Raw genomic sequence first — 115343 nt, forward strand, 5'->3', positions numbered from 1 at the left:
CTCCCCCGCTGGCTGGAGCGCGGCGAGGGCCGCTTCCTGTCCACCGTCTCCGCCGCCGGGCTGCTCACCATGCTGGGCTCCGCACCGTACGCGGTGAGCAAGCACGGGGCGCTCGCCTTCGCCGAGTGGCTCTCCGCGACCTACCGCCACCGGGGCGTACGGGTGCACGCGCTCTGCCCGCAGGGCGTGCGCACCGACATGCTCGCCTCCACCGGTGCCGTCGGCGAGGCCCTGCTCGCGCCGACCGCGTTGGACCCGGAGGACGTCGCCGAGGCGACGCTGACCGCGCTGCGCGAGGACCGTTTCCTGATCCTGCCGCACCCCGAGGTCGCCGAGTACTACCGCGTCCGGGCCACCGAGCCGGACCGCTGGATCGCCGGGATGAACCGGCTCCAGCAGGGGCTGGAGAGGAGCGAGGCGCTGTGAGGGCCTGGCAGGTCGCGGAGCTCGGCGAGCCGGAAGCGGTGATGCGGCTCGCCGAGGCGGTGCCGCGGCCGGTGCCCGGCCCCGGTCAGCTGCTGGTCCGGGTGCGGGCCGCCGCCGTCAACTTCCCCGACGCGCTGATGGTGCGCGGGCAGTACCAGGTCCGACCGCCGCTGCCGTTCACGCCCGGCGTGGAACTGTGCGGCGAGGTCGCGGACGGGCCGCGGCGCGGCGAGCGGCTGATCGGGAACCCGGTGCTGCCGCACGGCGCCTTCGCCGAGTACGCGCTGCTGGACGCTGCGGCCGCGTTCCCGGCACCCGGGGCGCTGGACGACGCCGAGGCCGCGGCGCTGCACATCGGCCACCAGACCGCGTGGTTCGCGCTGCACCGCCGCGCCCGGCTGCGGGCCGGCGAGACCCTGCTGGTGCACGCGGCGGCCGGCGGGGTCGGCAGCGCCGCCGTCCAGCTCGGCCGCGCCGCCGGGGCCCGGGTGATCGCCGTGGTCGGCGGCCCGGCCAAGGCGGAGGCGGCCCGTGCACTCGGCGCCGACCTCGTGGTGGACCGGACGGCCGGGGACTTCGTCACCGCGGTCAAGGAGGCCACCGGTGGGCGCGGCGCGGACGTGGTCTTCGACCCGGTCGGCGGAGACGCCTACACCGGCTCCGCGCGGTGCGTCGCCTTCGAGGGCCGGATCGTCGTGGTCGGCTTCGCCGCCGGGCAGATCCCCGCGCCCGCGCTCAACCACGCTCTGGTGAAGAACTACGCGATCCTCGGCCTGCACTGGGGCCTGTACAACACCCACGACCCGGGCGCCGTCCGCGCCGCGCACGACGAGCTGACGAAGCTCGCCGAGCAGGGCACGGTCCGGCCCCTGGTGAGCGACCGGGTGCCGTTGGCGGGGGCCGCGGACGCGGTCCGGCGGGTCGCCGGCGGGCTGAGCACCGGCCGGATCGCCGTCCTCGGCGACTGACCGTCACCGGGTCCGCCACCGGCCTGCCGCAGCCGGGTCCGCCTTCCCCCGGAAACCTGACTGCGGCAGGCCCGGAGTCCTGCCAGGATGCCCGGATGACATCCTTTTCCGCCGCTCGCGACTCGTTGGAGGGCTTGGCCCTCGGGGACGGATTCGGGGAGCGCTGGTTCCCCCTCTTCCGCTCGCCCCGGGAGGCGTTCGAGCAGATCCGGGCCCGGCGCACACCGGAGGAGGGGCCCTGGCACTGGACCGACGACACCGCGATGGCACTGTCGGTCTTCGGGGTCCTGACCGCCTTCGACGCGGTGCACCAGGAGCGACTGGCCCAGGCCTTCGGGGCGACCTACCGGGCGGACAACGGCCGCGGCTACGGGTACGGCATGCACGTGCTGCTGCCCGAACTGGCCGCGCAGCCCGCGAGTTGGCGCACCCGGGCGCACGAGCTGTTCGACGGCCAGGGCAGCCTCGGCAACGGCGCGGCGATGCGGGTGGCCCCGCTGGGCGCCTGGTTCCACACCGACCTGGACGAGGCGGCGGAGCAGGCGGCGCTGTCCGCCGAGGTCACCCACGCGCACCCCGAGGGCGTGGCCGGGGCGGTGGCCGTCGCCCTGGCGGCGGCCCTCGCCGCGCGCGGCCGCACCGGCCCCGCGCCCGTCGGCGCCGAGCTGCTGGCCGAGGTCGCCGACCGCACCCCGGCCGGCGCCGTCCGCGACGGGCTGCGACGGGCCGGCGAGCTGTCCCCGGCGACCGAGCCGTGGCGGGCGGCCGACCTACTCGGCAACGGGCAGCGGATCCGGGCGAGCGACACCGTCCCGTTCGCCCTGTGGTCCGCCGCGCACCACCTGGACAGCATGGCCGACGCCCTGTGGACCACCGCCGAGGGCCTGGGCGACGTGGACACCACCTGCGCCATCACCGGCGGCGTGGTCGCCGCCCGCACCGGCCTCACCGACGTACCGCAGGAGTGGCTGGCCTGCCGCGAACCGCTCCCCGACTGGGTCGCCGAGGCAGAGGCGGAGGCAGAGGCGGCTGACTGACGGAACGTCAGGACGTGGTCAGGTCCTGCCGCGACCGGGACGGGTTCCGCGCGGGGAGCCGCCGGGCGGGCGGACGCTGAGCGCCGGGCGCGGCCCGGCGGTAGCGGGCGCGCAGCTCACCAGGAGCAGCGCCAGCCCTGCGAGGGCGCGACGGGGTAGGGACATGGCGGTTCGGCCTTCGGGAAAGGGGTTTCAGGAGGAGGACGTCGAGTGGAAGGGGGCGGGCCGGATCAGCCGCGCGGGGCCTTCGCGGGCGGCCGGTCGTTCCCGGTCGTCCGGATCGAGTCGAGCACCTGCCGCACCTGCAGCAGCGTCGATTCGGACGGCCGGCGCAGGCACGCCTCCAGCTCGATCAGTGCGGGTGCACCGTCGCGGACGATGCTGCGGCGCCCGACGAGCGCCCGGGTGCCGCCGTCCATCGCGCAGAACGCGGGGGGCTGCTCGTCGGTGAGGGTGACCGGGCTGCCGGGGACCTGCTCGATCCGGCTCGGGTCGTCGACCAGTTGGAGGACGAGGAAGACGCCGTCAGCCGCGAGCGGTCCGAGGGGGGCGCAGACACCCTTCGACTGGCAGGGCGTCGCCCCGAGCGGCTCGGTGGCGATGAAGCCGATGCCGTCACGGGGGTTGCCGGTGATGCCGTCGCGGGAGTGCCAGCCGTACGGCACCTCGACGACCAGGTCCGGGAGGGACGCGAAGCGGGTGGCCGACCCCGGGGGCACGACCATGCCGGACGGCTCCCCCGCCGGTGCGGGCGAGGCCACGGCGGACGGCGCCCCCGCCGGCCCCGCGGCCACCCCGTGGTCCGGTGCCGGTGCGATGGCGGGCGCGGCCGCCAGGGCCGCGGCGAGCAGCCCGCCGGTCAGCCCGGCGCCGAGCCCGGCGGCCCGCCGCCGGCGGCTGGTCCGGGCGACACGGGCGCGGACCCGGTCCATCCGGTCCTCGGGAGCCGCCAGGTGCGGTGCGGCCTCGTGGAGCAGGAACCGCAGCTCCTGCTCCACCTCGGTGTCGGCGGGCCCGTGACCGTCCGGGTCCAGCAGGTCAGATCCGTTCACGGTGTCCTCCGTCCAGCAGCTGCTCCCGGGCCGGCAGCCGGCCGCGCAGTGCGGCCAGCGCGTGGTGCGTCTGGCTCTTGACCGTTCCGGTGCTGCAGCGCAGTGCCTCGGCGGTCTCCTCCACGCTGAGGTCCTCGAAGAAGCGCAGCACGACCACGGCCCGCTGGCGCGGCGGCAGTGCCCGGACGGCCTGGGCGACGACCTGCCCGAGCACCACGTCCTCGTACGGGTCCGCGCCCGGCGTCGGCCGGTCCGGGAGTTCGTCGTGCGGCAGTTCCCCGGTCCAGCGGCGGCGCCACCAGGAGACGTGGCAGTTGACCAGGACCTTCCGCAGGTACGCCTCGGGCCGGTCGATGGAGATCCGGTCCCACTTGGGCCAGACCTTGGCGAGCGCGGTCTGCAGCAGGTCCTCGGCCTGGTGCCGGTCGCCGGTCAGCAGCCAGGCCACGCGCAGCAGTTTCGGGCCGCAGGCGGCGACGAACTCCTCGAAGCCCGGTGTCGCGTCCCTCATCGTGCTGTCCCCGCCATGGTGTCCGTGCCGTTCCCGTCAACTGCGGCGGCCTGGTGGGCCGCGCCCGTCGTGTCATTCTCACGGCTGCTGAACGCGATGGGTGACGCACCTGGTTGTACGCCTGGCGGAAGAATTTTTCGGCGGGTCGGTGCGGAGCGCCCGACGGCCGGGAACCGGCCGGGACTTGGCCGGGCGGCGGGCGGGCGACCGGCCGGCGGCACCAGGACGGCCCCGCTCCCCGGGTGACCGAGGGCGGCCCGTCCGGTGCCCGCCCCGGCGGCCTCCCCGGGCCTCAGCCGGTGACCTCCACGGTGACCTCGTAGGTGCGCTGGTCGGGCGGGCACTCGCGGGCCTCGCCGCAAATGGTGCGGGTGGCGGTGAGGCTGGCGGTGCCGGGGGCGTGGGCGGCGAAGGTGGTGGTGACGGTGCCGCAGCCGCCGCCGGGGCGGCAGGAGGGGGACGGGACGGTGACGGGGGTGCCGCTCGGGGCGGCGACGTCGGGGGCGGAGCTGGTGGCGGCGGACCAGTAGGTGGTGTGGAGCGCGAGCGTGACGATCGTGCCGACGGCCACCTTCAGGGTGGTGTGGTCGGCGTGCTCGTCCACCGTGACGGCCGCCGGGCTCGGGGTGCCCTGGGCGGGGGCGGTCGCCGAGGGGCCCGTCCCGGTGGAGGCGCAGCCGGTGAGAGCGAGCAGGGCGGAGGTCAGTGCCAGGGCGGCGGCGGGTCTTCTCGGGTTCACGGGGGGTTCCTTCTGACGGTGTGCGAGCGGTACCGGTTCGACGTACCGACGGCCTGATCGGATCCCCCCCGGGACCGGATACTTCCCCGGGGTCGGATCCCCCCCCCGGGGTCGGAAACGGCACCGGGGCGGGCGCTGGGCCCACCCCGGTGCGTTCGGCGCGGTCGTCGTCAGGAGACGGTCACGTCGTCGTAGTAGGTGTAGGTCGGGTCACCCGGGTAGTTGTCGTCGTGGTTGCTCAGGGTGAGGGTGTAGGAGTGGCCCGGGGTGACGGTGGCGGTCTTGTTGGTCCAGGTCCCGGTGGTGGTGCAGGTCTTGGCGAGCACCGTGGTGGTGGTGCCGGTGGTGTTGTCCTTCAGGGTGGCGGTGGCCCAGTCGTAGGTGACGGTGTCGTCGCAGGTGTTGCTGTACCAGAAGGACACCTTGCTGGAGCCGGTCGGCGCGGTGAAGGTCTGGGCGATCGAGGAGTCTCCGGTCGGGTTGGTGGAGCCGACCATGGCGCCGTAGCTGCCGCTGTGGGCGGCGGAGGCGGGGGCGGAGGTGGAGCCGGCGGCGGTCCAGCCGGTCAGGTTGCCGGTCTCGAAGGTGCCGTTGGTGACGGCGGTGCCGCCGCCTCCGGTGGTGGACTCGGTCCAGCTGAAGCCGGTGCTGCCGACGGCGCCGGTGGTGTCGGTCGCGGTGACCGTGACGCTGGAGGTGCCGGCGGCGGTCGGGGTGCCGGAGATCAAACCGGTCGAGGAGTTGATCGACAGGCCGGCGGGCAGGCCGGTGGCCGAGTAGGTCAGGGTCTGGCCGGTGGCCGAGTCGGTGGCGTTGATCTGCAGGCTCGCCGCGGTGCCGACGGTGCCGCTCTGGTTGCCCGGGTTGGTGACGGTGACCGCGTTGCCGTGGGTCAGGATGGCGTGCGAGATCGCGCAGGAGTTGGTGTCGTTGGACCAGCTGGCCTGCTCGGCGTAGCTGCCGAAGGTGCCGAAGGAGACGTTGGCGGCGCCGCCGGTGCTGCCGGGCCGGATCCAGGCGCACTCGTCGGAGTTCTCCTGGCCGTTGTAGCTGCTGCCGGAGACGTGGTTGGTCCAGCCGCCGGCCGGGTTCTGGTCGGACATCATCTCGTGCCACTCGTGGCCGAGGGTCATCGTCCAGCCGTCCAGCGTGCCGGGCGAGTTGACGAAGCCGACGCCGCAGTTGGAGCCCGCGTCGATGTTGTACGGCTGGTTGGAGAAGGCGATGTCGCCGTAGGGCGAGCTCGCCGCACCGCCGGTGAGGGTGGTGTCGCCGTTCCAGTCGTGCCAGGCGCAGTACCCGGTGCTGGGGTTCTGGTAGTCGTCCGGGTTGGTGCCGTGCGGCGACAGGACGATGTAGTACGCGTCCCGGTTGGCGGCGGCGGTGGTGTTGCCGAAGTGGCCGGCGGCCTTGACCGCCTCCTGGGCGAGCTGGTTGCCGGTGGACTGGCTCGGCGAGGCGCCCGCGTTGTCGTACCAGACGCCGGACAGGACGCCGCCGCTCTGGTACGGGATGAAGTTGGCGTTGGACGGGCAGCTCACGGCTCCGGTGGCGACGTTGGGGCCGTCGCACCACTGGGTGAGGTCGGCGGACCAGGTCTCGCCGTTGGTGCCGATGCCCTTGAACATCTGCTGGGTGGCTCCGGCCGCTCCGGCCGAGTCGCCCGAGAACTTGGCGTTGCCGTTGGCGTCGGTGCTCTGGGTGCCCCACTGGTTGCCGTAGAACACCAGGTAGACCTTGGAGTGCCCGCTCTGCACGCCGATGCCGTCGACGCCGCCGCCGTAGGACAGCGTCTGCTGGCCGGTCGCGGCGGCCTGGTTGCGGGCGGAGAGCCACTTCTTGTAGTTCTCGTGCTGGGACATGCCGGGAACCGCGCCGTGCCGGTAGGGGTGGCCGTTCTGCGGGCTCCAGGGGTTGAACTCGTTCGCGGTGCTGCTCTGCGAACCGGAGATGTCCTGCGCGGAGGCCGGACCGGCGGCGCCGGCCAGGCCTGCGGCGGCGAGCGCGAGCGACGCCAGTCCGGTGATCGCCGCGTACTTCGCGCGACCGGTTCTGGGGGAGTGACCCATGGGTGAGGGTGCCTCTCTCTTCTGCCGACCGTCCCGCGGCCTTGAGGGGGCCGGGGACGATCCCTTTGTGGGGGTGGGCGGACGACGGATTTCCGCGGGAGTCAGGTCCGATCGACATTCCTTCGCACACCCGGAATTGACTGGCCGTCGGTTCTCCACCGCCTGCTGGGCTAGAAGGAAAGCAGAGCTGATGAACACCGGTCAACGGCAAAGGGTAAGGGGCGATTAAGAAACGCGTCGAAGCAGGTCAAGCGTTATTGATGACATGGATTCAACGCGTGTAGCCATTCACTGAATACGGCCCGGAATGCCAGTCGGCATTCAGTGAACCGCGTTTCGGGGCAGCTCTCCTGACGGGAATTCCCCGCCCTGCGGCCGCCCGGATTCATCATCACCCGCCGGCGATGACCTCCAGGGCCGGGCGCGGCGGGCGTCCGAGCAGTGCCGCGAGGTCGCCCGGCCCGCCCGGCCCGGCCAGGAAGCCGTGGGCGATCGCCGAGCAGGTGCCCACCAGCATCGGCACCTGGAAGTCCTGCGCGTCCGAGGCCGCCAGCGCCGTCCGGGCCTCGGCCAGCCGCCCGGGCCGGTACTCGGCGCCGAGCGCCCCGGCCACCTCCGCGCCGCCCAACGCCCGCTCCCCCACCAGCTCGTACGTCCGGCCCGCGTGGGCGCCCGGGTCGAGCGCGACCGCGGCCGCCACCTCGGCCAGGTCGGCCCGGGCCACCGCGGCCACCCGCCCGTCCCCGAGCGGAGCGCCGATCACCCCGTCCGGCCCGGGGGCGGCGATCACGCCCAGGAGTTCCGCGTACAGGCCGTTGCGCAGCACGGTCCAGCGCAGGGAGGCCGACGCGCGCAGCCGGCGTTCGGTCCAGCGGTGGGCGAGGGCGTAGGGCAGGTGGTCGCCGTCGCCGGAGAGGCTGGTGTAGACGACGTGCCCGACGCCCGCCCGCTCCGCCGCCCCGATCGCGGCGCCGTGCCGGGCGATCACCACGTCGTCCTCGGCGGCGCCTGCCGAGATCAGCAGCAGGGTCCGCACCCCGGCGAAGGACGCGGCCAGCGTCTCCGGCCGGTCGAAGTCCACCAGCCGGGCGGCACCTCCGGCCGGCACCCGCTCGGGAGTGCGGCTCCCCGCCAGCACGCCCTCGCGGCCGCCCAGCCTCTCCCACACGAGCGTGCCCAGGCCTCCGTTGACACCGGTGACGAGCAGCATGACGTTCCTCCAGGAATGATCGTTCGTCGGCAACGGGACCATCCTCGATAGCCTGGGCGTCCGGCGTAAGGAGGCACATTCATGTCAGCAGGGCACACCGCGGTAACCACCCCCCGCGCAGCGGTCTGGTGCGAGGACGGCGTGGACTGCGGGATCCGCGACCTGCTGGACCGTCTCGGCGACAAGTGGTCCGTCCTTACCGTCACCGAACTCGCCCAGGGCGTACGGCGGTTCCGGGAGCTGCAGCGCGCCCTGCCGGGGATCTCCCAGCGGATGCTGACCCTGACGGTGCGCCGGCTGGAACGCGACGGCCTGGTGTCCCGGACCGTCCACCCGACCGTCCCGCCGCAGGTCGAGTACGAGCTGACCCCGCTCGGCCGCAGCCTCACCCACCTGGTCCGGGCGATGGCCGACTGGTCCTACGACCACCACGACGCCATCGTCACGTCCCGGCAGCGCTGGGACGCCGCGAACCCCGGCTCGGAGATCCGCTAGGTCAGGGCCTGGACCGGATCCGGGGTGGCCTCGGCACTCCCCCACCCCCAGGTGGGCGCCGCGGGGGCGGTTCTGAGGCCCTGTCAGGGTTCGCGGACATGACGGACAAGGCGACGAAGCAGTACGAGGCGATGCTGGCGCACTTCGGACGGGTCGCCGAACAGCGGGGCTTCGCCGTGGATCCCGCGCAGCGGCCGGCCGCGGAACGGCTGTCCCGGCTGGCCGGAGAGCTGGCCCGCACCGGGCTGCTGGTCCGCCGCCCGCCGCGCCACGTCTACCTGTGGGGCCCGGTGGGCCGGGGCAAGAGCTGGCTGGTGGACACCTTCCTGGACGGCCTGGCCACGCCCCGCAAGCGGCGGCTGCACTTCCACGACTTCTTCCGCCGCCTGCACGAGGGCGTCGCCCTGCACGCCGCCGACCCGCACCGGGACCGGACCGGCGAGCGGGTGGCGGCGGTCGACCGGGCCGTGGACGAGCTGCTCGGCGACTGCCGGGTCCTGATCTTCGACGAGTTCCACGCCCACGACGCCGGGGACGCGATGCTGGTGGCCCGGCTCTTCCGGACCCTGCTGGAACGCCGGATCACCCTGGTCACGACCTCCAACTACCCGCCCGCCGGGCTGATGCCGAACCCGCTGTACCACCACCTGTTCGAGCCGACGATCCGGCTGATCGAGGAGCGGATGGACGTGGTCGAGGTCGCCGGCCCGGTGGACTTCCGCCGGGAGCGCCCAGCGGCGAACGCCCGGTCGGGGGGGGCGGGCCGGCGACGAGGGCCTGCTGCGCGACCTGGACCGGACCGCCAGCCGGCTCGCACTGCTCGGATCCGGCTGACCGGCCGGGCCTTCGGCTCCGCCGGCCCCTACCGCTCGTACGCCATCTCCGGGAAGCGCGGCGAGGGCCCGTCCAGCAGGTGGTCGTCGTGGCCGCGCAGCCAGCGGTCGAAGAAGGAGGCCACGTACGAGCGGGTGGCCTGTTCGGCGCGGCCGGGGCGGATGTCGCCGACGTCGTTGCGCAGCTGCTCGGCGTCGAGCGCGCCCTGACGGGCGAGCTGGGGCAGCAGGGGCTGCCCGTCGGTGTACGAGCCGTGGCGGGAGCCGGTCAGGGTGAAGTCGGCGTGCCAGCCGGTGCTGTGCTGCCACAGCGCGTTCCAGCCGGGCTGCTCGCGGTAGGCCCCGGAGTCGTCGCTCCCGGTGCCCATCAGCAGGAACGGCCGGTCCAGGCCGTCCTCGGCGACGCTGGGCAGGAACACGCCGGTGTGACCGTCGGGGCCGGGGAAGTGCAGTTGGCCGTCGAGGTTGACCCCGGCGGCGATCCGCGGGTCGTCGTGCATGGTCTGGAGCGCGGTGAAGCCGCCCGCCGAGTGGCCGACCATGCCGACCCGGTCGAGGTCGAGGGCCCCGGCCAGGCCCGCCGGCAGGCCCTTGCGGCCGCCCAGCCCGGTGAGTTCGTCCAGCACGAACCGGGTGTCGGCGACCCGGGTGGCCATGGCCTTGCGCAGCACGGCGCCGATGTCCAGATCCGGCCGGCCGAGCATGCCGGGGAGCACCGAGGGGGCCAGGTCCCCGCCGGGGAAGGCGACTTCGGAGGCCTCGTAGGTGTGGTCGACGGTGACCACGACGTAGCCGCGCGAGGCGAGGTCCTCGACGAGCGCCGTCCCCCAGGTCCGCGGGTCGCCGAGGCCCGGCGAGTACAGCACGACCGGACGGCGGCCGCCGGGCAGCGCCGGGGCGTCCTGCCGGGCGTGGGTGCGGATGCCGGACCAGTCGGTGCGTCCGGGCTCCGTCCCGTAGTTGACCCGGGCGAGGCCCTCGGCTCCGCCGAAGTGCGCCCCGGCGGCGGGCTCCATGTACGGCGCGCGGTCGCCGGGGTCGGCCGGGCGGGAGGTCGGGTACCAGAGGCTGATCATCAGCTCGCGCCGGTGCCCGGGCTGCCAGGGGTCGTCGCGGTCGGCGTCGGTCAGGTGCAGGGCGGTGGTCCCGATCGGGTACGGCCCGGTCGGCTCCGGCAGCCACGCCCGCGCCTGCCGCCCGGCGCCGCCGTCCTGTGCCACCGCCACCGCCCCGGGCGCGCCGACCGTGCCCAGCACCGCCGTCGCCGCCAGCAGGACCGCCGCCAAGGCCCGTCCCCCACTGCCCATGGTGTTCCTCCACGTTCCGTTTGATCGAACACGCAGGACACTACGGGCGCAACGGCCGCCGGCCGTCATACCAGGGAGCCAACCGTCCCCTGAATACCCGGGTATGACACCCCTACGGGTCGGCGCACGTCACCGGACGCCGGGATCGGGGCTCGGCCAGTCGAGGACGGTGCGCACCGTCCGGCCGAGGAGCCACTCCTTGTCCTCGGCGCCGAGCCGGCCGCTCTCCCGGAGGGCGAAGAGCTCGTCGGCCCAGCTGTGGTCACCGGTGATCGTGGTGTGGTCGCTCGCCCACATGACGCGCTCGCGGCCGAAGGCGGCCAGGACGTCCAGCAGCCGGTCGAGGGCGGGCGTGAAGGGGTACTCGTCGGTGCCGAACACCTCGGGCCCGTGGGCCCACTTGACCAGGATGTTGGGCTGGTCCGACAGCCGGAGCACGTCCTGGAACTCCCCGTCGTCCGCCGGCATGCCGATGTGGTCGAGGACGACGGCGGTGTCCGGGTGGGCCTTCGCGTAGGGGCGCAGCAGGTGGCCGTTGCGCGCCGTCATCGCGAAGACGGGCAGACCGTGGTCGGCGGCGGCGTCGAACACCGGCCCGTAGTCGCCCCGGGCGAGTTGCCCGAGGTCCCCGTCCCCGGCGGCGACGATCCGCACCGCGCGGGCGTGCGGCGCCTCGGCCACCGCCCGAATGCCGGCGGCGAGTTCGGGGTCGCGATGGTGGACGCGCAGCAGGTAGGCGAAGCGTTCCGGATACCGGGCCGCCGCCGCTTCGGCAGCGGGCGCGGTCGGCCGGAACGCGCGGGCCTCGGGGAGGGCGACGGCCGGTTCGGGGTGGCCGGTGTCCGCGTCGAAGCCCGCGAACTCGTCGATCACCGCCGCCCGGATGCCCAGCGCGTTCATGGCGGCGAGGGTCTGCTCGGCGTCCGGTGTGCGGTGCAGGTGGATCTGCGCGTCGACGACGTCCAGGGCCATGGGCGGGTGCCTTTCGCGAGAGTCGGGGAAAGGGCCGGGCGGGGAGCCCCCCGACGGGGACTACCCCGGCACCGGCCCCGCCCACACCCGCCGCCGGGCCCCGACGTCCGGCGGCCTACCGGCGGTACGGCTTCAGCTCCCGGCGGGCCAGGGAGCGCTTGTGGACCTCGTCCGGGCCGTCCGCGAGGCGCAGGGTGCGGTTGCCGGCCCAGAGTTGGGCGAGCGGGGTGTCCTGGCTGACGCCGGCGGCGCCGTGGGCCTGGACGGCCTTGTCGAGGATCCACTCGACGGTGCGCGGGGTGGCGATCTTGATCGCCTGGATCTCGGTGTGCGCGCCCCGGTTGCCGACGGTGTCCATCAGCCAGGCGGTCTTCAGCACCAGCAGGCGCAACTGCTCGATGCGGACCCGCGATTCGGCGATCCAGTCCTGGACCACGCCCTGCTCCGCCAGCGGCTTGCCGAAGGCGACCCGCTCGGCGGCGCGGCGGCACATCAGTTCCAGCGCCCGCTCGGCGATGCCGATCGCGCGCATGCAGTGGTGGATCCGGCCCGGACCGAGCCGGGCCTGGGCGATGGCGAAGCCCGAGCCCTCCTCGCCGATCAGGTTGACGGCCGGGACCCGCACGTCCTCGAACAGCACCTCGGCGTGGCCGCCGTGGTCGGCGTCGTCGTAGCCGAAGACCGTCATGCCGCGCGTCACGGTCACGCCGGGGGTGTCGCGCGGGACGAGCACCATGCTCTGCCGGCGGTGCGGCTCGGCGGCGGGGTCGGTCTTGCCCATCACGATGAGGATCCGGCAGTCCGGGTTCATCGCGCCGGTGATGTACCACTTGCGGCCGTTGACCACGTACTCGTCGCCGTCCCGCTCGATCCGGGTGGCGATGTTGGTGGCGTCCGAGGAGGCCACCTCCGGTTCGGTCATCGCGAAGGCGGAGCGGATCTCGGCGTCGAGGAGGGGCCGGAGCCACCGTTCGCGCTGCTCGGCGCTGCCGAACTGGGCGAGCAGTTCCATGTTGCCGGTGTCGGGGGCCGCGCAGTTCAGCGCGGGCGGGGCGAGCTGGGGGCTGCGGCCGGTGATCTCGGCGAGCGGGGCGTACTGCAGGTTGGTGAGGCCGGCGCCGTGTTCGCCGGGGATGAAGAGGTTCCACAGGCCCTGCTTGCGGGCCTCGGCCTGCAGGTCGGCGACGACCGGCGGGACGGCCCAGGGCGCGCGGGCCGGGTCGGCCAGCTGGGCGGCGAGGACAGCCTCGGCGGGGTGGACGTGCTCGTCCATGAAGGCGAGGAGCTGTGCGCGGAGCTCGTTCGTCCGGGCGTCGTACGCGAAGTCCATCGGTCAGTTCTCCTTGAGGGTGCTCAGGCCGTGGCGGGCGAGGACCGGGGCCATCTCGCCGGCGCGCTCGAAGCCCGCGCCGAGGGTGCGGCCCTGCTGGAAGCGGAAGAAGATGCCCTCGGCGACGGCGGCGAGCTTGAACGACGCGAAGGCGACGTACCAGTCCAGGTCGGCGGCCTCGCGGCCGGTCGCCTCGGCGTACCGGGCGACGATCTCGTCGGGCTTCGGGAAGCCGGGGGCGGTCATCGCGGAGGGGATGATGCCGCCGCCGACGCCGGCCAGTTCGGTGTACATCACCAGGAGGCCGATGTCGGTGAGCGGGTCGCCGAGGGTGGACATCTCCCAGTCGAGGACGGCGGTGATCGTGTCGCCGTCGTCGACGAGGACGTTGTCGAGGCGGTAGTCGCCGTGCACGAGGGCGGGCGCCGGGGAGACGGGCAGCCGTTCGGCGAGCAGGGCGTGCAGCCGGTCCGTCTCGGGCAGCTCGCGGCTGCGGGACGCGGCGAGCTGCTGGGACCAGCGGCGCAACTGGCGCTCCAGGTAGCCGTCGGGGCGGCCGAAGTCCTCCAGTCCCACCTGGGCCGGGTCGATCCGGTGCAGGGTGGCCAGGGTGTCGACCAGGCGGCGGCCGAGGGCGGCCACCCGCTCCGCACCGAGGGCGGCCAGCGGGGCAGCGTCGCGGTGCGCGGTGCCGGCGACGTGCTCCATGAGGTACCAGGGCGCGCCGAGGACGTCGGTGCCGTGGTCGATCAGCAGCATTCGCGGGACGGGCACTCCGGTGCCGCGCAGGGCCGACATCACCCGGTGCTCCCGGCCCATGTCGTGCGCGGTGGCGAGGACGTGCCCGAGCGGCGGGCGGCGCAGGACCCAGCGGGACGTGCCGTCGGAGAGGAGGTAGGTGAGGTTGGAGCGGCCCCCCTCGATCAGCTCGGCCCGCAGCGGGCCCCGGACGGCCCCGGGCAGCCCCCGGTCCAGGTGGATCCGGAGCCGGCCCAGGTCCAGGCCGGGCGGGTCGACGGGCGTCTCGGGCATCGGACGGCTCCTCGGGGACGGCAGATCGTTGACTAAGCGCTTGCTTAGCATTCAGCCGGGGGATCCCTCCTGTCAATGGCACGACCCCCCGGGCCGCACCGGCTCGGGGGGCGCTCACGGCGCGGCCTCGCGGCCCGGACCGGCGGGCCTTCGGCCTCCGTCCGGGCTCAGACGGGCGGCATCAGGTCGCTCCCACTGACGGTGTACGTCAGCGGGGGGTAGACGAAGTCGGTCTCGCGGTTCTCGCGGCGCCGCAGCCGGTAGAACTCGTGGCTCTGCTCGTCGTCGGCCGGCGTGAGGCGCGCGCCCTGCGGCAGGTACGCGTGTCCGTCGCGAAACCGCACCAGGGTCTTCGACGTCCGGAACGTCACGCCCAGCCACTCGTTGTCCGCCGCCCCGCCGGGCGCCCCCAGCACGATCCTGTGCCTGAGTCGCCGATTCGTGTCGACGGAGAACGCCACGACACCGTGGTGGGCCAGGGGGATCTCGAACTTCTCGCCGCCGGCCCCCGACTCCTTCGATTCGAAGATCAGCTTCCGTGGCGGGCCCGCTTCGGGATGCCGGTAGCAGGAGAAGACGGCGATGAACGACCCGTCGGCCAGATCGAGGGCCTGGTCGGAATGGCCGCCCATGGTCGTGTAGGCGTTCGTGTACCTCTCGATGAGGGCGTTGTTGCACCCGACCGGCAGCGCCCCACACTCCTGGACCTGCCGCGCCAGCCGTTCGTGCACCGCCCGGAAACGCTGCGCCGGGCTGCCGTACCGGGTGGTGGTGCGCACCAGCGGCACACCGCCCGCCTCGTCGACCCCGACGAGGACGGCGCCCCGCCGGCCCTTTCCCACGTCCTCCCAGCGGGTCGACGCGGACAGCGCCGCGAAGAGGTCCTCCTCGGTCGGCACGGCGTACGAGCGGATCTCGTCGCGGATCCTAGATTCGGGGGGCACCGTAGTCTCCCGTGTTCATGCTGAAGAGGAATTCGTCGCCGTAGTCGATGAAGGACGAGGTCCGGTTCTCCTCGGCGTACAGCCTGCGCAGCTCGTCCATGCCGTCCGGCGTGGGCGGCCCCAGCTTCACCAGGCCTCCGGCCGCCTTGAGGAAGGTGTCGCCGTCCTTGTGCACGGCCTCGGCGCTCGAACAGCGCACCACGTACCCCAGGCGGGTGGGCAGCAGCTCGGCGTCCAGCACCGAGGGCCGGATCTCGTGCGTGTAGAGGCGGTTGGTGGACAGCGGCATGAAGAACACGGAGCCGGGATGGAGGGTCAGGGTGAACTGCGCGGGCAGCGCGGCCTCGTCGCGCTGCACCGATGGGTCCTTGAGGCGGAACCGGATCCTGGTCAGCCCGCTGACGCCCTTCACCCCGCGGTCGAAGGCGTCCTCGGCCAGGGGCTGCAGGCCGTCGAGCCGGTCGTAGAACGTGCAGAAGGCCATGATGCCGTTGACGGGCATGTCCTTGGTCTTGTCGGCGTGCGCGGAGATCCTGGCCTTGGACTGCTTGCGCCCTTCCGTGGCCCGGGTGTTGTGGTAGATCTGGGCGAGGACGTGGTTCAGCGGCGCCTGGTTCCGGAAGACGGTGGCGGCCTCGCCGTTCAGGGCCTCGACGATGCGCGTGTCCGTCGGGCCGAAGCCCTCGGTCGGCCCGGAGAGGTTCGTGGAGCACCGGAGCAGGCGGAAATGCAGGTCGTCGCCGTCGCGCGTGACGGGCGTCAGGTAGATTCCGCTGCGGTGGGCCGATCCGGGCTTGGTGGACTCCGTCAGGGACTGGAACACGTGCTCGGCGCGGATCCGTCCGAAGTGGTCGGTGTCCGGTCCGAAGAAGCGGGGGTAGTACACGCCGACGCCGTGCACCCGGACGGGCACCCGGCCGAGGTCGACGAGGGTCCAGGCGTCGTCGACGTCCTCGCGGTGACCGTGCGACAGCTCCCGGATCACGAACACCCGGGCGGCCGACCGCAGGTGGCGACCGCTGATCCCGGACAGGTCGCCGCACAGGTAGACGGTCTTGTGCGCGAGGTCGGGCGCACCGGAGGCGAGCTCCTCCGGCGTGATCGTGGACCCGAAGAAGTCCCTGATCGGGTCATCGCCGTGCAAGGCCGAAGGCGCGACCAGGACGTTGCCCGCGTCGTCGATGCGGGCTTCTGCCGGCTCTGCTGTGGACATCAGGCGGTACCTGCCATTCGCGGATCGTCGTGGACGTCAGGGGGCACCCTGCCGTGCGGCGGCTGTCAGACGTCGCCGAACTCACCGGCGGCGGCCGCGGCGACGAAGGACCGCCAGGCGGCGATCGGGAGCACCAGGGCAGGCCCTTCCGGATCCTTCGAGTCGCGGACGGGAACGACGCCGGGGAAGTCCGGCGAGACCGCTACGCAGGAACCGCCGCTACCTGAGTGCGACGACTTGAACCAGGAGGCGCGGGACAGGTCTTGGCGGCTCATGGGTCGGAGTTCCTCTCGGGCCTTGCGAATCAGGTCAAGGGAAGCCGCTCTGGTCAGCGCGTCCACCTGCCACCGATCGTAGGCCCTTTCCCATGCCTGACAGTCCTGTCTTCCCGCACCACGGTCCGGGTGGCGACCCGGCGATGAGTGACCTCCCCGCCGACCCCACCGGCCGCACCGATCCCACCGGCCGCACCGACCCCACCGGCGCCCACCCCTCCGGGTTCGAGATCCGCGTGATCGACTCCAGAAGCCCGCACTTCGTGGCGCTGGAGTGCTGGGGGCTCTGGGATCGCGAGCGCCATGGGTTCCTCCGCGTTCCGGGCTCCTCCGACCGGATCAGCCGCTTCTGCACCGTCGCTGCCGCTTCGGCCTTCCGGCACGCAACCTTCGGTCCGTCATGAATCGTGACACGTAGGGCGGTTCAATTCTGAACGGGCCTTTATACCGGACCGGCTCCCGCCTCGACAGACATCGGTCGAAAGTGTTCTGATGCTCACACAGTAAGGATCATTAACGAACACCACCTGACCGATTGTCAGAGAAATGGGGGCACGGTGCGGACTGCTCGGGGTACGGCCGTCCTGGCGGCGGTGGGGGTCCTCTCGACCCTCGTCCTGGCCACGGGAGGGCCCGACGCCGGGGACAGACCGAGCGCCGCCGGCACCACACCCTCCAGCCCCACCCCCGATGCCCCGACCGACGACCCCGCCGAGGCACCCGCCCCGGCCCCGGCCCCCACCCCGACCTGGGACGGCCAGGTCAAGGTGCTCGGCGACGGCTCCACCTCGGACACCGGCCCCCAGCCCAAGCAGCCGAAGCCGGAGAAGCTGAAACCCGGCGAGAAGCCGCCGCAGTTCGTCGTCTTCTCCTGGGACGGCGCACTGGAGGGCGACGACCGCCTGTTCTCCCGCTTCCGCACGCTGGGCGCGCAGAACAACGCCCAGATGACGTTCTTCCTGAGCGGCATCTACACCCTGCCCAAGTCGAAGCGGACGCTCTACCACCCCCCGCAGCACGACGTCGGCGCCGCGTCCATCGACTTCGCGACCAACGCCCACATCAAGGACACCCTGGAGCAGCTGCGCCTGGCCTGGCAGGACGGCAACGAGATCGGCACCCACTTCAACGGGCACTTCTGCGGCCCCCAGAGCGGCGGCGGTGGCGACTGGTCCACCGACGAGTGGAAGAGCGAACTCGACCAGGCGGTCTCCTTCGTCACCAACTGGAAGACCAACACCGGTTTCAAGGACCTCCCGCCCCTCCCCTTCGACTACACCAAGGAACTGGTCGGCGGCCGCGCCCCCTGCCTGGAGGGCCAGAAGAACCTCCTCGCGGCCGAGAAGGCCACCGGCTTCCGCTACGACGCCAGCTCCCCGGGCGAGTTCCAGGTCTGGCCGGTCAGGAAGGAGGGCATCTGGAACTTCCCGCTGCAGATGCTGCCCTACCCCGGCAGGACCGCCCAGAGCCTCTCCATGGACTTCAACTTCCTCGCCGGCCAGTCCGGGAACACCACCAAGGGCGACTCGAAGAAGTTCGACACCTGGGAGAAGGAGACCAGGGACAGCTACCTCGCCGGCTTCGAGCGGGTCTACAACGGCAGCCGGGCCCCGCTCTTCATCGGGAACCACTTCGAGGACTGGAACGGCGGCATCTACATGCAGGCCGTCGAGGACGTGATGAAGGACGTCTGCAAGCGGGACGGCGTCCGCTGCGTCTCCTTCCGCCAGGTCGCCGACTGGCTGGACGCCCAGGACCCCAAGGTGCTCGACAGGCTGCGCCAGCTGGACCCCGGCCAGCCTGCCGACTGGTCCCGCCTGGTCAAGTGAACGACCGGCCCGGGCGGCCGCGGGTTCCGCGGCCGCCCGGGCCGGCGTCTACCGCCCTCCCGCCGCCTTCATGTAGGACGTCCAGATCCGCGTCGGCAGCGCGGAGTCCGGGGTGTCCGGTGCGGCGCCGCCCACGCCTTCCAGCGGGAGCAGCTTCATGTCCCGCAGATCCGCCCGGAACACGGTGACCGCCGTCGACAGCTGCCCGTTGTAACCGACGGTCCACCCCGCGGTGCGGTCCGCGGTCGTGCCCGGCTTCGCGGCCAGGTCCGGGCCTGCTTCCGCCACCGCCGCGGCGCTCCCGTTGCGGACCGCGCCCTTGAGCGCCGAGTCCACCTCGCCCGCCACGGGCGCGGGCAACGCCTGTGCGGCGGTCGGCAGTTGCAGGGCGAGCGGGGCGCCGTTGCGGGTGATCCTGAGCACCGAGTAGGGGTCGGTGCGGCTGCCACCGGTAGCGAAGGCGGTGTACGCGTCGGCGGTCCTGATCGCGCTGGGCGTGGAGTTGCCGACCCCGAAGGCGGGTACCAGTTCGCCCATGCTGCCGGGGAGGAGGCCGAGGTCGGTGGCGGTCTTCTGCACCCGGTCGAGGCCGATGTCCATGCCGAGCTGCATCATGGGCCCGTTGACGGACTGTTCGACCGCACCGCGCAGGGTGACCGGCCCCCAGTTGCGCTTGCCGTCGTTGGCGGTCCTGGCGATCTTGCCGTCCCTCCCCCAGTACGGCCCCTCCGGGGTCATCACGTTCACGCCGTTGTCGCCGTTGTAGGGGGTGGCGGGTGTCACCGGGGTCCGGTTGCCGCCGCGTTCGCGTTGCACGCCCTGGCTGAGCCCGGCGGCGTACACCAGCGGGGTGAAGGCCGAACCGACGGGTACGGTCGAGGTGTTGGCGTTGTTGTAGCCCTGTTTCAGGTAGTTCGGGCCGCCGTAGAGCGCGACGATCCTCCCGTCGAGGGCCACCGACGCGGCGCCGACCTTCACGAGCTTGTCGACCTCGCGGTTGTCGGGGTCGAGGCCCCTGGTCGCCTCCTGGACGGCGACGGCGAGCGCCTCGACCTTCGGCTTCTCGAAGGTGGTGACGATCTGGTGGCCGCCGAGGTCCAGCTGGGCCTGGGTGATGTCGCTGTGGGTCTCCACGTAGGACCTGGCCATGTCCACCAGGTACCCGACCTGGCCGCCCAGGCCGGCCGACTTCGGCTGCGGCTTCGGTTCGGGGAACACCGTGTAGCGGGCGCGTTCGGCCGCGGACAGCTGTCCGACCTCGACCATCCGGTCCAGGATCCAGGACCACCGCTCCTCGGCCCGCTCCCGGTTCTCCGGGCTCAGCGCCGGATCGTACTGCCCGGCCCCCTTCAGCAGCGCCGCCAGGAACGCGCCCTCGCTCGGGTCGAGCTGCGAGACGTCCTTGCCGTAGTACGCGGCCGCGGCCCGTTCGATGCCGTAGCTGCCGCGGCCGAACCAGCTGGTGTTCAGGTAGCCGGCCAGGATGTCGCCCTTGGTCATCCGGTCGTCCAGTTTGATCGCGATGACGGCTTCCCGGAGCTTGCGCGAGTAGTCCTGGTGCTGGTTCAGGTAGATGTTCTTGACGTACTGCTGGGTGATGGTCGAGCCGCCCTGGGTGTCGCCGCCCGAGACCATCTGCCAGACCGCGCGGCCGATGCCCTTGAGCGAGACGCCCGGATCGGAGTAGAAGGTCGCGTTCTCGGCCGCCAGGACGGCGCCCCGCACCGGCTTCGGCACCTGGTCCAGTGGCACCTCCTGCCGGTTGGTCTCGCCGACCCGGGCCATCTCGGTGCCGTCCGCCCAGAAGTAGACGTTGTTCTGCTGGGTGGCGAACGCGTTCAGGTCGTCCGGGACCTCGGTCGTCGCGAAGAACCAGGCCAGCCAGCCGGTCAGCGGCACGATCACCAGCACCGCGGCGGAGAGCAGCTGCCGCCAGGACGGGAGCCAGCGGCGGATCCGGCCCCGGCCCCGGCGCGGGTAGTCGATCCGCCGCAGCGGTCGCCGTCGTCGGCGTCCGGACTTCTCCTGCTCGGCCCCGCCAGCTCGCTGTGCACGCACGGTCCGCTCTCCGATTCGCTCGTGGACAAACCCCCCGTAGGGATACGTCACGGGAGGCGTGCCGGGGCCGCAGAAAATCGGTGTGATCATGGTCATATCGCGTGTGACGTCAGGTCAGCCGCCACCGGTCGACGGCCCGGCGGGAGCGCACCTCCGGCGCAGCCGGCCCCGCGGACCGCCAGAATGGCGCCATGAGGTTGATCCACACCGTGATCGGTGCGCTGCTGCTCCTGCTGGTCGTCGGCAGCATCCTGCGCACCCTGGTCGTCCCGCGCGGGCTGTACTCGTCCCTGGTGAACCGGCTCTGGACGGTCCTTCGCGCCGTCCTCCGGCTCTCCGCCGCGCCGATCGGCGGCTACCGCGCGCAGGACCGGGCGCTCACCTGGCTGGCGCCGCTGGTCCTGCTGGGCATGCTCACGGTGTGGCTCAGCGGGATGCTGACCGCTTACACGCTGCTGCTGCACGGCACGTCCCAGCTCGACTGGACGGTGGCCATCCGCGAGGCCGGGTCCAGTCTCTTCACCCTGGGCTTCGCGAGCGGGGACCGCCTGCACCTGTCCGCGATCGACTTCATGGCCGCCGCCAGCGGCCCGCTGGTGATCGCCCTGCAGATCTCCTACCTGCCGACCCTCTACGCCGCCTACCAGCGCCGCGAGACCGAGGTGACGCTGCTGCAGTCCCGGGCCGGCGAGCCCGCCTGGGGCCCCGAACTGCTGGCCCGCCAGTCCCTGGTGGACACCGAGACCGCGCTGCCCCAGCTGTACCGGGACTGGGAGCGCCTGGCCGCCGACATCGGCGAGAGCCACTCCAACTACCCGGTGCTGCTGTCCTTCCGCTCCCCCCAGCCGAACCGGAGCTGGGTGGTCGGCCTGATCTCGGTGATGGACGCCGCCGCGCTGCACCTCGCCCTGTGCCCGCGCACCTCCCCGCCCGAGGCCCGGCTGGTCCTGCGCGCCGGGTTCACCGCGATGCGCGACATCGCCCGCTCGCTGCGCATCGACTTCGACCCCGACCCGGACCCGGACGTCCCGATCCGGCTGAGCTACGCCGAGTTCCTGGGCGCGGTCGCGATGATCACCGCGGCCGGCTTCCCGCGCGAACGCCCGGTCGAGGACGCCTGGGCGCACTTCCACGGCTGGCGCGTCAACTACGAGGCGGTGGCGTACGAACTGGCCCGCCGCAGCGATGCCGTCCCGGCGCTCTGGACCGGCCCGCGCGACTTCCGCGCGCCCGTCATCCCGCCGACCCGCCCCACCGACCGCCGCCCGACGGCCTCCGGGCCGCCGCTGCCGCCGGTGTGAGCGGCCTGAGCGGCTCTCACCGGCCGTCCGGCCCGTCGGCCCCGACCGGCCGGTCTCAGACCTCCACCGGCCCGCCCCCCGCCAGCGAGCGCTCCGCCGCGGCGAGGATCTCCACCACCCGCAGCCCGAAGTCGGCCCCGCACGGGTGCGGCTCACCGGTGGCCGCTGCGGACCGGAGGGCGCCCAGCGCCCGGTGCAGGGCGGCGAGCGGGCCCTCGCCGCGCTCCGGCAGGTGCACCACACCGTGCTCGCCGCGCAGTTCCATGCCCGTCCCGCCCGCCGCGACCGGCGCGGTCAGGCTGAGCGCGAGCGTGCTGGACGCGCCGCCGGCGTGCCGCAGCACCAGGTGCACGGCGTCCAGCGGACCGGCCACCGCCGTCACCTGCGTGACGTCACCGAGCACCGGCAGCAGCACCGAGACCGCGTGCGGGCCGACGTCCCACAGCGAGCCCTTCTCCAGGCGCCACGGCGAGGCCGCGTACGGGCTGGAGCTGCCGGGCGCGAACACCGAGCCGAGCCAGTCCGAGCGGCCGGTGTACCAGCCGCCCCGGGCCGCCTGCTCGTCGAGCCACGGGATCTGCGGGCCGCCGAAGCGCACCGTGAAGAACACCACCGAGGCGACCGCGTGCTCGCGCACCGCTTCGGCGACGGCCCGGGCGTCCGGCACCGTCAGCGCGACCGGCTTGTCCAGCAGCAGGTGGCAGCCGGCCTCGGCGGCGCGCACCGCCAGGCCCGGCTGCACTGACGGGGGCAGGGCGACCGAGACCGCGTCGACGTCGGCGAGCAGCCGGTCCAGATCGGCGTACCCGGGCACGCCGTGGGCCGCACCCAGGGCCTCGGCCGCCTCCGGGCGGCGGCCCCAGACGCCGGCGAACTCCACTCCGGGGTGGTCCGCCAGCACGGGCGCGTGCACCCGCTCCGCCCAGGGTCCGGTGCCCAGCAGTCCGATCCGCACGATGTCTCCGTTCGTTGTGTTGCCCGGTGGTGCGTGGCGCCCGGCCCCGCACGTGCCCACGGCCCTGGTCTCAGCCCCGCACGCGGGCGAGGGTGAACCCGTCGTAGCCCTTGCTGCCGACCGTCTGCACCGAGGTCGCGGTGACCCGGGGCTCCGCCGCGATCAGCTCGTGCAGGGCGCGGGTGGCGACCACCGCCGGGTCGGTGCTGTCCGCGTCGGCGACCGCGCCGCCGCGCACCACGTTGTCGACGATGATCAGCGAGCCCGGCCGGGTCAGCTGGAGCGCCCGGCGGAAGTACTCGGGGTTGCTCGGCTTGTCCGCGTCGATGAAGACCAGGTCGAAGGGCTCCCCGCCCTGCTCGACCAGCGCGGCCAGCGAGTCGGCGGCCCGGCCCAGCCGGACCTCGGCGACCTCCGCCAGCCCGGCGGCGGCCAGATTGCCCCGGGCGACCTCGGCGTGCCGGGGGTCGATCTCCAGGGTGATCAGGGTGCCGTCCGCGGGCAGCGCCCTGGCCAGCCAGATCGCGCTGTAGCCGCCGAGCGTGCCGACCTCCAGGATCCGCTGCGCGCCCTGGGTCAGTGCCAGCAGGTGCAGCAGCTTGCCCTGGTTGGGGGCCACCGCGATCCTCGGCAGCCCGGCCGCGTCGGCGGCGGCCGCCGCGCCCTCCAGCACCGGGTCGTGCCCGACCAGCTGCTCGGAGAAGTACGCGTCCACGGCGTCCCAGGTCGGCTGCAATGTCATCGGGCCCTCCGGAGTGCAAGATCGGCAGGTACTCGGCCGATGCTACTCCGGGGGCCCGATGGCTCCGGGGGCGGTCGCTGGTCGTTCTCCGTCGCCCGGTGCGGGGTTCGCGGTCGGTCCGCGGTCGGTCCGCGGTCAGTCGGACATCACTCCGCGACCGTGGTCTTCGCGACCGTGGCGGCGGCCGCGGCGGCCTCCTCGGCCTCGATCCTGGCGTGCGTCCTCGCGGCCCGGCGCTTCATGATCCAGGCCGACAGGCCGCCGATCACGATCGCCGCCGCCAGACCGGCCCAGGAGAAGCGGGCCAGCCACGGCTCGATGCTCTTGCCCACCTTGTAGACCAGCAGCGTCGTGCCGCCGGCCCAGACCACGCCGCCGAGCACGTTGGCGATCAGGAACTTCCAGTACGGCATCTTCAGCGCACCCGCCAGCGGACCGGCGAAGATCCGCAGCAGGGCGATGAACCGGCCGAAGAAGACCGCCCACATGCCCCACTTCTGGAACGACCGCTCGGCGGTGGCCAGGTGCGAGGGCCCGAAGTGCTTGGGGAACTTGCGTCCCAGCTTCTCGAAGAGCGGCTTGCCGCCCTTGCGCCCGATCGAGTAGCCGATCGAGTCGCCGATGATCGCACCGGCGATCGCGACGCCCGCGACGCCCCACGGGCTCACCACGCCCTTGACCGCCATCAGCGACGCCGTGACCAGGGCGATCTCGCCGGGCAAGGGGATGCCCAGCGACTCGATGAGGATGATCAGACCGACCACGGCGTACACCGCGGTCGGTGGAATGCCCTCGATCCAGGCGTCGATGTGCAAGGCCAGCACCTCCGTGGCAGGTCGGGACCGGCCGCGCTCCCCGTGGAGCAGCGCGCCGGTCCCGGCAGTTGTCCGATGGCGGCACGACGCCGCTCCCCCTCAGGGCAGGGTAACGTGCCGGGCGGCCTGTCCCCCCGGCCGATCACCCGTGGATTTCGACGTGCGGCCGCACTCCATGGTTCCAGGCCCGCCGCCATTTCTTCAAGATTCGGCAAAGTGCCCCTGACCTCGGACGGAGCCTCCTCACGCGCCGTGTCCCGGGCCTCACGGGGTGGCGGGCCGCCGCACCCGGCGCACGAACGGCAGCAGGGCGCGCACCGGCCCGCGCCCGCCCGCCGTGGCCGGGGCCGGCCCGCCGTCCAGGGCTCCGGGTGTCCTGGACGGCGGGCCGGCAGCCGGCCGACGGTTCAGCGCTCCGCGTTCAACGTGTCGACGTACCCGGCCTGGTCGAGCTCCGTCAGCAGGTCGCGGTGCCGGCTCACGTCGTCGGCCGCGTCCTCGACCGGCTCGGTGACGAACCGCACCCGGGCGGCCAGCGAGCGGGCGAGCGCGCTCGCCGCCTCGCCGGTCTCGGCGGTCACCACCAGGAAGCCGGCCCGGTCCGGCGACCAGCGCACCGGCGGGAGCACCGTGCCCACCTGGAACTGCACGTGGAACTCGACGACGGCGGGGTGGTTGCGGACCTCCTCGACGCCCTCGACGGCCAGCAGCCGGCCCGGCTCGGCCTCGAAGAAGGCGACCGCCGCCCCGAGCTTGGCGGCCGGGCGCTCGGTGACCGGCTCGCGCTCGCCGACCGCCACGGCCAGGCCGACGCCCTCCAGGTCGATCCCGTAGACCAGCTCGGTCATGGTGTTGATGCGGTCGCCGCCGCGCCGGTTGTGGCCCTCGACCACCTTCGGCCCGGCCGGGGTGAGCTTCATCTCGGTGTGCGACAGGCCGTCCCGCAGGCCGACGGAGTCCAGGAACTCGCCGACGGTCCGGGCGATCTCGGCTTCCAGTCCGGCGTCCAGCGCGGCCGGGATGGAGTGGCCGTACTCCATGAACCCGGCCCCGGTGATCTTGTCCGCGACGGCGATCACCACGTGCCGGCCCCCGGTGGAGAGGGCGTCGACGCTGATCTCCGGGCCCTCCAGGTACTCCTCCAACAGGAAGCGGTCCAGGCCGAGTTCGACGAGCGCGGCGTGCACCCGCCCGGCCTCGGACGGGTCCTCGATCTTGTGGATGCCGAGGCTCGCCGAGCCGCCCACCGGCTTGGCGATCAGCGGGTAGCCCACGGCCGCACCGAACTCGGCGATGTCGGCGAGGGTGGTGCCGATGGCGGCCCGCACCGCGCTGACGCCCTGCTCGGCGGTGCGCTGCCGCATCCGCCACTTGTCGGTCAGCAGCGCCACGGTCTCCGGGTGCGCGCCGGCCAGCCCGAGTGCGTCGTTGAGCAGGGCGGCCGCGATGACGCCCTCCTCCTGAACGGTGAAGACGGCGCTGAACGGGGCCTGCGCGTGCAGGGCCCGCACCGCCTCCACCATCGCCCGCGGGTCCTCCCGGTGCCGCAGCACCAGGCAGGTCTCGCCCTCGACGGCGTCCACCGGCACCGTGCGGAACTCCTCCGGGGTGTAGACGCAGACCACGTCGAGCTTCAGCTGCCTGGCCCGCTGGATGATCGGCGGCTTGGGAGAGACCAGGCAGACGCGCTTTGTCATAGTTCTTCCTTCGTGTGATCGTTCTGCGGACGGCGCCGTACGAGGGCGACGACGTCCTGGGCCAACGCCGTGGTGGGATCGAACACCGGGAGGTCCCCGGCCCGGTGGCCGAGGACCAGCGGCAGTTCGGTGCACGCCGCGACGATGATCTGGGCGCCGGCTTCGGCGACGTTGCGCACGGCCGGTTCGAGGCTCTGCCCGGCGGCCTCCAGCCGGCCCGCCTTGACCAGCCCGACGGCCCGGGTGACGCACCGCTGCTGGAGCAGCGGCGCCGGGACGACCGCCGTCATGCCGCACGCGCGCAGGGCCTCCTGGTACAGCCCGGCGACGAGCGTCCCGGTGGTGGCCAGCAGTCCGACCCGGGTGACGTCCGGTTCCGCCTGGCGCAGCCGCCCCACGGTGGCGTCGATCATGCTGAGGACGGGCACCCCGGACTCGCGCCGCAGCTCCGGCAGGTAGGCGTGGGCGGTGTTGCAGGGCATGGCGATCAGGGTGACCCCGGCCGACTCCAGCAGCCGCACCCCCTCGCGCAGGCGGGGCAGCGGGCTGGGTCCGTCGTCGAGGATCGCCGCGGTGCGGTCGGGGACGGTGGAGTCCGACCACACCAGGGTGCGCAGGTGCTCCTGGTCCCTGGCGGCGGGCGTCTCCTGCACCAGCTTGGCGAAGAAGTCCGCGGTGGCGGCCGGCCCCATTCCGCCGAGCACGCCCACGATGTCGCCCACGACGTCGGACCCCGCGGAACCCCCGGCCCCCGCACGGCCCACGCCGTCCGCGGGCCCCGCGGACGGCCGGGCCCGGACGGTGTCCGGCTGCCCGAGGGCGACGGCGCTCACGGCGGTCATCCGGCCGTCTCCTCGGCCGTGGCGAGGTGGTGCCGGCCGAGCACCGCCCGCGGCACCAGGCCGGCCGCCAGCACGAGCACGCCGATCAGCAGCCAGAGCGGGGTGCCGTGCTTGACCAGCGGCGCCACGATCAGTGCCGGTCCCACGAGGTCCTGCCCGACCCGGCCCAGGTTGTAGAACGACAGGTACTGGGCCAGCGACTCCTTCGGCGCCAGCTCGTACGACAGCGGCGTACTGGCGATGAACAGGCACTCCCCCGCCGTGTGCGCGACCATCGCGACCACCAGGACCGCCAACGCCGCCCAGCCCTGGGACACCTCCCCGGAGAGGGCGTAGGCCGCGCAGGCCACGAAGACGGCCACCCCGCCGAACACGGGGGCGCGCAGGGCCGCGGCGAAGTCGGCGAACCTGCGGTTCACCGGCACCTGGGCGGCCATCGCCAGCGCGCCGTTCAGCGCGAGCAGCGTGGTCAGGCCCCAACTGGGCGCGTCGGTGGCCTGGGTGACCCACAGCGGCAGCACCAGCGACAGGATCGTGTTGTGCGTCATGGAGACGCCGTTGACGACGGTGATCGCCAGGTAGCGCGGGTCGCGCAGCGGGGACGGACCGGCGGCGCGCTCCCGCTTCCCGCCGTTGTCGGCGGTGGCGGGCTCGGGCACCCGGAGCCTGGACATCACCACCGCCGCGGCGATGAAGGAGGCCGCGTTGATCGCGACGCCCACCATGTACAGCCAGGTGGAGCCGGTGACCACGGGGAGCGTGGCGGCCAGCGAGCCGAGCACGACCGCGCCGTTGCGCGCGGTGTACATCGTGCCCAGGATGGTCGCCCGCTCCTTGGCCTCGAACAGCCGGCCCATCACGGTCATGTTGATCGCCGGGCTCGACCGGTCGGCCGTGGTGACCACGCAGGCGAGCACCGCGAACAGCCAGTACCGGTCGGCCAGCAGGTACAGCGCGTAGCCGACGGCCCGGATCAGGAAGAGCGTGATGAGGCTCTTCTTGGCCCCGACCCGGTCCGCCAGCTTGCCGATCCGGGGGCTGAACACGAAGGCGCACAGGCTGCCGAGCGAGATGGCGAGGCCGACCGAGGTGACGTCGAAGCCGCGCACCTGGGTGAAGAACAGCACGGACGTGGCCGTGAAGATGCCGGTGCCGAACGAGTCGGCGGTGGCGCTGGCCAGCAGCAGCCTGGTCTCGCGCCGCTCCAGCATCAGTGTGGAGCTCAGCCGTGCCCACAGGCCCGGGCCGGCGCTCACCGGGCGCCGACAGTCCCGACCGGGCGGACCGACCAGTCGTGGACGTGGCCGTGCACCGGGTGGCACGGGACGGTCTCGCCGGACTCCAGCCGGGCCGCGGCGTCGAGCAGCACGGCGTCGTGGCCGTCGCCGGAGACCGGCCAGTGGATCTCGACGGTGTTGCGCCCGCGCCGCAGCAGGTCCGCCCGGACGGTGAAGGCGTCCGAGCTCCAGTCGGTGCCGAGTTCGGCCGCGCCCACCTCCTCGCCGTTGACGCGGAGCCGGACGCCGGTGGAGGCGGTCCCGCCGGGCAGCCGCCAGGTGACCTCGACGGTCAGCTCGGCCGGCTCGGCCAGCACCAGCGTCGAGCTGGTCAGCGGGGCGTGCGCGCGCAGGTAGGCGACCCGCCGGGCGAAGGCGGTCTCGCACCGCTCGTTGAACGTGGCGGCCAGCGCGTGATCGGCCAACAGGTCGGTGCCGGAGGCGTGTTCGGCCACCAGCAGCTCCAGGTGGCGCTCGCGCACCGGACGGCCGTGCCGCTCCAGCTCGTCCAGCATGACGTCGCGCAGCACGTGGTCGGCCAGCTTGCCGTTCAGCCGGCCGTCGCCGACCACCAGGTAGCGGGCCACCGACGGGTCCTGGGCGGAGCGCTCGTAGGAGGAGCACATCCAGTTCGGGGCGCGCCGGGTCTGGTAGTCGAGGTAGTCCTCGATCCGCTCGGCGACGGCGACGTCGGTGTCCAGGGCCCGTGCCACGTGGTACCGGAGGATCTCCTCGCCCTGCCCGTAGTGGGCGTTGTGCACCGCGGCGAGGAAGTGCGCCAGGGCGAGCCGGTCGGCAGCGGGCTCGACGGGTACGGCGCGCTCGACGGTCAGGCCCAGGACCTCGGCGAGGGTGTCCGCGACGGCGACGGCGGTGCGCTGCAGGCCCTCGAAGCTGAGGTGGCAGTAGTCGAGGAAGAACCGGCGCCCGGGCGGGCTCTGCTGCGCCTCCCGGAAGAGGTCCCGCTGGTCGACCACGCGGAAGCCGGACTTCTCGCCGCGCTCGCGCAGCAGGTTCTGGACGGAGGCCAGGGTGCGCGGGGAGTGCACCGCGAACGGGCTGACCACGGAGTCCCGGGCCGCCGCCAGCGCGTCGAGCACCGCGTCGGGGGTCCCGGCGCAGCGGGCGGCCAGCCGGTGGGTGACCGGCGAGCTGCCACCGTCCAGCTGCAGCAGTTCCGCGACCAGCGTCCGGGCGTGCTCCGACCGGCCCTCCTCGACGGCCTGTTCGGCCTCCTGGCGGAGTTCCAGCCAGCGCGCCTGACGGCCGTCGGGGAGCGCCGGGCAGTCGAGCATCGGCTCGTCCACCCAGTCGGCCAGGTTGAACTCGGGGACCACCAGCACGACGGGGGTCTGCCCGGCGATCTCCCGCAGCAGGTCGAGCGCGTTCGCGGCGACGTCGGCGACCAGCTCGCGGAAGGCCCCGGTGGCGGCCGGGAAGCCGCCCCGGGCGATCAGGGCCGCCAGCTCGTGGCGCTCGGTGGGCGTCGGGTCGACGTTGTTCCAGTTGTTCCCGGCGTGCACCACCAGGGCGTCCACGCCCAGCGCGCAGGCCTCGGCGGCGGTGCGCAGCAGCTGCGGGAGCGAGCAGTTGGTGCGGGCGAGGTCGAGGACGTCGGCCTGGCCGGCGGTGAGCCGGGCGTCGACCAGGCTCGCCAGGGAGTACGCCGGGTCGAAGAAGTAGCCGCGGGTGGCGGACTCGCCGAGGACGGCCACCCTGCGCCCGGCGGCGAGCGGGATCTCGGTCAGGTCCGACCAGTAGCGCCACTCCTCGCTCCGCTCGGCGTCGCGCCGGAGCAGTCCGTCCTCGTGGCGCCAGACCCCGACGACGTCGGCGGCGGGCACGGGGGCGGTCAACTCGGTGGATCGGGTGGTCGGTTGGCCCAGGGTCTGGATCCGGGCGAGGGCGAGCGTGCCGTCCGCGCCGGACAGGAAGTCGCTGAGGCCTTCGGTGAGGCTCTTGGTCGGGTCGCTGTACTGCATCGGGGTTCCCTCGGCGTTGTGGTCCGGGTGGGGTGCTGGTCGGCGCCGGGTGGGCGCGGTCGTCAGGCGGTGTGCGCCGGAAGGTCGTACAGGTCGAGGAGCATGTTGAAGGTGATGACCGTCATCAGCAGGTCCGTCTCGAACGGGACGTTGATCCGGAACCCGGGGGTCGAGTACTGCCGGACGAGCTGCTCCACCCGGTCCGGGTCGAAGTAGCCGTCGGCCTCGATGCGTTCGCGGGAGAGCAGCGCCTCGATGGCGGGGTCGTCCTGGCGGAGCAGGTGCGGGCTGCCCGGGGCGGTGAAGCCGAACTTCTCGCGGTCCACGATCCGGCCCGGGATCCAGTTCCTCGCGACCTGCTTGAGCAGGTACTTCTCCTCCAGGCCCTTCAGCTTCAGCTCCGGTGGCACGGTGGCCAGGAACTCGACGAGTTCGCGGTCGAGGAAGGGGTGGCGGCCTTCGACCGAGTGGGCGAAGGTCATCCGGTCGCCGTGGTCGGCGAGCAGGTGGTCCCCGAGCCGGAGCTTGAGGTCCAGGTAGGAGCGGCGGTGCAGGTCGTGCAGGCCGGCCAGGCGCTCCGGGTCGACCAGCGGGTGCTCCAGGCAGTCGATGGCGAGCTGGTGTTCACGGATCGCGGCCGAGTAGAGGCCGGCCTTGACGGACCGGAACTCGACGTCGTTGCGCTCGTAGAAGAAGCTCTCGTCGCCCCACAGCCGGGCCCGCAGCCTGGCCTCGGCGAGGTCGGTGGAGACCACCGCGCCCGGCTGGGCCCGGCGGAGGTGGTCGAAGCGGTAGCCGATGTAGCCGCCGAAGAACTCGTCGGCGCCCTGGCCGGTGAGCACCACCTTGACGCCGGACTCCTGCACGGCCTCGGAGAGCGCGTTCGCGGCGGAGTCGTAGGACTCCTTGAGCGGGCACTCGGCGTGCCACACCACGTTGCGCAGCCGAGCGCCGATCTCCTCGTCGTGGACGAGGCGTTCACGGTGGGTGGTGTCGAGCACGTCGCTCATCAGCCGCTGGTAGTCGCTCTCGGAGAGCTCGCGCTCGGGGAACGCGGCCGCGAAGGAACGGAGTTCGGCGTCCGGCAGCAGGTGCCGCATGATGCCGCCGATCAGCGAGGAGTCCAGTCCGCCGCTGAGGTAGAAGCCCACCTCCACGTCGGACTGCAGCCGCTTCTCGACCGACCGGATCAGCAACTCCTCGACCCGGTCGACGTAGTAGGACTCGTCGTGGCGTTCGAGCTCGACGTCGGCACGCGGGTAGGCCAGGTCCCAGTAGGTCCAGGTCTTGGGCCGGTCGCCCGGGCGGAACTCCACGGCGGTGCCGGGCGGAACGCTGTGAACGCCCTCGAACATGGTCCGTGGGCTAACCAGACCGGGCAGGGTGAGGACCTGGTCGAGCCCGATCAGATCGACCCGGCGTTCGACGGCCGGGTGTTCCAGCATGGCCTTGATTTCGGACCCGAAGACGAGTCCGCCGTCCCTGTGGGCGTAGAAGAGCGGCGTCACACCGAAATGGTCACGAGCTGCCAAAAAGAGGTTCTCGCGGTAGTCAAAGAGGACGATCGCGAATTGCCCGTCGAGCTTGCCGAGAAAGTCCCGGCCGAACTCCTCGTAGAGGTGCGGAATCACCTCGGCATCGCACCTCGTGTGCAAAGTGTGACCGCGGGCCACCAGGAGTTCACGCAGCTGTCGGTAGTTGTAGATCTCGCCCGTCGTCATGGCGACGATCTCACGGGTCTCGTTGTACATCGGCTGGTCGCCGGAGGCCAAGTCCCTGATGGCGAGCCGGGTGAACGCGAAGGCGACGGTCTCGTCGACGTGGAAGCCCTGTGAGTCGGGACCGCGGTGTCCGATCACCGCGGCCATGGCCTCAAGCCTCTCGCGCGCCCACCGCGGATCATGCCGTGGGCCCACAAAGCCCGCAAGTCCACACACGCCAACTCCCCCTATTCCGTGGCGTTTGGATGAACCGATCCTATCGTCTGCGACCGGCGAGCTTAGCAGCGAACATGACATCCAGGTGTGACGCAGCTCACGTCGGGATCGATCTTCCTAACGGCCTTTCAGCATGCAAGTGTTCAGGGAGCATTGGAAGCGTTCCGAGCCGATTCAGCGACAACTGTTCGCTCCGCTCGATGAGCTGATGCACAATCAATCAACGGGGGAGAGGGATTCACCGTGCCTGGTTCCAGGTCGGGGCCGATTCAGCACTCGCACTCATCCACCACCACCCTGGTCACCCTGCTGGTCGAGCAGTTCCGGAGGACGCCCCACCGCGCCGCGGTGTCGGACCGCCACGAGGTGATCGACTATCGCGAACTGGACCGCCGTTCGGCCGCGTTGGCCGTCCGACTGGTCCGGGCCGGCGCCGCCGCGGGCCACATCGTCGCACTCCACCTGGAGCGCTCGGTGGACCTCGCCGTGGCGATCGTGGCGGTGCTCCGGGCCGGCGCCGCCTGGCTGCCGCTCGCCACCGCCGACCCGGACAGCCGGATCCGGGACCTGCTCCGGGACGCCGCTCCCGTCGCGGTCCTGACCGGCGACCCGGCCCGGCTCGGCGCGCTCTCGGACGGCACTCCCTGCCTGGCCCCGGGGGACGCGTGGGACACCGACGCCGGGACGGCCCCGATCGACGCGGCCGGGCCCACCGACCTGGCGTACGTCATCTACACCTCCGGCTCCACCGGCCGCCCCAAGGGCGTGCTGACCGAGCACGCGGCGATCGTCAACCGGCTGCGCTGGATGCAGGACCGCTTCGGCCTCGGCCCCGCCGACGTCGTCGCCCAGAAGACCCCGTACACCTTCGACGTCTCGGTGTGGGAGTTCCTCTGGCCCCTGCTGACCGGGGCGCAGCTCACCTTCGCCGAACCGGACGGCCACCGCGACCCGGACTACCTGCGGCGTTTCCTGACGGACCGTCGGGTGACCGTCACCCACTTCGTCCCGAGCATGCTCCGCGAGTTCCTGCGCCGGCTGCCGGCCGGCGCCTGCCCCGAGCTCCGCGCCGTGACGGTCAGCGGCGAGGCACTCGGCCAGGACCTCGCCCAGCGCTTCTTCGAGCGTCTCCCGCACGTCGAGCTGCACAACCTCTACGGCCCCACCGAGGCCGCCGTGGACGTCACCCACTGGCAGTGCGAGCCCGGCCGCCCGCTGGACGAGCCGGTGCCGATCGGCCGCCCCATCAGCGGCGTCGAGCTGCTGGTCATGGACGAGCACGGCGCGGAGCTGCCCGTCGGTGCGACCGGCGAGCTGTGCATCGCCGGGGTCGGGGTCGCCCGCGGCTACCTCAACCGGCCGGAGCTCACCGCCGAGCGCTTCGTCCCGCACCCGGCGGACCCGCAGCGGCGGATGTACCGCACCGGCGACCTGGCCTCCTGCCGGCCGGACGGCGCCTACCTCTACCACGGCCGCAACGACCGCCAGGTGAAGATCGGCGGCGTCCGGATCGAACTCGGCGAGGTGGAGGCCGCCCTGCTGGCCCTGCCCTACCTCGACGAGTGCGTCGTCCTGACGCAGACCGACACCGCCGGCACCGCCCGGCTCGCCGCCGTCGCGGTCCCGGCCGCGGGCGCCGACCACGAGGACTGGCGCGCCGACCTGGCCCGGGTGCTGCCCGCCGCCTCGATCCCGGCCACCCTCACCGCCGTCGACGCGATCCCGAGGACCGCACACGGAAAGGCCGACGTCGCGGCGCTGCGCCCGCTGGTGGAGCCGGCGCCCGCCGGCGCCCCGGCCGTCGAGGGACTGGAGCCGGTGGAGCGGGCCTGGGTCACCGTGCTCGGCAGCCGCCTGCCGCACTTCTTCGAGGCCGGCGGCACCTCGCTGCACGCGGTCCGACTGCTCGGTGACCTCGCCGAGCAGCTCGGCGCACGGGTACCGGTCGCCGACTTCCTCGCCCGCCCCACCCTGGACGGGCTGCGGGCGCTGGTCGCGGACGCCGGCCACCGCCCGCAGGAGCTGCCGGATCCGGTCCCGCGCGACGGCGTGCTGCGACCCAACCACGCCCAGGAACGCCTGTGGTTCCTCCAGGAGTTGGAGCCGGACAGCACCGCGATGAGCGCCCCGAGCGCGTTCCGGATCACCGGTGCGACCAGGGAGCAGGTCACCGAGGCCTTCGCCCGACTCCTGGAGCGGCACGAGGTGCTGCGCACCCGGTACACCGCCGTGGACGGCGAGCCGCACGCCGTCATCGCCCCGGCAGGCCCCCGGCTCGAATGGACGGACGCCCCGGCCGGCGCCGACCCCGGCGGGCTGACCCGCACACAGGTCGCCGAACTGGCCGACCGTCCCTTCGACTTGAGCGCCGGAGCACCACTGCGCGTCCGCGGCGTCAGCTTCGGCGCCGACGACCAGCTGCTGGTGGTGGCCACCCACCAGATCATCACCGACGGCTGGACCTGGTCGCTGCTCACCGAGGACCTGCTCGCCCTGCTGACCGGGGGCGAGCCGGCCGCGCCCGAGCGCCGGCAGATCGTCGACCACGCGGCCTGGCAGCGCGGCCACGAGGCCGGGCCCGAGCATCGCGCCGCCGTCGACGAGTCGCTGCGGCACTGGCACACCACCCTGGCCGGCGCGCCGGACGGCCTGGACCTGCCCACCGACGCGCGGCGCCCGGCCGCGCTCAGCGTGCCGGCCGACAGCGTCGACCTCACCTGGTCGCCCGGCTTCGACGACCGGCTGCGCGCCCTGTGCCGGGAGCGCAAGGTCACCGAGTTCATGGCGCTGCTCGCCGGGTACACCGCCTGGCTGGCCCGGATCAGCGGCCAGGAGACCGTGGTCGTCGGCACCCCGATGGCCAACCGGACGCCCGAGTGGACCGACCGGATGGCCGGCAACTTCATCACCACCGTCCCGCAGCGCCTGGAGGTCGACGAGGACGCCACCTTCCTCGACCTGCTGGACCGTGCCCGGACCGCCGTGGTGGACGGGGCCCGGCACTCGGTCGTGCCGATGGAGCGGATCGTCGCGGAGCTCGGCGGCGCCCGCGGCGCCGACCGGCTGCCGGTCTTCCAGAACCTCTTCGTGTTCCAGAACATGCCGGCCTGGCGGCGGGAGGCCGACGGCCGCACCGTCCAGGTCCTCCAGTTCCCCCCACGCCACACGCACTACGACCTCAAGTTCGAGGTCTTCCCGTTCACCACCGGGTACGAGGCGCGCCTGGTCCACGCCCGGGGACGGATCTCGGCCGAACGCGCCGCCGTGATGGTCCGTCAACTCGCCGCATTCATCGAGGCGGCCGTCGACGAGCCGGACGCGTACGTCGACGAGATCCCGCTCTGACCGGCCCCAGGTCGTCCCCGACCGGAAGATTGGACTGACACTGAGATGACCCACGCCAGCGATCACCGCGGCCCCACCCCCACAGCCGCACGGCAATCGCCCGAACACACCGTCCCCGCGCTGATCGAGACCACCGCCTCCCGCTGCCCGGACGCCGTCGCCGTGGTGCGCGGCGACCAGGCGTGCAGCTACCGGGAGCTGGTCGAGCGCTACCACGCCACCGCCCGTGGCCTCCTCGCGGCCGGAGTCGGCGCCGGCGACGTGGTGGCGGTGCGCGGCGGCCGGTCGGTGGAGACGGTCGTGTCCCTGCTGGGTGTCCTGCGGGCGGGCGCGATCCTCACCATGATCGACGTCACCCAGCCGCCCGGCCGGGTCCGGGACGTGCTGGCGGCCGCCCGGCCCCGGCTGGTCCTGGACACCACCGGCGAGGCGCCGCCCGCCGAGCTCGCGGAGCACACCGTGCTCCGAGCCGCCGAACTGACGGACGGCCGGATCGAGCTGCCCGAGCCGGACGTCGAGGCGCCCGCCTACCTCTGCTTCACCTCCGGCACCACCGGCACCCCGCGCGGCGTGCTCGGCTGGCACGGCGCCCTCACCCAGTTCTGCGCCTGGGAGCAGCAGGCGCTGGCCGTCACCGCCGGCGACCGGGTCGCCCAGATGGCCGCGCTGACCTTCGACGCGCTCTTCAAGGACCTCTTCCCGACGCTGATCGGCGGCGCCACCGTCTGCCTGCCGCCCACCGACCGCCCGTTCGTGGACGTGGCCCGGGTGCTCGACTGGCTGCGCGCGGAGGCCGTGACCGTCCTGCAGACCGTCCCCAGCGTGCTCGCCGCGCTGCTCTCCGAGCTGCCCGCCGGCAGCGGCTTCCCGTCGCTGCGGCTCGTCTGCCTCTCCGGCGAGCCGCTGCCGGGCAGCCTGGTCAACCGCTGGCGCGCCTCCACCGAGGCCCCCGGGCTGCGCTTCGTCAACCTGTACGGCACCACCGAGGCCACCATCCTCAAGGCCTGGTACCCCGTCCCGCAGGGCGAGGTGCCGGCCGGCATCCTCCCGGTCGGCACCGCCACCGACGGCGCCGAGCTGCTGGTGGTCAACCGGCGCGGGCGCCGCTGCGGCATCGGCGAGCCCGGCCAGGTGCTGATCCGCAGCCGCTTCCTCACCCGCGGTCTGTGGCGGCCCGGGCCCGACGCGAGGCCGCTGTTCGAGGTGAACCCGCTCAACCCGGGGGACCCGACCGACCTGGTGCAGCGCACCGGTGACCTGGGCCGGATCGACCCGCACGGCAACGTGGAGATCCAGGGCCGGGCGGACGACCAGGTGAAGATCCTCGGCGTCCGGGTCCAGCCGGCCGAGGTCGCGGCGGTGATCCGGCGGCTGCCCGAGGTCAAGGACGCCGCCGTGGTGGTCCGCCCGGGTGCGGACGGCCCCGCTCTGGCCGCCTACCTGGTGCCCGCGCTCGGCGCCCGCCCGGACGCCGAGCTGGTGCGCGTCCACGTGGCCGCGCACGGCTCCAACGCGATGGTCCCCGCCCACGTGGTGCTGCTGGAGCGGCTGCCGCTGACCGGCCACGGCAAGCTCGACCGGGCCGCGCTGCCCGAGCCCGGGGAGCCGGCGCCGTCCGCCGAGGCGGAACCGGACGAGGGTGAGTGGACCGGCACCGAGCGGAAGGTCGCCGCGATCTGGTCCGAGGTGCTGGGGCGGCCGGTCGCCGCCCGGCACGCGAACTTCTTCCACCTGGGCGGCCACTCGCTGCTGATGGCCCGGGTGGTGGCCCGGATCCGGCGTGCCTTCGCGGTCGAGCTGAGCCTGACCACGCTGTTCCGCGCCGCCACCGTCGCCGCCCTCGCGGCCGCGGTCGACGAGGCGCTGCGGGCCGGGGGCGCCGTCGCCGAGCAGCCCCTGCCGCTGCCCGCCGCGGCCGACGCCCAGCAGCCGCTCTCCCCCGAGCAGGAGGGCCTGTGGTACCTCCAGCAGCTCGACCCGAGCAGCTCCGCGTACAACATGGCGGGGGTCTTCACCCTGCCGGCCGGAGTGGACGAGGAGGCGGTCCGGGCGGCCGTGCTCACCGTCTGCCGCCGCCACCAGGCGCTGCGGCTGCGCTTCCGCGAGGTCGACGGGCGTCCGGTGCAGCTGGCCGGGCCGGCCGGGGTGGACTTCGCCCCGCTGCCCGCGGGGGCCGACCGCGCGGCGGGCCTGGCCGCGCTGACGGCGGCCGCCGCCGTCCCGTTCGACCTGGTCGCCGGTCCCCCGGTGCGGGTGCGCACCGTGCGGGTGGCCGAGCGGGAGCTGCTGGTCGGCCTGACCGTCCACCACCTGTGCTGCGACGCGGTCTCCTGGCGGATCGTCTGCGAGCAGATCGACGGGCTGCTGGCCGGCACCGACCGGCACGCCGGGCCGGACTCCGCCGAGCCCCGGCTGCAGTTCGGCGACTGGGCGGCCTGGCGGGCCGGCCGGACCGCCGGGCCGCAGGCCGAGGCCGACCTCGCCCACTGGCGCGACCTGCTCGCCGACGTCCGCCGCCCCGAGCTGCCGCTCGGCCGGCCCGTCCCCGGTGAGCGGCCCCACCAGGCCCGGGTGACCCGGCTGTCACTGGCCCCTGAAGTGGCCGCCCCGCTCGCCGAGTTCTGCGCGAAGTCCGACGCCACCGAGTACATGGCGATGATGACCGTGCTGGCCTACGCGCTGTCCCGCGCGGCGGCCCAGGACCGGGTCGTCATCGGCAGCGACAGCGCGGGCCGCGACCGCGAGGAGTTCGACGAGGTCGTCGGCTTCTTCGTCCGCACCCACGCCTACGCCTTCGACCTGTCCGGCGACCCCGGCTTCGGAGAGGCGCTGAGCCGGGTGCGTGCCGTCCTGGTCGAGGCCGCCGGGCACCGGGACGTCTCCTACGCCCAGGTGGTCGACGCCGTCACCGCCGCCCGCGGCGGGGACCGCGACCCGCTCTTCTCGGTGCTGCTGCGGATGCCGCCGCGCGAGGAACTCCCGCGCGAGGCAGCCGTGTTGCGCCCGGTGGACGCGGTCGCCGAGACGGCGGACGGCACCGGCGCCGCGCCCACCGCCAAGTTCGACCTCACCGTGGTGGTACGCCCGGAGCCGACCGGGACGGTGCTCGACCTGGAGTACGACGCCGACACCGTCCAGCCCGAGTACGTGTCGGCGCTCGCCGACCGGCTCACCCGGCTGCTGGCCTTCGCCGCCGAGCAGCCGGACCGGCCGCTCAGCCTCGCCCACGGCGACGCCCACCCGTTCGACACCGAGCTCCCTCCGGCGGAGCTGACGCCGGTCGCCGAACTGGTCCAGCGGCAGGCCGCCGCCACCCCGGAGGCGGTCGCCGTGCGCTGGCCGGAAGGTGAGGTGACGTACCGTCAACTTGCCGGTGCGGCAAGGAGAGCGGCCCGGCACCTGGAGCCCGGGGAGCGGGTCGGCCTGCTCGGCGGGAAGTCCCCCGCCACCGTGGCCGCCCTGGTGGGCGCGCTCGGCGCCGGCGCCGTCCCGGTGCCGATGGACGAGGGGCTGCCCGGCCCCCGGCTGGAGACCATGGCCGCCCGGGCCGAGGTCCGCCGCGTGCTGCTCACCGAGCCCAGCACCGCCACCGGCGCCCTGACCGGCGTCGAGGTGCGCCGGCTCGCCTTCGACGACCTGCTCGCGGGCCCCGACGTCGCTGCCGCGCCCGCCCCGGTGCGGCCCGACGACCCGGCGTACGTCTTCTTCACCTCCGGCACCACCGGCGAGGCCAAGGCCGTACTCGGCCGGCGACGCGGACTGGACCACTTCATCGACTGGGAGACCACCGAGTTCGGCGTCCACCCCGGCGACCGGGTGGCCCAGCTGACCACGCTCTCCTTCGACGCCGTGCTGCGCGACGTCTTCGTCCCGCTCACCCGCGGCGCGACGCTCTGCCTGCCGTCCGCCGCCGACCTGGACGACACCGCGCGCACCGTGGAGTGGCTGGCCCGGGAGCGGGTCACCATCGTGCACACCACGCCCAGCGTGGTGGCCGCCTGGCTGCGCGAGGCCGACCCGGCCACCGCGCGGCTGCCGCACCTGCGGCTGCTCTGCCTGTCCGGCGAGCCGCTGGGCGGCCGACTGGTCGCCCGGCTGCGCGAGCGGCTGCTCGGCCCGGGCACCGAGATCGTCAACTTCTACGGTCCCACCGAGACCACGATGATCAAGACCTTCCACCGGGTGGCCGCCGACCAGGACCTCGGCCCGGTGCCGGTCGGCCGGGCGCTTCCGGGCGGCCAGGCCGTCGTGCTCGGCAGCGCCGACCGCCCGTGCGGCCCCGGCGAGCGCGGGGAGATCGTCCTGCGCACGCCCTACCGCACCCTCGGCTACCTGGGCGGCACCGGCCCGGACCCGGCGTTCCGCGCCAACCCGCGCTCCACCGACCCGGACGACCTCCTCTACCGCACCGGTGACCTCGCCGTGGTCGGCGCCGACGGCGAGATCCACATCGAGGGCCGCCGCGACGACCTGCTCAAGGTCCGCGGCATCCGGGTGCACCCCGGCGAGGTGGCGGCCGAACTGGCCGGCCACCCCGAGGTGCGGCAGGTGCACGTGGACGCCGACAAGGAGGGCGACGGCACGCTCGTCGCCTACGTGGTCAAGGAACCCGGCGCCACCCTGACCGCCGAGACGCTGCGCGGCTACGCCCGCGAGCGGCTGCCGCTGGCCCTGGTGCCCGGCCTCTTCCTGTTCGTCGACCGGTTCGCCCTGCTGCCGAACGGCAAGCTCGACCGCTCCTCGCTGCACGGCGCGGCTCCCCGGCGCACCGTGGAGCGCGTCGAGCCGCGCAACGAGACCGAGCAGACGCTCCGGCAGATCTGGGCCGACCTGCTCGGACACCAGGACTTCGGGGTCACCGACGACTTCTTCGCGGTCGGCGGCCACTCGCTGCTCGCCACCATCCTGCTCACCCGGCTGCGCAAGCGCACCGGCGTCTCGCTCTCGCTGCGCCGCCTGCTGGAGGGGCCGCGGATCGAGCACCTCGCCGAGGCGGTGCGCGAACTGGCCGGGGACGGCGCCGAACAGGGCAGCGAACTGCTGCTCCCGCTGCGCCCGGGCACGGCCGGCGGGCCGGTGCTGTTCCTGGTGCACCCGATCGGCGGCGACGTGCTCTGCTACCGCGAGCTCGCCGAGGCGCTGCCGGCCGATGTCACCGTGATCGGCGTGCGCTCGCCCGGCCTGGAGTCCGGCACCCCCCTGCGCACCGTCCAGGAACTGGCCGCCGCCTACCTCCCCGAGGTCCGCAAGGTGCAGCCGGAGGGCCCGTACCACCTCGCGGCCTGGTCGATGGGCGGAGTGGTCGCCTACGAGATGGCCCGGCAGCTCTCCTTCGAGGGCGTCCGGACCGCCTCGGTGACCCTGCTGGACAGCTACGCGCCCGGCTCCGGAGCCTTCGCCCGCTTCGCCGACCCGGGCACCGACCGGGCCGAGTCCTTCGCCCATGACCTGGAGCGGATGACCGGCGAGCGGCCCGACACCGGGCTGCTGCGCGGCGCCCCGGCGGAGGACGAGGAGACCCGCTCGCTGCAGCGCCGCTACCAGGTGTTCGACGCCAACGCCACCGCCCTGGTGGCCTACAGGCTGCGCCGCGCCCGGCTGCGCGACGCCCGGTTCACCCTGGTGCTGGCCGGGGCCCAGGAGCGCCCCGAGGACGGCACCCCGACCCTCGGCTGGGCCGAGGCACTCGGCACCGACGTCGACACCGCCACGGTGCCGGACGTCGACCACTTCACCCTGCTGCGCGGCCCCGCGGCCCGCACCGCCGCCGAGCGGATCGCCCGCGTGATCGCGGCGAGCAGCGGCCGCCCGGACGAGGAGCGATCGTGACCGACACCAGCGCAACGCGGTTCCGCGCCTACACGGCGCGCGACCTGGACACCCTGCTCGACCGCTGCGGGGCGGACGCCGAGACCCGGCTGCAGACCCGGGCGGTGGCGGCGATCCTGCCGTTCAAGACCAACCGGTTCGTGATCGACGAGCTGATCGACTGGGACGCCGCCGAGGACGACCCGATCTTCCGGCTGGTCTTCCCCCAGCCGGACATGCTGGCCGCCGACGAGCTCAAGACCGTCACCGACCTGCTGCGCCGGGGCGCCGGCCCGGCCGAACTCAACCGCACCGCGCGGCAGATCCGGGCGGGCATGAACGCCCACCCGGCCGGGCAGACGGACCTCAACGTCGCCCACTGGCAGGGCACGCCGCTGTCCGGTGTCCAGCACAAGTACCGGGAGACGCTGCTCTACTTCCCGCGTCAGGGCCAGACCTGCCACGCCTACTGCACCTACTGCTTCCGCTGGGCCCAGTTCGTCGGCGACCCGGAGCTGAAGATCGCGGCGGCCTCCGACGAGACGTCGGCGCTGCGCGGCTACCTGCGCGAGCACACCGAGATCTCCGACATCCTGGTGACCGGCGGCGATCCGATGATCATGGGTACCGGGCCGCTACGCCGGGCGCTGGAGCTCTTCCTGGAGCCGGAGTTGGCGCACATCACCACCATCCGGATCGGCACCAAGGCGCTCACCTACTGGCCGTACCGCTTCACCACGGACCAGGACGCCGACGACCTGATGCGGCTGTTCGAGGAGATCCGCGCCGCCGGCAAGCACCTCGCCCTGATGGCCCACGTCACCCACCCCCGCGAGCTGTACCCCGAGGCGGTCCGCCAGGCCGTCCAGCGGGTGCGCGCCGCCGGGGCGGTGGTCCGCACCCAGGCGCCGCTGATCCGCACCATCAACGACGACGCCGCGCTCTGGCGGGAGATGTGGACGCGTCAGCTCGCGCTCGACGCCGTCCCGTACTACCTGTTCGTGGAGCGCGACACCGGCCCGCGGAACTACTTCGAGGTGCCGCTGGTGCGGGCCTGGGAAATCTACCGGGACGCGGTGTCCGGCGTGTCCGGGCTGGCCCGGACGGTCCGCGGGCCGTCGATGTCCGCCACCCGGGGCAAGGTGGTGGTCGACGGCGTCACCGAGGTCGCCGGGCAGCGCGCGCTCGCGCTGCGCTACCTGCAGGCCCGCGACCCGCGGATCGTCGGCCGGCCGTTCTTCGCCGAGTACGACCCGCAGGCGACCTGGCTCACCGACCTGAAGCCGCTCTTCCCGTCCGACGCGCCGTTCCTGGAGGTCCGATGACCTCCTGCTCCCGGACGACGCACGACACCATGCCGAACCCCTCCCGAGGTCAAGGAGACCAGCGATGACCGGCCAGACCACCCACACCGCCGCCGCCGACGGGCCGGTGATCCTGGGCATCTCGGCGCACTTCCACGACTCGGCCGCCGCCCTGCTGGTCGGCGGCGAGCTGGTGGCCGCCTCCCACGAGGAGCGCTACACCAGGCGCAAGCAGGACCCGGAGCTGCCCCGCAAGGCCGTCCACGACTGCCTGCGTCAGGCCGGCCTCAAGATCACCGACGTCGACTGCGTCGCCTACTACGAGGACCCCGCCAAGAAGCTGCACCGCCAGCTCTGGGCCGGCCTGCCGGCCTTCCCGGACAACGGTCCGATGGCCCGCTACCGGCTGGACGCCGACCGCCCCCGCCGGGAGATCCGCGACCTGCTGGGCTGGAACGGCCCGATCGAGATCGTCGACCACCACCTCTCGCACGCGGCCAGCGCCTACTACTTCTCCGGCTTCGAGGACAGCGCCGTCCTCACCGTGGACGCGGTCGGCGAGTGGGCCACCACCACCTGGGGCGTCGGCCGCGGCGCCGAGCTGGAGCTGCGCGAGCAGGTCGGCTTCCCGCACTCGCTGGGCCTGCTCTACAGCGCCGTCACCGGCTACCTCGGCTTCGAGGTGAACGAGGGCGAGTACAAGGTGATGGGCCTCGCCCCCTACGGCGAGCCGAGGTTCAAGGAGCAGATCGAGCACCTGATCCACCTCGACGAGGACGGCACCTTCCGACTCGCCCTGGAGTACTTCGACTTCGCCGACCCCGAGGGCATGCTGGGCGAGCGCTTCAAGGAACTGCTCGGGGTGCCGCCGCGGGTCCCGGAGTCGGAGATCGAGGCCGTCCACTACGACCTGGCCCGCTCCATCCAGCTGGTCACCGAGGAGACCCTGCTGCGGATGGCCGACAAGGCGCACCGCATGTCCGGCAGCCGGAACCTGTGCATGGCCGGCGGCGTGGCGCTCAACGTCGTCGCGGTGCGCCGCATCGTCGAGGAGGGACCGTTCGAACACGTCTTCGTGCAGCCCGCCGCCGGCGACGCGGGCGGCAGCCTCGGCTGCGCGGCCGTGGCCCACCAGCGGCTGACCGGCGAGCGCCCCTCGCACGGTCGGCAGCGCTCGGCACTGCTCGGCTCCGGCACCGGTTCGGACGAGATCGCCGGGCTGCTCGGCGCTTACGCCGGCCACTCCTTCCTCGACTTCCGGGGCGACGAGACCGGCCTGCTGGACGCGGTCTCGTCCCGGCTGGCCGACGGCAAGGTGATCGGCTGGTACCACGGCCGGGAGGAGTTCGGTCCGCGCGCCCTCGGCGGCCGCTCCATCCTCGCCGACCCGCGCGGCGACGACACCCGGGACCGGATCAACGCCTCGGTCAAGATGCGTGAGGCCTTCCGCCCGTTCGCCCCCGCCGTGCTGGCCGAGCACGCCCAGGAGCACTTCAAGCTCGACCACGAGTCGCCGTTCATGCTGGAGACCTGCGAGGTGGCCTCCCCGCTGCACCTGCCGGCCATCACCCACGTCGACAACTCGGCCCGGGTGCAGACCGTCACCGAGGAGCAGAACGGCCGCTTCTACCGGCTGATCAAGGCGTTCGCCGACCGGACCGACTGCCCGCTGCTGCTGAACACCTCGTTCAACCTGCGCGGCGAGCCGATCGTGCACACCCCGGTCGACGCGCTGCTGTGCTTCCTGCGCTCGGACATCGACTGCCTGGTGCTGGACGACTTCGTCCTGGACCGCTCGGCCCTGCCGCAGTCCTGGGTCACCTGGTTCAAGGGCACCCGCCCGCCCCGCCACAACCAGGTGAGCGACAACGTCTACACCCTGCTCTGACCGGCGCGCTGCGGGCCGCCGTCGCCTGGACCGGCGCGGCGGCCCGCCGTCCGGCTACGGCCGCGCGGGCCGCTCCGCGAAGTCCAGGACGGTGACGGAGGGACGGCGGGTGGCCAGTGGCGGGACGGTCAGCGCGATCGGCAGCAGGGCACCGACGAGCCCGCGTCCGCCGGTCGGCCGGACATCCCGCACCGCCGCCACCGCCGGACCGGCGCTGCGGAGCTTATCCCGCTCACCCGCGTCCATCGCCCACGGCATCGGCGGCGCCTGGTAACCGTGGGCACCCATCCTCCCGTTCCGGGTCAGTCGGCCGAACCAGCGCGGCACGGCGTCCAGCACCAGCGAGCCACCCGGGAACCGCTCCGCGCAGCCTGCGATCAGGGCTCTCGCCCGGGCCGGCGGAAGGTACATCAACAAGCCCTGTGCGCTGACCAGTACCGCACGGTCGCGGTCCACCTCCTCGGCCCACCCCAGTTCGGTGGCGTCCGCGGCCAGGTAGCGCTGGCGCGGGCCGGGCGGCAACAGCTCCCCGCGCAACGCCACCACCTCGGGCAGGTCCACGCTCAGCCAGCGGGCCCGCCCGTTGTCGACCCGCCAGTACTGGGTCTCCAGGCCCTCCCCCAGGCAGACCACGGTGCCGCGCGGCTCCCGGACGAGGAAGTCCGCCACCTCACGGTCGAAGCAGGCCGCGCGCAGCGCCTGGAGCTGGCCGAGCAGCGCGTTCTCGCCGAACCGCTGCGCGAACGGGTAGTCGATCCGGTCCACCAGCTCGACCGCCTTCGGGTCCGCCAGCACGGTGTCCGGCCGCCGCGCCTCCACCGCCCGGTGCCACAGCGTCCACAGCGCCGTCTCCGGCACCGCCGCCAGCTCGGGCCGCTTCGCCGCCCCGGGTCGCTCCGCGCCGCCAGTCATCACTCGCTCCTTCGACGTGCCCGCGCGCGCAGCGCGCTCGGTCGTGAACCCGCCGATTCTGACACCCGCCGGACGGACGTGCCCGGCCCGACGCGCGGGCCCGCGGGCCCGGTCAGCCGACGCTGAACGCGCCGTCCGGCGGGGGCGGGGAGTCGGTGGCGTCCGCGTCCGTGACCGGCGCGGTGCGGCCGGCCAGGGCCGCCAGGTCGTCGCCCGCCACCAGCCGGGCCGGGAAGACGTCGCCCGCGAACAGCCGGGCCAGCTCCGCCTCCGGCAGCGGCGCCGACGAACCGGCCAGCAGCACGTTGCCGTATCGCCGTCCGCGCAGCACCGACGCCTCCGCCACCAGGCAGACATACGGGAACACCGCCCGCACCGTCGCCGCCTGCGCCCGGGCGAACGCCAGCGGCGGGCCGTCCGCCAGGTTGGCCGCGTAGCAGCCGCCCTCGCGCAGCGCGGCCGCGGCGAGGCGGACGAACTCCACCGAGGTCAGGTGCGCCGGGGTGCGCGAGCCGTGGAAGACGTCGGCGACCACCAGGTCCTGCGAGCCCGCCGGGACGTCGGCGAGGGCGGCCCGGGCGTCGCCGACGGTCGCCGAGACGTCCGCGCCGGGCGTGCCACGCCAGGGCAGGTGCTCCTCCACCAGTTCCAGCAGCGGCCCGTCCACCTCCACCACCCGCTGCCGCGAGCCGGGCCGGGTCGCGGCCAGGTAGCGGGGCAGGGTGAGCGCGCCGCCGCCCAGGTGCAGCACGTCCAGCGGGCGGCCGGCCGGGGCGAGCGCGTCGGCGAGGTGGCCGAGGCGCCGGGTGTACTCGAACTCCAGGTGCGTCGGGTCGGCCAGGTCGACGTACGACTGCGGGGTCCCGTCCAGGGTGAGCAGCCAGGCGCCGTCCCGGTCGATGTCCGGCATGAGTTTGGCGAAGCCGAGGTCGGTCCGCCGACCGACCGGCACCGGCTCGTCGTGCTCGGAGGTCACGCGCGGTCCCCGACCGGCCGCACGTCCAGGTAGGCCTCCAACCAGTGGTCCAACTCGGCGAAGACCTGGGTGCGGGCCTTCTCCCCGGACAGCACCAGGTCGTGCATGCCGCCCTCGATCCGCACGATCGTGACGTGCCGGCCGAGCCTCGGCCCCTGCGCGGCGATGTCGTCGGCGCGCAGCACCGCGTCCGCGTGGTGCAGGGCGTTGTGCCACGTGGTGGTGGCGATGGACCTGGTGGACGCCATCAGCAGCACCGGCACGTCGATCCCGAGCCCGTGCCGAAGCCGCCGGTGCCCCTGGTGGATCGCCGACAGCCAGCCCGCGAACAGCGGGAAGCCCTCGGCGGGCTTCAGGGTCAGGTCGAAGTCCCACTCGCCCCGGTGGTCCTTGTGCAGGCTGTGCGTGTAGTGCGGGTTCAGCGTCGACGGCAGCACCCGGGTCGGTGCCAGCCGCCCGATCGCCGTCACGGCCGGCCCACCCAGGGTCCGGACGGCCTGCGAGGTCGGCATCGACAGGAACGGCGAGTTGAGGAACAGCCCGTCCACCAGGCCGCGCCCGGCGCGCCGCCCCGCCCACAGCGCGGCCACCAGCCCGCCGGTGGAGTGCCCGTTCAGCAGCAGCTGCCGGTGCCCGTCCGCCTCGCGGATGATCCGCACCGCCTCGTCGATCTCCTCGTCGTACTCGGCGAGGCTCTGCACGAAGTTCGGCGACTGGTGCGGGCGCAGCGAGCGGCCGTACTTGCGCAGGTCGAGCGCGTAGAACGAGAAGCCGAGCGCGGCGTAGTGCTCGGCCAGGTTGGTCTGGAAGAAGTAGTCGTTGTACCCGTGGATGTAGAGGACGGCCCGCTCCGCCCCGGGGACCATCCGCCGCACGAGGGTCGCGCACACCTCGCCCTCGGCGTCGGGGCGGAGGTCCAGCTCCGCCGCCTCGTAGGGGGCACCCAGGATGTCTTCCCGAAACTCCATCGCCGCCGCACCGATCCTCTGCTCCGCCTGCCGGTCCGGCAGGTGACCACCTGTTCCGGCCATGACGATACCGGCCGGTAGGTGCGCGGCGCTCGGCGGTGGCCGGGTCGCGCCCGGGTCGCGTCGACCGGCCCGTCGGCCGGTCGGGCCCGGCCGCTCGACCGGAGCGGGCCGTGGAGGGCCCTGCCGCGCACGCCGTCGTGCACCGGCGCGGGGTACGCTCCGCGCCTCCCCGCCCCTCCTCGTACGCCTGCTGTGCGCCGGTGGCGATGTGGAACGCTTCCCGCACGGACAAGGCGAGTTGGGGAGTTTGCATGCAGCAGGAGCACCGTGATCCGTCGCTCTACCGGTCGGCGTCCGAGGCGATGGCCGCGCCGCCGGAGAAGCTCGCGTACGTGGCCGGGTTCGACCGGTCAGGCCGGCAGCCGGACGCGCTGCTCACCGTCGACACCGACCCGGCCTCGGCGAGCTACGGGACGGTCCTGAACTTCGCCGAACTCCCGACCCTCGGCGACGAGTTGCACCACTTCGGCTGGAACGCCTGCTCCAGCGCCCTGGCACACGCCTGCCACGAGAACCCGGAACGGCGCTTCCTGCTGCTCCCGGGCCTGCGCTCCTCCCGGTTGCACGTGATGGACACCCGACCGGACCCGGTGCGCCCGCGCCTGGTGAAGACCGTCGAGGCCGCCGAGCTCGCCGCCAAGGCCGGCTACTCGCGCCCGCACACCCTGCACTGCGGCCCGGACGGCGTCTTCCTCTCCTGCCTGGGGGCCGGTGCGGGGGCCGACGGGCCGGGCGGGGTGGCGATCCTCGACCACACCACCTTCGACGTGCTGCGCGCCTGGGAGACCGAGCGCGGACCGCAGAACTTCGCGTACGACGTCTGGTGGCACCTCGGCACCAACGTGGGCGTCACCAGCGAGTGGGGCACCCCGTGGATGGTCGAGGACGGGGTGGTACCGGAGCTGCTGCTGGGCCGCAAGTACGGGCACGCGCTGCACTTCTGGGAGCTGGACTCCGGGCGGCACGTGCAGCGGATCGACCTCGGCGACCAGTACCAGATGGTGCTGGAGCTGCGCCCGGCGCACGACCCGCAGGCGGAGTGGGGGTTCGCCGGGGTGGTGGCGAACGTCGAGGACCTGTCCTCCTCGGTCTGGCTCTGGTACCGGGACGGTCCCGCGTTCACCGCGCGCAAGGTGATCGAGATCCCCGCCGAGCCGGCCAAGGCCGAGGACCTGCCGCCGGCGCTGCAGCCGTTCGGTGCGGTGCCGCCGCTGGTCACCGACATCAACCTGTCGGTGGACGACCGCTGGCTGTACGTGTCGGCGTGGGGGACGGGCGAGTTGTTCCAGTACGACGTCTCGGACCCGTTCCACCCCCGCCTGGCCTCGTCGGTGCGCCTCGGCGGGGTCGTCGCCCGCACCCCGCACCCGGCCGAGCCGGGCCGGCCGCTGAGCGGGGCGCCACAGATGGTGGAGATCAGCCGGGACGGCCGGCGGCTGTACCTGACCAACTCCCTCTACGGCTCCTGGGACGACCAGGTCTACCCGGACGGCATCGAGCCCTGGATCGTCAAGCTGGACGCCGACCCGGAGGCGGGCGGGCTGAGCATCGACGAGCGCTTCTTCCCGCACGGCGCGGACTTCCGGGGACTGCGCGTGCACCAGACCCACCTCGCGGGCGGTGACGCCTCCTCGGACTCCTACTGCTTCCGCTGAATCCCTCCCCGCAGGCCGATTCGGGCTACCGCTGCAGCCCCTGGTCGTACCGGACCTGCCCGAGCGGGAGTCCGGCGGAGACGAGCCGGCCGCGGACGGAGGCGACCATGCCGACCGGGCCGCTGACGCAGGCCAGGTGGCCGCGCCAGTCCCCGGCCGCCGCAACGGCGTCGGCGAGGCGGCCGGCGGTGACCGGCGTGAGGGTCAACCACGGCTTGTGCAGGTCGAGTTCGGCAAGTGCCCGCCAGTCGTAGAGGTCGCCGCGGTCCCGGGCACCGACGAAGAGGTGGACCCGGCGGCCGGGCGGGCGGTGGGCGGCCTGCTGTTCGACGATCGCCTTCATCGGGGCGAGCCCGGTGCCGCCCGCGACCAGCAGCAGGTCGCGGGCGTCGCCGTCGGGCAGCAGGCCGCCGCGCGGCGGGCCGAGGCGCAGCCGGTCGCCGACCGCGGTGTGTTCGACCAGGGCGGCGCTGACCCCGTCGGGGCCGGTGCGGCGGACGTGGAACTCCAGCTCGTTGTCGGCGCGCGGGGCGCAGCCCATCGAGTACTGCCGCCAGGTGTGCGGCAGCGCCGGGTGCTCGACGGTGCCGTACTGTCCGGCCCGGTACGGGTACGGTTCGCCGGTGCGCACCCGCAGCACCGCGAGGTCGGGGCGACGGCGCTCGTGGCCGGTCACCACCGCGTGCCAGTACGGGGGTTCGGTGAGCGCGGAGTCGGCGCCGGCGACCATCGCGCCGACGGCGAAGCGGATCATCCGCACCCAGGCGGCTTCCAGTTCCTCGGTCCAGTGCTCGCCGGCCCGGTACCGGATGGCCTCGCACAGGGCCTCCTCGAAGGCCTCGTAGTGGACCGGTCGGACGCCCAGCTTCCGGTGGTCACGGCCGAGTTGGCGGAGCATCCGGCCCAGTTCGGCGGGGTGGTGGAGGTGGTCGACGAGGTGGCGGAAGATCCGTTCCAGATGGGCCTGCTGGAACTCCATCGAGGCGGGGAAGAGCGGGCGCAGGTACGGGCGGTGGCGGAACATGACCGCGTAGAGGTGGTCGATCAGCTCGGAGAGCGGGGCGATCCGGTCGAGGTCGCGCCGGATCAGGTGCTGGTCGACTGCGCCGTCGTAGCCGCCGTACCCGTGGTCGTCGCCGTCGGCGCCGTACCCGGGGTCGCCGCCCGAGGAGGAGGACGGGGCGAGGAGTCGGCGTCGTAGGCGCATCGCGTGGTGGCGGGCGATCAGCCGGTCGTACTCGGCGGTGGCGGTGCCGGTGGCGAGGTGCGTGCTGCTGCTGTTGTCCATGTCATGCCCAGTCAACTGCGCGGCCGCCGAACGCGAGAAGGGTCGATCGCCCCGAACGGACCCGGGACCATCGACCCCTTGCCAAGCGGGACCGCTACCGGGACTGTTCGGCGGACGGACCGGCAGGCGCACCGGCGGACGAACCGGCACTCGGTCCGGCCGTCCGCTCGGACGGGCCCGCCTGGAACTCGGTTGCCGCCCAACTCGCCAGCAGCCGCAGCGATTCGGCCGAGCCGGAGCCCGGTTCGGCGTGGTAGGCGACGAGCACCTGGTCGGGTTCCCCGGCCGGGCGCAGGGTCTCGTACTGCAGGCTCAGCCCGCCGACCACGGCGTGGTGCAGCCGCTTGGTGCCGTGGCCCTTGTCCTGGATGTTGTGGGTGGCCCACAGACGCCTGAAGTCCTCGCTCTTGACGGAGAGTTCACCGATCAGCGAGGCGAGGTGGGGGTCGTCCGGGTCGCGTCCGGCGTCCAGCCGCAGGATGCCGACGACGTCGCTGGCCTTGCCCTCCCAGTCCTGGTAGAGCTCGCGCGCGGCCGGGTCGAGGAAGACGTGCCAGGCCATGTTGCGCTGCTCGGGCGGCATCGTGGCGAAGTCGCCCAGCAGGGCGGTGCCGAGCCGGTTCCAGGCGATGATGTCCAGGCGCCGGCCGAGCACGTACGCGGGCACGCCCTCCATGGCGTCCAGCAGCTGCTGCAGCGCGGGCCGGACCCGCTGGACCCGGGCGGCGGCCCGGCCGGAGCGGCGGCGGGGCGGCTTGGTGAGCCGGCCGAGGTGCTCGCGCTCGGCGGAGCTGAGCCGCAGGACGCGGGCGATGGCGTCCAGCACGGCGGCGGAGACGTTCTCGCCGTGGCCCTGTTCCAGCCGGGTGTAGTAGGCGGTGCTGACTCCGGCGAGCTGGGCCAGCTCCTCGCGGCGCAGCCCGGGCACCCGGCGCCGGGTCGTGGTGTCCCGCAGGCCCACGTCCTCGGGCCGCAGGCGGGCGCGGCGGGATCGGAGGAACTCGCTGAGTTCGGTGCGCTGGTCCATGCCTGCAGTATGCGGGCGCCGCGGCGCCGCGGGGCGGGCGAGGGTGATACTGCCGTGCGTACGTTCCGTGGTCGTACGTCCGGCCCGCCTACGTCCCGCTCCCCTACGTCCCGGCTTCGTACGTTGATCTCTGGTCTGGTTGGGCCGACCGGCCCGCCGCAGGCTTGGGGGCATGACGAACGAGACGACGAACAGCACGGCCGCCACCACGACGAGCACCACGAGCACCACCGCCGGTACCACCCGCACCGTCGCCGCCTACGCGGCGCAGCAGCCGGACGCCCCGCTGGCGAAGACCACCGTCACCCGCCGGGCCGTGGGCGAGCACGACATCGTGATCGACATCAAGTTCTCCGGCATCTGCCACTCCGACATCCACCAGGTCGGCGAGGACTGGGGCACCGGCATCTTCCCGATGGTCCCGGGCCACGAGATCGCCGGCGTGGTCAGCGAGACCGGCCCCGGCGTGACCCGCTGGAAGGTCGGCGACCGGGTCGGCGTCGGCTGCTTCGTCGACTCCTGCCGCGAGTGCGACAACTGCCGCGCCGGTCTGCAGCAGTACTGCACCGGCAAGGGCGGCGCCGTCTTCACCTACAACGGCACGGGCCGCGACGGCCTGCCGACCTACGGTGGCTACTCCGCGGAGCTGGTCGTGGACGAGGCGTACGCGCTGGGCATCCCCGACAGCCTGCCACTGGACGCCGCCGCCCCGCTGCTGTGCGCGGGCATCACGCTGTACTCGCCGCTCGCGCACTGGGGCGCCGGCCCGGGCAAGAAGGTCGCGATCGTGGGCCTCGGCGGCCTCGGCCACATGGGCGTCAAGCTCGCCCACGCGATGGGCGCGGAGGTCACCGTGCTCAGCCAGTCGCTGCGCAAGCGCGAGGACGGGCTGAAGCTCGGCGCCGACCACTACCGGGCCACCTCCGACCCGGCGACGTTCAGCGAGCTGGCGGGCAGCTTCGACCTGATCGTCAACACCGTCTCCGCCGACCTCGACCTCAGCGCCTACCTGGGCCTGCTGCGGGTCGACGGCACCATGGTGCAGGTCGGCGCGCCGGAGAAGCCGGTGTCGGTGAACGCCCACGCGTTGCTCAGCGGCCGCCGCTCGCTGGCCGGGTCGATGATCGGCGGGCTGCCGCAGACCCAGGAGATGCTGGACTTCTGCGGTGAGCACGGCATCACGGCCGAGATCGAGCTGATCCGGGCCGAGCAGATCAACGAGGCCTACCAGCGGGTGCTGGACGGCGACGTCCGGTTCCGCTTCGTGATCGACGCCTCGACCATCTGACGGGCCGCCCCACGACCGCGAGGTGCCCCCGCACGACCGCGAAGTGCCCCGCGCCCCCGGTGCTCTCCCGTCACCAGGGCGCGGGGCACCCGCGTCACACCGAGGCCGTCTTCGCCGTCCGCCGCTCCTCGCGGCGGTCCAGCCGCCGCTGCCGGCCCCGGCGCAGCGGCTGGTCGGGCAGCCAGCCGAAGGTGAGGCAGGCGCCCACCACCCCGAGCAGCATCCCGATCAGGAAGCCGCCCAGGTTGGAGGTGACCCAGCTGGCCAGTGCGGCCAGCACGGCGAGGATGGAGTAGAACAGCCGCTGCGCCGGGTTGAACAGGATCAGCAGGCCGCACAGCACCATCACCGCCGGCACCAGGTAGCCGGCCAGCCCCTGCATCCCGATGTGCAGGACGACGGGCAGCGGGGCCCGCAGGGTGAACAGGATCTCGGCGCCGCCGAGCAGCACCAGCAGCCCGCCCCAGAACGGTCGCCGGCCCCGCCAGTCGCGCGTGACCGGGCGGGCGGCGGGCGCGGCACCGTCGGCGGTCGCGGCGGCGGTGCCGGGCGCGGTGGCCGTCCCCTCGGCCGCCACCCCCTCGGCCCGCGCCCCGACGCCCCCATCGGTCCCGGCCGGCTCCGGTACGGACTCCGTCATGCTCAGCAGCCCTGGGAGCCGAAGCTCAGCCGCAGGTTGGGCAGTTTGAACCCGACGGCGGTGCTCGCGTAGTTGTGCTGCTTGAGGTGGGTCAGCACGACGGTGTCGGCCTGCTGGCCGAAGACCCCCGGGTTGCCCTTGCCGACCGGGCCGGCCTTGTCGAAGGTGCTGGCGTCGCCGCCGATCTCGATGTTGGTGAACTCCGCGTCGCCGGACAGGAGATCGGAGTCGGTGGTGAGGTTGGAGGCGCTGACGGGGGTGCCGCCGTCGCCCGCGTGGATCACCAGGTTGATGCCGCCGAGGTCGACGCTCTGGCACAGGTTGGTGATCTCGGCACTCTTGATCGCCGACACCGCGACCAGCACCTGGCCGCCGGTGGAGCCCGCGTTGGGGCTGTCGGGGATCATCGAGTCCAGCGAACCGAACTGGGCGAAGCCCTTGCCGTCGAGCTTGTCGGCGGTGATGGTGAACGGCATGCCGGAGATGGAGAACTGCGCGGCGAGCACGCCCTGGGCGGTGAGCGCCATCAGGACGCCCCCGGCGGCGATCGCCGGCACGGCCATCAGGGCGGTGCGCTTGAGCCGTACCCGGCCTCTTCTGGGCCCGACCGGCTGTGGGGTCTCGGCCGCCGCGGCGGCGTCCTCGGACATGGCCATGTGTGCTCCCTGTGGGTGGATTGGGTGGGCAGGCACTGGCACGTTGTCCTGGCGCGGACAGCGTTCCGCGGCCCGAACGGGCCGCCCGCCCCTCGGCAGCGGGGCGGGTCCGGTCGGAGCGCGGTAAGTAACTGGGAAGCTACTGCCCGGTATTGGCCGGGTCAATACGGGTGCACGAAGGATCTTCACCGATCCCGGCCTCGACCCGTTCCGGCGCCTCGGCCAGGCCCAGCCGCTCGGCCGTTCCCGCCACCCCGAGCCGCTCGGCGGCCTCTGCCGGGCCGAGGAACGGCGCCAGGCAGAACATGCTCAACACGGGCAACAGCTCCGGCAGTTGATCGGTGCGGCCGGAGTCGATCCGGCGGTGGATCGCGCTGTACACGCCGCCGACCACGGCGTCCACCAGCTCGTCCACCGTGATGCCGCAAGGGAGTTGGGGTGCCTCGGCGAAGAACGCCCGGAATCTGGTGAGGAGTTGATCGCGCTCACGGCGCCCCTCCGGGCCGACCGCCTCGATCTCGATCACCGCCATGGTCGCGAACGCCGGTGTCCCGGCGAGCAGTTGGAGCATCGCACCGAGCGCCTGCCGGATCCCGTGGCACCAGTCGGATTCGGCCGCGAAAGCCGCCGCCATCCGCCGGAGCACCACCCCGGTGCCGTAGCGGTGCGCGGCCAGGAAGGCGTCCTCCTTGCCGCTGAACAGCTCGTAGAAGACCGGCCTGGTCACGCCCGCCGCCCGGCAGATGTCGCTCACCGTCGCGTGCTGGTAGCCGCGTTCGGCAACGGTCCGGACCAGCCCGTCCAGCAGCCGTTCGCGCTGGGTCGCGGCGACCACGCCCGCGGGCTGCCGGCGCGGGCCCGGCTTGATCGACCGGGCGGGATCGCGGCCGGTCCGCGCGCCCGGCAGCAGGACCACGTCGGCACTCCGGAGGTAGTTCCGTTCCATCACCAACTCCTGTGTCCTGTATTGACATTGACGCAACACCGGGTTTACAACACTGACAGGTTTCCAACCGGTGGACGAGCAGGCCCCCACCGGTCGACCTCCAGGGGCTCCCCCGGTCCGGACGCACCACCCGGTCCACGGGAGCACGGCGGGCGCAGGCCCGCGGCGGTGGCAGCCGCCGACGTGCACCCCCACAGCACCGCACGTCCGCACCGGCCCGGCGCAGCGCCGCCGGGCAGTGCCACTGTGTTCCGCACCGCCGAACCGCCGCACGGCCCGACGGCCCTGCAGCCGAACCGCCTCACGGCCGTACAGCCGAGCCGCACGAGCGGGCCCGTGGCGCCGGGCCCGCCCGCACCGCGGCCCCGCCGGAGCCTCCGGTACGCCATGCACTTCCCCCGCCGTGCACACCACCACACCCGCACGCCGGGATTCCCCCACCCGTCCCCCGGACGGAGAGAGGTACCCTCATGCGCATCCGTCGCACCCTCGCCACCGCCGCCCTCACCGCACTCGCCCTCACCGGTGCGGCCGTGGCACCCGCCGAGGCCGCCACCGCCGTACTGACCACGGGCAGCCCGACCGGCCCGGCCGTCTCCGTCGGCGACGTCCTGACCGCCAACCTGGTCTCCGGCAGCTACGCGACCTTCTACAACAGCGCCACCGGGACGAGCGGCATCAAGTGCGCCGCCTCCTCCTTCTCGGCGACCGTCACCTCCAACCCGGCCGCGCCGGGCAGCGCCGTCGAGCAGCTCAACACCCAGACCTTCGGCTCCTGCACCTCCAACGTCCTCGGCGTCACGAGCGTCAAGAGCATCACCGTCACCAACCTGCCGTTCACCAACACGGTCAGCGACGCCCCCGGCAACCCGGTCAAGCTCACCCCCGGCGCGGCCGGCGCGATGGGCACCACCGTCGTCCTCGGCACCATCCTGGGCAGCATCACCTGCAACTACCAGAACAGCACCGGGATCAACGGCACCACCTCGAACACCGGCAACACGATCGGCTTCTCCGCGCAGCCCTTCACGCTGGTCTCCGGTCCCGGCCTGTGCTTCTCGACGGGCTGGTTCAGCGCCACCTACGGCCCGGTCACCGACACCTCCGTCGCCGGCAGCCCCGCCCTCTACGTCAACTGACGGTCCCCACCGCCCGCTGACGGACAGCCCCACCCCGACCACGGCGGCGTACGGCACCGGCACCACTCCGTACGCCGCCCGGCCGTGCCCGGCCGCACCCTCGCCGGGAACGGGCCGGGAACGGGCCGAACCCGCGACACCGATGTGACCGGCCGGTAGGGTGGCGCCGCACGAAGACGGCGAACCGGAACGGGGCGGCACATGGGCAGCGACGGCACCAGCAACGGGACGAACGGCACGGGTTTCTTCACCTCGGTCACGGACACCGCCGAACAGCTCGCCACCACCGGCTACCTCGCCTCCACCGCCGTCGCCACCACCGTGTTCCTCGCCGACCAGCTCGGCAAGCCGCTGCTGGTCGAGGGCCCGGCCGGGGTCGGCAAGACCGAACTCGCCAAGGCCGTGGCCGCGATCGGACGGGCCCGGCTGGTCCGGCTCCAGTGCTACGAGGGCATCGACGAGGCCCACGCGCTCTACGAGTGGAACCACGCCAAGCAGCTGCTGCGGATCACCGCCGGCCGCGAGGAGGGCTGGGAGGAGGCCCGCGGCGACATCTTCGGCGAGGAGTTCCTGCTCACCCGCCCGCTGCTCACCGCCATCCGCGGCGAGGAACCGACGGTGCTGCTGATCGACGAGATGGACAAGGCCGACGTCGAGGTCGAGGCGCTGCTGCTGGAGGTGCTCAGCGACTTCCAGGTCACCGTCCCCGAACTCGGCACCATCACCGCGAGCCGCCGCCCCTTCGTGCTGCTCACCTCCAACGCCACCCGCGACCTCTCCGAGGCACTGCGCCGCCGCTGCCTCTTCCTCCACCTCGACTACCCGGAAGCCGAGTTGGAGCGCCGCATCGTCCGGCTCAAGGTGCCCGGGCTGGACGAGACCCTGGCCGAATCGCTGGTGCGGGTCGTCGGCGCGCTGCGCGCGATGGACCTGCGCAAGGCCCCGTCCGTCGCCGAGACCATCGACTGGGCCCGCACCCTGCTCGCCCTCGGCGCGGACACCCTGGACGAGGCCGCCGTCCGGGGCACCCTCGGGGTGATCCTCAAGCACCAGGACGACATCCGGAAGGCCTCCCGGAAGCTCACCCTCGCATGACCGCCGAGCCCCGGCCGACCGGAGCCGGGCCGGCCGCGCTCCAGCCGACCGCACCCGGGCCCTCCGCACCCGCACCCGCGCCGGCCCAAGCCCCTCTGGCCGACACCGCCGCCCGCCTCACCGGCCTGGTCCGCGCCCTGCGCGGCCACGGCCTGCGGATCGGCCCCGCCGAAACCGTGGACGCCGCCGCCGTCCTCGACGTCCTCGGCTTCGCCGACCGCGAGCGGATGCGGGCCGGACTGGCCGCCGCCCTGCTGCGCTCCGAGACCCAGCGGACGGTCTTCGACGCGACCTTCGACCTGTTCTTCCCCCTCGGCGTCGGCACCCCCGAAGCCGTCCGTGCCGACCCGCTGCCCGTCCCCGACGACCCCGAGCCGCCGCGCTTCGGCCGCCCCGACCCGCTCCGCGACGACCTGCGCGACCGCCTCGCCGCCGCCCTCGCCGCCGACGACCGCGCCGCCCAGGCCCGGCTCGCCGGCGAGGTCGTGGAGGCCTTCGGCCGCTACGGCGCCGGCAGCACGCCCGGCTCCGACGGCTGGTCCGCCCACCAGGCACTCGGCAGGCTCGCCCCCGAGACGCTGCTCGCACGGATCCTCGCCGCCCTGCGCACGGCCGGTTCCGCGACCGACCTGTCCGACCTCGTCCTCGCCGACGAGGTCCGGCGCCGCATCCGGGACTTCCGCGCCCTGGTCACCGGCGAGGCCCGCCGCCGGGTCGCCGAACTGCGCGGCGCCGAGCGGATCGCCGAACGCGCCGTCGCCCCGACCGTCGACCGGATCGACTTCCTCTACGCCGGCCGCGACCAGCTCACCGAACTGCGCCGCACCGTCCACCCCCTGGCCCGCAAGCTCGCCACCCGGCTCGCCGCCCGCCGCCGCCGCGCCGCCCGCGGCCACATCGACCTGCGCCGCACCCTGCGCCGCTCCCTGGGCACCGGCGGCGTACCGCTGCGCCCGGTCCACCGCCTGCGCCGGCCGGCCCGCCCGGAGCTGGTGCTGCTCTGCGACGTCTCCGGCTCGGTGGCGGGCTTCGCCGACTTCACCATGCTGCTGGTGCAGGCGATGAGCGAACAGTTCAGCAAGGTCCGGGTGTTCGCCTTCGTCAACCGCACCGCCGAGGTCACCGACCTGCTCGGGACCGGTGACGATCCGGCCCGCCTCGCCGCCCGGATCCTCACCGAGGCCAAGGTGACGGGCCACCACGGCAACAGCGACTACGGCTCCGCCCTCGGTGACTTCGCCGGGCACCACCTCGACGCGGTCGGACCGCGCACCTGCGTCCTGGTTCTCGGCGACGCCCGCACCAACCACCGCGACCCGAACCTCGACGCCCTGCGCCGGATCGCCGCCCGGGCCCGCCGGGTCTTCTGGCTCAACCCGGAGGAGCCCTCCCGCTGGCCCACCGGCGACTCCGCCGCCCACGCCTACGCCGACGTCGTGGAGATGCACTCCTGTCGCAACGCCCGCCGCCTCGGCGAACTCATCGGCCGCCTGCTGCCGGTCTGAGCCGCGCCACCGGTGCGCCGGACACCGCGTACCCGCCCCGGACGCGGGCCCGGGCGGCCGCCTCGGCCGCCCGGGACACCGGGGACGCCCGGGACGCCCGGCCCTCAGTCCAGCGACCCCAGGAAGTCCAGCAGCGCCGCGTTGACCTCCGCCGGCCGCTCCTGCTGCGTCCAGTGCCCCGTCCCCGGGAGCCGGACGTGCCGGTGCAGCCGGGGCGTCACCTGCTGCAGCAGGTACGCCACCACCTCGCGGGTGACCATCGCGTTCACCAGGTCCTGCTCACCGGTGACGTACAGCGCGGGCGCCTCGATCCGCCGGCCGGCGAACGCCGCCATCAGCTCGTTGTTCCGGTCGATGTTGCGGTACCAGTTGAGCCCGCCGGTGAAGGCGCGGGCGCCGTGCCGGGCGTAGTCGGCGGCGAACGCCTCGATGTCCTCCTCGGTGAGCCAGGCCGGCAGCCGCTCCGGCTCCGGGACGGTGTCCAGCAGCTTCATGCCTTCCGGGACGACCCACGGCTTCGGCTCCCCGTCCGGGTAGGTGCCGCCGAGGACGCGGCGGAACGCGGACTTCGGGTCGGCCGCCAGCTCGGCGTCGGCCCGGCCCGGCTCCTGGAAGTAGATCTGGTAGAAGCCCTCGCCGAACCTCTCCCGGGACTGCGCCAGCGGCGTCGGCCCGGACGGCAGCGGCGGCACGCTCAGCCCGGCGACGCCGCGCACCAGGTCCGGGCGCAGCGCCGCGGTGGCCCAGGCCACCGGGGCGCCCCAGTCGTGTCCGACCACGACCGCGCGTTCCGCGCCGAGCGCCCCGATCAGCGCCGTGACGTCGCCGACCAGGTGCAGCAGGCTGTACGCGTCCACGCTCTCCGGCTGCTCGCTGCGGGCGTAGCCGCGCTGGTCGGGCGCGACCACCCGGTAGCCGGCCTCGGCGAGCGGCCCGAACTGGTGCCGCCAGGAGTACCAGCTCTCCGGAAAGCCGTGCAGCAGGAGGACCAGCGGCCCCTCCCCCTGCTCGGCCAGGTGCAGCCGCACCCCGTTCACCTCGATGTCGCTGTGCTTGACGGCCTCGATCAACTCCGGCTCCCTGGTCGTTTCGCGGGTCTCCGTCCGACCCCTGCCCAGCCCGGCGGCCGGGGAACCCCGGAGGTTTCCGGATCCGTCCGTCGCACAGCAGCCGAGGCCGCCCCGGAAATCCGGGACGGCCTCGGCGTCGGAGCGGACCGACTGGGTGTCAGTTCACCGTGTAGCTGTACGGGATCGCCGCGAGCACCGCACCGGTGGTGTTCAGGGCGTTGTTGGCGGTGGCCACCCCGGTCGGGCCGGACACCAGGTACAGCACGCCCTTGACCGTGCTGCCCTTCGGGCCGGTCGGGTTCAGGGTCACCTGCAGCGAGCCGGTGGCGCCGGGAGCGACGGTCACCGGGCTGGCGGCCTGGGCCGAGGCGTTCACCGAGGCGGCGTACGGGTCACCGGTGCTGGAGGACAGCGCCGGGTCGAAGGCCTGGGTGTGCGCGGTGGCCGTGATGGTGGAGGTGCCGGTCGGCGCGCCGCCGGTGCCGAACGGGCCGATCTGCTGCACGAAGGTGCCCCAGTTGCCCGGGACGACCGGCTGCTCGGCGGTGCCGTTGTCGGTCACGACCGAGATGGTCGAGCCGTTCTGGGCCTTCTTCAGGTCGCCGAACAGGTCCGGCGAGCCGGTGGTGGCACTCAGCTCGATCTGCGCCGGCGTCGAGGACGCCGCCACGGCCTTGAGCTGGTCGGTGCCCGGCGGCACCAGGAAGGACGGCACCGTGGAGCTGAGGCTCAGCGGCAGGTTGACGGTCGCCGAGGCGCCCTGCGGCACCAGCGGCACGTCCACCCGGCGGTCCAGACGGCCGTCGGCCGCGATCTTCTGGGTCGCCACGGTGTTGTTGGTGTAGTTCACCTGGACGGTGACCGGCTTGCCGGCCGCCAGCTTGGTGTGGGCGTCGTTCGGCAGACCGGCCGCGGTGGCCTGGTTCTGGTTGAACGCGACGGTGCCGGCGAAGTCCTGGGCGAGCTCCTGGCCGCTGACCGGGCCGAGCACGTTCAGGACGAACCGCCAGCGGCCGGCGGCCGGGTTGACGGTGGTGGCCGAGACGCCGGCCGAGGTGCCGGTCAGGTTGCCCTGGGCGTCGAACTGGCCGTTGCCCTCGATGTCGATCGGGGTGCCGTTCGGGCTGATCAGCGCGCCCTGCATGAGCAGGTTGGAGTCCTTGCCGACGGTGACGCCGACCCGCAGGTCCTTCTGGCCCTTCGGGACGTCGAAGCCGTAGGTGAAGCTCTGCGTCGGGGAGGCGCTGCGGCCGTTGCCACCGGTGATGGTGCCGGTGAAGGTGCCCTTGCCCTGGTTGACCGGGACGAGGCTGCGCAGCACGACCGGGACGCTGGTGGTGTTGCCGTTCGAGCTGGAGACGGTGATCGCCTCGCTGGAGTCACCGCTGGTCGCCGGGGTGGTCAGCTGGACCTTGAGGGTCTTGGTCTGACCGGGCTTCAGGTCGGTGGTGCTCGGGCTCACGCCGCCGGCCGGCACCGCGCGCTGGGTCGCGGTGGCCAGCTGGACCGGGCCGGTGAAGCCGGCCTTGCCCGCCGGGGTGTAGAGGATGGCGGTCCACTCGCCGGCCACCGGGTGCGGGACGTCCACCAGGCCGAAGTTGGCCGGGGTGGCGCCGCCCTGCGGACGGGTGTTGGTCTCGAAGCGGCCCGACGGGTCGAGCAGCGTCATGCGGACGACCGGACCGTTGGTGACCGGGTTCGGCGCGCCGTGCCAGGCGATCGACGCCGCGAGGCGGTCGGCGCCGGCCGGGACGGTGAACTTGACCTGCTTCTGCACCCAGTCCGCACCGTTGGTGGCGTACTTGAAGGTGTCCTTCGACGCCGAGTCCAGCTGGACGGTCTGCTGGGCGGTCGCCAGCGGCGCGAAGCTGCGGGTCGCGGCGCTCACCGTCTGCGGCTCGTCACTGGTGTTGGTGACGGACACGTCGGTGGTGTGGGTCGAGCCGGGGGCGCCGGCGATGTCGACCTGGCCGGTGTTGACCACGACCGTGTTGGCGCCGTCGGTGCCGTCCCCGTCGTCGTAGCCGCGGGCGGCCTCGACGGCGGCGCGGACGTTCAGCAGACCGGCACCCTGCTCCTCGGCGGGCACGCCGAGGTCGGTGGCGGTGCCGGTGAGGAACTTCTTCACCAGCGCCGGCGCGGGCGAGTCGCCGCCGTGGGTGTCACGGTAGGCCTGGATGACCAGGGCCGCGGCACCGGTGACGAACGGGGCCGCCTGGCTGGTGCCGCCGAAGGGCTGGATCGGCGAGGCCTTGCCGTTGAAGCCGGCGCAGTCGGTGTACTTGGTGAGGTCGGGGGTGCAGAGCGCCCAGTCCGACTCGCCCGGCGCAACCAGGTCGACGGTGCGGCCGGCCTGGGTGAAACCGCCCGAGGAGAGGGCGGAGATGCGGTTGTTGCTCCAGGTCTTGTTGGAGAACTGGGCGGCCGCGTAGCCGGTCTGCTGGTAGTTCTGGTTGTCGGTGGAGGCGCCGACCGAGATCACGTACGGATCGGTGGACGGCGTGCCGACGGTGCCGCTGATGCCGGCGTCACCGGAGGAGACGGCGACGGTGACACCGGCCTTGACGGCCTGCTCGTTGAAGAGCGAGATGGTGTCGTGCGCGCCGCTGTCCGGGGTGACGTTGCCGCCGAAGGACTCGTTGAGCACGTCCACGTGGGCGACCCGCACCGCGTAGTCGATCGACTGCAGGATCGACGAGTTGGACATCAGCTCGCCGCCGGCCTTCAGGGCGACCAGGTCGGCGTCCGGGGCGAGGCCGCGGATGCGGATGTTGCAGCCGGCCGGCAGCGGGTGCGAGGCGTTGACGAACTGCGAGACGTCGTAGGTCTGGCGGCCCTGGGCGATGACCGCCGAGGCGTCGCCGAAGGCCTCGGCCGCGCCGGTCGGCGCGTCCCAGCCGTCGCCCGCGAAGTCCTTGTAGTCGACCACGGCGTGCGAGCCGTCGGCCCGGATGAAGTCCGGGTTGTTCGGGTCGAGGCCGTCCGCGATGTAGGCGACCTTGACGCCCTTGCCGGTGGCGAGGTTCTCCACGCCGGGCTTGCCGTTGCCGGTGTAGGCCCGGGTCGAGTACAGGCCCTCGGGCTCCAGCAGCGGCTTGCTCGGGTCCGAGGGGCACGCGGTGTTGGTCGCGTTCTCCTCGGCGCCCTGGCCGTTGCTGCCCGTAACGGCCTGCGGGGCGGCGGCGGCCTTGGGCGCCTTCGCACCCGGGGCGGCCGCGGAGTCGGCACCGTCCTTGGCCGTCGCGGCCTTGCCGGCGGACGCCGGGGCGACCTGGACCTGGGTGTCCGCCACCACGGCGGAGACCGCCGGGTCCGCCAGCAGCTGGGCGTGCAGGGCGGGGCTGACCGTGGCCGAGAAGGCGTTGCCGACCACGAAGGTCTTGATGTTGGTGCCGCCGTTGGCCTTGACCTTGTTCAGCAGCGGCGCCTGGGAGTCGGCGGCCTTCTGCTGACGGGCGCCCAGGTGACCGTGGTCGGCCGGGGCGTCCGCTATCTGGTCCTTCAGGATCACGATCACCGGCACCGGGGTCCCGTCCGCGGACGCCGCCTGGGCGTTCTGCGGATCCGGGGTCGGAGCTGCGCTGGCCATGGTCCCGAAACTCAGGACCATGGACGCGGTGGTGACCGTGACGGCAGCTGCTAGCTGGGCTTTCCGCCAGCCGATCATGGACATCCTTTCGTCTGATGCGACGTCAGGTTGCACGGCCAGCGTACGCGGATCCGGGTCGGACGCGTGGTTGCTCGGACCGCGCGTCCTGACAGCGGTCGAATTCCAGCGCATCCGGCACGACCACGACAAGGGGGGAAATCCCCATCAGAAAGTAAAAATGACCATAGGAAAGTAAAATTCACGGCAGAAATCGGGCCATGTCCGCCCCTTTTCGCCGATCGGACCCGCCCGAAACCGTCCGCTTCCGCACCGAAAAAGTCGGTGGCGAACTCTCGACACTGGCGAAACACCGCCACCGGCCGTCCGCCTGCCGACAACTGCCTCTTTGTCGACAACCGCTTCTTTGTCGACACAGCCACATGCCGTTCCCGCCAGGACACTCCCTTCCCCGCCACCCCCGCCCGAAACCGGGTGCGGCAGCCGGAATCAGTACCCGGCCAGCCGCTCCTGAGCGTCCGCCAGGTCCTCGGCGGTGGGCGCGTCGTCCTGGGTCAGCCGGTGGCGCCAGTACCCGGTGAAGTCGACGGACCGCTTCGGCACCCCGCGCTCCTCGACCAGGTGGCGGCGCAGTGCCCGCACCGCACCCGCTTCCCCCGCCAGCCAGGCGAACGGCGTGCCGGCCGGCAGCCCGGCCGAGCGCACCGCCCCGGCCAGCACGGCGCCCGGCGCGGCGCCGTCCCGGTGCAGCCAGTGCACGGCGAGGTCGGCCCGGCTCTCCAGCGGCTGCCGCTCGGCCCGGTCCGCGACCTCGACGTACGCGAGCGCCCGCACCCCGGCGGGCAGCGCCTCGACCAGCGTCGCGAGCGCGGGCAGCGCGGTCTCGTCTCCCGCCAGCAGCACCCAGTCGGCCGCCGCCGCGGCCTCGGCGAACGGCACCGGCGGGGCGTACAGCGCGGAGGGGCCGACCATGCCGAGCCGGTCCCCGGGCGCTGCCCGCAGGGCCCAGCCGGCGGCCGGGCCGGTGTCGCCGTGCAGCACGAAGTCGATCTCGACCAGCCGGGTGCCGGGCCGGCGCCGGCGCAGGGTGAAGCTGCGCGTCGGGGGCCGCTCGGCCGGGGGGATCGCCAGGTAGGCCCGGTACCAGCCCATCGGGTCGTCCTGCGGCGCGGGCAGCACCGGCTCGGTCTGCCCGGGGCGGGGAAAGCAGAGCTTGAGCTGCTGGTCGGGGGCGGTACCGACGGTGTCGGCCAGTTCCTCGGCCGCGAAGGTGATCCGGGCGGTGCGCGGCGCGATCCGGCGGACCTCGACGACCTCGACGACGGTGACGGGCAGTGTCATCGCGAAACCCTTCGATTGGTAACCTTACGACATAAAGAGTTGCCGTCCGATGCGATACTTTACGCCATAAGGAGATGTCCGATGACCGTCTACGCCGGGCAGGGCGACGCCCGCCGTTCGCTCGCACTGCTCTGGGGCGCACCCGAGCAGCCCCGCACCGGGCGCAGCGGCCCCAGACCGGGCCTGAGTGTGGACGCGATCGTGTCCGCCGGAATCGCCGTGGCCGACGCCGAGGGCATGGCCGCGCTCTCGATGCGCGCCGTGGGCGAACGACTCGGCCGCACCGCGATGGCGCTCTACACGTACGTCCCCGGAAAGGCCGAACTCCTCGACCTGATGCACGACCGGGCCCTCGCCGAACTGACCGCCGGACTGCCCGCCGAGCCGCCCGCCGACCTCCCACCGGGCGAACTCCCGGCCGGCGCACCGCCCGTGGACGACTGGCGCGAGGCCGTCACCGGCTGGGCCGAAGGCCTGTACGCCTGCTACCTGCGCCACCCCTGGGTGCTCCAGGTCTCCCAGGCCCGCCCGGTCCTCGGTCCGGCCGAACTCGCCGTCATGGAGAGCCTGTTGCTGGCCCTCCGGCCGGCCGGTCTGGACCCGCGGCGACTGCGCGGCGCGGTCGCCGCCCTCTGGCAGTTCGTCCGCGGCCTCGCCGCCACCACCGCCGACGCCCGCGCGGCCGCGGCCGCCACCGGAGTCGCCGACGAGGACTGGTGGGCCGACCGGTCCGCCCGACTCGCCGAACTGACACCGGACTTCACCGACCGCTTCCCCCTCCTCACCGCCCTGCAGAGCACGGCCGGCGGCTCACCCGAGGACAGCCACCGGGAGGCCTTCCGGACCGGTCTCGCCCTCCTGCTCGACGGCGTGGCGGCCGCCCGCTGACCTCGCGGGCCGCCGACCGCCGGCCCGCCCCGCCTCCGCCCGGTGCCCTCACCCGCCGGCTGCCGTGCGCGCCCTCACCCGCCGGCTGCCGTGCGCGCCCTCACCCGCCGGCTGCCGTGCGCGCCCTCACCCGCCGGCTGCCGTGCGCGCCCTCATCCGGCGCGCGGTGCGCAGCCCCTGCTTGGCGGCGGTCGCCACCAAGCCGCCGAGACCGGTCCTGGCCAGGTCCTCGGCGGCGAGGCGCTCCAGCACCGGCAGGGCGCGCTCGTCCGCCGTGGCGCCGAGGGCCCGGCAGGCCAGCGCCCGCAGGTCCGGGTCGGGGTCGGCGGTCAGGGCGATCAGGTCCTCCACCACCGGCGGCCCGAAGGCGGCGATCGCCGAGGCGAGATGACCGGCCTTCGGGTTCCGGCGCTCCGTCATGGTCCGCCAGAGCGCCGCGAGCGCCCGGTCCCCGCCGATGCTCCCGAGGGCCAGGGCGGCCGCGCTGCACACCCAGGCCGTCCCGTCGTCCAGTCGGGCCGCCAAGGCGGGAACGGCGGTGCGGGCGCGGAGGCGGCCGAGCGCCTCGCAGGCGCCCTCGCGGACCATCGGGTCCGAGTGCTCCAGCAGCGCCGCCACCAGCGGGACGGCCCGCCGGAAGCCGAGTGCGGCACAGGCCAGGGCCGACCACCGCACCCCGCGGTGCCCGGTGTCCGCGAGGGCGCGCAGCAGTCCCGGCTCCAGGCTCTCGTCACCGAACAGGTCGATCCGGTTGAGCGCCTTGGTCCAGACCGTGACGTCCTGCGTCCGGTGGTCGGCGGCGACCTCGGACAGGGCCGCCAGCGCCTGCGGGTGGCCGAGTTCGGCCCACTCCAGCAGCGCGTCGATCGCCCGCAGTCTCGTCGCGCGGGTCCCGCGCAGCTCGGCTGCGAGGACCGCGACCAGGGACGCCGGGCCGTCCGGCGGGTGACCGAGGGCGTCCCCGAGCGGGCCGGCGAGCTCCGGCTCGGACTCGCCGAGCAGCAGTGCCTGCGGGCCGATCCGGGTGCCCACGTCCGCGTCGTAACGGCCGTCGCCCCGGAGGTTGGCGGCCAGTTTCGCGACCGTGCGGAACAGGAGCCGCGCCTGGTCGGACGGGTCGGCGGGGAGGGCGTCGAGCCGGCCGTCCAGGGCCGCCTCGACGGCGGCCGGCGGGCGGCCGGCGGCCCTCAGCGCCGTCTGCGCCCAGGCGAGCGGTTCGCCCTGGCGCTCGTACAGTTGGCGCCCCCAGAGGCGGAGGACGGCGTCACGGTGGTCGGTCATCCCGGGATCGTCCCAGCGGGGATGTCGAGGGCCAACGGGTTTTACCTCCCGACCGGGTCGCGCACCCCATGACATCAAAACGTAACGCTTCCGTGAAAAGTCGTCAGGCGTAAAGTCTTCCCCAAGACCTCCCCAATCTGGCATGTTTCCTTCAATTCCCGTGCGATCCCCCTCACGCACGGACCGAATCGGAGGACACGTGTCACCCCTGATATCCCGGCGGCTCGGCCGCCCGGCCGCCGCCCTCGCCGTGCTCTCGGCCATGGCGCTCGCCACCCCCACGGCGTTCGCGACCGCAGCCCCCACGACCACCACCCCCACCGTCCCCGGTGGTGTCACGGCGCCCACCGCGCAGGCCGCCGCCCAGCCCGTCGGCACCGCCGCCGCCGGCTGGGCCGCCGGCACCCGCTCCTACTTGGTGATCAGCGCTCCCGCCGACATCGCCGCCGCCAAGGCCGCGGTCGCCGCGAACGGCGGAACGGTCTTCGCGAGCTACGACGCGATCGGCGTCGTCGTCGCCCACTCGACCGCCACCGGCTTCGCCGCCACGCTGCGCACCGTCGCCGGCATCCAGCAGGTCGGCGCGACCCGCACCTCCGACGTGCCGGCCGACGCCTACGGCCCGGCCCTGCCCGCCAACCCGGCCCAGGCGGCCACCACGCTCACCGAGTCCAACCGCTGGGACATGACCCAGATCAAAGCCGACCAGGCCTGGAACGTGACCACCGGCTCCCCGTCCGTCAAGGTCGGCGTGCTCGACACCGGCGTCGACGACCAGCACCAGGACCTCGCGCCCAACTTCGACGCCGCCGACTCGGTCTCCTGCGCGTACGGCAAGCCCGACACCCGCGCCGGCGCCTGGCGCGACGTGGACACCCACGGCACCCACGTCGCCGGCACCATCGCCGCCGCGAAGAACGGCAAGGGCGTCGTCGGCGTCGCACCGGGCGTGAAGATCGCCTCGGTCCGGATCGCCGAACCGACCAGCACCCTGTTCTACGCCGAGAACACCGTCTGCGGCTTCGTCTGGGCCGGCGACCACGGCTTCAAGGTCACCAACAACAGCTACTACACCGACCCGTGGCAGTTCAACTGCCCGAACGACCTCGACCAGGCGGCCCTCATCGAGGGCGTCAAGCGTGCCCAGGAGTACGCCGAGGGCAAGGGCTCGCTGCAGGTCGCCGCCGCCGGCAACTCCGACTACGACCTCGCCAACAAGACCACCGACACGGCGAGCCCGAACGACTCCACCCCGACCACCCGGACCATCAGCAACGCCTGCCTCGACATCCCCACCGAACTCCCCGGCGTGGTGACCGTCGCTGCCACGGGCAGCGGCAGCGGCAAGGCCTCCTACTCCAACTTCGGCCGGGGCGTCATCGACGTCGCGGCGCCCGGCGGCGACGGCGCGACCGGCGTCTACTCGACCCTGCCCGGCGGCAAGTACGGCACCAAGAGCGGCACCTCGATGGCCTCCCCGCACGTCACCGGGGTCGCCGCGCTGATCGCGAGCACCGACCCGACGCTCACCCCGGCCGGCATCCGGGCCCGCCTCGCGAGCCAGGCCAACGACCTGGCCTGCCCCGCCTCGGACAGCCGCTGCACCGGCACCGCCGCCGACAACTCCTTCTTCGGCGAGGGCCAGGTCGACGCGCTGAAGGCGGTCGGCGGAGCCACCCCGCCCACCGGGAAGTACTTCGAGAACACCGCCGACGTGGCGATCCCCGACAACACCACGGTGGAGAGCCCGATCACCGTCACCGGCGTCACCGGCAACGCGCCCGCGACACTCAAGGTCGGCGTGGACATCAAGCACACCTACCGCGGTGACCTCGTGCTCTCCCTGGTCGCCCCCAACGGCACGGTCTTCCTCCTGGAGGACTTCGCCGACAACGACAGCGCCGACAACGTCGCCAAGACCTACACCGTCAACGCCTCCGCCGCCGGCCCGGCGAACGGCACGTGGAAGCTCCGGGTGAAGGACGGCGCCTCCGGCGACACCGGCACCGTCGACGCCTGGAACCTCACCTTCTGATCCCGCCGCACCACCGCGATCCCCGCCGTCCGGCGCCTAGCCGCGCCGGGCGGCGGGGATCGCCAGCAGCACACCGAGCACCAGCAGGGTGGCGTACCCGGCGGTCTCGTGGCCGTCCGGGACCAGGAAGCGGACGAAGCCGAACAGCCGGAAGCCCCCGAGCCGGTCGGACACCAGGCCGGAGGCGCCGCCGAGGATCAGCACGAACCCGAGGTAGCCGAGCAGCGTCTTCATACCCCCGAGCCTAGGAATCCGCCACCGCCCGGGCATCCGACTTTCGGCGCGACCGGGCGCCACCAAAGTCGCGTCCGAGGGTCCGTCCGCCGGCGCCGTCGCGCGGGCACCGGACGGAGCAGCAGGCACGGCGGGCGGACGGCGGCCCGGGTACGTTCGCGGTGTGCAGCCCAAGCGAGTTCAGCCCGAGCGCGTGCCGACCGAGCGCGAGCGGTCCGCGTGTGTGCAGCCGAGACACGAGCGGCGCAGGCCCCGGTACGTCACCGGGGTCGCGGCCGGCGCCGCCGCATCGGCGCTGGCGCTCGCCGTCGGGGGTCCGATGGCCCTCACCGCGTTCGGGCAGGACGGCGCCGCAGTGGTCGGCGGGGAGCGCCTCGGCAGCCCCGACGTCCAGGTCGCGCCGCTCAGCGGGGCGCCCGCACTGCCGGCCGAGCTGTCCGGCCGCTCCTGGCTGGTCGCCGACGCCGGGACCGGCGAGGTACTCGCCGCCCGCAACGCCCATCTGCCGATGCCTCCGGCCAGTACGCTGAAGATGCTGTTCGCCGACACCGTGATGACCAGGTTCGACCGCTCCCTGGAACACAAGGTCACCCCGGCCGAACTGGCCGACCTCGGCGCCGGCAGCAGCCTGGTCGGTGTCAAGGAGAACCTGCCGTACCGGGTCGAGGACCTCTGGCGGGGCGTCTTCCTCAGTTCCGGCAACGACGCCGTCCACGTCCTCGCCCACATGAACGGCGGCATCCAGCAGACCGTCGCCGACATGCAGGCCCGCGCCCGCGCCCTGCAGGCGAAGGACACCAAGGTGGCCTCGCCCGACGGGTACGACATGGACGGTCAGGTCTCCTCCGCCTACGACCTCACCCTGTTCGCCCGGGCCGGGCTGCGCAACGCCGACTTCCGCTCCTACTGCGCCACCCGCACCGCGAGCTTCCCCGGCGGGCTGGACAAGCTCACCGGCCAGCGCACCAGCTTCGACATCGCCAACACCGACCGGCTGCTCGGCAAGTACCCGGGCCTGATCGGCGTCAAGAACGGCTACACCACCAACGCGGGCGCCACCTTCACCGGCGCCGCGGAACGGGGCGGCCGCACCCTGCTGGTGACGGTGATGCACCCGGAGGCGCAGGGCAAGGTCTACGACGAGGCCGCCAGCCTCCTCGACTGGGGCTTCGCGGCGGCCGGGAAGGTCCAGCCGGTCGGGCAGCTGGTCCAGGACACCGCCGCCCCGGCCGCCACCGCTCCCGGGGGCTCCTCCGCCGCCCCGGAAGCCGCGGCCGCCTCCCAGCTGCCCCCGTGGTCCCGGCCGCCCGTCGTCAGCGGCGACGGCCCCGGCCTCGCCCCCGCCGTCTGGACGGCCGCCGTCCTCGGCACCGTCCTCGCCGTGTGGGCCACCGCCCGTGCCGCGGCCCGCCACCGCGCCGTCCCCTCCCGCACCCGGCCCGCCAGAGCCACAGCCCAGGCCCAGGCCCCGGCCGGCCCGGCGTACCGCGGCAGGCCGGCCTCCGTCGGCCCCGCCACCACCGGCCCGGCGTACCGCGGCAGCGCGACCGCCGTGGGCGGCGCCACCGGCGTCGGTGGCCGGGGCCACCGCCGCCTGACCCGCCGCGCCCGCGCCCTGCTCCGCCGTGCCCGCACCACCCGCGCCGCCCGCACCGCCCGGTCCCGGTGAGCGACCGGGGCGGGCCGTGGAACTCTGGCTGCTGAACCACCTCTCCACCGCCCTGCTCGCGCTGCTGGTGGTCGGCGGCCTCGTCATGCCGGCCCTGCTGGGCAGCGTCCTCACCACCCGCCGCTTCCCGTCCCTCGCCGGGGGCGAGAACAACGACATGGTGGGCGTGGTGCTCGGCATGTTCGGGGCGATCTACGGCATCATCCTCGCCTTCGTCATCGTCAACCGGTGGACGGAACTGCAGGACACCCAGAAGGTGGTCTCCACCGAGGCGACGGCGATCTCCCGGATCGTCCGGGACGCCCGGGCCTTCCCGCCCGACGTCCGGACCACCGTGGACGCCGCGGTCCGCGACTACGTGCACGGCGTGGTCGAACAGGGGTGGCCGCTGATGAGGGCCGGCCGCGGCGACTTCTCGGTGACGGCCACCGAGGTGGACACGTTGTACGCGGCACTGCGCCGGTACGAGCCGCAGTCCGCGTCCGAGCAGGCCTTCTACGCCGAGGCCCCGGACAGCCTCAACGACGCGGCCGGCCGGCGCCGCGCCCGCATCAACAAGAGCCTCGACGAACTGCCCGTGCCCGGGCGCTGATCGTGGGCGGCGCGCTGGTGATCCTCCTGCTGACCCTGCTGTACGGGATCCGCAGCCGACGGGTGCGGCTGCTGTTCGTCGGGGCGGTGGCCGCGCCGATCGGATTCAGGCTGCCGCTCGTCCTGGTGCTGGACCGTCCCTTCGCCGGGGACCTGTGCGTCCCCCCGACCCCGTTCGAGCAGAGCGCGCTCGCACGGTTCTGGTGATCACGCCCGGTGATCGCCGCAGCGTCCCGCGCCCTCTAGACTTCCGGCCATGACCACGCCCGATCCCTCCGCCTCGGACCGGCTCGCCCGGATCGTCCGGCTCTCCTCCGGGAGCTACCTGCTCGTCACCACGTACAAGAAGGACGGCACCACGGTGCCGACCCCGGTGTGGGTGGTCCGTGACGGGGAGGCGCTCGGCATCTGGACCGTCGCGGACTCGTGGAAGGTCAAGCGGATCCGCAACCGTGCCGACGTGCTGGTCGGCCCGTGCGACGTCAAGGGACGGCCGACCGGCGAGCAGTACCCGGCGACCGCCGAGATCCTCGGCCCCGAGCGCACCGCCGCCTACCGCACCCTGCTGCGCCAGAAGTACGGCCTGGTCGGGGTGCTCACCCTGCTCGGCAGCCGGCTGCGCCGCGGCGAGCGCGGCACCGTGGGCATCCGGATCACCCTGGCCTGAGACCGGCCCGGAACGGGCTCGCGTCCGTCTCTCTCCCCTGCCGGCTCGCCGTGACACACCGGCGGGCCGTGACGCGCCGTCCCCGGGTGCGGGAACGGCTCCGGCCCACTCCCGCTCCGGTCGGCGGCCGCCGGCGCGGGTGGCAGCCTTGGTGGCCATGGACGAGGAAGAGAACGAGCAGGCGCCGACGCTGCTGGTGGTGGACGGCGCGAACGTGGTCGGGTCGGTGCCCGACGGCTGGTGGCGGGACCGGCGGGGCGCCGCCGAGCGGCTGCGGGACGGGCTGGTCGCCGTCGCCGGGCGGGGGCTGGCGGAGCATCCGGGCCCGCTGGAGGTGGTGCTGGTCGTGGAGGGCGCGGCGCGGGGCGTGACCGGACTGCCAGAGGTGCGGGTGGTCGAGGCGGACGGCAGCGGGGACGACCGGATCGTGGAGGTGGTCCGGGCGGCCCGTGCCGAACACCCGGACCGGACCTGCGTGGTGGTCACCGCCGACCGTGGACTGCGCGCCCGCGTCGGTGCGCTGGGCGCGGCCGTGACCGGGCCGCGCAGCGTGCGGCCCTGATCACTCCCAGGGCCAGGCGACGGTGCGGCCGCGTTCCAGCAGCGGGACGAGCGCGAACGACGCGTCGCCGAGGCCGCCGAAGGTGTAGCGGTGCGGGCCCGGGGCGTTGTGGCCGGTGACGTACCCGGCGAGGTTCCAGGTGTAGACCGGGACCTCTTCCGGGACGGGTGCGAAGACGTCGTCCGACGGCCCGTGGGCCTGCTCGTCGGTCACCACGACGACCCGGTCGTGGTCCCGGTAGTGCGCGCGGACCGCGGCGGCCGTGTGGGTGCCGCCGAGGTTGCGGAAGCGCCGCAGGGTCTGCAGCACCGACGGCTCCGGTGTGATCACGCCGCTGCCGGAGCCGAACTGGACCAGGTCGGCCCGCTCGGCCCGTAGGGCCAGTGCCGTGCCGAAGACGGCGGCGGTGTCGGCCCGGTTGAGCTTGGTGCGGGCGGACGGCTGGTCGAACATCGAGCCCGAGCGGTCCACCAGCACCAGGGTCCGGCCGGGCAGCGCCGGGACGCCGGCCAGCGAGTGGCCGAGGGCGGTCTCCAGGGCGTCGGCCCAGCGCGGCGCGCCGGCCGCCCGGTGGGCGGCCAGGAAGCGGAACGGGAACTGCCGGGAGCGCCGCACCTCCTCCGGGTCGGCGATCCGGCGGGCCGCCTCCGCGGCGACCTCGTCGGACACTCCGGCCTCGTCGAAGTTGCGCAGGTTGCGGACCAGCGCCATCGGCCCCATCGAGGGGATGACGGCCTCCCAGGCTGCGGCGTCCAGCGGGCCCTGCAGCCAGCCGGCCAGGGCCTCCCAGGTCATCCCGGCCTCCGCGAGGCGGTCCGCCCCGCCGGGCTCGGTGACCAGCGCGCGGCGGTCGTCCGCCGGGACGGCGAGCAGGGCGTGGTGGGCGCTCAGCAGGCGCTCGTCGGCCGGCGGCACGGCCCGGCCGGGGCGGTGCCGCCGGTCCAGGGCGTGCCGGAACAGCGCGCCCTGCCAGGGTTTGGCCGGGTCGGGCGCGGGGTGGGTGAGTTCCAGGACGTCACCGAAGCGGAAGCGGTGCGAGGGGGTGTCGTACTTCAGCAGGGCGCGGCCGGTGTAGAGCCGGCGGACGGCGTCGCCGATGCCCCGGCGCAGCGGCTGGGGCAGCCGGCGGCCGTACCGGGCGGTCCAGTGCTCCAGCAACTCCCCCGGCTCGTCCGGACGTTGGAGCACCGCGTCGACGGCCTGCCGGGAGAAGCCGGCGCAACCGGCCGCGGCCCTGGCGTGGACGAACTCGACGGCGCCGACGACCGCGGCGGTCCGGATCCGGGCCTCGGCGCGCAGCCAGCGCAGCAGCCCGAGGGTCCACTGCGGGTCGCTCACGGCGTGCTCGCGGATCAGCCCGAGGTAGCGCTCGTCGCGTTCGGCGGCTCCCTCGTAGAAGCTGCCCTGCCCGTACAGGTGGGAGACGGCGAGCAGGAACAGCTCCGACTTCGGCTCCCGGACGTACCCGGTCCCGCCCTGGTGGTTGGTGACCGCCCCGCCCCGCCCGGGCCGGCCACCCGGGGCGGCGGCCCGGAGCGAGAGGACCGGGGGCGGCGGCAGCCGCAGGTGGGCGACCTCGGGTACCGGCCACAGGCCGTCGGTGGCGAGCGGGGAGGAAACCCCGCGCCTGGTGAGTCCCGGTAGTTCTCGCTGGATCTCGGCCCTGGTGGCGGCCTTGGTCCGTTGGCGGTTGAACCGGGTCATGCAGAGGTCCCCCTGGTGGGTGGTCGGGCTGGGGCGGGGTGCGGCGGTCGGCGGTGTGCGTCGGTGTGCCGCGGTCGGCGGTGTGCGGCGCCGTGCGACGGTCAGTGGTTCGGGGTGCGGTGCGGGCGCACGCGCGGACGGGCGCGGGCCGACACGGGCACACGCCGAAGCGGGCGCCTCCCGGGATCGGAAGTGGCACCGGTGGCACTTGTGTTGCTGTCAGAGGAAGTAACCGGGGCCGGGCGCATCGGGAGGCGCCGTCCCGGACGCTACCGGGCCGGGTGGCGGTCCGTCATCCGATTTAGTTCGGCGACTTCGCCGCGGGGATTTCGGACCGTACGGGAACCGATCGCGGGGCCCGTCCGACTGCTGGGAGGTGAGTGCGAAATCGCCGGGTGTCCGGCCGTCGAGTGTGCTGGCGGGGTTCGCCCTGCTGCTGGTGGTGGTGTTCGTGGTGGCCTACGGAGTGGGCCGGCAGGTGGGGCCGGTGTCGCCCGGGCTGCGGCCGGGCAGCGGGGGCGGGGCGTCGCCGGGAATGAACGGGCACGGCATGGGCGGGATGCGGTGAGCGCCGTCGCGGAGCCCGCGGCCCTGGTCTCCACCGACCTGGCGGTCGGCGGGATGACCTGCGCGGCGTGCGTGGGCCGGGTGGAGAAGCGGCTGGGCCGGATCGACGGGGTGACGGCCGGGGTGAACCTGGCGACCGGCCGGGCCCGGGTGCTGCACCCGGCCGGGGTGCCGGTCGCCGAGCTGGTGGCGGCGGTCGAGCGGGCGGGGTACACCGCCGAGCCGGTGCCCGAGGGGGTGCCGGTCGGGGCGGTGGCGGCGGAGGAGCCGGACGAGCGCCTGCGGCTGCTGGTGACCGCGCTGCTCGCCGTCCCGGTGCTGGTGCTGTCGATGGTGCCCGCGCTGCAGTTCACCGCCTGGCAGTGGGTGTGCTTCGGGCTGGCCGTCCCGGTGGTCACCTGGGGTTCGGCCGCGTTCCACCGGCGGGCGTGGCAGGGGCTGCGGCACGCGGCGGCGACCATGGACACCCTGGTCAGCCTGGGGGTGGTGGCCTCCTTCGGGTGGTCGGCGTACGCGCTGGTGTTCGGCGGGGCCGGGGATCCGGGCATGCGGATGCCGTTCTCGCTGACCGCGGACGGCGGTGGCGCAGCGCACGTGTACCTGGAGGCGGCGGTCGGGGTGCCGCTGTTCGTGCTGGCCGGGCGGCTGCTGGAGGGCCGGGTGCGGCGGCGCAGCGGTTCCGCGCTGCGGGCGCTGGCCGAGCTGGGCGCCAAGCGGGTGTGCCTGCGCGGGGCGGACGGCGAGGAGCGCCTGGTGCCGGTCGAACTGCTGCTGCCCGGGCAGGAGTTCGTGGTGCGCCCGGGTGAGCGGGTGGCCACCGACGGAGTGGTGGTGGAGGGCGGTTCGGCGCTCGACCTGAGCCTGCTGACCGGGGAGAGCGTACCGGTCGAGGTCGGCCCCGGGGACCGGGTGGCGGGCTCGACGGTGAACGTCGGCGGCGCGCTGGTGGTCCGGGCGACGGCCGTCGGCGCGGACACCCGGCTGGCCCGGATCACCGCCCTGGTGGCGGACGCGCAGGCCGGCAAGGCCCGGGCGCAGCGGCTGGCGGACGCGGTGGCCGGGGTGTTCGTGCCCTGCGTGCTGACGGTCGCGGCCTCCGTACTGGGCTTCTGGCTGGGCGCGGGCGCGGCCCCGCAGGCGGCGGTGACGGCAGCCGTCGCGGTGCTGGTGGTGGCCTGCCCGTGCGCGCTCGGCCTCGCGACGCCGACGGCGCTGCTGGCGGCGACCGGGCGGGGCGCGGAGCTGGGCGTGCTGGTGCGCGGCCCGGAGGTGCTGGAGAGCCTGCGCCGGGTGGACACCGTGGTGATGGACAAGACCGGGACGCTGACGACCGGCCGGATGGAGCTGGCCGAGGTGACCGCCGCCGGCGGCGCCGGGCCCGACCGGACCGACGCGCCCGACGACGCCGGGGCGCGGGAGGCGCTGCGGCTCGCGGGCGCGGTCGAGCACCGCTCCGAGCACCCGATCGGGCGGGCCGTCGCGGCGGCGGCCCGGGAACGCTGCGGCGCCCTGCCGCCGGTGGACGGCTTCGCGGCCGTCGCCGGGCTCGGGGTGTCCGGAACGGTCGAGGGCCGGGCCGTCCGGGTGGTCCGTCCGGACGGCGCCGTGCTGCCGCCGGTGCTGGCCGAGGCCGTGGCACGGGCCGGGGACGCGGGCCGTACGGCCGTCGCGGTCGAACTGGACGGGGAGCCGGCGGCCGTGCTGGCGGTCGGCGACACGCTGCGCCCCGGCAGTTGGCGGGCGCTGCACCGGCTGCGCGGGATGGGCCTGGACACCGTCCTGCTGACCGGGGACGGCCCGGGCGCCGCCCGGGCGGTGGCGCAGGAGCTGGGCATCAAGCGGGTGCACGACTCGGCCTCGCCGGAGCGCAAGGCCGAGGTGGTGGCCGACCTGCGCGCCGCCGGGCGGACGGTGGCGGTGGTCGGCGACGGCGTCAACGACGCGGTCGCCCTGGCCTCGGCCGACCTCGGGGTGGCGCTGGCCTCGGGCAGCGACGCCGCGATCGGCGCGGCCGGGCTGACCCTGGTGCGCGGTGACGTCGAGGCGGTGGTGGACGCCGTACGGCTGGCGCGCCGGACCCTCGCGACGATCCGGGCCAACCTGCTGTGGGCCTTCGGTTACAACCTGGTGCTGATCCCGCTGGCCGCGGTCGGGCTGCTCAACCCGATGCTGGCGGCAGTCGCGATGTCGCTCAGCTCGCTGCTCGTGGTGGGCAACAGCCTGCGGCTGCGCACCTGGGAGCCCGGCCGGGGCGGCCCGGGACGCGGCACCGGCTTCGGCGGCCGGAAGGGCGGGCGGCGGTGAGCGTGTTCGAACGGCTGAAGGTCGCCGGCCCACCGGTCGGCGCGGCGGCTCTGGCGCTGGTCCTGCTCACCGGGTGGACGGCGGCCGGCGGGGCCGGCCGGACCCGCCCGGTGGAGGCCGCACCGGGCTGGGTGCTGCTGCCGGCGGCGGGCGCCGCCCCGGCCACAGCGGCCTTCTTCACGATCCGCAACCCGGGCGACGTACCGGACGAACTGATCGGCGCCGAATGGGAGTTCGGCGGGAGGATCACCCTGAAGCGGCACCTCCACCAGGGCGCGGCGGGCCGCTGGGAGCCGGTCCCGGCGCTGCCCGTCCCGGGCCGCGGCGAACTGGTGATGTCCCCGGAGGACGCGGACCTGATGATCGCCGACCCGCCGCCGCTGCGGGAAGGCCAGTGGGCGGGGTTCACCCTCACCTTCCGCCACAGCCCCGAACTCCGGCTCAGGGCCCGGGTGCTGGCGGCGGCGGACCGGCCGCGCTGAGCCGCGGCGTTCGGTACGCGGCGACCGGTCACCTCACCCGTGCGGGACGACCGCGACCGGCGCCTCGGCGTGGTGCAGCACCGCGTGCGCGACCCGGCCGAGCCGGGGGCCGACGTCGATCGGGCGGCGGCGCCGGCCGATCACCACCAGCGAGGCCCCGGCGGAGGCCTCGACCAGCGCGCGGGCCTCGCCCAGCCGGACCTCCTCGACCACGTCCACGCCCGGGTACTGCTCGCGCGGCCCGGCCAGGGCGAGCGAGAGCAGCTTGGTCTCCAGCGCCTCCAACTGGCCGATCTCGCCCGCCGGGACGGCCCCGCCGGCGTACCCGAACAGCGGCGGGAGCTCCCAGCCGTGCACCGCCCGGAGCCGGGCGCCGCGCAGGACCGCCTCGTGGAAGGCGAAGTCGAGCACCTCCTCCTCCGGGTCGTGCGCATCGACGCCGACCACCACCTCGGCCGTGCCCGGCGCGCTCTCCCCGGTGTCGCGCACCACGACCACCGGCACGGCGCTGCGTCCGGCCACCGACCGGCTGACCGAACCGAGCAGCAGTCCGGTGAAGCCGCCGCGGCCGCGCGAGCCGAGCACCAGCAGCCCCGCGTCCGCGGCGGCGGCGACCAGGCCGTCGACCGGCGCGTCCAGTACCGCGTCGGTCCGCACGTCCAGCTCCGGGTGGCGCCCGCGGATGTCCTCGGACGCCTCGGCCAGGGTCCGCTGGACGGCGTCGGGCAGGTCGTCCGGCTCGGCGAAGGTGGACACGCCGTCGGTCAGCCACGGCCAGGCGTGCACCAGCCGCAGGGTCCCGCCGCGGCGCACCGCCTCCTCGGCGGCCCAGTGGGCGGCGGCGGCGCTCTGCGGCGACCCGTCGACCCCGGCCAGCACGGTCGACGTCAGCTCGCTTCGCTCGGTCATGAGCGTTCCTCCACGGTGTCGGCACTCGATGGTTCGGCGCTGGCGGCGGGGAGTCCTGACGCCCCGTCCGCTCCTCCCCCACCCTGGCAGCCGCGTCCGGCGCCGCGACAGAGGCCGCAGGACCCTCGGCGACGGGACGAAAGGCCCGCCCGCGGAGCCTACGACCGACCCCGCCGTACACTCCGGCGACACCCTGCCACTACCGTGAACAGGGCAATCCCGCTGGTCGGATGCCGACCGGGCCGGGTCGGGGGCGGGGGCCCGCCGGGGCGGGACGGGAGCGGGACGACGAGGAGGACGACGGTGGGCGGAGCGGACGGCGGCGCGCGGATGCCCCGGCTGCGCCTGGACGAGCTGCTGGAGGAACTCCAGTGGCGGATCGACGCGGCGCGCGGGACGCAGAACCGGGTGCACAGCCTGCTGGAGGCGGTGCTCGCGGTCGGGCGTGAGCTGGACCTGGCGCAGGCACTGCACCGGATCGTCGAGGCGGCCGCGGACCTGGTGGACGCCCGGTACGGGGCGCTGGGGGTGATCGGGCCGGACGGGCACTCGCTGTCGCAGTTCCTGACCGTGGGTCTGACCGAGGAGGAGATGGCCGAGATCGGCCCGCCGCCGTCCGGCCGGGGCATCCTCGGGGAGCTGATCCGTGAGCCGCAGCCGTTGCGCTGCCCGGTGCTGTCGGACCACCCGGCCTCGGCCGGCTTCCCGGCGAACCACCCGCCGATGCACACCTTCCTCGGGGTGCCGGTGCGGGTGCACGGCGAGGTGTTCGGCAACCTCTACCTGACCGACAAGCGCGGCGGGCTGGACTTCGACGAGGACGACGAGGCGGTGATCGCCACCCTGGCGGTCGCGGCCGGGGTGGCGATCGACAACGCCCGGCTGTACGAGGAGGCGCAGCTGCGCCAGCGCTGGCTGCGGGCGAGCACCGAGATCACCCGCAGTCTGCTGTCCGGCGCGCCGCGGCTGGAGGTCGTCGAGCTGATCGCCCGGCGGGCCCGGGAGATATCCGGCGCCGAGCTGGCGGACGTCTCGGTGGCGCTGGCGGGGCCGGAGGAGCGGGCCGAGGAGCTGGCCGTGGAGGTCGCGCTGGGCGGCGCGCCGTCGGCGCGGCTGGGGGTGACGGTGCCGGTGGACGGCACGCTGTCCGGTGCCGCGTACGCCTCCGGTTCGCCGGTCACCACGGACGAGCTGGCCGGCGACGCCCGGTTCCCGGCCGGTCCGGCGGGCCGTTTCGACGGGCTGGGTGCGGCGGTGGCGGTGCCGCTGGGCACCGGTGCCGGGTACGGACGGGGTGTGCTGCTGCTGGCCCGGGCACAGGGGCAGCCGGCCTTCGGGCCGGAGGAGACGGGCCCGCTGCTGGGCTTCGCCGATCAGGCCGCGCTGGCCCTGGAGCTGGCCGAACGGCGGCGTGACGCCGAGCAGTTGAACCTGTTGGAGGACCGCGACCGGATCGCCCGGGACCTGCACGACCTGGCGATCCAGCGGCTGTTCGCGACCGGTATGACGCTGCAGAGCGCGGGCCGGCTGATCGAGAGTCCGGCCGCTGCGGACCGGGTGGCCCGGGCGGTGGCGGACCTGGACGAGACCATCAAGATCATCCGTTCGACCATCTTCGGCCTCCGCGCCCACAGCGAGCCCGACCGCGGGCTGCGCGCCCGGGCGACCAGGGCGGTCACCGAGGCGCAGGGCACGCTCGGCTTCGCGCCCCGGCTGAGCATGGAGGGCCTGCTGGACACCGACGTGCCGCCGGAACTGGCCGAGCACGTGGTCGCCGTCCTCGCCGAGGCGCTCAGCAACGCCGCCCGGCACGCGCACGCCTCCCGGGTCGAGGTGACGCTGCGCGCCCTCGCCGGGCGGGTGGTGCTGATCGTCGCCGACGACGGCGTGGGTGTGCCCGAGGGCGGGCGGCGCAGCGGCCTGCGTAACCTCGCCGAGCGGGCCGAGCGGGTCGGCGGGTCCTTCACGGTCGGCCCGGGAGAGGGCGGCGGCACCCGGCTGTCCTGGGAGGCTCCGGTCGGATCCTGAGGCCCGCCCCGGTGGCGGAGGCTTCCCCTGCCCCGGGGCAGGGGAAGCCGACCGGGCGTCCCGGGCGGAAACCCGGGAGCCGTCCGGCCACCGGGTGGAGGCCGGACGGCGCAGGGTCAGGCCTGCGGGGCGCCCGGGCCGTCGTCCGGGATCCAGGACCCGTGGAGGCCCGCGCTCACCCGGTGCGGCAGGTGCACGGTGGCCACCTGGTCGAGGCCGGCGGCGTCCAGGACGACGAGCTGGGAGGCATCCTGCTTGAGGTCCGTCACGACGGTGAGCAGGTAACCGTCGTCCTCACCGGTGGCGTCGGCGGCCGGGACGAACAGGGCCTCGCTGGGCATCCGGGCGTCGCCGATCCGGCGGATGCGACGGGCGCCGGTGACCCGGTCGTACTTGACGACGCCGTAGCTGCCCTGACCCGTCTCGTCGGGGAAGGAGACGGCGTACTGGTAGCGGTTCTCGGCGCCCAGGTACTCCTCGTTGAGGGTCGGGAACTCCACCGGCAGGTCGTCGATGATCCGCTCGTCGACGGTGCCGGCCACCGGGTCGACGAGCCAACGGCGGGTGTAGGAACGGGAGACGGGTTCGCTGCCGCGCCCCGGCGCCCCGGTCCACCAGTTCCAGGACAGGGCGAAGCCCTCGCGGTCGACGGTCGGTCCCTCCAGGACGATCCGGCCGCGCGCGTCCTCGTAGGCGTTGGAGACGTGCAGCATGTTGCCCGGCTCGATGGAGAACCACCGGATGTTCCGGGCGCCGTCCGCGCCGCGCGGCATCACGCCGATCCGGGCCGGCTGCTCGTCCTTCCAGCCGTACGGGATCCCCGAGTGCTCGGTGGGGTCGAAGGTGACGGACCCCTCGACGAACACCACGTGGCCGCGCGTGATCGCGAAGTCGTGCTTGAGCGAGGCGCTCGCCCCGGGCACCTCCACGCTGTCGACGATCCGGCCCTTGGCGTCGGCGACGTGGTAGGTGAGGAACGGCGGGACGGGCGAGGAGCCGAAGAAGTGCAGTTCGCCGGTGACGGGGTCGACCTTGGGGTGGGCGGTCATCGCGGTGCGCAGCTTCCCGCCGAAGTCGTAGGCCCCGACGGTCTCCAGTTCCGGCGTCAGCTCGAAGGGAAGGTTGGCCTCGCACAGCGCCAGCAGGCGCCCACCGTGCTCGATGACGTGGGTGCCGGCGGCGCTGGCGGTCAGGTCCGGGCCGTGCTCGGTCATGTACGGCGCACCGTCCAGCGCGGGGGTGCGCACCCAGCGGTTGCGGTACCACTCGGCGCGTCCGTCGCGCAGCCTCAGGCCGTAGACCATGCCGCTGCCCTTGAACCAGTGGGTCGGGGTGACACCGGGCTTGGGGTTGTGGCTGTTGCGGACCAGCCGGCCGGTGAGCTCGGGGGGCAGGGTGCCCTCGACGGTCAGCCCGGTGGCGGTGACCTCGTCGACGACGGGCGTGTAGTGGCCGGTCAGATAGGGCTTCTGGGCCGTCATGGCGGCTTCCTCTCGATGGATGTGACGGTTGTCCGGACGGTTCCGGGCAGTGGGGTGCGGGTCGGTCCGGATCGGTGGGGTGCGGGTCGGTGGGGTGCGGGTCGGTGGGGTGCGGTGGCGTGCGGGTCGGTGGCGTGCGGTACGGGCCGGTGAGGTCGGCCGGGTCAGGCGGCGGTCCGTCCGACCCGGGGTTCGCGGTGATCGGGCAGCGACGGGGCGGCGGCCGCGACCGCCTTCCCGCCGGTGCACCGGACGAGCAGCGGCGCGAGCAGCGCGGTGGCCGTCAGCACGGCGGCCGAGACCGCGAAGGCGGCGCGGTAGCCGGCGGTGAGCGCCTCCGGATGGGACCCGTGAACGGCCGCGTGGGCGGTGACGGACCCGGCGAGGGTGGTCAGGACGGCCAGGCCGATCGCGCCGCCCACCTGACGGGTGGTGTTGACCAGTCCGCCGGCCAGCCCGGCGTCCCGGGGCGGGACGCCCTCCACCGCCAGCGCGGTGAGCTGGACGAAGGCGGTGCCGAGGCCCAGGCCGATCAGAAGGCTGGGGCCGAGGACGTCGGTGGCGTAGCTGCCCTCGGCGCCGATCCGGGACAGCCACAGCAGACCGGCGGCCTCGGTGAGCAGCGCGGCGGCCGCGGTCGTGGTCGCGCCGAACCGCCGGGCGATCCGCGGCGCCAGCGAGGCGCCGAGCATGTTGGCCCCGGCGAGCGGGAGTTGACTCGCCCCGGTCGCGAGCGGCCCCGATCCGAGGACCTGCTGCTGGTAGAGCGGCAGGAAGAAGAACAGGGCGATCCACACGGAGCCCAGCAGGGCCATCAGGAGGTTGCCGGTGGCCACCCGCCCGGTGGTGAGCAGTCTCGGCGGTATCAGCGCGTTCGGCCGGCGGCGCTCGATCACGGCGAAGGCCACGAGCAGGGCGACCGCGGCGGCCAGCGCGCCCACGACCCGGCCGTCGCCCCAGCCCTCGCTCCGTGCGGTGGTCAGGCCCCAGACCAGGCAGGTCAGGGCGAGCGTGACGGTGAGGGTGCCGGCCAGGTCGAACCGCCCGGACCCCCGGTCGGCCGCAGGTCCGGCGTCCGCCGGCACGAGGGCGACCACGGCCGCGAGGACCAGCGCCGACCCGAGGGCGACCGCGTGGAAGATCCAGGACCAGCCCCACGCCTCGGTGAGCACCCCGCCCAGCAGGACGCCACCCGCGCCGCCCGCGCCGGAGACCGCGCCCCACACCCCCAGGGCCCGGCCGCGCCCCGGGCCGGACGGGTCCTGCGCCAGGGCGAGGGCGAGCGCGGCCGGGGCGATCGCCGCCGCGGCGAGGCCCTGGAGGGCCCGGGCGGTGATCAGCACCTCCGGGGTGGCGGCCAGTCCCGCCGCCAGCGAGGCGGCCGCGAACAGCCCGACCCCGGCGATCAGCACCCGGCGGCGTCCGAGCAGGTCCGCCGCGCGTCCGCCGGCCGGCAGCAGCGCGCCGAACGCCAGGCCGTACGCGTTGACCACCCAGGTGACCGCGCCGTCCGACAGCCCGGTCCCGGCGCGGATCTGGGGCAGTGCGACGTTCACGATCGAGGTGGCGAGCATGACCGTGAACTGGGCTGCGGCGAGTGCCGCGAGCGCCGCTCCCGGTCGCGGGGAACGGCCGGTCGCCGACCCCTTCGGTGTGCGTACGAGGTTCATGCCGCACAGCTTCCGGGCGGGCGCTGTCCACCTGCCAGGGCTGACGGGGACGGGCACTGTCCACCGCTGTCCACACCTGTCCACCGCGCCGTCGGGCACGGCCGGCGGCACGCCCGGCCCGGTGCCCGGCCCCGGGTGCCGGGTGCCGGGCCCCGGGCCCCGGGTGCCTAGTCGGCGCCGTGCAGCTCGCGCTGCCAGAGCGCTTCGCAGAGCAGGTCCAGGCCCTGGCGCAGGTGTCGCCGGTAGGTCCCGTACGGGAGGCCCATCCGGCGGGCGGCCGCCTCCTGGGTGGGCGCGCCGGAGAAGTAGCCCGCTGTCAGGGCCTCCCGGGCGCGCGCGCCGCGCGGGTCCCGGGCGAGCTCGTCCACGGCCTCGCGCAGCAGCGCCCGCAGGTCCTCGACGGGATCGGCCGAGTCGGCCGCCAGCCGGGCCCGCAGCAGCGCGCAGGCGGCGAACGCCCCGGGGTCGCGCCAGTGCGCCAGGGCCTCCCGCACGGCCTGCTCGAAGGCGCTGCGGGAGACCGCCGACGGCGCCTCCTGCACGGGCACGGCCGTGGCCGAGATGAAGTGCCGCAGCCAGGTCTCGACGGGGACGTGACGCCAGTCGACCCCGAACACACCGTAGGTGCGGTCGCCGACCCTCGGCCGGGCACCGGTGTCGGTGAGGCTGCCCCTGACCCGCTCGGCCCACGCGTCGGCGTCCTGCCAGACCGCGAAGCCGTAGGCACGGGCGCGGGCCCGGGCGGACTCGGCCTGGGCGCGGGAACTGCTCAGGTCGATCACGCGGGAGGGCACCTGGTACCGCTCGGGGTAGACCGTGAACCGGCTGATGCCGATGTGCTCGCCGGGGCGCACCGGCGCGGTGGCCTCGGTGTACGCCCACGCCGCGGCCACGACCGGGTCGGCGGCCAGGTCCTCGGGGTCGGCGGGGGCGGGCAGGGCGAGGCGGGCAGTGAACGCCACCACGCGGCCGGTGCTCACCAGGCGGTAGACGCTGAAGGCCTGCGGCTGGCGTCGCGCCCAGTAGCGGACCAGCTCGGCCGAGGCCGGGCCCTCGGTCTGCTCGGCCATGCGCAGCACCACGTCGAGGTCGTCCGGCTGCAGCGGCCGGTCGTGCACCTCGTCCTCGCGGGACCAGGTGCGCAGGCGTGCCACGATCTCGCCCTCCCGGAACAGGTAGAAGAGCTCGTCGGTGACGGTCCAGACCTGCTCCTCGGGTGCCTCCCGGAGCAGGCGCAGGTACTCCTCGGCGAGGCGTTGGCGCATCGCGACGAAGGCGTTGGGGGCGCGCCAGCGCAGGTCGGCGGCCAGGGTCTCGCGGGCGGCGTCGTGCGGGTGGAGCCCGCGGTGGGTGGACTCCATGAAGGGCAGTCCCCGGAGCCAGCCGAACAGCTGGTGGGCGTCCTCCTCGGGCAGCACCGAGGCGAGGAGTTCCTCGGAGGTCGAGTAGGCCTGCGCCGCCAGCTCCAGGGCGCGGCGGTGGGCGGCCGTCGGCACCTCGCCGATCAGGCCGGAGAGCAGGGTGCGCAGGACGTCGGCCGAGGGCGCCCAGACGTCCTCGCGGCTCCAGTCCGACGCCCTGGCGGCGGCCGCGAGCGACAGCGCCAGCGGGTTGCCCCCGGCGAAGCGCAGCACCCGCTCGCGCAGCTGCGGCAGGACCTGCGCCGCGGCCAGCAGGCTCCGGGCCTGCTCCGCGGAGAACGGCTGCAGTTCACGGACCTGCAGCAGCCCGGCCCAGGCGGGGTCGGCGGTCCACTGCGGCTGCGGTGCCAGCCGGCCCGCCAGGACGACCAGGGTGTCGTCGGCGGCGCGGGGCAGGAAACGCTGCCACAGCCAGGTCTCCAGCCACTGGCAGTGCTCGAAGGAGTCGACGAACAGGACCGTCCCGGGCACCTCCAGGAACGGCGCGGCGGCCCGTTCGAAGTCGGCCGGGTCCCGGCTCACGAAGCGGCCGTCCAGTTCCAGCAGCGGCCGGCCCGTCGCCCGGGCGCGGTCCGCCATCCGTCGCAGCAGTGTCGACTTGCCGATGCCGCCGGGGCCGACCACGTGGAACACGAACGGGGACTGCGGATCGCCGGCCAGGGCGCGCGCGAAGCCTTCCAGTTCGTCGTCGCGGCCGATGAAGGCCTGGACCCGTGCGTTGCTCAGTCTCTCCTGGACGGACGCCATGACGGCTCCCTTCTCCGTGTGTCGGTGCCGGACCTGTGGGTGTCCGTCGGGTTTCACGAGTCGAGGCCCGGATTCCGGTCATCCGCGCGGCCGGGTGTCGGGCCCTGCCGCGCGTCGGGCCGCTCCGGGCGTCAGACCTGGCCGGGTACGCCGTCGTGGCCGGAAACGCCGTGGTGGCCGGGTACGCCGTGGTGGACGGGGGTGAAGTCCAGCGGCAGGGCGACGGGGCCGCGGGTGTACAGGCCGGTCTCCCGGTAGCGGGAGCCGGGGCTGTGACGGACCCGGTCGAGCAGCGGGAGCAGCAGCGCCGCGACGGTCTCGATCTCGGCGCGGGCGAAGGCGGCGCCGACGCACTGGTGGAGTCCGGTGCCGAAGGCCAGGTGCTGGGCGGCGGCGGTGAACGAACGGGCGGTGCCCAGGTCCGGCCGGTGGAGGTCGAACACGTCCGGGGCCGTGAAGGCCTCGGGGTCGCGGTTGGCCGCACCGGTCATGCAGAAGACGGTGGCGCCCGCGAGGACGACGGTGCCGGAGAGTTCGGTGTCGTGCTCCGCCAGGCGGGGCACCAGCCGGACGGGCGGGGTGAGGCGCAGGGTCTCGGCGACGGCGGCGGACAGCAGGGCCGGGTCCCGGCGGACCTGCGCGAGCTGCTCCGGGTGGTCGACCAGGTGCCGGAAGAGCAGGCCGAGGGTCTTGTCGGCGGGCTCGACGGCGGCCACCAGGACGTTGACGACCAGCGCGGTGACGTCACGGGTGGTCATGGCGACGCCGTCGAACTCGGCCGTGCACAGCGTCGATATCAGGTCGGCGCCCGGGTGCCGGCGCCGCTGCTCGATGACCGGGACGAGGTGGGCCTCCAGCTCCCCGGCGAGTTCGAGGCAGTGCCGGCGGCGTTCGTCGGTCAGACCGACGCTCGTGATGAACTCGCCGACACCGGCCAGCCAGGCGGCGACCCGGGGCCGGTCCTCCTTGTCCAGGCCGAGGACGTCCAGCATCACCTGGACGGCGAAGGGCTTGCCGAAGTCGTTGACGAGGTCGATCCGTCCGGTGGGCAGGAAGGGGGTGACCAGTTCGGCGGCGTTGGCGCGGATCGTCCGTACGTGGTCCTGCAGCGCCGGTCCGGTGAAGGACCGCACGACGATCTTCCGCTTGGCGGTGTGCTCCGCTCCGGTCATCTGGGCGAGGACGGGCCCGCGCATCACGGGCTCGGCGCGCTGCTGCAACGTCTCGGTGGTGAACGCCTCGTGATCCTCCAGCACCCGCCGGACGTCCCGGTAGCGGGAGACGAAGTAGGCGTCCACCGCCGGCTCGTGGTGCACCGGCGCATGCTTCCGCAGCCACCCGAAGTACCGCTCGGGTGCGGCGTCGAACTCCTCGGACAGGACGCTGAAGCGCGCTTCGGCCATGGGCGGCGGACCTCTCGGGGTGCGGAAGCACCGCGGTGACGAGGTGCCGGTTCCTGCGTCGGGGCGGCCGACGAGGTCATCGCCGGAGCGGGTCGGCGCCCGCCCCTGACGATTGTCGTGCGCACTATAACCCGACACTCCGGGCGCCCCGGAGGCCCTGCTTCCGCACCAAGGACCGTTCGTACCAGCCGAGTTTCCGCACCGTGGGCGGCCGGGCGCACCGTGGGCGGCCGGGCCGGAGCCGACTCGGTGGAGTTCGCGGACCGCCTCGGGCTCGACCACGAGGTGGCCCAGGACGGCCAGCGCCGGTCCGTCGTCCCGCTCGGGGCGAGGGCGGCTCCGCTCGGGGCGAGGCCGGGCCCGCTCGGGGCGAGGGCGGCTCCGCTCGGGGCGAGGCCGGGCCCGCTCGGGTCCGGAAGGACAGGCGCGGCCGGGTCGCCGCAGCCGGGCGGTGACGATGCCGGCGCCGCAGGCCACGTCCAGCAGTGTTCGGACGCCCTCCGGCAGCAGCCGTTCGACGGCCGTCGCGGCGGCGGCCGCCCGGGGTTCACCGCCGCGCGAGGCGTCGTACGCCCGCGCCTCGGTGTCGTAGTCGAGCATGTGGCGCCCCCTTCCGTCCGGTAGTGAAGCGAACCGGCGGACGCCGGGGCAAGCCCCCGCACGCGTTCGGCTCGGCGGGCGGTGCGGACGGGAGGGCGTCGGGGATGCCCGGCTGACGTTCCGCGACCGGGGTTTGACGCAACGGCACTTTGTGACACCTCGTCAGATCGCTTCCGAAGCGCCGTCCTCACCCGAACGACCACAGCGGCCACAGGTGGTTCACAGTTCCGTCACGGCCCCTTGGAAGAACAGCCTCAACATCCATTGTCGCCACGCATGTTCGAAGGTAGAGTCGCCGTTCGCCGAGCACGGATGAGCACTTCTCGGCTCCATTTTGGGGCGGGCATGTCAAATAATCGTGGTTCCCTCCGGGTCGTCCCCGACCTGATCGACGTGTTCAGTGAAATCGCACGTCGAAATCCCCGTCGTCCGGCGATCGTCCACAACGGACACGCCCTGAGTTTCGGCCGGCTCCTGGAGTCGGCGAACGCCCTGGCCACACGCCTGGGCCCGGATCCCGGCACGGTCGCCGTGCCGGCACTCCACACCCCGGAAACGGTGGTCGCACTTCTCGGCGTGCTGGCCGCCGGGGGCACCTATTGCCCCGTCGATCCGGCATTCCCGACGGCCCGCCGACAAGCCATGGCGGCGGCCGCACGGTGCCGTTCCGCGGTGTCCGGACGATCCGGTGACGTCCTCCGACTCGACCTCCCATTACGGGAGTTACCAGAACCACCCGAATTCACCGGGGACCCCCCGGGACGCCCCCCGGCGAACCCCGCCGGGAACGACCCGGAACAACCGGCCTACATTCTCTTCACGTCGGGTTCGACCGGGCAGCCGAAACCCGTCGTGACACCCCGCCGGGCCGTCGCGACCACGGCCCGGGCCCTGGGCGAGCTGTTCGGCCTCACCCCCGAGGACCGGGTGCTCCAGTTCGCCTCGCTCAACTGGGACACCTGCTTCGAGGAGATCCTCCCGGCCCTCACCACGGGTGCGGCCCTCGTCCTGGACCGGGACGCGCACAGCGGGTCGTTCCCCCGGTTCCTGCGGATGGTCGAGCGCGAACGGATCACCGTGCTGGACCTGCCGACCGCCTTCTGGCACGAACTGGTCCACCACCTGGTCGACTCGGGCGACCGACTGCCCTCCTGCCTGCGCCTGTTGGTGATCGGCGGAGAGGCCGCCGGACCGGCCCGACTGGCCGACTGGGCCCGGCTGCCCACCGGAGCGGTCCGGCTGCTGAACACGTACGGCTGCACCGAGACCACCCAGATCACCCACGCCGTGGACCTCGCCGGCCCGCTGGCGCCCGGGCGGACCTGGGACGGCACCACCCGCGCGCCGATCGGCCGCGCCCTGCCCCACGTCGTCGAACACCTGGACGAACAGGGCGAGTTGCTGATCGGCGGGCCTGCCCTCGCGCTCGGCTACCTCGGCCTGCCCGAGGCGACCTCGACGCGGTTCACCACCCTGGACGGCGGGCGGTTCTTCCGCACCGGCGACCGGATGAGCCGCGACCCGGACGGACTGCTCACCCACCAGGGCCGCCTGGACGGCGAGTTGAAGGTCCGCGGCATCCGGGTGGACCCGGCCGAGGTCGAGGCGCACCTCACCGGCCACCCCGAGGTCACCGCCGCCGCCGTCACCGGCACCACGGCGGCCGGCCGCACCACCCTGGTGGCGTACGTGGTGGCGCGCCCGCACACCCGGGCCCGGCAGCTGGACCGCGAACTGCTGTCCTTCCTGCGGGACCGGGTCCCCGGCCACCTGGTACCGGGCCGGATCACCCTCGTGCCCCGACTGGTGCACACTCCGAGCGGAAAGATCGACCGGGCCGGCTGTCACCTGCGCTACGCGGCTTCCCCCGACAGGTCGAAGGAGACCTCCCATGAGCACTGACCTCACCACCCCCGCCGGCCCGAACACCGGCACCGGTTCCACAGCGGACGACCTGGAGGCCGTCTTCCGGCGCGTCCTGGAACGCGAGGACGTCACCGCCGACTCCGACTTCTTCGACCTCGGCGGGGACTCCCTGGTCGCCACCCGGGTGCTGAGCGCGGTCGCCCGCACCCACGGTGTCGAGTTGACCTTCGACGACTTCCTGCTCGCCCCCACTCCGGCCCGCCTGGCGCACCGCATCGCGACCACCGCATGAGCGAGGACCACAGACGCGAGGGCGACGGACGTCAGGGCCACAGCCGCGAGAGCCACGGACAGCAGAGCCACGGACGCCAGGACCACGGCCGCGAGGACCGCCGGGGCACCGCCGTCGTGGTCGGCGCCGGACTCGCCGGGCTGACCGCGGCGACCGGACTGGCGGCGCGCGGATTCGACGTCACCGTCCTGGAGGCCCGGGACCGGGTCGGCGGACGCACCCACGGCATCGAAGCCGCCCCCGGCACATGGGTGGACGGCGGCGCCGCCTACCTGGGCGACCGGCACACCGAACTGCTCGCACTGGCCTCGGAGTTGGGTCTCAAGACCACCCCCACCACGATGCTCGGCGCCAGCCGCTTCGCACTCGATCGCGACCCCGATCGCGACCCCGATCCCGACCCCGACAGCGCCCCGGCGGACCGGACCGCCACCGGCACCGCCACCCGGGACGGCCGGTTCCCGCCGCTCAACGCCGTCGCCCTCGGCGACCTCTTCGAGCGCCTCGCCCAACTCACCGCCGCCGTAAGGCCGGAGGCCCCCTGGCTGACCCCGGACGCCGAGCGGCTGGACACCCTGACCGCCGCCGAGTGGGCCGAGCAGCACCTCTCCCACCCGGACGCCAGGCTCTTCTTCCCGCTCTTCCTGGGCGAGATGTGCGCCGCCGACCCCGCCGACGTCTCCGTCCTGCACCTCGCCTTCTACCTGCGCTCCGGCGGCGGTCTGCGCTACCTCAACGCCTTCGCCGGAGGCGCCCAGCAGGACCGGATCGACGGCGGTGCCCACCGGCTGTGCGAGCGGCTGGCCGAGCGGCTGGGTGACCGGGTACGGCTGGGCGAGGCGGTCCTGGCCGTCCACCAGGACGACCGCGCGGTGACCGTCCGCACCGACCGGAGCGCGTACCGGGCGGACGTCGCGGTGATGGCCCTGCCCCCGCTGCTCGCCGACGCGATCGCGTACGAGCCCGCCCTGCCGGTGCCCCGGGCCGGGGAGCGCACCGCGCGCGGCTGCGCCGTCAAGGTGCACCTGGTGTACCCGGCGCCGGTCTGGCGCGACCACGGTCTCTCCGGCTGGTCGGTCAACGCCCGGGGGCCGCTGCTCTCCACCGTGGACGACTCCCCCGAGGGCGGGATCGGCGTCCTGACCGGCTTCGTCACCGGTGCCGAGGCCCACCGGTTCGGCGCGCTCACCCCGGAGCAGCAGCGCGCCGAAACCCTCGCCCAGGCCGGGCGGCTGTTCCCGATGCTCCCCGAGCCGGTCGGTTTCCACGTCACGGACTGGCTCGACGACCCGTTCAGCCGGGGCTGTTACGCCGCGCTGCTGGGGCCCGGGGACTGGACCCGGCTCGGCCCCACGCTGACCGCGCCGCACCGCCGGGTGCACTGGGCCGGCACCGAGACCAGCACCGCGTTCTTCGGCCTGATGGAGGGCGCGATCCGCTCCGGCCACCGGGTGGTCGCCGAGGTCCTCGACCGCGGCTAGCCCGACCGCACCCACCGGCACCTCCGCACCACTCCCCGCCACCGCACCCCCGCACCCCCGCACGCGCACGCACGCGCACGCGCACGCCCACGCACGCCCCGACGGGCCTGCGAGCAGCTCCCCCCACCCCTCCCCCAGGCGCCGGTTCCACGAGAACCCCGCGCCCGGCACCCCACGTCCGGAGACCGTCATGAGCGACCAGAGTCCCATCGCGCCCCTCGCCGCCCGGGAGCGGCTGATGTCCGAACCCGCCCTCGGGGCAGGCAACTTCCTCGACCACGCGGTCGCGGCGAACCCCCACCGGTCCGTCCCGTTCGTCTTCACCCACCGCACAGACCACCGCGGTGAGGTCGTGCTGCGCGGCCACAGCCTGCTCGACCTGGTCACCCTGCGCGACCGCTACGCCGCCTGGTACCACGCCAACGGTGTGCGCCCCGGCGAGCCGGTCGCCGTCGTCATCGCCGAGGGCCTGGAGCCGCTGCTCCACTTCCTCGCGCTCACCTCGCTGGGCGCCGTCCCCGCGCTGGTCAACGACGCGATGCGGCACGACGTGATGGTCCGCTACCTGGACCACGTCGGGGTGGTCGGGGTCGTCGCCGACGACACCACCCGGCTGGCCGCCGCCTACCGCGAGGACCCCGGGCGCCGTCCGCGCTTCCTCGCGCTCGCCGCCGAGGTGCGGGCCTTCGACGCCGCCGCCGTCGAGCTGCCCGCCGAACACCCGTACCGGCACGGCGCCGACGACGTGGTGGCGCTGATCCACTCCTCCGGAACGACGGGCACCCCCAAGTCCACCATGCTGGCGCACCGCGGGTTCTGGGACGGCAAGCAGCCGCGCATGGTGCGCTTCCCCGCCGAGCCGTACGACCGGCTGATGTCGCTGATGCCGCACACCCACGCCGGCGGCCTGAGCTACTTCCTCACCGCCGTCCTGCTGGGCCTGCCGGTCGTGGTGATGTCGGACTGGCGGCGCACCGTGGTGGAGCCGGTGATGGAGGCGTTCCAGCCGACCATGGTCGCCTCCTTCCCGCGCACCTTCGTCGAACTGGCCACCGGGGAGCTGCCGGTGCGCGGCGCCGCCAGGGTCCACTCCTGGTTCAACACCGGCGACAGCGCGCACCACGGGCACGTCCGCCGGCTGGTCACCCTCGGGGAGCGGCCCGCCGGGCTGATCCGCCCCTGGCTGCTGCCGCAGCAGAAGGCCGAGCAACCCGCCCTGCCCGGTTCGCAGTTCGTCGACGGACTGGGCTCCTCGGAGATGGGCATGGCACTGTTCGGTCAGGTCACCACCCCGGAGAGCGCGCGCGACGACCGCTGTGTCGGCAAGCCGCTGGAGGTGGTCCGCAAGGCCGCCGTCCTGGACCTCGACGGCTCTGAAGTCCCGGACGGGACGGTCGGGTTGCTCGCCGTGGACTCCCCCTCCCTGACCCCGGGCTACTGGAACGACGAACGGCTGACCGCGAGCTTCGAGCTGTCCGGCTACTGGCTCACCGGCGACGTCGCCCGCCGCGACGCCGACGGCCGCTTCTACCACCTCGACCGCACGGTGGACGTCATCGACACCGCCGCCGGCCCGGTCTACAGCCTGCCGATCGAGGAGGTGCTGCTGGCCGACTGCGCGGACCTGGTCCGGGACTGCTCGGTGGTCGGCGTCCCGGCAGGCCCCGGCACGGGCCAACACCCCATCGCTGTGGTGCAGTTGCAGGAGGACGCCACCGACACCGACGCCGAATCGGTGCGGGCCGCGGCCAACGGGGCGCTGGCTGCGGCCGGGCTGACGGCGCTCGCCGCCGTCCGGATCGCCCGGACGGCGGCGGACTTCCCGCTCGGCCCGACCGGCAAGGTGCTCAAGCGCGAGCTGCGCACCCGCTACGCCACCCTCCTCGCCGGCCAGTAGACCACCATGGACCACCCCGTGATCCGCCAGCCCTACCAGTACGCGCGGACGGCGCTGGTCGAGCCCGACTGGCGCCGGCTGCCCGGCTGGCGGCAGGTCACCGAGGCGCAGTGGCGCGACGCCCAGTGGCAGCGCGCCCACTCCGTCAAGAACGCCCGCCAGCTGCGGGCGGTCGTCGGCGACCTGCTCACCGACCGGTTCTACGACGAACTCGCCGCCGACCAGGCCGACTTCGCCACCATGCCGATCCTGCTGCCACCGCAGGTCCTGAACACCATGGCACCCGGTGCCCCGATCACCCCGGCCGCCTTCACCGAGGCGTTCCTGGCCGACCCGGTGCGCCGGTACATGCTGCCGGTGCGCGCCGACCGCCACCCGCGGTGGCCCAGCCACCCGCTGGCCGAGCGGGACTCGCTGCACGAGGCGGACATGTGGGCGGTCGAGGGCCTGACCCACCGCTACCCCACCAAGGTGCTGGCCGAGCTGACCGCCACCTGCCCGCAGTACTGCGGGCAGTGCACCCGGATGGACCTGGTCGGCACCTCCACCCCCCAGGTGGCCAAGACCCGGCTGCTGCTGCGCCCCGCCGACCGGCAGGAGCAGATGCTCGACTACCTCAAGCGCACCCCCTCGGTGCGCGACGTGGTGGTCTCCGGCGGCGACGTCGCCAACGTGCCCTGGCCGCGCCTGGAGTCCTTCCTGCTGCGGCTGCTGGAGCTCGGCTCGGTGCGCGACATCCGCCTCGCCAGCAAGGCCGTGGTGGGCCTGCCGCAGCACTGGCTGCAGCCCCGGGTGCTGGAGGGAGTGGCGAAGGTCGCCGGGATCGCCGCCGGCCGCGCCGTCAACCTGGCGGTGCACACCCACGCCAACCACGTCCGGTCGGTCACCCCGCTGGTCGCCGAGGCGGCCCGGGCTCTGCTGGACGCGGGCGTCCGGGACGTCCGCAACCAGGGCGTGCTGATGCGCGGCGTCAACGACACCCCGGAGGACCTGCTGGACCTCTGCTTCGCCCTGCAGGGCGAAGCGAACGTCCTGCCGTACTACTTCTACCTCTGCGACCTCGTCCCGGGCGCGGAGCACTGGCGGACCCCGCTGCACCGGGCGCAGCACCTCCAGGAGGCGATCATGGGCTACATGCCCGGGTACGCCACTCCGCGCCTGGTGTGCGACGTCCCGCGCGTCGGCAAGCGCTGGGTGCACCAGGCGGTGGAGTACGACCGCGAGCGCGGCATCTCCTACTGGACCAAGAACTACCGCACCGGCCTGGACGCGACGCCCGACGGCGACGGCCCGCAGGCCGCGCTCGACCGGCGCCACCCCTACTACGACCCGGTGGACACCCTTCCCGAGGCCGGCCGCCGCTGGTGGGCCGGGTCGTCCGCCGCACCCCACCCCGCCGGACCGGCCCGCACGCCCGACCCAGCCCGAGGAGCACGATGAGCGCCCACCCCCCGACCGGCGGACTGCGCCGGATGTGCTGGATCTTCCCCGACCGGGAGTCCTCCCGGATGGCCGAGATGTGGCACGGGTTCTTCTGGGACCTCTACGCCGAGTGCGCCGCGGACCTCGGACTGCGCTGGAGCCGGCACGCCCCGGAGGCGGTCTCGGTCGACGCCACCGGGCCGGGGCGCCCCCGGGTGTACGTGGACGACGAGCCCGTCACGCCCGAGGACACCCTGTTCATCACCGCGCTGTACTCGCTGCCGTACCAGTCGATGGACGTCTTCAACCAGTACGCGCTCTACGCGGTGCTCGAACAGGCCGGTTTCTACCTGCCGTTCCCGCCGCAGGTCTCGCTGATCGGCAACGACAAGCTGGCCACCCTGCTGTTCCTGGCCGGCTCTCCGGTGCCGACCATCCCGACCGTGCGGATCGGGACCGGGCGCGACACCGGCAAGCACGTCTACGAGGTCGCGCTCGGGAACATGACCTACCCTGCCATCGTGAAGCCCTCGGGCTGGTGCGGCGGCGGCGGGATCAACCTGGCCCGCGGCCCCGAGGACGTCCGAGGGCTGGCCAGCCTCGCCCAGGGCGGCGACACCACCCTGGTGGTCCAGCCGTACCTGGGCGACGGCACCGTCGACTACCGGGTGTACGTGGTCGGCGGACAGCCGTACGCGGTGATGAAGCGCACCCCCGAGCCCGGCTCCCCGGTCGCCAACGCCAGCCGCGGCGGCACCATGGAGTTCCCCCCGGTGCCGCCCGAACTCGCCGCCGCCACCGCCTGGTTCGCCGAGCGGCTGCCGATCCCGTTCTTCTGCGTCGACTTCCTGTACGACGGCGAGCGGTACTGGTTCTCCGAGCTGGAGCCGGACGGCGTGATCGCCCCGGACCTCACCGACCCGGAGCGCACCCTGCAACGGGAGGTCACCCGGGCCCGCTTCGCCGCCTGCCGGGACGGCCACGCGAAGTGGCTGGCCGACGGCGCCCGCCCGCTCACCCTCGACCTCACCCCCTCCCCCGCCCACCGGACGGACCGCCGATGACCGCCTTCTCCCTCTCCCCCGAGGCCGCCGGGCCCCGGCTGCCCGTGGCCCGACGCACCCTGGAGCGGCTGCGGAGCGTCCCCGCACTGGCCCCGCGCTACCCGAGCCACCTCGACGCCGGGTCCCTGGAGCAGCTCGCCGCACTCCCGCCGCTCGCCAAGGACGATCTCAACACCGCCCTCGCCCACCTCGAACCGGCCGCCGAGCACTCCGCCACCTGGCTGTTCCAGAGCGGCGGCAGCACCGGCGCCCCCAAGGTCGGCTACGCCCCCACCGGCTTCTACATGGCCGGTGTGCACGCCCACTGGCAACCGCTCGACCGCACCGACGTGTTCGTCAACGCCTGGGGCGCCGGGCGGATGTGGGGCGCGCACTTCCTCGCCGCCGCGCTCGCCGACCTCTCCGGCTGCCGGATCATCGCGCTCGGCTCGGTCGCCGGGGAGGAGTACGGCGACTGGCTGGACTTCCTGGCCGCGCGCCGGGTGACGGCCATCGGCGGCACCCCCAGCGTGCTGCGGCTCTGGTTCGCGCACGCCCGGGCCGCCGGGGTCGAACTGCCGTCGCTGCGCAAGGTGTTGTGGCTCGGCGAGGCCTGGCAGGAACAGCTGACGGAGGACCTGGCGGCGGTGGCGCCGCAGGCGCGCCGCTGGGGCATGTTCGGCAGCACCGAGACCTGGGTGGTGGGCACCAACACCCCGCACTGCCCGGCGGACGTCTTCCACCCGCTGCCGTCCCAGCTGGTGCACGCCGACGCCGGAGGCCTGCTGGACTTCACCACCCTCGACCCGGAGATGCTCAACCCGGTGCTGCGCTACCGCACCGGCGACGCGGGCGAGTTGACCGCCTGCCCGTGCGGCCGGCCGGAACCGGCGATGCGCGTCCTGGGCCGGCGCGACAGCGTCGTCCAGGTGCGCGGTCTCGGGCTGGACGTGGACGAGCTGATCGCCCGGGCGGAGCGCGAGCCGGGCGTGGCCAGGGCCCAGGTGGTGCTCACCGAGCAGGGCGGCCGGGCCGCCTCCGTGGAGGTGCTGGTGCTGGCCGCCGGCCCCGGTGCCGCCCCCGACGTCGAGCGGCTGCGCAAGGAGCTGTTCGGCGCCACCTTCACCCTCAGCACCGCCTTCCAGCACGACCCCGGGTCCTTCCGAGTCCGCCCGGTCGGCGAACTGGTCAGCAACGGCCGCACCGGCAAGACGGCGACGCTGGTCGTACGGGAGGAGTCGTGACGGCGGCACCCGCGGCGGACGCCGCGCGGGGCGGCACGCAGCCGCCCGCCCGCCCGGCGCCGCTCGGCCGGAGCTTCTCGGTGTTCTGGGCCGGACAGAGCGTCAGCCTGGTCGGCGACAAGGTCACCGTGTTCGTCGTCCCGACTCTGATGATCTTCGTGCTGCACGCCTCCGCCCTCCAGGTCGGTGTGGTGGCGATGGCCCAGTACCTCGGGATCCCACTGCTCGGGCCGGTCGCCGGGGTGCTGGTCGACCGCTGGGACAAGCGCCGGACGATGCTGGTCTGCGACCTGGTCCGACTGGTCGCCGTGGCGGCGATCCCGCTCGCCTACGCGCTGGACGTGCTCTCCACCCCGCTGCTGTTCGGCTGCGTGGCCGTCATCAGCGGCGCGACCATCTTCTTCAACGTCGGCTACCTGGTCGCCGTCCCCGCCGTGGTGCCCGAGGACGGCATGGTCCGCGCCTACTCCCGGCTGGAGGGCAGCGGCTCGGTCGCCGAGGTCGCCGGGCCCTCCGTCGCCGCCGCCCTCTACGGCGCGCTCGGCGTGGCCGCCCTGCTGGTCGACGCGGCCAGCTACCTCGTCTCGGCGGCCTGCTTCCGCTCGATGCGCCCGTGGGGCGAGCGGACGGTCGAGGCGGGGTCGATCCGGGAGCGGCTGACCAGGGGCTTCCGGCTCAACTGGGCCGATCCGGTGCTGCGCCGGGTGGTGCTGGCCGCCGTCACCCTCAACTGCGGCGGGCCGGTGTTCGTCACCGTGCTGCCCGTCCTGGCCTACCGCGGCCTGGACGTGCGGGTCGGTGTCTTCGGCGCGGCCATGTCGGTCGCGGCGGTGGGCGCGCTGGCCGGCGCACTGGTTGCACCCCGGCTCTCCCGGCGCTTCGGCCTGGGCCGCACGATGGCCTGGTCGCTGCTGCTGCACTGCCTGGTCGGACTCGGCGTGCTCGCCGCGCCCGCACTGCCCGCCGGACCGGTCATCGCGGTGACCATGGGCTGCTACGGCTTCTTCATGTCCTGCATCAACGTGTGCAGCGCCCCCGCCCGGCAGTCCCGGATGTCCGCGCGCAACCAGGGCGTGATGCACGCCGCCTTCCGCACCGTCACCTGGGGCGTGATCCCGCTCGCCGCGCTGGTCGGCGGCCTGGCCGTCTCGCTGCTCACCGGCCCGCTCGGGATCCTGGACGCCGCCCGGGTGGTGATGGCCGGCGGCACCCTGCTCGCCGCCTGCTCCTTCCTCCCCGCCCTCGGCCTCCAGCCGCTGCTCGACGCGGCCGAACGCGAGCGGGCCGCCGAGGCCACCGCGTCCGCTCCCGGAGCGCTCCCGGAGGCCGGCGCATGACCGACCCGCACACCGGCCCCACCGCCCTCACCGACCCCGCTGCCCCTACCGACCCCGCTGCCCCTACCGACCTCACCGACCCCGCCGGGCGGGTCCTGCTGATCACCGGCACCTCCTCCGGCATCGGCCTGGCCACCGCCGTCGCCGCGGCCCGGGCCGGGTACACCACCGTCGCGACGCTGCGCGAGCCCGACCGGGCCGGGCCGCTGCGCGCCGCCGCCGAGGCCGCCGGGGTCACCCTGGACGTCCGCCGACTGGACGTCACCGACCCCGACTCCGTCACCGCCTGCCTGGACGCGGTGCGGGCGGCGCACGGGCGGCTCGACGCCGTCGTCAACAACGCGGGGGTGTCCAACTCCGACCCGACCGTGGAGATGTCCACCGACGCGGCGCTGCGCGCCAACCTGGAGGTCAACTTCTTCGGCGTCGCCGCGGTCAGCCGGGCCGCACTGCCGCTGCTCCGCGCCTCGGGCGGCCGGCTGGTCACTCTCGGCAGCGTGCACGGCGTGGTCGGCCAGCCCTTCAACGAGGCGTACTGCGCGGCCAAGTTCGCCGTCGAGGGGTTCATGGAGGCACTCGCCCCGGTCGCGGCGGCGCACGGCGTCCTGGTCTCCGTGGTGGTGCCCGGCTTCGTCCCGGACACCCGGTTCGGCGTCTTCCCCGACATCGACCGGACCACCCTCGGCGCCGCGTCCGGCCCGTACGCGCCCACCTTCACCGGCTACCTCGACTGGGTCGGCGGACAGGGCTGGGAGTCGGCCGGCCAGCCGGCCCGGGAGGTCGCCGAGGTCGTGGTCCGGACCCTGCGCGAACGGCGCCCGCCGTTCCGGGTGCCCACCGGCCCGTGGGCCGCCGACTACCTGGCCGCCAAGCTCGCCGACCCCGACGGCTCCGCCGTCCAGACCCTCGCCCGGACCTGGCTCGGGCAGCCCGCCCCCACCGTCTGACGCCTCCCTCCCCATCCACGGAGTCCGCCCATGCCCGCGAAACCCCTGGCCGAGCTGATCCGGATCGCCCGCGCCGACTCGCCGTTCTACGCCGAGCTCTACCGCGACCTGCCCCCGGGCGTCGACCGGCTCGACCTGCTCCCCGTGATCGACCAGGCCGCGTTCTGGGCCGCCAACACGTGGCCCGACAACCGGGTGCTGACCGGCCCGCTCACCGACGCCGGCGTCTACAGGACCGGCGGCACCACCGGCGTCCCCAAGTTCTCGCCGTGGACCCGCACCGAGCACGCCGACTCGGTGACCGCCTTCGGCGCCGGACTCGTCCGGGCCGGGCTGCGGCCCGGGCACCGGGTGGCCAACCTCTTCACCGCCGGCGAACTCTACGGCGGCTTCCTGTACATCGAGAACGCCCTGCACCACGCCCCCGTGGACAACGTCCGCCTCGGCGTCGGCGGCGCCGCCCCGAACCCGTACGTCGCCGACCTGATCACCGGCTTCGGCGTCCAGGTGCTGGCCGGCGAGCCGATGAAGCTCAGCGCCGTCGCCGAGTGCCTGATCGGGCGCGGCGAGAGCGCCGAGGGGGTGGAACTGCTGCTGTTCGGCGGGGACCTGCTCTTCACCGACCTGCGCCCGCTGCTCTCCCGCGCCTTTCCGAAGGCGGCCGTCGCCTCCGTCGGCTACGCCTCCAACGACGCCGGGCTGGTGGGCGCGCCCGTCCCCGGGGACGACGTCCGGGTCCACGAGGCCTTCGCCGACCGCACGGTGGTGGAACTGCTCGACGAGGTCACCGGCGAGGCGATCACCACGCCCGGCACGCCCGGCCGGGTCGTGGTCACCAACCTCTTCCGCACCCTGATGCCGATCCTGCGCTACCCGACCGGCGACCGCGCCGAGTGGGCGGACGACGGGTGCCGCCGCTTCCGCCTGCTCGGCCGCTCCACCGAGGGCGCCCGGGTCGGCACCGTCACCCTGCCCACCGAGGAGGTCCGAGCCGTGCTGATCGCCGCCGACCCCGGCCGCCACATCGCCGGGATGCAGCTGGTGCAGCGCCGCTGGGACGGCCGGGACGGCCTGATCCTGCGCCTCGGCCACCTCGACCAGCCGCCCGCCGACCTCGCCGGCCGGCTGGTCGAGGCCGTGTACGCCGCCCTCCCGCTCTACCCGTCGGAGGTCGCCGTCGGCAGCCTCCACCACCTCGCGGTGGAGTGGGTGCCGCGCTCGGAGCTGGTCACCAACCCCCGGACCGGCAAACTCCAGCAGGTCCTGGACGAGCGCCCGCAGGAGTAGTCCCCGATGGCGGGCCGGCCGCTCAACCCGACTGCGGCCGGCCCCCGATGACGACGCTCTGCCCCCGGAACTCGGCGATCACCCTGCCGTCCGCCCGGCGCACCGTCACGTCGTAGATCCCGCTGCGCCCGGCCCGCGAACGCTCCACCGCCTCGGCGACCAGCTCGTCCCCGACGGCCGCCGGAGCCAGGAAGGCCACCTGCGCGGCCTGGGCGACGGTCACCGGACCGTGGCTGTTGCAGGCGTACGAGAACGCCGCGTCGGCCAGCAGGAACAGGAAGCCACCGTGCGCGGTGCCGTGCCCGTTCAGCATCGTCGCGGCCACCGTCATCCGCATCACCGCACGGCCGGTGGACACCTCCTCCAGGGCGATGCCCAGCGTCCGGCTGGTCTCGTCGCGCTCGTACAGCGCGGCGATCACGGGGTCGAACATGGCGTCGCGGTCCCTCCCGTCGGCGGTGTCCGGCCCAGCGTAGGGGACGGATCGCCTCCGGTCACGGGCCGTCGGACCGGCAGTCCGGCAGTCCGGCAGTCCGGCAGTCCGGCAGTCCGGCAGTCCGTTGGCCCGGCTGCCCGGCAGCGGGCAACCTCACGCCAGGCAGCGGCCGATGACCAGTTCCGGGCGGATCCGGATCCGCAGCGTGTCCGCCGCGTCGGCGGTGCCCCGGCGGACCTGGGCGTGGCCGAGGACGGTGACGAACCAGCCGGAGCCGTCCCGGCCGTCCACCTCGTCGGCCTCGAAGGCGATCACCGCGCCGTCGACCGCCCGGGCCAGTCCGGCCTCGGCGGGTGCGGAGACGAGCACGCCGCCGGGCACCAGCCGGAACGGCACCGGCAGGACGGCCGGGAGGGCGTCGACGGTGTAGACCACCCGTCCGACGTCGGCCCGGCCCAGCAGCTCCAGGGCCCGGTTCCGGTCGAGTTCGCGGAGTTCGGGCAGCGCGGGCCGGTCGGACGAGGAGTGCCGGGGGTCCCGGACCTGATCGTGGTTCATGCGAGCGATGCTCACCCGGGGCCGGGTCCGATCACGAGGGCCGATGGTCCCGGCGGAGCCCGCCGAGGGCCCCGCACCGCGCTCCCACCGACCCGCGGGCCGGGTCAGCCCCGGCCGCCGCTCAGCGGGGAGGACTTCGCGGCGGCGGACGCCCGGCGCAGCTCGGTGGCGATCAGGGCCGCCTGCACCCGGCGCTCCACGCCGAGTTTGGCGAGCAGCCGCGAGACGTGGTTCTTCACCGTCTTCTCGGCGAGGTAGAGGCGTTCGCCGATCTGCCGGTTGGTCAGGCCCTCGCCGATCAGCGCCAGCACCTCCTGCTCGCGCACGGTCAGCCCGGGGCCGGTGGTGACCGGCTGGGCGGGTTCGGCGTCGCTGCGCAGCCGGTTGAGCAGGCGGGTGGCGGCGCCGGGGTCGAGCATCGAGCGGCCGGAGGCGACGGTGCGGACGGCGGCGACCAGGTCGGTGCCGCTGATCTGCTTCAGCACGTAGCCGGCGGCGCCCGCCATCACGGCGTCCAGCAGTGCCTCCTCGTCGTCGAAGGAGGTGAGCATCAGACAGGCGAGGTCGGGCATCCGGGAGCGCAGCTCACGGCAGACCGAGACGCCGTCGCCGTCGGCCAGCCGGACGTCCAGCACGGCGACGTCGGGGCGCAGCGCCGGCACCCGGACCAGCGCCTGCTCGGCGGTCGCGGCCTCGCCGACCACCTCCAGGTCCGGCTCGCCGTCCAACAGGTCGTGCACCCCGCGGCGCACCACCTCGTGGTCGTCCAGCAGGAACACCCGGACCGGGGCCGGGGCCCCGGCCCCCTCCGTCTTGGTCGCCATCACGCGGCTCCACCTTCGTCACCCCCGCACACTCCCAGCGGGGCCCAGGGCATCATCACCCGCGGCGCGGCCGGGTCCCAGGGTCGAACGGCCCCATTGCGCCGGGTTCAGCGCCCCGGACGGCGGACGTTCCCCAGCCCCATCAGCAGGAACGCGAGGGCGACCGCCGCGCCGCTGACCGCGGCCAGGACCACGCGCGGGCCGGCCCCGCCGCCGCCCGACAGCAGGATCGCCGCCGAGCCCAGCGAGGCGACGGCGGCGCCGACCACCAGCCAGCCGGCGAGGGCGACGGCGAGCGGCCGGCCGGTGCGCGGCGCCGGGCCGGTGTCCAGCGCGGCCCAGCGCGCCGCCGTCTCCCGCACCTCGCGCCGGCGGTCCCGCAGCGCCCGCACCCGCAGCGCCGTGCCGCCGACCAGACCGGCGAGGGCGATCTGTGCGGCGGGCCGCCAGTCCGGTACGACGAGCAGCAGTCCGCCCGTCAGCGCGAGCGCCGCCCACCACAGCACGCAGGCCGCCGCGGCGGTCCGGGTGGAGCGGGGGCGGTCGGCGCCGGCCTGGAGGTCGGCGATGGCGGGCAGGTACCAGACACAGCCGCTCGCGGTGAGGGCAGCGGTGCCGATGGCGAGAACGGTGTGGTTCACGACCCGGCCTTCCTGGTCACGAAGGGGTGAGGGAGCGGGGCCGTCCCCGCCCGCCCGGGGGCAGCGACGCGGGCGGGGACGGCGTTCGGGGGGCGGCCTCAGCCGTCCGAGGGGGGCGGGTCGTCGGTCGCGGCGGTCGCGGTGGACGACGCCGGGGCGCTGGACGCCACGGCCGGTGCGGTCGGTGCGGTCGAGGCGGCGGCGGGGCCCGAGGACAACCGCGCCCGGTCCGCCCGGCTCAGCGGCCGGTCGTACTTCACCGGCTCCACGTCGCCCAGGTGGGCGGCGGGCTTGCCGCTGTGCACCAGGACGTCGCGGGCCGCGATGTCCGGGTGGTGGAGGTCGAAGGCCGGGGATTCGGAGCGGATCCGGGGCAGCTTGACGAAGTTGTGCCGCGGCGGCGGGCAGGAGGTCGCCCACTCCAGGGACCGGCCCCAGCCCCACGGGTCGTCCTCGGTGACCTTCTCGCCGTACTTCGCGGTCTTCCAGACGTTGTAGAGGAACGGCAGGATCGACAGGCCGAGCAGGAAGGAGCCGATGGTCGAGACGGTGTTCAGGGTGGTGAACCCGTCCGAGGCCAGGTAGTCGGCGTAGCGGCGGGGCATGCCCGCCGCGCCGAGCCAGTGCTGCACCAGGAAGGTGGCGTGGAAGCCGACGGTCAGCGTCCAGAAGGTGATCTTGCCGAGCCGCTCGTCGAGCTTCTTGCCGGTCATCTTCGGCCACCAGAAGTGGAAGCCGGCGAACATCGCATATACCACGGTGCCGAAGAGCGTGTAGTGGAAGTGGGCGACGACGAAGTACGAGTCCGAGACGTGGAAGTCGATCGGCGGCGCGGCGAGCAGCACGCCGGTCAGACCGCCGAAGAGGAAGGTGACCAGGAAGCCGACCGTCCAGAGCATCGGGGTCTCGAAGCTCAGCGAGCCCTTCCACATCGTGCCGACCCAGTTGAAGAACTTCACACCGGTCGGGACCGCGATCAGGAAGGTCATGAAGGAGAAGAACGGCAGCAGCACCTGCCCGGTGACGTACATGTGGTGCGCCCACACCGTCACCGACAGGCCCGCGATGGCCACCGTCGCGGCGATGAGTCCCGCGTAGCCGAACATCGGCTTGCGGCTGAACACCGGGATGACCTCCGACACGATGCCGAAGAACGGCAGCGCCAGGATGTACACCTCCGGGTGCCCGAAGAACCAGAACAGGTGTTGCCACAGCATCGCCCCGCCGTTGGCCGGGTCGAAGACGTGCGAACCGAACTTGCGGTCGCACTCCAGGGCCAGCAGCGCGGCGGCCAGCACCGGGAAGACCAGCAGCACCAGCACCGAGGTGAGCAGCACGTTCCAGCAGAAGATGGACATCCGGAACATCGTCATGCCCGGGGCGCGCATGCAGATGATCGTGGTGATGAAGTTGACGGCGCCGAAGATGCTGCCGAAGCCGGAGAGCGTCACCCCCATGATCCACATGTCGGAGCCGACGCCGGGCGAGTGGACCGCGTCGGACAGCGGCGCGTAGAGGAACCAGCCGAAGTCGGCGGCGCCCTGCGGGGTGGCGAAGCCGGCGGCGGCGATCAGCGAGCCGAACATGAACAGCCAGAAGGACAGCATGTTCAGCCGCGGGAAGGCCACGTCCGGGGAGCCGATCTGCAGCGGCATGATCCAGTTCGCGAAGCCCGTGAACAGCGGCATCGCGAACAGCAGCAGCATCACCGAGCCGTGCATGGTGAAGGCCTGGTTGAACTGCTCGTTGGAGAGGATCTGGGTCCCCGGCCGGGCGAGTTCGGCACGCATGACCAGGGCGAGGACGCCGCCGATCAGGAAGAACGCGAACGACGACACCAGGTACATGGTGCCGATCGTCTTGTGATCGGTGGTGGTCAACAGCCTGACCAGGGCCGAACCGGGCCTCCTGGCCCGAACCGCCGCGGCCGGTACGGCCGTCGGCGGTCGCGTGGGGTCGCCCTGTGCCTGGATGGCGCTCAAGGACCCACTCCTTAGGAACGTCGTACGAATGATTGGCGCTCCATGATCCGAACAGGCCGCCTTCCGGCCCCAGGGCCCTTGGGCCCGCCCGCCCGGGGCCGCTGGACCCGAGTTCCCGGCGCCGGACCGGGACTTCCCGACCGGTGAGCCGGGACCTCCCGGCCGTCGGCCCGTCCACTCGGGCCGCGCTCGCCCGACTGCGGAGCCCCGGTCGAGAACCACCGGAGCACCGCCCTCCCCGCACACCCGAACACCCGGCCGACGGACGCCCGTACGCCGGCCGCGCGCCGGGCCCCGGCACCGTGGCGCACCCGGCCCGACCTGCCGGATCACCGTCCGCACCGCGGTGCGGTACACCCCGCCGGCCCGGCCCCCGGACGCCCCGGTTGTGAGGACGGCGTGCGCGAACCGGCCCGATTCCGTGCCCTTCAGCCCCGATCGACCGTCAAGTAGCCTGCGCGCAGCGACGACCGCCGTCGAACCGTCGGTCGCACCACGCACCGCACCACGCACCGCAATGCGCACCGCACCGCACCGCACCCGCCCACGCACAGCCCTCACCCGCACAGCCCTCACCCTCGCCGGACGGTCACGCCCCGCCCTCGCCCCGGAGGTACGCCGATGCCCCTGGCCCAGCCCGCCGCCGCCACCCGGCTGCGCTTCTCCGTCCTCGGCCCGCTCACCGGCGAGGCCGCCGGCCGGCCGCTGGCCCTCGGGCCGCTGAAGCAGCGGCTGGTGCTGGCCGTCCTGCTGAGCCGCGCCAACACGGCCGTCCCGGTCGACCTGCTCACCGACGCCGTCTGGCCGGAGGAGCCGCCGCGCACCGCCCGCAAGAACCTCCAGGTCTACATCTGCACCCTGCGCACCCTGCTCGGCCGCGAGGAGGGGCCCGACCGGCTGGTCCACTCGGCCGGCGGCTACCTGCTCCGGGCGGCCGAACCCGAGCTCGACCTGCTGCAGTTCCGCGCCCTCGCCAGGGCCGGCCGGGCCGCGGCCGACGGCGGCGCGCTCGCCCCCGCCGCCCGGCTGCTGCGCCAGGCCCTCGACCTGTGGCACGGCGCGCCGCTCGCCGACCTGCGCTCCTCACCCGCCGTCGAGGCCGAGGCGCGCCGGTTGGAGGCCCGCTGCCTGGGCGTCCACGAGGACTGGGCGGAGACCGAGTTGGAGCTGGGCAACGCCGCGGACGTCGTGGAGGAGCTGGCCGAGCTCGCCGAGCGCCACCCGCTGCGCGAACGCCTCCAGGCGGCCCGGATGAACGCCCTCCACCTTTCCGGCCGCCAGGCCGAGGCGCTCGCCGTCTACGACACCCACCGCCAGCTGCTCGCACGCGAGTTGGGCCTGGAGCCGAGCCCCGCGCTGACCGCCCGCTACCGCGAGCTGCTCGCCCGCGGCCGGACCGGGCCCACCGCGGCCCGCCCGGAGCGCGGCACCGCCCCGCACGGCGACCTGCTGCCCGCCGACACGGCCGACTTCACCGGCAGGACGGCCGAACTGCGCGAACTGGTCGACCGGTTGGGCGAGGGCAGCGGCCGCGTCACGGTGCTCTCCGGGCCGGCCGGCAGCGGCAAGACCGCGCTCGCCGTCCACGCCGGCCGGCTGCTCGCCGACCGTTTCCCGGACGGCCGGCTGCTGGTGCGGCTGCGCACCGGCGACGGCACCCCGCGTGCGCTGCCCGAGGTGCTCGCCGAACTGGCCTCCCTCACCGCCCGGCCGGGCACCTCCCCGGCGGATCGCGCCCCCGCCGACCCCGGCCGGGCCACCGCCCTCTGGCGCGCCTCGCTCGCCGGCCGCCGGATGCTGCTGGTCCTGGACGACGCCCCGGACGAGGCCGTGGTCCGAGAACTGCTGCCGGGTCACGGCCCGAGCGCCGTCCTGGTCACCTCCCGCAGCCAGCTCGCCGGGCTGGCCTCGGTGCACCGGACCACCGTCCCGCCGCTCACTCCCGCCGAGGCCCTGGAACTGCTCGGCCGCATCGTGGGCACCGGCCGGATCGGCACCGACCGCGCGGCCGCCGCCCGGATCGTGGACGCCTGCGGGCTGCTGCCCCTCGCCGTCCGGGTGGCCGGCACCCGGCTGGCCGTGCTGCGCCACCTGCCGCTCGCGGAGTACGCGGCCCGGCTGGAGGACCCGGCGGGCGCCCTGGACGAGCTGGAGGCCGGGGACGTCACCGTCCGGAACCGGCTCGACTCGGGCTGGCGGGACCTCACCGACCAGGGCCGCCTCGCCCTCGCCCGGCTCGCCGCCCTGCCGCTGTCCCTGCTCTTCACCCTCCCCGAGGCGGCCGCCGCCCTCGGCCGCCCCGAGCGGCTGGCCCTGCGCACCCTGGAGGCGCTCACCGACACCGGGGCCGTCACCTCGCCCACCGGGGAGGTCACCGCCCACGCCGCGCTCTACGCGCTCCCCCGGCTCACCCACCTGCACGCCCGCGAGCACGCCGCGGACCCGCTCACCGTGGTCTCCTGACGCCGCGCCGGGGCCGGAGGCAGCCGCGAAGGGCCCGGGGACGGCTGACCCCGGGCCGCCGGGCCCCGAGCCACCGGGCTTCCTGGCCCCCCGGCCCCTGCCCCCGGCCTCACCCCAGGGTCAGCAGGTCCAGCACGTCCCCCCGCTCCTCCTCCAGCCCCCACAGCCCCAGCAGCACACCCGCCGCCCCGGTGTGCAGGTCCGCCGAGAACCGCCGCAGCCGCATCCCCGGCACCAGCAGCCCCTCGGGCCGCGCCACCAGGTGCCACTGCAGCCGCGCCACCTGCCCGGCCACGGCCTCCGGCGCGCCGCCCAGCCCCCGCAGCGCCAGGGTCAGCCCGACCCGCCCCCGGAACAGTCCCGGTTCCCGGACGAACCCGGGCCCGCAGACCGTCCGGACGTCGGCCAGGAACTCCTGCCCGCCGGGCAGCGCGGCCGTCTCCAGGTACTCCCGCAGCACCAGCGCGATCCCGCTGCTCCCCCGGTCCAGGTAGGCCAGGCGCCGTCCGGCCTCCAGCACCTGCAGCGACCCGTCCGGCACCCGTACGCACTGCGCCACGGCCCGCTCCAGCGCCAGCCGCGCCGCGTCCAGCAGCCACGGCTCGCCGGTCCGGCGGTAGAGCCGCAGCTGCAGCAGGGCGATGCCCGCCAGCCCGTACAGCAGCCCGGCCGCCGAGGGCGCGTCCAGCCCGTCCACCGGCTCGCCACGGACCACCGCCGCCAGCTCGCAGGCGTCGGCCAGCGCGTCCGCCTCCTCCCGCCGGCCGCCCAGCGCCTCCGCCAGCCGCAGCCGGGCGAGCGCGGCGCCGGCCCGCCCGCCGAACAGGCCGACCTGGCGAGCCGGACGGGCGGTGCGGGCCGCCGCCAGCAGTTCCGCGGCCGCCTCCGCCCGCCCGGTTCGGGCCAGCACCACGGCGGTGCCGAGCGGGCCGTCGTACAGCCCGCCCGTGCCCGGCCGGGCCCCGCGCCGGCGCAGTGCCGCGACCAGCCAGTCGGCGTACTCCTGCGGCCAGTCGGCGCCCGCCCGGTGCAGCGCGTACAGCACGCCGGCGGCGCCGTGCGCGACGCCCGTGCCGCCGTCGGCGAACCCGGCGACGTCCCCGGGGAAGAGCCGGTCCGGCCGGTCGGGGGTGGCTCCCGCGTGGATGCCCGCGACCAGTTCGCGGCGGGCCCGCGTCCAGGACGGGCCGTCCAGCAGCTCCCGGCCCCGCCGTTCGCTCACCGACTCCGTCCGCGCCGTCAGCACCCCTGGACGCACCGGCCCCTCCTCCGGCCCGAGTCCGAACCATTCCCGCGCCCGCCGTTCCAGCGCCGCGAGCTTCCCCTCGTCGCGGTCGGCCAGCTCCAGCACCGGCATCAGCAGCATCAGCCAGGTCGCCCACAGCATGTACCGGTCCGCGTCGGTGCCGTCGAGCCCCGGCGGGATCCGCAGCCCGGCCGCGCCGGCCGCGGGCACCAGCCGGTCGTGCGCCTCCGCCGCGTACTCGAAGTCCACCAGCACCACCGAACCGTCCGGCCGGAGCAGCACGTTGGCCGGGTGCAGGTCCCCGAAGCGCACGCCCCGCCCGTGCAGCGCGCCGAGCGCCTTCTCCAGCCCGGCGACCACCCCGTCGACCCACTGCGCGTACTCGGCGCGCTGCTCGGCCGTGCAGTCCTGGTGCACCAGCGGGTAGCGCCGGACCGCCTCGTCGAACAGCTGGACGCCCTCGACGTGCTCCTGCACGAGGAAGGTGTGCTCCCACACCGTCCGCACCTCGTGCAGCCGGGGCACGCAGTCCAGTCCGGCCAGCCGCTCCAGCGCCCACTGTTCGCGCCGCAGCCGGGTCACCGCGTCCGCCCCGGCGGCGTCCAGTCCGGCGTGCGGACGGGCCTCGCGCAGCACGACCCGCTCCCCGGTGCCCGGACGCTCGGCGAGGTAGATCCCGCCGGCGGCGGAGAACTGCAACACCTCCAGGATCCGGTACGGCAGGTCCCCGACGGCCGCGTCCCGCGCGGCCAGGTGCGGGCGCAGCACCTCGGGCGGCTCGACCCACTCCGGCAGCCGGAACACCGGCTCGCGCGGGTCCGGGACGAGGGTGCCGGAGGGGTCCCGCAGCGCGGGCACCGGCCGTCCGGCTCCGTCCTCGCACCAGAGTTCGACGAACGCGCCGTAGCGCGCGTACACCGGGGCGGTGCCGATCCGCAGGTCGGTCAGCACGTACGGTCCGGGGCGGCCGTCCAGTTCCCGTGCCAACTCCTCGGCCAGTGCGGCGAATTCCGCGTCCGACCGAGGGTAGGCGGTGATGAACTTGCCGCTGCTCCCGCGCCCGGTGAACTTGCCGTTGGCGACCCGCAGCGCCGCCGCGCTGCGCAGGAACTTGAACGCCACCCGGCGCTGCGCGCAGATCCGGTGGACGACGGCCAGCGTCTCCTCGGCGCCGTCCTCCACCGCCGACACGTGCAGCTTCCAGCCCTGCTCCGGCAGCGGGACGCCGTCGGGCCGCAGCACCGTCCACAGCCCCCGCTGCTCGCGTCGCCAGCCGGCGGGCGGTTCGCCGAGCCCCGGCGCGTAGCGGCTCGCCCGGTCGCGCAGTCGGCCCGGGGTGTCGTAGTACATCGGGTCGGCGAGGCAGTACAGCTGGGTCTCGTGGGCGCCGGCCATGGCGCGCCTCCTCTTCCGGTCGCTCCGGGGCGGGTGGTGCGGGGCGGGTCAGACGGCGGGCACCGGCACCGGTCCGCGCCGCACCGGCGGCGCCCAGGTGACCACGGCCGCGCACAGGGCGATGGCAAGGGCGAGCAGGCCGAAGGTCCGGGTGCCGCCGACCGCGCCGAGCAGGGTGCCGCCCACCAGCGGGCCGAACGGCTGGATCAGCGTGGAGAGGAAGCCGGCGGCGCTCTGCACCCGCCCGATCCGGTCCGGCGGCGCGGCGAGCAGCATGCCGGAGACGAAGCCGATGCTGGCGACGGTGGACAGGCACATGCAGGCCGCGCAGAGCAGCCCGATCACCAGCGGCACCCGGGTCACCGTCAGCACGCCCGCCGTCAGCGCGGAGGCCCAGCAGGCGAGCGCCACCAGGCTGCCGTCGCGCGCCCGGGCGCCCAGCCTCGGGGCGAGCAGCGCACCCGCCAGCGCTCCGGCCGCGGTGCAGGAGACCACGGTGCCGCCGCCGACGCCGGAGCGGCCGCCGTCGGAGGCGACGGCCAAGGTGGCGAACATCAGCGCGCTGAAGGCGAAGTTCATCCCCAGGCCGAAGATCAGCAGCAGGGTGCGCAGGTAGGGCTGCTGCCAGATGAAGGCCAGCCCGGCGGTCAACTCCTGCTTGCTGAAGACCGATCCGCTCTTCTCGGCGGGTTTCGAGCGGGTCCGGATCAGGGCCACGCAGACCGTGGACAGCAGCAGTCCGACGCCCTCGGCGAGGAACGGCAGCACCGGGTGCCAGGCGAACAGGGCGCCACCGCCGATCGGTCCGGCCAGCCGGGCCGCGGCGCCGCGCGCCTGCATCCGGGACGAGGCCTCCCGGGCCTGGTCGCGCGGCACCACCGCGCGCAGCAGGGCGCCGGCGGCGGGCCCGTAGACGCTGGAGATCAGCGCCCCGGCGGCGGCGACCAACAGCACCAGCGCCAGCGGGGTGTGCCCGCGCAGCACGGCGACGACCAGGGCGCTGACCGCGAGCAGGCTGCCGACGTCGCAGATCCGCATCAGCCGGCGCCGCTCGATCCGGTCGGCGAGCACGCCGCCGGGCAGCATGGTGAGCAGCAGCGCACCGACCGAGACGGTGCCGATGGCGCCCGCCCGGGCGGCCGAGCCGGTCTCCCGAAGGACGAGCAACGGCAGTGCGATCGAGGCGAGTTGGGAGCCGAGCGAGGCCAGCAGGCCGCCGGCCCAGAGCAGCCGGAAGTCCCGGTTGCGGGCGAGCGGGGTGGGCTCCATGGCCGTCCTCCTGGGGGGGTGGCATCGGGCCGGGGCGGCCCCGTGTCGACGGGACCGCCCCGGAAGCCTTGCGCCGTCCGGCCGCCGGGGGCGAGGGTGCGCCCGTCCCCGCGTCCGGCCCGGTGGTTCGATCCGCGACCGGTCGGTCAGGCCGAGGTCTCGGCGCCGCCGACGTAGCTGATCAGGCTGAAGCAGTTGCCGTCCGAGGCCTCGGAGAGGACCTTCATCGACTGCAGGTCCAGGACGTTGGCGGCGTGCGCCTCGACCTCCGGGGTCTCCTCGCCGTTCTCGCCGACGTTCTGGTCGATGTTCTCAGCCATGGTCGAACTCCCTTCCACAGGTGGGCCGTCACGGTGACGGCGAGCGGCTGCCCGCCGCACCGACCATGGTGGGAGGGGCCGGCTGCGCCCGGCTTCGGTGGCGGTTGGCCACCGGTATGGCCGCAGGCCGGGGCCCCGCCGGCGGCGCCCGCCCGGCGGCGCGGGGTGCCCTCCGGCCCCGCAGCACACCGCGCGGCCTGCGGCCATACCGATCGCCGGGCGTTCCCGAACCGGGCCCGAAGCCGCCGCCGCAACCCTGGCCCGAGTACCCGAACACCCCCTGCGCCCGGCTGCCCGGGCGCCGGACAGCCCCGCGCCCGAGCATCCGCACCGCCCGCGCCCCGTACGCCCCGCACCGCGGAGGACGACCGAAGGACGGCCCCCATGCCCTGCCCACTCTGCGCCCAACTCGTCGCCACGAACGACCAGTTCTGCCCCTCCTGCGGCACACCCCGGGCGGCCGCCCTCGACCTGGCCGCCGAGGAGCGCAAACTGGTCACGGTGGTCTTCTGCGATCTGGTCGACTCCACCGCGCTGTCCGGCGCGCTCGACCCGGAGACCCTGCGCGAGGTGATCCTGCGCTACTTCGAGCGGATGCACCACCGGATCGAGGCGCACGGCGGCACCCTGGAGAAGTTCATCGGCGACGCCGTGATGGCCGTCTTCGGCGTACCGGTGATCCGGGAGGACGACGCCCACCGGGCGCTGGCCGCCGCGCTCGCCATGCTGGAGGACCTGGAGGACCTCAACACCGAGCTGGACGCCACCCTCGGGGTCCGGCTGGACGTCCGGATCGGCGTCAACACCGGTCAGGTGGTGGCGGGTTCGGATGCCTCGGCGCGCCAGGCGCTGATCTCCGGCGAGACCGTGAACATCGCCGCCCGGCTGCAGACCCAGGCCGCCCCCGGCCAGGTGCTGATCGGCCCGCAGACGCTGCGCGCGGCCGGCCCGGCCGCCCAGGTGGACGAGGTCGGCCCGCTGCGACTCAAGGGCAAGGCCGAGCCGGTCACCGCCTACCGCCTGGTCGGCCTGGACGAGGACGACCCGGAGCTGCTGCGCCGCTTCGACGTGCCGCTGGTCGGCCGGGACCGCGAACTGGCCGGTCTGGACGCCGCGTTGGCCCGGGTGGCGGGCGGCTCTGGGGCCGAGCTGCTGCTGGTGGCGGGCGAGGCCGGGATCGGCAAGACCCGCCTGGTGCGCGAGTGGCGCGAGCGGGTGGGCCGGCGCACCGCGCGCTGCGGCACCGCCCGGTGCCGCAGCTTCGGCGAGCAGGGCGTGCTGGCGCCGCTCGCCGAGGCGGTGCGCACCCTGCTGGACGAGCCCGAGGGCGCGGCCCCGGCCGAGGCGCTGGCCCGGCTGGACGAGGCGACCGCGCCGGGGATCGGCGCCGGGCAGTCGCTGGAGCTGCTGGCCGCGATCCTGCGCGGCCGCACCGTGGAGCGCCCCGCCGTCCTCGTCCTGGACGACTGCCAGTGGGCCGGCCCGGTCCTGCTGGACGCCGCCGAGCGGCTGGTCGAGCTGCTCGGCTCGGCTCCCGTGCTGTTGCTCGGTCTGGCGCGGCCCGAGCTCCAGGCCGCCCGCCCGGAGCTGCCGACGCTGCCGGTCGGCGGCCTGTCCTGGGACGAATCGGCACTGTTGGCCGCCCAGTTGACCGAGCTGAGCGCCCACCAGGACACCGTTCCGACCCGGTTGCTGGAGCGCGCCGAGGGCAACCCGTTGCACCTGGAGGAGCTGCTGGCCGCCCTCACCGAGGCCGAGGGCCCTGCCCTGGCCGACGAACTCCCGCCCACCGGACGGGCGTTGCTCAGCGCCCAGATCGACGGGCTGGAGCGCGACGAGCGCGCCACGCTGGACCTCGCCGCCGTCCTCGGACGCGCCTTCACCGCCGCCGAACTGGCCGAACTCGCGCACGGCGGCTCCGATCAGGACGCCTTCGCCGATCCCGAGGACGACGTCTTCACCGGCCCGATCGACGGCCTGCCGGTCGGTCCGCCCGCCGAGGCGGACGGCACCCCGCCCCGGCTGCACGCCGCGCTCGCCCGGCTGGCCGAGCGCCGCCTGGTCGAACCGACCGGCACCGGCTACCGGTTCAGCAGCGGCCTGGTCCAGGAGTCGGTCTACCAGTCGATGTCCAAGCGGGCCCGCGCCGAGCGCCACGAACGGGCCGCCGACCTGCCGGCCGTCCGCTCCACCGGGCACGCCGCCGTCGGCGGCCACCTGGAGCGCGCCCACCGCTACCGGCTGGAACTCGGCCTGCTGGACGCCCGCACCGACACCCTGCGCACCCGGGCGGCCGCCGCCCTGGGCGCCGCCGGGGCCCGGGCCCTGGCCGGCGCCGACCTGCCCACCGCCACCGACCTGCTGGAACGCGCCGTCCGGCTGCACTACCCCAACGAGCGCGCCGCCGGCCCCGTGCTGCGCCGCCTCGGCGAGGCCCGCCTCGCCCTCGGCCGCGCCGACGAGGCCCTGCCCGTCCTCGCCCAGGTGCGCGACGCGGCCGCCGACCCGCTGGACGCCGCGCACGCCCGGCTCGCCCTGGCCGCCCGCGGCCTGCCGCCCGGCCAGGACCAGCCCGCCGCCACCGCCCGCGCCGTCCTGCCGCTGTTCACCGACACCGGGGACGACCTCGGCCGGGCCCGCGCCCTGCTGCGGCTGGCCGAGGAGCACCTGCTTGCCGGGCGGCACACCGAGGCCGAGCAGCTGCTGGACCAGGCGCTCGACCGGGTCTCGCGCACCGACGCCGAGCTGGACCGGGCCGCGGTGCTGGCGGCGCTGGCCGCCTCGCTGCTGGCCGGCCCCGAGCCCGTCCCGAACGCCACCTTCCGGCTGCGGGCCCTGCTCGCCGAGCACGGCGCCAGCCGCCGGACCGTCCGGGTCGCGCTGAACGGCCCGCTGGCCGTCCTGCTGGCCCTGCGCGACCGCCCCGAGGAGGCCGAGCTGCTGCTCGCCGAGGCCAACGGCCTGGCCGGGGAGCTGTCGCTGGCCGAGGCGATGGTGGCGCTGCCCGCGCTGACCGCCCAGGCGGCGGCCGCCACCGGCCAGTGCGGCCAGGCCCTGGACCTGCTGGCCGACGCCGCCGAGATCGCCCGCCACCAGGGCACCGCCGCGCCGCTGCCGCGCCTCGCCCTCACCACCGCCCGGGTCCTGCTGGACACCGACCGTCCGGCCGAGGCCGCCCACCACCTGGACGGCGCGGACGCCGCCGCCGCACTGCCGCCGGTGCTCGCGATCGAGCTGGACGCGCTGCGCGGCCGGCTCGCCGCCGCCCGGGGCGAGGTCCAGCCCGCGCTGGACCTGACCGCGGCCGCCCTGGACGCCGCCGGGGCCACCGAATCGCTGCTGCTCCAGGCGCTCACCGCGGTCGACCGCGCGCACGCCCTGCTGCTGCTCGGCCGCCCCGCCGAGGCCGCCGAGGCCGCCGCCACCGCCCGGGACCGCTTCACCGCCAAGGGGCACCTGCCCGGTGTGCGGCGGGCCGAGCGGCTCGGGGGCACCCGGTGAGCGGCCCGGCCGGCCTCACCTGGAGCCTGCGCGACCGCTCCCCCGCCGACCTCCCGGTGCTGGCCGACGCCCTCGGGGCGGACGCGGTCGCGTCCGGGGCCCCCGGGGCCTGCGACGCGGGCACCGGCAAGGGCGTGCGGGTCTGCGTGGTGGACTCCGGCGTCGAGCCGGACCACCCGCTGGTCGGCCCGCTGCAGGGGTCCTGGGCGGTGGTCAAGGACCCGGTGACCCGGGAGCTGACCGTCCGCCCGGACACCGCCGGCGACACCTGCGGCCACGG

General features: G+C 74.3%; 89 protein-coding genes and 1 pseudogene (2 of these 90 cut by a window edge). 42 read left to right on the forward strand and 48 right to left on the reverse strand.

The features are described 5' to 3' along the window. The 3 genes from AB0D10_RS11305 to AB0D10_RS11315 all read left to right on the forward strand — a co-directional run. On the forward strand, positions 1-426 hold the 3' portion of the coding sequence (locus AB0D10_RS11305) for an SDR family oxidoreductase (protein ID WP_360254313.1). Its footprint begins 360 nt before the window's first position; the window shows 426 of its 786 coding nt (coding positions 361-786); its start codon lies beyond the left edge, outside the window; its stop codon occupies positions 424-426. Continuing rightward, the gene (locus tag AB0D10_RS11310; RefSeq protein WP_360254315.1) at positions 423-1394 is read left to right on the forward strand and encodes an NADPH:quinone oxidoreductase family protein; all 972 of its coding nucleotides are present in this window, start codon (positions 423-425) and stop codon (positions 1392-1394) included. The genes AB0D10_RS11305 and AB0D10_RS11310 overlap by 4 nt, the downstream gene beginning before the upstream one ends. Positions 1395-1489: 95 nt before the next feature. Next, positions 1490-2431 carry an ADP-ribosylglycohydrolase family protein gene (locus tag AB0D10_RS11315; RefSeq protein ID WP_360254317.1) on the forward strand — a complete coding sequence of 314 codons (942 nt, stop codon included), beginning with the start codon at positions 1490-1492 and terminating at the stop codon, positions 2429-2431. Positions 2432-2661: 230 nt separating this feature from the next. Here AB0D10_RS11315 and AB0D10_RS11320 read toward each other — a convergent pair whose 3' ends face one another. The 5 genes from AB0D10_RS11320 to AB0D10_RS11340 form a co-directional block, all read right to left on the reverse strand. Beyond that, entirely contained in the window at positions 2662-3483 is an 822-nt protein-coding gene (locus AB0D10_RS11320) for a hypothetical protein (RefSeq protein WP_360254319.1), read from the reverse strand. Continuing rightward, positions 3470-3994 carry a SigE family RNA polymerase sigma factor gene (locus AB0D10_RS11325; protein WP_360254321.1) on the reverse strand — a complete coding sequence of 175 codons (525 nt, stop codon included), beginning with the start codon at positions 3992-3994 and terminating at the stop codon, positions 3470-3472. Before AB0D10_RS11325 ends, AB0D10_RS11320 begins: the two co-directional genes overlap by 14 nt. Before the next feature lie 292 nt (positions 3995-4286). Beyond that, on the reverse strand, positions 4287-4733 hold the full coding sequence (locus AB0D10_RS11330; protein ID WP_360254323.1) for a hypothetical protein: 447 nt from the start codon (positions 4731-4733) through the stop codon (positions 4287-4289). A gap of 170 nt (positions 4734-4903) precedes the next feature. Then, complete coding sequence (locus AB0D10_RS11335; RefSeq protein ID WP_360254325.1) at positions 4904-6802, reverse strand: putative Ig domain-containing protein; 1899 nt, start codon at positions 6800-6802, stop codon at positions 4904-4906. 391 nt (positions 6803-7193) lie between these two features. Then, positions 7194-8012 carry an NAD(P)H-binding protein gene (locus AB0D10_RS11340; protein WP_360254327.1) on the reverse strand — a complete coding sequence of 273 codons (819 nt, stop codon included), beginning with the start codon at positions 8010-8012 and terminating at the stop codon, positions 7194-7196. Positions 8013-8093: 81 nt separating this feature from the next. Between AB0D10_RS11340 and AB0D10_RS11345 the strand changes: the two genes are divergently transcribed. After that, positions 8094-8507, forward strand: a complete 414-nt coding sequence (locus AB0D10_RS11345; protein ID WP_360254329.1) for a helix-turn-helix domain-containing protein — start codon at positions 8094-8096, stop codon at positions 8505-8507. Positions 8508-8605: 98 nt separating this feature from the next. Beyond that, a complete protein-coding gene (zapE, locus tag AB0D10_RS11350) occupies positions 8606-9550 on the forward strand; it encodes a cell division protein ZapE (RefSeq protein ID WP_360254331.1) in 945 nt (314 codons plus the stop codon). A gap of 608 nt (positions 9551-10158) precedes the next feature. Here zapE and AB0D10_RS11355 read toward each other — a convergent pair. From AB0D10_RS11355 to AB0D10_RS11385, 7 genes and pseudogenes are all read right to left on the reverse strand, one after another. Further along, positions 10159-10716 (reverse strand): annotated as a pseudogene (locus AB0D10_RS11355) (hypothetical protein); the annotation flags it as partial. 60 nt (positions 10717-10776) lie between these two features. After that, positions 10777-11619: an amidohydrolase family protein gene (locus tag AB0D10_RS11360; RefSeq protein ID WP_360254333.1), complete on the reverse strand. Its 843-nt coding sequence runs from the start codon at positions 11617-11619 to the stop codon at positions 10777-10779. 115 nt (positions 11620-11734) lie between these two features. Further along, positions 11735-12949 carry an acyl-CoA dehydrogenase family protein gene (locus AB0D10_RS11365; RefSeq protein ID WP_360254335.1) on the reverse strand — a complete coding sequence of 405 codons (1215 nt, stop codon included), beginning with the start codon at positions 12947-12949 and terminating at the stop codon, positions 11735-11737. A 3-nt stretch (positions 12950-12952) separates the two neighbouring features. Further along, the gene (locus AB0D10_RS11370) at positions 12953-13981 is read right to left on the reverse strand and encodes a phosphotransferase family protein (RefSeq protein ID WP_360254337.1); all 1029 of its coding nucleotides are present in this window, start codon (positions 13979-13981) and stop codon (positions 12953-12955) included. Positions 13982-14148: 167 nt separating this feature from the next. After that, positions 14149-14925, reverse strand: coding sequence for a hypothetical protein (locus AB0D10_RS11375; RefSeq protein ID WP_360254339.1), 777 nt, complete (start codon positions 14923-14925; stop codon positions 14149-14151). Beyond that, on the reverse strand, positions 14909-16138 hold the full coding sequence (locus AB0D10_RS11380) for a hypothetical protein (RefSeq protein WP_360254341.1): 1230 nt from the start codon (positions 16136-16138) through the stop codon (positions 14909-14911). Before AB0D10_RS11380 ends, AB0D10_RS11375 begins: the two co-directional genes overlap by 17 nt. Positions 16139-16203: 65 nt before the next feature. Next, positions 16204-16413, reverse strand: coding sequence for a DUF397 domain-containing protein (locus AB0D10_RS11385; protein ID WP_360254343.1), 210 nt, complete (start codon positions 16411-16413; stop codon positions 16204-16206). A 92-nt stretch (positions 16414-16505) separates the two neighbouring features. On the opposite strand from AB0D10_RS11385, the gene AB0D10_RS11390 reads away from it, so the two are divergent. Both AB0D10_RS11390 and AB0D10_RS11395 read left to right on the forward strand, forming a co-directional pair. After that, the gene (locus tag AB0D10_RS11390) at positions 16506-16817 is read left to right on the forward strand and encodes a hypothetical protein (RefSeq protein WP_360254345.1); all 312 of its coding nucleotides are present in this window, start codon (positions 16506-16508) and stop codon (positions 16815-16817) included. Positions 16818-17006: 189 nt separating this feature from the next. Continuing rightward, complete coding sequence (locus tag AB0D10_RS11395) at positions 17007-18242, forward strand: hypothetical protein (protein ID WP_360254347.1); 1236 nt, start codon at positions 17007-17009, stop codon at positions 18240-18242. A gap of 48 nt (positions 18243-18290) precedes the next feature. Here the strand turns inward: AB0D10_RS11395 and AB0D10_RS11400 are convergent, their stop codons facing one another. Then, the gene (locus AB0D10_RS11400) at positions 18291-20300 is read right to left on the reverse strand and encodes a transglycosylase domain-containing protein (RefSeq protein WP_360254349.1); all 2010 of its coding nucleotides are present in this window, start codon (positions 20298-20300) and stop codon (positions 18291-18293) included. A 191-nt stretch (positions 20301-20491) separates the two neighbouring features. Here AB0D10_RS11400 and AB0D10_RS11405 point away from each other — a divergent pair, with 191 nt between their 5' ends. Beyond that, complete coding sequence (locus AB0D10_RS11405) at positions 20492-21601, forward strand: hypothetical protein (RefSeq protein ID WP_360254351.1); 1110 nt, start codon at positions 20492-20494, stop codon at positions 21599-21601. 55 nt (positions 21602-21656) lie between these two features. On the opposite strand, the gene AB0D10_RS11410 is transcribed toward AB0D10_RS11405, so the two are convergent. From AB0D10_RS11410 to asnB, 8 genes are all read right to left on the reverse strand, one after another. Next, positions 21657-22556 (reverse strand): Gfo/Idh/MocA family oxidoreductase, encoded by a 900-nt coding sequence (locus tag AB0D10_RS11410; protein WP_360254353.1) that lies wholly within the window; start codon positions 22554-22556, stop codon positions 21657-21659. Positions 22557-22626: 70 nt separating this feature from the next. After that, complete coding sequence (locus AB0D10_RS11415; protein WP_360254355.1) at positions 22627-23298, reverse strand: O-methyltransferase; 672 nt, start codon at positions 23296-23298, stop codon at positions 22627-22629. Positions 23299-23444: 146 nt separating this feature from the next. After that, complete coding sequence (locus AB0D10_RS11420; protein WP_360254357.1) at positions 23445-24113, reverse strand: DedA family protein; 669 nt, start codon at positions 24111-24113, stop codon at positions 23445-23447. A gap of 407 nt (positions 24114-24520) precedes the next feature. After that, positions 24521-25810, reverse strand: a complete 1290-nt coding sequence (locus tag AB0D10_RS11425) for an ATP-grasp domain-containing protein (RefSeq protein ID WP_360254359.1) — start codon at positions 25808-25810, stop codon at positions 24521-24523. Next, complete coding sequence (locus AB0D10_RS11430) at positions 25807-26652, reverse strand: amino acid racemase (protein ID WP_360254361.1); 846 nt, start codon at positions 26650-26652, stop codon at positions 25807-25809. Before AB0D10_RS11430 ends, AB0D10_RS11425 begins: the two co-directional genes overlap by 4 nt. Then, positions 26649-27908, reverse strand: a complete 1260-nt coding sequence (locus tag AB0D10_RS11435; protein WP_360254363.1) for an MFS transporter — start codon at positions 27906-27908, stop codon at positions 26649-26651. The genes AB0D10_RS11430 and AB0D10_RS11435 overlap by 4 nt, the downstream gene beginning before the upstream one ends. Next, positions 27905-29911: a hypothetical protein gene (locus tag AB0D10_RS11440; RefSeq protein WP_360254365.1), complete on the reverse strand. Its 2007-nt coding sequence runs from the start codon at positions 29909-29911 to the stop codon at positions 27905-27907. The genes AB0D10_RS11435 and AB0D10_RS11440 overlap by 4 nt, the downstream gene beginning before the upstream one ends. A 62-nt stretch (positions 29912-29973) precedes the next feature. Next, positions 29974-31929, reverse strand: a complete 1956-nt coding sequence (gene asnB / locus AB0D10_RS11445) for an asparagine synthase (glutamine-hydrolyzing) (protein ID WP_360254367.1) — start codon at positions 31927-31929, stop codon at positions 29974-29976. A gap of 162 nt (positions 31930-32091) precedes the next feature. On the opposite strand from asnB, the gene AB0D10_RS11450 reads away from it, so the two are divergent. From AB0D10_RS11450 to AB0D10_RS11465, 4 genes are all read left to right on the forward strand, one after another. Then, the gene (locus tag AB0D10_RS11450) at positions 32092-35193 is read left to right on the forward strand and encodes an amino acid adenylation domain-containing protein (protein WP_360254369.1); all 3102 of its coding nucleotides are present in this window, start codon (positions 32092-32094) and stop codon (positions 35191-35193) included. Between the two features lie 45 nt (positions 35194-35238). Continuing rightward, positions 35239-41022 carry an AMP-binding protein gene (locus tag AB0D10_RS11455; RefSeq protein ID WP_360254371.1) on the forward strand — a complete coding sequence of 1928 codons (5784 nt, stop codon included), beginning with the start codon at positions 35239-35241 and terminating at the stop codon, positions 41020-41022. Further along, positions 41019-42326 (forward strand): lysine 2,3-aminomutase, encoded by a 1308-nt coding sequence (locus AB0D10_RS11460; RefSeq protein WP_360254373.1) that lies wholly within the window; start codon positions 41019-41021, stop codon positions 42324-42326. Before AB0D10_RS11455 ends, AB0D10_RS11460 begins: the two co-directional genes overlap by 4 nt. A gap of 64 nt (positions 42327-42390) precedes the next feature. Further along, positions 42391-44193 (forward strand): carbamoyltransferase N-terminal domain-containing protein, encoded by a 1803-nt coding sequence (locus tag AB0D10_RS11465; protein ID WP_360254375.1) that lies wholly within the window; start codon positions 42391-42393, stop codon positions 44191-44193. A gap of 54 nt (positions 44194-44247) precedes the next feature. Here the strand turns inward: AB0D10_RS11465 and AB0D10_RS11470 are convergent, their stop codons facing one another. The 3 genes from AB0D10_RS11470 to AB0D10_RS11480 all read right to left on the reverse strand — a co-directional run bounded on the left by AB0D10_RS11470 (position 44248) and on the right by AB0D10_RS11480 (position 47049). Further along, the gene (locus AB0D10_RS11470) at positions 44248-45105 is read right to left on the reverse strand and encodes a class I SAM-dependent methyltransferase (protein WP_360254377.1); all 858 of its coding nucleotides are present in this window, start codon (positions 45103-45105) and stop codon (positions 44248-44250) included. A gap of 112 nt (positions 45106-45217) precedes the next feature. After that, positions 45218-46015, reverse strand: a complete 798-nt coding sequence (locus tag AB0D10_RS11475; RefSeq protein ID WP_360254551.1) for a fused MFS/spermidine synthase — start codon at positions 46013-46015, stop codon at positions 45218-45220. Positions 46016-46077: 62 nt separating this feature from the next. Then, entirely contained in the window at positions 46078-47049 is a 972-nt protein-coding gene (locus AB0D10_RS11480) for an alpha/beta hydrolase (RefSeq protein WP_360254379.1), read from the reverse strand. Positions 47050-47363: 314 nt separating this feature from the next. Here AB0D10_RS11480 and AB0D10_RS11485 point away from each other — a divergent pair, with 314 nt between their 5' ends. Next, positions 47364-48767: a selenium-binding protein SBP56-related protein gene (locus AB0D10_RS11485; protein WP_360254381.1), complete on the forward strand. Its 1404-nt coding sequence runs from the start codon at positions 47364-47366 to the stop codon at positions 48765-48767. A gap of 25 nt (positions 48768-48792) precedes the next feature. On the opposite strand, the gene AB0D10_RS11490 is transcribed toward AB0D10_RS11485, so the two are convergent. Together AB0D10_RS11490 and AB0D10_RS11495 are read right to left on the reverse strand one after the other, a co-directional pair. Further along, the gene (locus tag AB0D10_RS11490) at positions 48793-50055 is read right to left on the reverse strand and encodes a globin domain-containing protein (protein WP_360254383.1); all 1263 of its coding nucleotides are present in this window, start codon (positions 50053-50055) and stop codon (positions 48793-48795) included. A gap of 94 nt (positions 50056-50149) precedes the next feature. Next, entirely contained in the window at positions 50150-51082 is a 933-nt protein-coding gene (locus AB0D10_RS11495; RefSeq protein ID WP_360254385.1) for a helix-turn-helix transcriptional regulator, read from the reverse strand. 172 nt (positions 51083-51254) lie between these two features. Between AB0D10_RS11495 and AB0D10_RS11500 the strand changes: the two genes are divergently transcribed. Continuing rightward, positions 51255-52370, forward strand: coding sequence for an NAD(P)-dependent alcohol dehydrogenase (locus tag AB0D10_RS11500; protein WP_360254387.1), 1116 nt, complete (start codon positions 51255-51257; stop codon positions 52368-52370). Between the two features lie 94 nt (positions 52371-52464). On the opposite strand, the gene AB0D10_RS11505 is transcribed toward AB0D10_RS11500, so the two are convergent. The 3 genes from AB0D10_RS11505 to AB0D10_RS11515 form a co-directional block, all read right to left on the reverse strand. Continuing rightward, entirely contained in the window at positions 52465-53010 is a 546-nt protein-coding gene (locus tag AB0D10_RS11505; protein ID WP_360254389.1) for a DUF6114 domain-containing protein, read from the reverse strand. Between the two features lie 2 nt (positions 53011-53012). Further along, positions 53013-53666: a DUF6230 family protein gene (locus AB0D10_RS11510; RefSeq protein ID WP_360254391.1), complete on the reverse strand. Its 654-nt coding sequence runs from the start codon at positions 53664-53666 to the stop codon at positions 53013-53015. 139 nt (positions 53667-53805) lie between these two features. Next, positions 53806-54612, reverse strand: a complete 807-nt coding sequence (locus AB0D10_RS11515; protein ID WP_360254393.1) for a TetR/AcrR family transcriptional regulator — start codon at positions 54610-54612, stop codon at positions 53806-53808. 470 nt (positions 54613-55082) lie between these two features. On the opposite strand from AB0D10_RS11515, the gene AB0D10_RS11520 reads away from it, so the two are divergent. The 3 genes from AB0D10_RS11520 (at position 55083) to AB0D10_RS11530 (ending at position 58351) form a co-directional block, all read left to right on the forward strand. Beyond that, positions 55083-55751, forward strand: a complete 669-nt coding sequence (locus AB0D10_RS11520) for a Tat pathway signal sequence domain protein (RefSeq protein WP_360254395.1) — start codon at positions 55083-55085, stop codon at positions 55749-55751. Between the two features lie 201 nt (positions 55752-55952). Further along, a complete protein-coding gene (locus AB0D10_RS11525; RefSeq protein ID WP_360254397.1) occupies positions 55953-56846 on the forward strand; it encodes a MoxR family ATPase in 894 nt (297 codons plus the stop codon). Further along, the gene (locus tag AB0D10_RS11530) at positions 56843-58351 is read left to right on the forward strand and encodes a VWA domain-containing protein (RefSeq protein ID WP_360254399.1); all 1509 of its coding nucleotides are present in this window, start codon (positions 56843-56845) and stop codon (positions 58349-58351) included. Before AB0D10_RS11525 ends, AB0D10_RS11530 begins: the two co-directional genes overlap by 4 nt. Positions 58352-58455: 104 nt before the next feature. Here AB0D10_RS11530 and AB0D10_RS11535 read toward each other — a convergent pair whose 3' ends face one another. Together AB0D10_RS11535 and AB0D10_RS11540 are read right to left on the reverse strand one after the other, a co-directional pair. Then, positions 58456-59421, reverse strand: a complete 966-nt coding sequence (locus AB0D10_RS11535; protein WP_360254401.1) for an alpha/beta hydrolase — start codon at positions 59419-59421, stop codon at positions 58456-58458. Between the two features lie 157 nt (positions 59422-59578). Further along, entirely contained in the window at positions 59579-63010 is a 3432-nt protein-coding gene (locus AB0D10_RS11540; protein ID WP_360254403.1) for a S8 family serine peptidase, read from the reverse strand. Between the two features lie 19 nt (positions 63011-63029). On the opposite strand from AB0D10_RS11540, the gene AB0D10_RS11545 reads away from it, so the two are divergent. Next, positions 63030-63266 (forward strand): hypothetical protein, encoded by a 237-nt coding sequence (locus AB0D10_RS11545; protein ID WP_360254405.1) that lies wholly within the window; start codon positions 63030-63032, stop codon positions 63264-63266. A 251-nt stretch (positions 63267-63517) separates the two neighbouring features. Here AB0D10_RS11545 and AB0D10_RS11550 read toward each other — a convergent pair whose 3' ends face one another. Further along, positions 63518-64369 (reverse strand): siderophore-interacting protein, encoded by an 852-nt coding sequence (locus AB0D10_RS11550; protein WP_360254407.1) that lies wholly within the window; start codon positions 64367-64369, stop codon positions 63518-63520. Positions 64370-64450: 81 nt separating this feature from the next. On the opposite strand from AB0D10_RS11550, the gene AB0D10_RS11555 reads away from it, so the two are divergent. After that, positions 64451-65257 (forward strand): TetR/AcrR family transcriptional regulator, encoded by an 807-nt coding sequence (locus tag AB0D10_RS11555; RefSeq protein ID WP_360254409.1) that lies wholly within the window; start codon positions 64451-64453, stop codon positions 65255-65257. 126 nt (positions 65258-65383) lie between these two features. Here AB0D10_RS11555 and AB0D10_RS11560 read toward each other — a convergent pair whose 3' ends face one another. Then, complete coding sequence (locus AB0D10_RS11560; RefSeq protein ID WP_360254411.1) at positions 65384-66538, reverse strand: HEAT repeat domain-containing protein; 1155 nt, start codon at positions 66536-66538, stop codon at positions 65384-65386. Between the two features lie 199 nt (positions 66539-66737). On the opposite strand from AB0D10_RS11560, the gene AB0D10_RS11565 reads away from it, so the two are divergent. Further along, positions 66738-68573, forward strand: coding sequence for a S8 family serine peptidase (locus AB0D10_RS11565; protein ID WP_360254413.1), 1836 nt, complete (start codon positions 66738-66740; stop codon positions 68571-68573). Between the two features lie 36 nt (positions 68574-68609). On the opposite strand, the gene AB0D10_RS11570 is transcribed toward AB0D10_RS11565, so the two are convergent. After that, a complete protein-coding gene (locus tag AB0D10_RS11570) occupies positions 68610-68807 on the reverse strand; it encodes a hypothetical protein (protein ID WP_360254415.1) in 198 nt (65 codons plus the stop codon). Positions 68808-69126: 319 nt separating this feature from the next. Between AB0D10_RS11570 and AB0D10_RS11575 the strand changes: the two genes are divergently transcribed. From AB0D10_RS11575 to AB0D10_RS11595, 5 genes are all read left to right on the forward strand, one after another. Beyond that, entirely contained in the window at positions 69127-70476 is a 1350-nt protein-coding gene (locus AB0D10_RS11575) for a serine hydrolase (protein ID WP_360254553.1), read from the forward strand. Positions 70477-70492: 16 nt separating this feature from the next. Beyond that, positions 70493-71068: a hypothetical protein gene (locus tag AB0D10_RS11580; RefSeq protein WP_360254417.1), complete on the forward strand. Its 576-nt coding sequence runs from the start codon at positions 70493-70495 to the stop codon at positions 71066-71068. A gap of 2 nt (positions 71069-71070) precedes the next feature. Further along, a complete protein-coding gene (locus tag AB0D10_RS11585; protein ID WP_360254419.1) occupies positions 71071-71274 on the forward strand; it encodes a hypothetical protein in 204 nt (67 codons plus the stop codon). Between the two features lie 49 nt (positions 71275-71323). Continuing rightward, positions 71324-71734, forward strand: a complete 411-nt coding sequence (locus AB0D10_RS11590) for a PPOX class F420-dependent oxidoreductase (RefSeq protein WP_360254421.1) — start codon at positions 71324-71326, stop codon at positions 71732-71734. Positions 71735-71891: 157 nt separating this feature from the next. Further along, positions 71892-72296 carry an NTP pyrophosphohydrolase gene (locus tag AB0D10_RS11595; protein WP_360254423.1) on the forward strand — a complete coding sequence of 135 codons (405 nt, stop codon included), beginning with the start codon at positions 71892-71894 and terminating at the stop codon, positions 72294-72296. Here the strand turns inward: AB0D10_RS11595 and AB0D10_RS11600 are convergent, their stop codons facing one another. Continuing rightward, positions 72297-74000, reverse strand: a complete 1704-nt coding sequence (locus AB0D10_RS11600; protein WP_360254425.1) for a TROVE domain-containing protein — start codon at positions 73998-74000, stop codon at positions 72297-72299. A 376-nt stretch (positions 74001-74376) separates the two neighbouring features. On the opposite strand from AB0D10_RS11600, the gene AB0D10_RS11605 reads away from it, so the two are divergent. From AB0D10_RS11605 to AB0D10_RS11615, 3 genes are read left to right on the forward strand one after another with little or no spacing between them, the layout of a single operon-like run. Then, positions 74377-74568, forward strand: coding sequence for a hypothetical protein (locus AB0D10_RS11605; protein ID WP_360254427.1), 192 nt, complete (start codon positions 74377-74379; stop codon positions 74566-74568). Next, a complete protein-coding gene (locus tag AB0D10_RS11610) occupies positions 74565-76871 on the forward strand; it encodes a heavy metal translocating P-type ATPase (protein WP_360254429.1) in 2307 nt (768 codons plus the stop codon). The genes AB0D10_RS11605 and AB0D10_RS11610 overlap by 4 nt, the downstream gene beginning before the upstream one ends. Further along, on the forward strand, positions 76868-77353 hold the full coding sequence (locus tag AB0D10_RS11615; protein ID WP_360254431.1) for a copper chaperone PCu(A)C: 486 nt from the start codon (positions 76868-76870) through the stop codon (positions 77351-77353). The genes AB0D10_RS11610 and AB0D10_RS11615 overlap by 4 nt, the downstream gene beginning before the upstream one ends. A gap of 33 nt (positions 77354-77386) precedes the next feature. On the opposite strand, the gene AB0D10_RS11620 is transcribed toward AB0D10_RS11615, so the two are convergent. Then, entirely contained in the window at positions 77387-78262 is an 876-nt protein-coding gene (locus tag AB0D10_RS11620; protein WP_360254433.1) for a universal stress protein, read from the reverse strand. Positions 78263-78592: 330 nt separating this feature from the next. On the opposite strand from AB0D10_RS11620, the gene AB0D10_RS11625 reads away from it, so the two are divergent. Continuing rightward, positions 78593-80290 carry a GAF domain-containing protein gene (locus AB0D10_RS11625; RefSeq protein ID WP_360254555.1) on the forward strand — a complete coding sequence of 566 codons (1698 nt, stop codon included), beginning with the start codon at positions 78593-78595 and terminating at the stop codon, positions 80288-80290. Between the two features lie 116 nt (positions 80291-80406). Here the strand turns inward: AB0D10_RS11625 and AB0D10_RS11630 are convergent, their stop codons facing one another. From AB0D10_RS11630 to AB0D10_RS11645, 4 genes are all read right to left on the reverse strand, one after another. Then, positions 80407-81771 carry a carotenoid oxygenase family protein gene (locus AB0D10_RS11630; protein WP_360254435.1) on the reverse strand — a complete coding sequence of 455 codons (1365 nt, stop codon included), beginning with the start codon at positions 81769-81771 and terminating at the stop codon, positions 80407-80409. A gap of 164 nt (positions 81772-81935) precedes the next feature. Further along, a complete protein-coding gene (locus tag AB0D10_RS11635) occupies positions 81936-83441 on the reverse strand; it encodes an MFS transporter (protein WP_360254437.1) in 1506 nt (501 codons plus the stop codon). Between the two features lie 167 nt (positions 83442-83608). Next, positions 83609-85609 (reverse strand): ATP-binding protein, encoded by a 2001-nt coding sequence (locus AB0D10_RS11640; RefSeq protein WP_360254439.1) that lies wholly within the window; start codon positions 85607-85609, stop codon positions 83609-83611. A 131-nt stretch (positions 85610-85740) separates the two neighbouring features. Continuing rightward, positions 85741-87012, reverse strand: coding sequence for a cytochrome P450 (locus tag AB0D10_RS11645; protein ID WP_360254441.1), 1272 nt, complete (start codon positions 87010-87012; stop codon positions 85741-85743). A 945-nt stretch (positions 87013-87957) separates the two neighbouring features. On the opposite strand from AB0D10_RS11645, the gene AB0D10_RS11650 reads away from it, so the two are divergent. The 10 genes from AB0D10_RS11650 to AB0D10_RS11695 all read left to right on the forward strand — a co-directional run bounded on the left by AB0D10_RS11650 (position 87958) and on the right by AB0D10_RS11695 (position 100428). After that, complete coding sequence (locus AB0D10_RS11650; protein WP_360254443.1) at positions 87958-89514, forward strand: AMP-binding protein; 1557 nt, start codon at positions 87958-87960, stop codon at positions 89512-89514. Beyond that, a complete protein-coding gene (locus AB0D10_RS11655; RefSeq protein ID WP_360254445.1) occupies positions 89504-89770 on the forward strand; it encodes an acyl carrier protein in 267 nt (88 codons plus the stop codon). Before AB0D10_RS11650 ends, AB0D10_RS11655 begins: the two co-directional genes overlap by 11 nt. Then, positions 89767-91251 carry an FAD-dependent oxidoreductase gene (locus AB0D10_RS11660; protein ID WP_360254447.1) on the forward strand — a complete coding sequence of 495 codons (1485 nt, stop codon included), beginning with the start codon at positions 89767-89769 and terminating at the stop codon, positions 91249-91251. The genes AB0D10_RS11655 and AB0D10_RS11660 overlap by 4 nt, the downstream gene beginning before the upstream one ends. Positions 91252-91441: 190 nt before the next feature. Continuing rightward, positions 91442-93148: a class I adenylate-forming enzyme family protein gene (locus tag AB0D10_RS11665; RefSeq protein WP_360254449.1), complete on the forward strand. Its 1707-nt coding sequence runs from the start codon at positions 91442-91444 to the stop codon at positions 93146-93148. Positions 93149-93154: 6 nt separating this feature from the next. Next, positions 93155-94588 (forward strand): lysine 2,3-aminomutase, encoded by a 1434-nt coding sequence (locus AB0D10_RS11670; RefSeq protein WP_360254451.1) that lies wholly within the window; start codon positions 93155-93157, stop codon positions 94586-94588. Continuing rightward, complete coding sequence (locus AB0D10_RS11675; RefSeq protein WP_360254453.1) at positions 94585-95634, forward strand: hypothetical protein; 1050 nt, start codon at positions 94585-94587, stop codon at positions 95632-95634. Before AB0D10_RS11670 ends, AB0D10_RS11675 begins: the two co-directional genes overlap by 4 nt. Next, positions 95631-96857 carry an AMP-binding protein gene (locus AB0D10_RS11680; protein WP_360254455.1) on the forward strand — a complete coding sequence of 409 codons (1227 nt, stop codon included), beginning with the start codon at positions 95631-95633 and terminating at the stop codon, positions 96855-96857. The genes AB0D10_RS11675 and AB0D10_RS11680 overlap by 4 nt, the downstream gene beginning before the upstream one ends. Then, positions 96854-98194, forward strand: a complete 1341-nt coding sequence (locus tag AB0D10_RS11685; protein WP_360254456.1) for an MFS transporter — start codon at positions 96854-96856, stop codon at positions 98192-98194. Before AB0D10_RS11680 ends, AB0D10_RS11685 begins: the two co-directional genes overlap by 4 nt. Continuing rightward, positions 98191-99141: an SDR family NAD(P)-dependent oxidoreductase gene (locus AB0D10_RS11690; RefSeq protein WP_360254458.1), complete on the forward strand. Its 951-nt coding sequence runs from the start codon at positions 98191-98193 to the stop codon at positions 99139-99141. The genes AB0D10_RS11685 and AB0D10_RS11690 overlap by 4 nt, the downstream gene beginning before the upstream one ends. Positions 99142-99171: 30 nt before the next feature. Continuing rightward, a complete protein-coding gene (locus AB0D10_RS11695; RefSeq protein ID WP_360254460.1) occupies positions 99172-100428 on the forward strand; it encodes a phenylacetate--CoA ligase family protein in 1257 nt (418 codons plus the stop codon). Between the two features lie 22 nt (positions 100429-100450). On the opposite strand, the gene paaI is transcribed toward AB0D10_RS11695, so the two are convergent. The 5 genes from paaI to ctaD all read right to left on the reverse strand — a co-directional run bounded on the left by paaI (position 100451) and on the right by ctaD (position 104779). After that, on the reverse strand, positions 100451-100861 hold the full coding sequence (paaI, locus tag AB0D10_RS11700) for a hydroxyphenylacetyl-CoA thioesterase PaaI (RefSeq protein ID WP_360254462.1): 411 nt from the start codon (positions 100859-100861) through the stop codon (positions 100451-100453). Positions 100862-101017: 156 nt separating this feature from the next. Further along, positions 101018-101422 carry a pyridoxamine 5'-phosphate oxidase family protein gene (locus AB0D10_RS11705; RefSeq protein ID WP_360254464.1) on the reverse strand — a complete coding sequence of 135 codons (405 nt, stop codon included), beginning with the start codon at positions 101420-101422 and terminating at the stop codon, positions 101018-101020. A 104-nt stretch (positions 101423-101526) separates the two neighbouring features. Then, positions 101527-102246, reverse strand: a complete 720-nt coding sequence (locus AB0D10_RS11710) for a response regulator transcription factor (RefSeq protein ID WP_360254466.1) — start codon at positions 102244-102246, stop codon at positions 101527-101529. 107 nt (positions 102247-102353) lie between these two features. Beyond that, positions 102354-102887, reverse strand: coding sequence for a hypothetical protein (locus AB0D10_RS11715; RefSeq protein WP_360254468.1), 534 nt, complete (start codon positions 102885-102887; stop codon positions 102354-102356). 98 nt (positions 102888-102985) lie between these two features. Then, positions 102986-104779: a cytochrome c oxidase subunit I gene (gene ctaD, locus AB0D10_RS11720; RefSeq protein WP_360254557.1), complete on the reverse strand. Its 1794-nt coding sequence runs from the start codon at positions 104777-104779 to the stop codon at positions 102986-102988. A gap of 711 nt (positions 104780-105490) precedes the next feature. On the opposite strand from ctaD, the gene AB0D10_RS11725 reads away from it, so the two are divergent. Beyond that, the gene (locus AB0D10_RS11725) at positions 105491-107332 is read left to right on the forward strand and encodes a BTAD domain-containing putative transcriptional regulator (RefSeq protein ID WP_360254470.1); all 1842 of its coding nucleotides are present in this window, start codon (positions 105491-105493) and stop codon (positions 107330-107332) included. Between the two features lie 109 nt (positions 107333-107441). Here AB0D10_RS11725 and lanKC read toward each other — a convergent pair whose 3' ends face one another. The 3 genes from lanKC to AB0D10_RS11740 form a co-directional block, all read right to left on the reverse strand. Beyond that, positions 107442-109973: a class III lanthionine synthetase LanKC gene (gene lanKC, locus AB0D10_RS11730; RefSeq protein ID WP_360254472.1), complete on the reverse strand. Its 2532-nt coding sequence runs from the start codon at positions 109971-109973 to the stop codon at positions 107442-107444. A gap of 48 nt (positions 109974-110021) precedes the next feature. Continuing rightward, positions 110022-111242 (reverse strand): MFS transporter, encoded by a 1221-nt coding sequence (locus AB0D10_RS11735; protein WP_360254474.1) that lies wholly within the window; start codon positions 111240-111242, stop codon positions 110022-110024. Between the two features lie 146 nt (positions 111243-111388). Then, on the reverse strand, positions 111389-111562 hold the full coding sequence (locus AB0D10_RS11740) for a hypothetical protein (protein WP_360254476.1): 174 nt from the start codon (positions 111560-111562) through the stop codon (positions 111389-111391). Positions 111563-111946: 384 nt separating this feature from the next. Between AB0D10_RS11740 and AB0D10_RS11745 the strand changes: the two genes are divergently transcribed. Both AB0D10_RS11745 and AB0D10_RS11750 read left to right on the forward strand, forming a co-directional pair. Next, the gene (locus AB0D10_RS11745) at positions 111947-115063 is read left to right on the forward strand and encodes an adenylate/guanylate cyclase domain-containing protein (RefSeq protein WP_360254478.1); all 3117 of its coding nucleotides are present in this window, start codon (positions 111947-111949) and stop codon (positions 115061-115063) included. Next, on the forward strand, positions 115060-115343 hold the 5' end (the start) of the coding sequence (locus AB0D10_RS11750) for a S8 family serine peptidase (protein WP_360254480.1). It continues 589 nt past the right edge of the window; 284 of the gene's 873 nt are visible here — the first part of the coding sequence; it begins with the start codon at positions 115060-115062; its stop codon lies off the right edge, out of view. Before AB0D10_RS11745 ends, AB0D10_RS11750 begins: the two co-directional genes overlap by 4 nt.

This window comes from Kitasatospora sp. NPDC048545, from assembly GCF_040651155.1.
GTDB lineage: Bacteria > Actinomycetota > Actinomycetes > Streptomycetales > Streptomycetaceae > Kitasatospora.

Bases quoted from the DNA above. Each gene is read 5' to 3' on its own strand.
- AB0D10_RS11315 (WP_360254317.1), top strand. From the start codon at position 1,490: ATGACATCCTTTTCCGCCGCTCGCGACTCGTTGGAGGGCTTGGCCCTC.
- AB0D10_RS11325 (WP_360254321.1), bottom strand. From the start codon at position 3,994: ATGAGGGACGCGACACCGGGCTTCGAGGAGTTCGTCGCCGCCTGCGGC.
- AB0D10_RS11335 (WP_360254325.1), bottom strand. From the start codon at position 6,802: ATGGGTCACTCCCCCAGAACCGGTCGCGCGAAGTACGCGGCGATCACC.
- AB0D10_RS11340 (WP_360254327.1), bottom strand. From the start codon at position 8,012: ATGCTGCTCGTCACCGGTGTCAACGGAGGCCTGGGCACGCTCGTGTGG.
- AB0D10_RS11345 (WP_360254329.1), top strand. From the start codon at position 8,094: ATGTCAGCAGGGCACACCGCGGTAACCACCCCCCGCGCAGCGGTCTGG.
- zapE (WP_360254331.1), top strand. From the start codon at position 8,606: ATGACGGACAAGGCGACGAAGCAGTACGAGGCGATGCTGGCGCACTTC.
- AB0D10_RS11360 (WP_360254333.1), bottom strand. From the start codon at position 11,619: ATGGCCCTGGACGTCGTCGACGCGCAGATCCACCTGCACCGCACACCG.
- AB0D10_RS11365 (WP_360254335.1), bottom strand. From the start codon at position 12,949: ATGGACTTCGCGTACGACGCCCGGACGAACGAGCTCCGCGCACAGCTC.
- AB0D10_RS11370 (WP_360254337.1), bottom strand. From the start codon at position 13,981: ATGCCCGAGACGCCCGTCGACCCGCCCGGCCTGGACCTGGGCCGGCTC.
- AB0D10_RS11380 (WP_360254341.1), bottom strand. From the start codon at position 16,138: ATGTCCACAGCAGAGCCGGCAGAAGCCCGCATCGACGACGCGGGCAAC.
- AB0D10_RS11385 (WP_360254343.1), bottom strand. From the start codon at position 16,413: ATGAGCCGCCAAGACCTGTCCCGCGCCTCCTGGTTCAAGTCGTCGCAC.
- AB0D10_RS11390 (WP_360254345.1), top strand. From the start codon at position 16,506: ATGCCTGACAGTCCTGTCTTCCCGCACCACGGTCCGGGTGGCGACCCG.
- AB0D10_RS11405 (WP_360254351.1), top strand. From the start codon at position 20,492: ATGAGGTTGATCCACACCGTGATCGGTGCGCTGCTGCTCCTGCTGGTC.
- AB0D10_RS11415 (WP_360254355.1), bottom strand. From the start codon at position 23,298: ATGACATTGCAGCCGACCTGGGACGCCGTGGACGCGTACTTCTCCGAG.
- AB0D10_RS11425 (WP_360254359.1), bottom strand. From the start codon at position 25,810: ATGACAAAGCGCGTCTGCCTGGTCTCTCCCAAGCCGCCGATCATCCAG.
- AB0D10_RS11430 (WP_360254361.1), bottom strand. From the start codon at position 26,652: ATGACCGCCGTGAGCGCCGTCGCCCTCGGGCAGCCGGACACCGTCCGG.
- AB0D10_RS11440 (WP_360254365.1), bottom strand. From the start codon at position 29,911: ATGCAGTACAGCGACCCGACCAAGAGCCTCACCGAAGGCCTCAGCGAC.
- asnB (WP_360254367.1), bottom strand. From the start codon at position 31,929: ATGTCATGTTCGCTGCTAAGCTCGCCGGTCGCAGACGATAGGATCGGT.
- AB0D10_RS11455 (WP_360254371.1), top strand. From the start codon at position 35,239: ATGACCCACGCCAGCGATCACCGCGGCCCCACCCCCACAGCCGCACGG.
- AB0D10_RS11465 (WP_360254375.1), top strand. From the start codon at position 42,391: ATGACCGGCCAGACCACCCACACCGCCGCCGCCGACGGGCCGGTGATC.
- AB0D10_RS11470 (WP_360254377.1), bottom strand. From the start codon at position 45,105: ATGACTGGCGGCGCGGAGCGACCCGGGGCGGCGAAGCGGCCCGAGCTG.
- AB0D10_RS11475 (WP_360254551.1), bottom strand. From the start codon at position 46,015: ATGCCGGACATCGACCGGGACGGCGCCTGGCTGCTCACCCTGGACGGG.
- AB0D10_RS11480 (WP_360254379.1), bottom strand. From the start codon at position 47,049: ATGGAGTTTCGGGAAGACATCCTGGGTGCCCCCTACGAGGCGGCGGAG.
- AB0D10_RS11485 (WP_360254381.1), top strand. From the start codon at position 47,364: ATGCAGCAGGAGCACCGTGATCCGTCGCTCTACCGGTCGGCGTCCGAG.
- AB0D10_RS11490 (WP_360254383.1), bottom strand. From the start codon at position 50,055: ATGGACAACAGCAGCAGCACGCACCTCGCCACCGGCACCGCCACCGCC.
- AB0D10_RS11495 (WP_360254385.1), bottom strand. From the start codon at position 51,082: ATGGACCAGCGCACCGAACTCAGCGAGTTCCTCCGATCCCGCCGCGCC.
- AB0D10_RS11500 (WP_360254387.1), top strand. From the start codon at position 51,255: ATGACGAACGAGACGACGAACAGCACGGCCGCCACCACGACGAGCACC.
- AB0D10_RS11505 (WP_360254389.1), bottom strand. From the start codon at position 53,010: ATGACGGAGTCCGTACCGGAGCCGGCCGGGACCGATGGGGGCGTCGGG.
- AB0D10_RS11510 (WP_360254391.1), bottom strand. From the start codon at position 53,666: ATGGCCATGTCCGAGGACGCCGCCGCGGCGGCCGAGACCCCACAGCCG.
- AB0D10_RS11515 (WP_360254393.1), bottom strand. From the start codon at position 54,612: ATGGAACGGAACTACCTCCGGAGTGCCGACGTGGTCCTGCTGCCGGGC.
- AB0D10_RS11520 (WP_360254395.1), top strand. From the start codon at position 55,083: ATGCGCATCCGTCGCACCCTCGCCACCGCCGCCCTCACCGCACTCGCC.
- AB0D10_RS11525 (WP_360254397.1), top strand. From the start codon at position 55,953: ATGGGCAGCGACGGCACCAGCAACGGGACGAACGGCACGGGTTTCTTC.
- AB0D10_RS11530 (WP_360254399.1), top strand. From the start codon at position 56,843: ATGACCGCCGAGCCCCGGCCGACCGGAGCCGGGCCGGCCGCGCTCCAG.
- AB0D10_RS11540 (WP_360254403.1), bottom strand. From the start codon at position 63,010: ATGGCCAGCGCAGCTCCGACCCCGGATCCGCAGAACGCCCAGGCGGCG.
- AB0D10_RS11545 (WP_360254405.1), top strand. From the start codon at position 63,030: ATGGACGCGGTGGTGACCGTGACGGCAGCTGCTAGCTGGGCTTTCCGC.
- AB0D10_RS11550 (WP_360254407.1), bottom strand. From the start codon at position 64,369: ATGACACTGCCCGTCACCGTCGTCGAGGTCGTCGAGGTCCGCCGGATC.
- AB0D10_RS11555 (WP_360254409.1), top strand. From the start codon at position 64,451: ATGACCGTCTACGCCGGGCAGGGCGACGCCCGCCGTTCGCTCGCACTG.
- AB0D10_RS11560 (WP_360254411.1), bottom strand. From the start codon at position 66,538: ATGACCGACCACCGTGACGCCGTCCTCCGCCTCTGGGGGCGCCAACTG.
- AB0D10_RS11570 (WP_360254415.1), bottom strand. From the start codon at position 68,807: ATGAAGACGCTGCTCGGCTACCTCGGGTTCGTGCTGATCCTCGGCGGC.
- AB0D10_RS11575 (WP_360254553.1), top strand. From the start codon at position 69,127: ATGGCCCTCACCGCGTTCGGGCAGGACGGCGCCGCAGTGGTCGGCGGG.
- AB0D10_RS11590 (WP_360254421.1), top strand. From the start codon at position 71,324: ATGACCACGCCCGATCCCTCCGCCTCGGACCGGCTCGCCCGGATCGTC.
- AB0D10_RS11595 (WP_360254423.1), top strand. From the start codon at position 71,892: ATGGACGAGGAAGAGAACGAGCAGGCGCCGACGCTGCTGGTGGTGGAC.
- AB0D10_RS11600 (WP_360254425.1), bottom strand. From the start codon at position 74,000: ATGACCCGGTTCAACCGCCAACGGACCAAGGCCGCCACCAGGGCCGAG.
- AB0D10_RS11620 (WP_360254433.1), bottom strand. From the start codon at position 78,262: ATGACCGAGCGAAGCGAGCTGACGTCGACCGTGCTGGCCGGGGTCGAC.
- AB0D10_RS11625 (WP_360254555.1), top strand. From the start codon at position 78,593: ATGCCCCGGCTGCGCCTGGACGAGCTGCTGGAGGAACTCCAGTGGCGG.
- AB0D10_RS11630 (WP_360254435.1), bottom strand. From the start codon at position 81,771: ATGACGGCCCAGAAGCCCTATCTGACCGGCCACTACACGCCCGTCGTC.
- AB0D10_RS11635 (WP_360254437.1), bottom strand. From the start codon at position 83,441: ATGAACCTCGTACGCACACCGAAGGGGTCGGCGACCGGCCGTTCCCCG.
- AB0D10_RS11640 (WP_360254439.1), bottom strand. From the start codon at position 85,609: ATGGCGTCCGTCCAGGAGAGACTGAGCAACGCACGGGTCCAGGCCTTC.
- AB0D10_RS11645 (WP_360254441.1), bottom strand. From the start codon at position 87,012: ATGGCCGAAGCGCGCTTCAGCGTCCTGTCCGAGGAGTTCGACGCCGCA.
- AB0D10_RS11650 (WP_360254443.1), top strand. From the start codon at position 87,958: ATGTCAAATAATCGTGGTTCCCTCCGGGTCGTCCCCGACCTGATCGAC.
- AB0D10_RS11655 (WP_360254445.1), top strand. From the start codon at position 89,504: ATGAGCACTGACCTCACCACCCCCGCCGGCCCGAACACCGGCACCGGT.
- AB0D10_RS11660 (WP_360254447.1), top strand. From the start codon at position 89,767: ATGAGCGAGGACCACAGACGCGAGGGCGACGGACGTCAGGGCCACAGC.
- AB0D10_RS11665 (WP_360254449.1), top strand. From the start codon at position 91,442: ATGAGCGACCAGAGTCCCATCGCGCCCCTCGCCGCCCGGGAGCGGCTG.
- AB0D10_RS11670 (WP_360254451.1), top strand. From the start codon at position 93,155: ATGGACCACCCCGTGATCCGCCAGCCCTACCAGTACGCGCGGACGGCG.
- AB0D10_RS11675 (WP_360254453.1), top strand. From the start codon at position 94,585: ATGAGCGCCCACCCCCCGACCGGCGGACTGCGCCGGATGTGCTGGATC.
- AB0D10_RS11680 (WP_360254455.1), top strand. From the start codon at position 95,631: ATGACCGCCTTCTCCCTCTCCCCCGAGGCCGCCGGGCCCCGGCTGCCC.
- AB0D10_RS11690 (WP_360254458.1), top strand. From the start codon at position 98,191: ATGACCGACCCGCACACCGGCCCCACCGCCCTCACCGACCCCGCTGCC.
- AB0D10_RS11695 (WP_360254460.1), top strand. From the start codon at position 99,172: ATGCCCGCGAAACCCCTGGCCGAGCTGATCCGGATCGCCCGCGCCGAC.
- paaI (WP_360254462.1), bottom strand. From the start codon at position 100,861: ATGTTCGACCCCGTGATCGCCGCGCTGTACGAGCGCGACGAGACCAGC.
- AB0D10_RS11705 (WP_360254464.1), bottom strand. From the start codon at position 101,422: ATGAACCACGATCAGGTCCGGGACCCCCGGCACTCCTCGTCCGACCGG.
- AB0D10_RS11710 (WP_360254466.1), bottom strand. From the start codon at position 102,246: ATGGCGACCAAGACGGAGGGGGCCGGGGCCCCGGCCCCGGTCCGGGTG.
- AB0D10_RS11725 (WP_360254470.1), top strand. From the start codon at position 105,491: ATGCCCCTGGCCCAGCCCGCCGCCGCCACCCGGCTGCGCTTCTCCGTC.
- lanKC (WP_360254472.1), bottom strand. From the start codon at position 109,973: ATGGCCGGCGCCCACGAGACCCAGCTGTACTGCCTCGCCGACCCGATG.
- AB0D10_RS11735 (WP_360254474.1), bottom strand. From the start codon at position 111,242: ATGGAGCCCACCCCGCTCGCCCGCAACCGGGACTTCCGGCTGCTCTGG.
- AB0D10_RS11740 (WP_360254476.1), bottom strand. From the start codon at position 111,562: ATGGCTGAGAACATCGACCAGAACGTCGGCGAGAACGGCGAGGAGACC.
- AB0D10_RS11745 (WP_360254478.1), top strand. From the start codon at position 111,947: ATGCCCTGCCCACTCTGCGCCCAACTCGTCGCCACGAACGACCAGTTC.